Annotated in this window: 101 protein-coding genes and 1 pseudogene; 63 read left to right on the top strand and 39 right to left on the bottom strand. The window is 62.8% G+C overall.

Annotation, left to right across the window (positions count from 1 at the left end):
• Positions 1-303: 303 nt before the first annotated feature.
• The 9 genes from NKI17_RS28200 to NKI17_RS28160 all read left to right on the top strand — a co-directional run bounded on the left by NKI17_RS28200 (position 304) and on the right by NKI17_RS28160 (position 10,037).
• The gene (locus NKI17_RS28200; RefSeq protein WP_352855785.1) at positions 304-963 is read left to right on the top strand and encodes a hypothetical protein; all 660 of its coding nucleotides are present in this window, start codon (positions 304-306) and stop codon (positions 961-963) included.
• Positions 964-965: 2 nt separating this feature from the next.
• Entirely contained in the window at positions 966-1,457 is a 492-nt protein-coding gene (locus tag NKI17_RS28195; protein WP_352678797.1) for a hypothetical protein, read from the top strand.
• Entirely contained in the window at positions 1,457-3,985 is a 2,529-nt protein-coding gene (locus NKI17_RS28190) for a hypothetical protein (RefSeq protein WP_352907084.1), read from the top strand. Before NKI17_RS28195 ends, NKI17_RS28190 begins: the two co-directional genes overlap by 1 nt.
• Entirely contained in the window at positions 3,985-4,410 is a 426-nt protein-coding gene (locus NKI17_RS28185; RefSeq protein ID WP_352571269.1) for a hypothetical protein, read from the top strand. The genes NKI17_RS28190 and NKI17_RS28185 overlap by 1 nt, the downstream gene beginning before the upstream one ends.
• Positions 4,411-4,517: 107 nt before the next feature.
• The gene (locus NKI17_RS28180; protein ID WP_352571268.1) at positions 4,518-4,955 is read left to right on the top strand and encodes a hypothetical protein; all 438 of its coding nucleotides are present in this window, start codon (positions 4,518-4,520) and stop codon (positions 4,953-4,955) included.
• A 377-nt stretch (positions 4,956-5,332) separates the two neighbouring features.
• Positions 5,333-5,707, top strand: coding sequence for a hypothetical protein (locus tag NKI17_RS28175; protein ID WP_352571267.1), 375 nt, complete (start codon positions 5,333-5,335; stop codon positions 5,705-5,707).
• 154 nt (positions 5,708-5,861) lie between these two features.
• Positions 5,862-9,065 (top strand): SGNH/GDSL hydrolase family protein, encoded by a 3,204-nt coding sequence (locus NKI17_RS28170; RefSeq protein WP_352907083.1) that lies wholly within the window; start codon positions 5,862-5,864, stop codon positions 9,063-9,065.
• A gap of 3 nt (positions 9,066-9,068) precedes the next feature.
• Positions 9,069-9,290 carry a hypothetical protein gene (locus NKI17_RS28165; protein WP_352579390.1) on the top strand — a complete coding sequence of 74 codons (222 nt, stop codon included), beginning with the start codon at positions 9,069-9,071 and terminating at the stop codon, positions 9,288-9,290.
• A gap of 33 nt (positions 9,291-9,323) precedes the next feature.
• Positions 9,324-10,037, top strand: a complete 714-nt coding sequence (locus NKI17_RS28160; protein WP_352452700.1) for a class I SAM-dependent methyltransferase — start codon at positions 9,324-9,326, stop codon at positions 10,035-10,037.
• On the opposite strand, the gene NKI17_RS28155 is transcribed toward NKI17_RS28160, so the two are convergent.
• The 6 genes from NKI17_RS28155 to NKI17_RS28130 form a co-directional block, all read right to left on the bottom strand.
• A complete protein-coding gene (locus NKI17_RS28155) occupies positions 10,026-10,490 on the bottom strand; it encodes an acyltransferase (RefSeq protein WP_352452701.1) in 465 nt (154 codons plus the stop codon). The two genes, NKI17_RS28160 and NKI17_RS28155, sit on opposite strands and share 12 nt — an antisense overlap.
• Before the next feature lie 88 nt (positions 10,491-10,578).
• A complete protein-coding gene (locus NKI17_RS28150) occupies positions 10,579-10,800 on the bottom strand; it encodes a hypothetical protein (RefSeq protein WP_352579388.1) in 222 nt (73 codons plus the stop codon).
• 229 nt (positions 10,801-11,029) lie between these two features.
• The gene (locus NKI17_RS28145) at positions 11,030-11,203 is read right to left on the bottom strand and encodes a hypothetical protein (protein WP_352452704.1); all 174 of its coding nucleotides are present in this window, start codon (positions 11,201-11,203) and stop codon (positions 11,030-11,032) included.
• A gap of 153 nt (positions 11,204-11,356) precedes the next feature.
• Entirely contained in the window at positions 11,357-11,524 is a 168-nt protein-coding gene (locus NKI17_RS28140) for a hypothetical protein (protein WP_352484420.1), read from the bottom strand.
• 178 nt (positions 11,525-11,702) lie between these two features.
• Positions 11,703-11,852 (bottom strand): hypothetical protein, encoded by a 150-nt coding sequence (locus NKI17_RS28135; RefSeq protein WP_352458143.1) that lies wholly within the window; start codon positions 11,850-11,852, stop codon positions 11,703-11,705.
• 173 nt (positions 11,853-12,025) lie between these two features.
• The gene (locus NKI17_RS28130) at positions 12,026-12,211 is read right to left on the bottom strand and encodes a hypothetical protein (RefSeq protein WP_352571264.1); all 186 of its coding nucleotides are present in this window, start codon (positions 12,209-12,211) and stop codon (positions 12,026-12,028) included.
• Between the two features lie 158 nt (positions 12,212-12,369).
• On the opposite strand from NKI17_RS28130, the gene NKI17_RS28125 reads away from it, so the two are divergent.
• The 6 genes from NKI17_RS28125 (at position 12,370) to NKI17_RS28100 (ending at position 14,632) form a co-directional block, all read left to right on the top strand.
• Positions 12,370-13,167, top strand: a complete 798-nt coding sequence (locus NKI17_RS28125) for an N-acetylmuramidase family protein (RefSeq protein WP_352907082.1) — start codon at positions 12,370-12,372, stop codon at positions 13,165-13,167.
• Between the two features lies 1 nt (position 13,168).
• Positions 13,169-13,381, top strand: a complete 213-nt coding sequence (locus NKI17_RS28120) for a hypothetical protein (protein WP_352503639.1) — start codon at positions 13,169-13,171, stop codon at positions 13,379-13,381.
• A complete protein-coding gene (locus NKI17_RS28115; RefSeq protein WP_023675760.1) occupies positions 13,381-13,650 on the top strand; it encodes a hypothetical protein in 270 nt (89 codons plus the stop codon). Before NKI17_RS28120 ends, NKI17_RS28115 begins: the two co-directional genes overlap by 1 nt.
• Complete coding sequence (locus NKI17_RS28110; protein ID WP_023675761.1) at positions 13,635-13,838, top strand: hypothetical protein; 204 nt, start codon at positions 13,635-13,637, stop codon at positions 13,836-13,838. Before NKI17_RS28115 ends, NKI17_RS28110 begins: the two co-directional genes overlap by 16 nt.
• On the top strand, positions 13,838-14,161 hold the full coding sequence (locus NKI17_RS28105) for a hypothetical protein (RefSeq protein ID WP_023675762.1): 324 nt from the start codon (positions 13,838-13,840) through the stop codon (positions 14,159-14,161). Before NKI17_RS28110 ends, NKI17_RS28105 begins: the two co-directional genes overlap by 1 nt.
• A gap of 171 nt (positions 14,162-14,332) precedes the next feature.
• Positions 14,333-14,632: a hypothetical protein gene (locus NKI17_RS28100; protein ID WP_023675763.1), complete on the top strand. Its 300-nt coding sequence runs from the start codon at positions 14,333-14,335 to the stop codon at positions 14,630-14,632.
• A gap of 51 nt (positions 14,633-14,683) precedes the next feature.
• On the opposite strand, the gene NKI17_RS28095 is transcribed toward NKI17_RS28100, so the two are convergent.
• A complete protein-coding gene (locus tag NKI17_RS28095; RefSeq protein WP_352907081.1) occupies positions 14,684-14,959 on the bottom strand; it encodes a hypothetical protein in 276 nt (91 codons plus the stop codon).
• Positions 14,960-15,126: 167 nt separating this feature from the next.
• On the opposite strand from NKI17_RS28095, the gene NKI17_RS28090 reads away from it, so the two are divergent.
• From NKI17_RS28090 to NKI17_RS28075, 4 genes are all read left to right on the top strand, one after another.
• The gene (locus tag NKI17_RS28090) at positions 15,127-15,423 is read left to right on the top strand and encodes a hypothetical protein (protein WP_023675765.1); all 297 of its coding nucleotides are present in this window, start codon (positions 15,127-15,129) and stop codon (positions 15,421-15,423) included.
• A gap of 332 nt (positions 15,424-15,755) precedes the next feature.
• Entirely contained in the window at positions 15,756-16,061 is a 306-nt protein-coding gene (locus NKI17_RS28085) for a DUF1236 domain-containing protein (protein ID WP_023675766.1), read from the top strand.
• A 124-nt stretch (positions 16,062-16,185) separates the two neighbouring features.
• Positions 16,186-16,398 carry a hypothetical protein gene (locus tag NKI17_RS28080; RefSeq protein ID WP_352594171.1) on the top strand — a complete coding sequence of 71 codons (213 nt, stop codon included), beginning with the start codon at positions 16,186-16,188 and terminating at the stop codon, positions 16,396-16,398.
• Between the two features lie 86 nt (positions 16,399-16,484).
• Positions 16,485-16,718: a DUF2934 domain-containing protein gene (locus tag NKI17_RS28075; RefSeq protein ID WP_352594170.1), complete on the top strand. Its 234-nt coding sequence runs from the start codon at positions 16,485-16,487 to the stop codon at positions 16,716-16,718.
• 285 nt (positions 16,719-17,003) lie between these two features.
• Here NKI17_RS28075 and NKI17_RS28070 read toward each other — a convergent pair whose 3' ends face one another.
• Positions 17,004-17,336 (bottom strand): hypothetical protein, encoded by a 333-nt coding sequence (locus NKI17_RS28070; protein ID WP_023675769.1) that lies wholly within the window; start codon positions 17,334-17,336, stop codon positions 17,004-17,006.
• A gap of 273 nt (positions 17,337-17,609) precedes the next feature.
• Here NKI17_RS28070 and NKI17_RS28065 point away from each other — a divergent pair, with 273 nt between their 5' ends.
• From NKI17_RS28065 to NKI17_RS28055, 3 genes are all read left to right on the top strand, one after another.
• Positions 17,610-17,861: a hypothetical protein gene (locus NKI17_RS28065; RefSeq protein WP_023675770.1), complete on the top strand. Its 252-nt coding sequence runs from the start codon at positions 17,610-17,612 to the stop codon at positions 17,859-17,861.
• A gap of 184 nt (positions 17,862-18,045) precedes the next feature.
• Positions 18,046-19,296, top strand: coding sequence for an aconitase X (locus tag NKI17_RS28060; protein WP_352571255.1), 1,251 nt, complete (start codon positions 18,046-18,048; stop codon positions 19,294-19,296).
• Positions 19,293-19,715 (top strand): aconitase X swivel domain-containing protein, encoded by a 423-nt coding sequence (locus NKI17_RS28055; protein ID WP_023675772.1) that lies wholly within the window; start codon positions 19,293-19,295, stop codon positions 19,713-19,715. The genes NKI17_RS28060 and NKI17_RS28055 overlap by 4 nt, the downstream gene beginning before the upstream one ends.
• Here NKI17_RS28055 and NKI17_RS28050 read toward each other — a convergent pair.
• Both NKI17_RS28050 and NKI17_RS28045 read right to left on the bottom strand, forming a co-directional pair.
• Entirely contained in the window at positions 19,712-19,930 is a 219-nt protein-coding gene (locus NKI17_RS28050; RefSeq protein ID WP_352458312.1) for an SIP domain-containing protein, read from the bottom strand. The two genes, NKI17_RS28055 and NKI17_RS28050, sit on opposite strands and share 4 nt — an antisense overlap.
• A 172-nt stretch (positions 19,931-20,102) precedes the next feature.
• Positions 20,103-21,134 (bottom strand): LacI family DNA-binding transcriptional regulator, encoded by a 1,032-nt coding sequence (locus NKI17_RS28045; protein WP_352571254.1) that lies wholly within the window; start codon positions 21,132-21,134, stop codon positions 20,103-20,105.
• 372 nt (positions 21,135-21,506) lie between these two features.
• On the opposite strand from NKI17_RS28045, the gene NKI17_RS28040 reads away from it, so the two are divergent.
• The 19 genes from NKI17_RS28040 to NKI17_RS27950 all read left to right on the top strand — a co-directional run bounded on the left by NKI17_RS28040 (position 21,507) and on the right by NKI17_RS27950 (position 42,973).
• Positions 21,507-23,120 carry an extracellular solute-binding protein gene (locus NKI17_RS28040; protein WP_352458310.1) on the top strand — a complete coding sequence of 538 codons (1,614 nt, stop codon included), beginning with the start codon at positions 21,507-21,509 and terminating at the stop codon, positions 23,118-23,120.
• Positions 23,121-23,198: 78 nt separating this feature from the next.
• Positions 23,199-24,059, top strand: a complete 861-nt coding sequence (locus tag NKI17_RS28035) for a carbohydrate ABC transporter permease (protein WP_254820511.1) — start codon at positions 23,199-23,201, stop codon at positions 24,057-24,059.
• Complete coding sequence (locus tag NKI17_RS28030) at positions 24,056-25,015, top strand: carbohydrate ABC transporter permease (RefSeq protein ID WP_352458309.1); 960 nt, start codon at positions 24,056-24,058, stop codon at positions 25,013-25,015. The genes NKI17_RS28035 and NKI17_RS28030 overlap by 4 nt, the downstream gene beginning before the upstream one ends.
• Positions 25,012-26,103, top strand: a complete 1,092-nt coding sequence (locus NKI17_RS28025) for an ABC transporter ATP-binding protein (protein WP_352465290.1) — start codon at positions 25,012-25,014, stop codon at positions 26,101-26,103. The genes NKI17_RS28030 and NKI17_RS28025 overlap by 4 nt, the downstream gene beginning before the upstream one ends.
• A 1-nt stretch (position 26,104) precedes the next feature.
• The gene (locus tag NKI17_RS28020; protein ID WP_352571252.1) at positions 26,105-27,178 is read left to right on the top strand and encodes an ABC transporter ATP-binding protein; all 1,074 of its coding nucleotides are present in this window, start codon (positions 26,105-26,107) and stop codon (positions 27,176-27,178) included.
• Positions 27,179-27,228: 50 nt separating this feature from the next.
• Positions 27,229-28,317 carry a Gfo/Idh/MocA family protein gene (locus NKI17_RS28015; RefSeq protein WP_352907085.1) on the top strand — a complete coding sequence of 363 codons (1,089 nt, stop codon included), beginning with the start codon at positions 27,229-27,231 and terminating at the stop codon, positions 28,315-28,317.
• 42 nt (positions 28,318-28,359) lie between these two features.
• Entirely contained in the window at positions 28,360-29,274 is a 915-nt protein-coding gene (locus tag NKI17_RS28010) for a sugar phosphate isomerase/epimerase family protein (protein WP_023675780.1), read from the top strand.
• Positions 29,275-29,311: 37 nt separating this feature from the next.
• Positions 29,312-30,253 carry a sugar ABC transporter substrate-binding protein gene (locus tag NKI17_RS28005; protein ID WP_352907080.1) on the top strand — a complete coding sequence of 314 codons (942 nt, stop codon included), beginning with the start codon at positions 29,312-29,314 and terminating at the stop codon, positions 30,251-30,253.
• Positions 30,254-30,314: 61 nt separating this feature from the next.
• Positions 30,315-31,319, top strand: coding sequence for an ABC transporter permease (locus tag NKI17_RS28000; protein WP_352907079.1), 1,005 nt, complete (start codon positions 30,315-30,317; stop codon positions 31,317-31,319).
• Positions 31,316-32,098, top strand: coding sequence for an ATP-binding cassette domain-containing protein (locus tag NKI17_RS27995; RefSeq protein WP_352700216.1), 783 nt, complete (start codon positions 31,316-31,318; stop codon positions 32,096-32,098). The genes NKI17_RS28000 and NKI17_RS27995 overlap by 4 nt, the downstream gene beginning before the upstream one ends.
• A 34-nt stretch (positions 32,099-32,132) precedes the next feature.
• Positions 32,133-33,314: an aldose 1-epimerase family protein gene (locus NKI17_RS27990; RefSeq protein WP_352907078.1), complete on the top strand. Its 1,182-nt coding sequence runs from the start codon at positions 32,133-32,135 to the stop codon at positions 33,312-33,314.
• A gap of 91 nt (positions 33,315-33,405) precedes the next feature.
• Entirely contained in the window at positions 33,406-34,494 is a 1,089-nt protein-coding gene (locus tag NKI17_RS27985) for a fatty acid desaturase family protein (RefSeq protein WP_352907077.1), read from the top strand.
• Between the two features lie 44 nt (positions 34,495-34,538).
• Positions 34,539-34,853, top strand: a complete 315-nt coding sequence (locus NKI17_RS27980) for a MocE family 2Fe-2S type ferredoxin (RefSeq protein ID WP_352458302.1) — start codon at positions 34,539-34,541, stop codon at positions 34,851-34,853.
• Between the two features lie 37 nt (positions 34,854-34,890).
• Positions 34,891-35,691, top strand: coding sequence for a 3-methyl-2-oxobutanoate hydroxymethyltransferase (locus NKI17_RS27975; protein ID WP_023675787.1), 801 nt, complete (start codon positions 34,891-34,893; stop codon positions 35,689-35,691).
• 225 nt (positions 35,692-35,916) lie between these two features.
• Complete coding sequence (locus tag NKI17_RS27970) at positions 35,917-37,359, top strand: DHA2 family efflux MFS transporter permease subunit (protein ID WP_352797896.1); 1,443 nt, start codon at positions 35,917-35,919, stop codon at positions 37,357-37,359.
• Between the two features lie 280 nt (positions 37,360-37,639).
• On the top strand, positions 37,640-38,626 hold the full coding sequence (locus tag NKI17_RS27965; RefSeq protein ID WP_352797899.1) for an ABC transporter permease: 987 nt from the start codon (positions 37,640-37,642) through the stop codon (positions 38,624-38,626).
• 59 nt (positions 38,627-38,685) lie between these two features.
• The gene (locus NKI17_RS27960) at positions 38,686-39,711 is read left to right on the top strand and encodes a sugar ABC transporter substrate-binding protein (RefSeq protein WP_352797901.1); all 1,026 of its coding nucleotides are present in this window, start codon (positions 38,686-38,688) and stop codon (positions 39,709-39,711) included.
• Between the two features lie 83 nt (positions 39,712-39,794).
• A complete protein-coding gene (locus NKI17_RS27955) occupies positions 39,795-41,918 on the top strand; it encodes an ABC transporter permease (RefSeq protein WP_352907076.1) in 2,124 nt (707 codons plus the stop codon).
• On the top strand, positions 41,915-42,973 hold the full coding sequence (locus NKI17_RS27950; RefSeq protein ID WP_352907075.1) for an SMP-30/gluconolactonase/LRE family protein: 1,059 nt from the start codon (positions 41,915-41,917) through the stop codon (positions 42,971-42,973). Before NKI17_RS27955 ends, NKI17_RS27950 begins: the two co-directional genes overlap by 4 nt.
• On the opposite strand, the gene NKI17_RS37085 is transcribed toward NKI17_RS27950, so the two are convergent.
• On the bottom strand, positions 42,942-43,160 hold the full coding sequence (locus NKI17_RS37085; protein ID WP_502894635.1) for an ATP-binding cassette domain-containing protein: 219 nt from the start codon (positions 43,158-43,160) through the stop codon (positions 42,942-42,944). The two genes, NKI17_RS27950 and NKI17_RS37085, sit on opposite strands and share 32 nt — an antisense overlap.
• Here NKI17_RS37085 and NKI17_RS27940 point away from each other — a divergent pair.
• Together NKI17_RS27940 and NKI17_RS27935 are read left to right on the top strand one after the other, a co-directional pair.
• Positions 43,122-44,468, top strand: a pseudogene (locus NKI17_RS27940) (sugar ABC transporter ATP-binding protein); the annotation flags it as partial. The gene NKI17_RS37085 and the pseudogene NKI17_RS27940 sit on opposite strands and share 39 nt — an antisense overlap.
• 243 nt (positions 44,469-44,711) lie before the next feature.
• A complete protein-coding gene (locus tag NKI17_RS27935; protein ID WP_352907073.1) occupies positions 44,712-45,119 on the top strand; it encodes a carboxymuconolactone decarboxylase family protein in 408 nt (135 codons plus the stop codon).
• A gap of 213 nt (positions 45,120-45,332) precedes the next feature.
• Here NKI17_RS27935 and NKI17_RS27930 read toward each other — a convergent pair whose 3' ends face one another.
• The 11 genes from NKI17_RS27930 to NKI17_RS27880 all read right to left on the bottom strand — a co-directional run bounded on the left by NKI17_RS27930 (position 45,333) and on the right by NKI17_RS27880 (position 55,695).
• On the bottom strand, positions 45,333-46,220 hold the full coding sequence (locus tag NKI17_RS27930; protein WP_352798620.1) for an amidohydrolase family protein: 888 nt from the start codon (positions 46,218-46,220) through the stop codon (positions 45,333-45,335).
• Positions 46,220-47,356: a vWA domain-containing protein gene (locus NKI17_RS27925; RefSeq protein WP_352798618.1), complete on the bottom strand. Its 1,137-nt coding sequence runs from the start codon at positions 47,354-47,356 to the stop codon at positions 46,220-46,222. Before NKI17_RS27925 ends, NKI17_RS27930 begins: the two co-directional genes overlap by 1 nt.
• A 235-nt stretch (positions 47,357-47,591) precedes the next feature.
• Positions 47,592-48,473, bottom strand: coding sequence for an AAA family ATPase (locus tag NKI17_RS27920; protein ID WP_352798616.1), 882 nt, complete (start codon positions 48,471-48,473; stop codon positions 47,592-47,594).
• A gap of 9 nt (positions 48,474-48,482) precedes the next feature.
• Positions 48,483-49,487: a xanthine dehydrogenase family protein molybdopterin-binding subunit gene (locus NKI17_RS27915; protein WP_352907072.1), complete on the bottom strand. Its 1,005-nt coding sequence runs from the start codon at positions 49,485-49,487 to the stop codon at positions 48,483-48,485.
• A gap of 1 nt (position 49,488) precedes the next feature.
• The gene (locus NKI17_RS27910) at positions 49,489-50,856 is read right to left on the bottom strand and encodes a xanthine dehydrogenase family protein molybdopterin-binding subunit (RefSeq protein ID WP_352683624.1); all 1,368 of its coding nucleotides are present in this window, start codon (positions 50,854-50,856) and stop codon (positions 49,489-49,491) included.
• A gap of 14 nt (positions 50,857-50,870) precedes the next feature.
• A complete protein-coding gene (locus tag NKI17_RS27905) occupies positions 50,871-51,353 on the bottom strand; it encodes a (2Fe-2S)-binding protein (protein ID WP_352907071.1) in 483 nt (160 codons plus the stop codon).
• 49 nt (positions 51,354-51,402) lie between these two features.
• Positions 51,403-52,197 carry an FAD binding domain-containing protein gene (locus NKI17_RS27900; RefSeq protein ID WP_352907070.1) on the bottom strand — a complete coding sequence of 265 codons (795 nt, stop codon included), beginning with the start codon at positions 52,195-52,197 and terminating at the stop codon, positions 51,403-51,405.
• 31 nt (positions 52,198-52,228) lie between these two features.
• Positions 52,229-52,672, bottom strand: coding sequence for an SRPBCC family protein (locus NKI17_RS27895; RefSeq protein WP_352907069.1), 444 nt, complete (start codon positions 52,670-52,672; stop codon positions 52,229-52,231).
• Between the two features lie 108 nt (positions 52,673-52,780).
• A complete protein-coding gene (locus tag NKI17_RS27890; protein ID WP_352648640.1) occupies positions 52,781-53,608 on the bottom strand; it encodes an AraC family transcriptional regulator in 828 nt (275 codons plus the stop codon).
• Positions 53,609-53,921: 313 nt separating this feature from the next.
• The gene (locus NKI17_RS27885; protein ID WP_352458732.1) at positions 53,922-54,920 is read right to left on the bottom strand and encodes an ABC transporter permease; all 999 of its coding nucleotides are present in this window, start codon (positions 54,918-54,920) and stop codon (positions 53,922-53,924) included.
• A gap of 34 nt (positions 54,921-54,954) precedes the next feature.
• A complete protein-coding gene (locus tag NKI17_RS27880; RefSeq protein ID WP_023675804.1) occupies positions 54,955-55,695 on the bottom strand; it encodes an ATP-binding cassette domain-containing protein in 741 nt (246 codons plus the stop codon).
• 426 nt (positions 55,696-56,121) lie between these two features.
• Here NKI17_RS27880 and NKI17_RS27875 point away from each other — a divergent pair, with 426 nt between their 5' ends.
• Together NKI17_RS27875 and NKI17_RS27870 are read left to right on the top strand one after the other, a co-directional pair.
• Positions 56,122-57,111 (top strand): sugar-binding protein, encoded by a 990-nt coding sequence (locus NKI17_RS27875; protein ID WP_023675805.1) that lies wholly within the window; start codon positions 56,122-56,124, stop codon positions 57,109-57,111.
• A 144-nt stretch (positions 57,112-57,255) separates the two neighbouring features.
• Positions 57,256-58,035: a FadR/GntR family transcriptional regulator gene (locus NKI17_RS27870; protein WP_023675806.1), complete on the top strand. Its 780-nt coding sequence runs from the start codon at positions 57,256-57,258 to the stop codon at positions 58,033-58,035.
• A gap of 941 nt (positions 58,036-58,976) precedes the next feature.
• Here NKI17_RS27870 and NKI17_RS27865 read toward each other — a convergent pair.
• On the bottom strand, positions 58,977-59,915 hold the full coding sequence (locus NKI17_RS27865) for an NAD(P)-dependent oxidoreductase (RefSeq protein ID WP_352798377.1): 939 nt from the start codon (positions 59,913-59,915) through the stop codon (positions 58,977-58,979).
• 145 nt (positions 59,916-60,060) lie between these two features.
• Between NKI17_RS27865 and NKI17_RS27860 the strand changes: the two genes are divergently transcribed.
• From NKI17_RS27860 to NKI17_RS27840, 5 genes are all read left to right on the top strand, one after another.
• Entirely contained in the window at positions 60,061-60,957 is an 897-nt protein-coding gene (locus NKI17_RS27860) for an NAD-dependent epimerase/dehydratase family protein (protein ID WP_352757266.1), read from the top strand.
• Positions 60,958-61,163: 206 nt separating this feature from the next.
• The gene (locus tag NKI17_RS27855) at positions 61,164-61,292 is read left to right on the top strand and encodes a hypothetical protein (RefSeq protein WP_352757265.1); all 129 of its coding nucleotides are present in this window, start codon (positions 61,164-61,166) and stop codon (positions 61,290-61,292) included.
• Positions 61,293-61,503: 211 nt separating this feature from the next.
• A complete protein-coding gene (locus tag NKI17_RS27850; protein WP_352757264.1) occupies positions 61,504-62,046 on the top strand; it encodes a hypothetical protein in 543 nt (180 codons plus the stop codon).
• Complete coding sequence (locus NKI17_RS27845; protein ID WP_352595398.1) at positions 62,033-62,452, top strand: helix-turn-helix domain-containing protein; 420 nt, start codon at positions 62,033-62,035, stop codon at positions 62,450-62,452. The genes NKI17_RS27850 and NKI17_RS27845 overlap by 14 nt, the downstream gene beginning before the upstream one ends.
• Positions 62,449-62,931, top strand: a complete 483-nt coding sequence (locus NKI17_RS27840; protein WP_352757262.1) for a hypothetical protein — start codon at positions 62,449-62,451, stop codon at positions 62,929-62,931. Before NKI17_RS27845 ends, NKI17_RS27840 begins: the two co-directional genes overlap by 4 nt.
• Positions 62,932-63,050: 119 nt before the next feature.
• On the opposite strand, the gene NKI17_RS27835 is transcribed toward NKI17_RS27840, so the two are convergent.
• The 3 genes from NKI17_RS27835 to NKI17_RS27825 all read right to left on the bottom strand — a co-directional run bounded on the left by NKI17_RS27835 (position 63,051) and on the right by NKI17_RS27825 (position 65,177).
• Positions 63,051-63,539 carry a nucleoside deaminase gene (locus NKI17_RS27835; protein WP_352757260.1) on the bottom strand — a complete coding sequence of 163 codons (489 nt, stop codon included), beginning with the start codon at positions 63,537-63,539 and terminating at the stop codon, positions 63,051-63,053.
• A 169-nt stretch (positions 63,540-63,708) separates the two neighbouring features.
• Positions 63,709-64,566, bottom strand: coding sequence for an EamA family transporter (locus NKI17_RS27830; protein WP_352757258.1), 858 nt, complete (start codon positions 64,564-64,566; stop codon positions 63,709-63,711).
• A complete protein-coding gene (locus NKI17_RS27825; RefSeq protein ID WP_352595392.1) occupies positions 64,563-65,177 on the bottom strand; it encodes a nitroreductase family protein in 615 nt (204 codons plus the stop codon). Before NKI17_RS27825 ends, NKI17_RS27830 begins: the two co-directional genes overlap by 4 nt.
• Before the next feature lie 110 nt (positions 65,178-65,287).
• On the opposite strand from NKI17_RS27825, the gene NKI17_RS27820 reads away from it, so the two are divergent.
• A complete protein-coding gene (locus NKI17_RS27820; RefSeq protein WP_023675813.1) occupies positions 65,288-66,289 on the top strand; it encodes a LysR family transcriptional regulator in 1,002 nt (333 codons plus the stop codon).
• A gap of 30 nt (positions 66,290-66,319) precedes the next feature.
• The gene (locus NKI17_RS27815; protein ID WP_352453268.1) at positions 66,320-67,093 is read left to right on the top strand and encodes a FadR/GntR family transcriptional regulator; all 774 of its coding nucleotides are present in this window, start codon (positions 66,320-66,322) and stop codon (positions 67,091-67,093) included.
• 25 nt (positions 67,094-67,118) lie between these two features.
• Here NKI17_RS27815 and NKI17_RS27810 read toward each other — a convergent pair whose 3' ends face one another.
• From NKI17_RS27810 to NKI17_RS27790, 5 genes are all read right to left on the bottom strand, one after another.
• The gene (locus tag NKI17_RS27810) at positions 67,119-68,225 is read right to left on the bottom strand and encodes a Gfo/Idh/MocA family protein (RefSeq protein WP_352907068.1); all 1,107 of its coding nucleotides are present in this window, start codon (positions 68,223-68,225) and stop codon (positions 67,119-67,121) included.
• A 32-nt stretch (positions 68,226-68,257) separates the two neighbouring features.
• Positions 68,258-69,070, bottom strand: a complete 813-nt coding sequence (locus NKI17_RS27805; protein WP_023675815.1) for an ATP-binding cassette domain-containing protein — start codon at positions 69,068-69,070, stop codon at positions 68,258-68,260.
• A 14-nt stretch (positions 69,071-69,084) separates the two neighbouring features.
• A complete protein-coding gene (locus NKI17_RS27800; protein WP_023675816.1) occupies positions 69,085-70,200 on the bottom strand; it encodes an ABC transporter permease in 1,116 nt (371 codons plus the stop codon).
• A 148-nt stretch (positions 70,201-70,348) separates the two neighbouring features.
• Complete coding sequence (locus tag NKI17_RS27795) at positions 70,349-71,317, bottom strand: rhizopine catabolism ABC transporter substrate-binding protein (protein ID WP_023675817.1); 969 nt, start codon at positions 71,315-71,317, stop codon at positions 70,349-70,351.
• A 67-nt stretch (positions 71,318-71,384) separates the two neighbouring features.
• Positions 71,385-72,359 carry a polysaccharide deacetylase family protein gene (locus NKI17_RS27790; protein WP_245274661.1) on the bottom strand — a complete coding sequence of 325 codons (975 nt, stop codon included), beginning with the start codon at positions 72,357-72,359 and terminating at the stop codon, positions 71,385-71,387.
• A gap of 346 nt (positions 72,360-72,705) precedes the next feature.
• On the opposite strand from NKI17_RS27790, the gene NKI17_RS27785 reads away from it, so the two are divergent.
• Complete coding sequence (locus tag NKI17_RS27785; RefSeq protein WP_352595386.1) at positions 72,706-73,950, top strand: DegT/DnrJ/EryC1/StrS family aminotransferase; 1,245 nt, start codon at positions 72,706-72,708, stop codon at positions 73,948-73,950.
• 169 nt (positions 73,951-74,119) lie between these two features.
• Positions 74,120-74,563 carry an SRPBCC family protein gene (locus tag NKI17_RS27780; RefSeq protein ID WP_023675820.1) on the top strand — a complete coding sequence of 148 codons (444 nt, stop codon included), beginning with the start codon at positions 74,120-74,122 and terminating at the stop codon, positions 74,561-74,563.
• A gap of 31 nt (positions 74,564-74,594) precedes the next feature.
• Here the strand turns inward: NKI17_RS27780 and NKI17_RS27775 are convergent, their stop codons facing one another.
• From NKI17_RS27775 to NKI17_RS27755, 5 genes are all read right to left on the bottom strand, one after another.
• Complete coding sequence (locus NKI17_RS27775; RefSeq protein ID WP_031211544.1) at positions 74,595-74,960, bottom strand: GFA family protein; 366 nt, start codon at positions 74,958-74,960, stop codon at positions 74,595-74,597.
• Positions 74,961-75,151: 191 nt separating this feature from the next.
• Positions 75,152-76,618 carry a rhizopine catabolism transcriptional regulator MocR gene (mocR, locus tag NKI17_RS27770; RefSeq protein ID WP_245274662.1) on the bottom strand — a complete coding sequence of 489 codons (1,467 nt, stop codon included), beginning with the start codon at positions 76,616-76,618 and terminating at the stop codon, positions 75,152-75,154.
• Positions 76,619-76,622: 4 nt separating this feature from the next.
• Entirely contained in the window at positions 76,623-76,829 is a 207-nt protein-coding gene (locus tag NKI17_RS27765) for a LacI family DNA-binding transcriptional regulator (RefSeq protein ID WP_352757253.1), read from the bottom strand.
• 200 nt (positions 76,830-77,029) lie between these two features.
• Positions 77,030-77,941: a myo-inosose-2 dehydratase gene (iolE, locus tag NKI17_RS27760; RefSeq protein ID WP_352757252.1), complete on the bottom strand. Its 912-nt coding sequence runs from the start codon at positions 77,939-77,941 to the stop codon at positions 77,030-77,032.
• A gap of 119 nt (positions 77,942-78,060) precedes the next feature.
• Positions 78,061-78,348 (bottom strand): DUF3175 domain-containing protein, encoded by a 288-nt coding sequence (locus tag NKI17_RS27755; protein WP_352453278.1) that lies wholly within the window; start codon positions 78,346-78,348, stop codon positions 78,061-78,063.
• A gap of 173 nt (positions 78,349-78,521) precedes the next feature.
• Between NKI17_RS27755 and NKI17_RS27750 the strand changes: the two genes are divergently transcribed.
• From NKI17_RS27750 to NKI17_RS27720, 7 genes are all read left to right on the top strand, one after another.
• On the top strand, positions 78,522-79,754 hold the full coding sequence (locus tag NKI17_RS27750) for an MFS transporter (RefSeq protein WP_352757250.1): 1,233 nt from the start codon (positions 78,522-78,524) through the stop codon (positions 79,752-79,754).
• A gap of 173 nt (positions 79,755-79,927) precedes the next feature.
• The gene (gene gntR / locus NKI17_RS27745; RefSeq protein ID WP_352571764.1) at positions 79,928-80,956 is read left to right on the top strand and encodes an HTH-type transcriptional regulator GntR; all 1,029 of its coding nucleotides are present in this window, start codon (positions 79,928-79,930) and stop codon (positions 80,954-80,956) included.
• Between the two features lie 296 nt (positions 80,957-81,252).
• Positions 81,253-82,377 (top strand): sugar ABC transporter substrate-binding protein, encoded by a 1,125-nt coding sequence (locus NKI17_RS27740; RefSeq protein WP_352571765.1) that lies wholly within the window; start codon positions 81,253-81,255, stop codon positions 82,375-82,377.
• 79 nt (positions 82,378-82,456) lie between these two features.
• Positions 82,457-83,998, top strand: a complete 1,542-nt coding sequence (locus tag NKI17_RS27735; protein ID WP_352705128.1) for a sugar ABC transporter ATP-binding protein — start codon at positions 82,457-82,459, stop codon at positions 83,996-83,998.
• Positions 83,995-84,975 (top strand): ABC transporter permease, encoded by a 981-nt coding sequence (locus NKI17_RS27730; protein ID WP_352571767.1) that lies wholly within the window; start codon positions 83,995-83,997, stop codon positions 84,973-84,975. The genes NKI17_RS27735 and NKI17_RS27730 overlap by 4 nt, the downstream gene beginning before the upstream one ends.
• Positions 84,972-85,958, top strand: a complete 987-nt coding sequence (locus NKI17_RS27725) for an ABC transporter permease (protein ID WP_352907067.1) — start codon at positions 84,972-84,974, stop codon at positions 85,956-85,958. Before NKI17_RS27730 ends, NKI17_RS27725 begins: the two co-directional genes overlap by 4 nt.
• Before the next feature lie 5 nt (positions 85,959-85,963).
• A complete protein-coding gene (locus tag NKI17_RS27720) occupies positions 85,964-86,509 on the top strand; it encodes a gluconokinase (RefSeq protein WP_352907066.1) in 546 nt (181 codons plus the stop codon).
• On the opposite strand, the gene NKI17_RS27715 is transcribed toward NKI17_RS27720, so the two are convergent.
• The gene (locus NKI17_RS27715; protein ID WP_006202816.1) at positions 86,506-86,955 is read right to left on the bottom strand and encodes an RrF2 family transcriptional regulator; all 450 of its coding nucleotides are present in this window, start codon (positions 86,953-86,955) and stop codon (positions 86,506-86,508) included. The two genes, NKI17_RS27720 and NKI17_RS27715, sit on opposite strands and share 4 nt — an antisense overlap.
• Before the next feature lie 247 nt (positions 86,956-87,202).
• A complete protein-coding gene (locus tag NKI17_RS27710; protein ID WP_352907065.1) occupies positions 87,203-88,189 on the bottom strand; it encodes a sulfate ABC transporter substrate-binding protein in 987 nt (328 codons plus the stop codon).
• Between the two features lie 285 nt (positions 88,190-88,474).
• Between NKI17_RS27710 and NKI17_RS27705 the strand changes: the two genes are divergently transcribed.
• Positions 88,475-88,747 (top strand): antitoxin, encoded by a 273-nt coding sequence (locus NKI17_RS27705; RefSeq protein ID WP_352571771.1) that lies wholly within the window; start codon positions 88,475-88,477, stop codon positions 88,745-88,747.
• Positions 88,747-89,145 carry a type II toxin-antitoxin system VapC family toxin gene (locus NKI17_RS27700; RefSeq protein WP_502894632.1) on the top strand — a complete coding sequence of 133 codons (399 nt, stop codon included), beginning with the start codon at positions 88,747-88,749 and terminating at the stop codon, positions 89,143-89,145. The genes NKI17_RS27705 and NKI17_RS27700 overlap by 1 nt, the downstream gene beginning before the upstream one ends.
• A 14-nt stretch (positions 89,146-89,159) precedes the next feature.
• On the opposite strand, the gene NKI17_RS27695 is transcribed toward NKI17_RS27700, so the two are convergent.
• Positions 89,160-89,965, bottom strand: an 806-nt coding sequence (locus tag NKI17_RS27695) for a sulfate/molybdate ABC transporter ATP-binding protein (RefSeq protein ID WP_352907064.1), incomplete at its 5' end; no start/stop codon positions are given.

Genomic DNA, 89,965 nt, shown 5'->3' with positions numbered 1-89,965 from the left:
CCAAATCAGAACGTCACAGAAGAATCATACAGCACACGCCGGCGGAATCCGACACGTCACAACCGAGTCAATCCGTCGCAGCAAGATGTGTATACGCCCTAGCCCCCTCGAGGGGGAGATGTCGCCGAAGGCGACAGAGGGGGTCGGTTCGTCCTGACGCGGCCTCCTATCGCCTCCATCGCGGGGGAAGAACGCCGGCGCTCCACGCGAGACGACCCCCTCTGGCCTACCGGCCATCTCCCCCTCGAGGGGGGAGATCACCCGCTCCGTCCTCCATCGCTTCCCCAACCAAGGAACCCACCCGTGACCCAAATCCCCCATGCCGAAGACCTCGGCAAGGCGCGGACGGCTGCCGATTTCGCTGCCATCCGCGCCTTGCTCGACACCGACCTCAACAATGCGATCGCCTGCAAACAGGAGCTGCAACAGGCCGAGGATCGCGCGATTTTCGGCAAGGGCGACCTGGCAGCAGCCCGTGCCGCACTTGACGACTGCAACGATGCAATTGCGCTGATCGAGCAGACCATCGAGGCAGCGGACAAGCGCCGCATCGCCGCCGCCCGAAACGAAGCCCGCGTCGACATTGAAGCGCTTGGCGCTGAGATCCAAACAAAGGCGGCCTCCCTCGGCGAGCGTTGGAAGAGCGTTCACGAACTGATCGAGCAACTGCGGCAGGAGCTGTTCGCGGCCGATGCCTTGAGCCGCGCCGTCATCGTCGCCAACGGCCATTTCGATGCCGACGGCGCTGCCGGGGTCAGAGTCAACCTGACCACCATCCGGCGCACCGCCATGGCCGGCCCGCGCGCCGCCGCGCCATCGCGTCTCAGCCGCCCGGCAATCCAGGCCGACCGACTGCTTTTGTCCTTCCTCAGCCCCGGCGGCGTGCTCGACCGGCGCCCTGCGATCGGCGCGCCGGTCGACGGCATCAAAAGCAAATTCATTCCCGCCGGCGAACGAGGCTGACCATGTGCACACTAGCTCTTATCGGTACGGCGCTTTCGGTCGGCGGCGCGCTGGCGGAAGGCCAGCAGTCGAAGCAGATGGCCGAGTACCAGGCCAAGGCCTATGAACAGCAGGCGCGGGCCGACGCCCAAAGCTCGGCCTTCGAGCAGGGCCAGGAGCGCCACAAGCAGGATCTGCTGCAGGCGCAGGCGCGTGCCCAGGCCGGCGCTTCGGGCGTCGCCATAGCAGGCTCGCCGACCGAGGTGCTGGCGGCCAATGCCAGGCAGGGCCAGCTCGACCTCAAGGCGATCCAGTACGGCTCGCAGCTGCGCCAGAACGGTCTCGCCACGCAGGCGGCGATCGCGCGCTTTTCCGGCAGACAGGCGGTGGGCGCCTCGATTTTCAAGGCCGGCGGCAATCTCGTGTCGGGCCTTTCCGGCCTCTACGACCCGGCCAAGGCGGTGACGTTCGGCAGAAGCGCCTTCCCGCCGGCGCCGGGTGGAGGCCTCTACTGATGGCCACCATCCCGCTCCAGCTTGCCCAGCGCCGCCTCGATACCGGCAATGTGGTTTCCTATCCCAACGGCTCGCCGGTGGGCGCCGCCATGCAAGGCTTTGGCGACGAGCTGTCGGCGATAGCCGAACGCTTCCGGCAGCAGAAGCAGCAGCAGGATGCGTTCGACGCCGACATTATCGGCCGCGAGCTGAACGCACGCATAGCGCACGCCGAGGCCGTGGCGGTGCAGACCGCGCCGGCCGACGGCGGCGGCCTGCACGACTTCATGTATGGCCAGCTCGATCCGCGCAGCGACGGCGTCGTCAAGCCCGGCCTGTTCGACCAGATCTTCGACGAGACCGCGGCGAAAGTGCCGGAGGGCGAACGCGCCAATTTCCTGGCGCAAAAACAGGCGTTGCGGCTCGCCGGCTCGGCGCGCATGGCCGCGCAGCAGCACGCGCGGCGCCAGAACTATGAGCAGGCCGAGTGGAGCAAGGTCGAGGACGGCTACACAAGCGCCATCGCGCAGGGCGACCCGGACGACAGCGGCACGTTCGAGGCGATCCGGCAGAGCGGGCTCGACCTGATCGGCAAGATGGGCAACCCGGTGGCCCGGCAAGCCGCCGAGGCCGCCTGGCGCAGCAACGCGGCAAAGGCGCTCGTCCAGGCGATGATCGCCCAAGACCCGAAGCGCGCTGCGGGGATGCTGGGTGGGGGGTCGGGAGCGACTGACGGCAGGACCAAGGACGATACCGTCGAGGCTGTGAGTGGGCCTCCGGCGGATGGAACTGCCGCACCGGCTTCGCTCCGTGACCGCGTAGGCAAGCTTACGCCGGACCAAACGTCGGCGCAGGCTTTTGGGGACGACATTGCCCCCGAAGAGCGGCCAGGGTTGGTCCAGCAGGCCCGAGCCGCCGACGCGATGCGGCAAGTCGAAAAACGCACAAACATTATCCTGGCCGAGCAGAATGCGCCGGCCGACATCAGGGACAATGGAACCTATTCCGGCCCGATCCCAACGCCGGAACAGTTCGTCGCTCTCTATGGCGCTACCGAAGGCGCCAGGCGCTTCGAGGCGTTCAACAGGACCGTTGAGGTTAATCGTCAATTCCACGGCATGCGCGACCTGTCGAATAACGCCGTGCGGGCCATGGTCAAGGACGCCGACCCCACCGCTGATAGTTCAACGCCGGAAGTGGACAAGGCGCGCCATGACGCTATCGCCACCGCCGCGGACCTGACGTTCAAGGCCAGGCAGGCCGATCCGGGCGGCTATGTCCGCGAGGCATTCGCGAACCTTGATGCGGCCTGGAGCAACCTGTCGAGGCCGGGAGACTATCGGGCGGCGATCATTGGCTCCATCGCCGCCCAGCAACAGTTGGGTTTTGAGACCGCCCAGCCGCTACCCAACTCTGTCGCTGAGGACATTGTCGGCAGACTCAAGGCCCAGCCGCAAGACCAGACCACAGAGCTGCGCAATGTGTTCGCCGCGCTACCGAATCAAGCCGCGCGCGAAGCGGTGCTCAGCCACCTGTTTCAGACCAGCGCGTCCCAAACAGATAACAGCATCGCGGATAGGTCGGTCCGGGCAGCTGTAGTCGACCCGATGATGCTGCTCGATTTAGCCAACACTGTCGAGCCAGGACGATCGGTATCAAACGCGGAACTCACCAACTACTTACCGACGAATCAAGAGTGGCTCGGGAGATTGATAGCCGGCGACAGTGAGCGGGGGAGCCTGTGGCGTCGTCTCGCACAAAAACTCGTGGGCTCCGATGGGCTTGGCGAAGACAGCATCTCGGTGGCCGACTTCACGCCGTTGGGGACGTCATTTGCACTGGAGAAGGCTGGAAATGCAGCGCTGGAAGGCAACTACGAAGAAACACTGCTCAATGCCGCGGGCGCAATTCCTGGCGATAGGTTGGCGGCCGTGGCCCTGGAACGCGCCGCGGCGAAGATTGCCAAGCCCTGGGTAGAGAAACTCTCAATATTTTCGAGGCGGCCGACTGACCTAGTCGAAGGCGGCGAGGCACTTGTTCGTGGGGTCGATGCCGAAACCCTTAGGCACCAGCAAGCGCTTGCGCGCTCGGTCTCGCCACCAATGCCACGCCGGAAGACACCACCCGGCGAAATATCCGACAGTGCAGTTGAAACCGCGCTATTAGCTGCGATGCTTGCCAGGGATACGTCCAAAGTTAAACATGCCGGGGCGAAGGTTGGGTGGGCTCCATCCAACGACTATCGAAAAGTCTTTTTTGATGCGAATCCTAGTCTCAACAAAAGCGACTATAGAGTGCATCATGGCGTCGAGCAGGGAGTTTTTAAAAGGTATCCCGGGCTTTTTACAGAGAAAGAGCTGCATTCAATCGAGAATCTTCGTGGAATCCGGAACGAGTTCGACATAATTTTGCACCTGAAGGTAATTCGGAGCGAGTGGGAATATTTCTATAAGAAAAACCCTCATGCCACCCGTCAGAAGGTCCTTGACTATGTTACCGAAATCGACAAGAAGTATGGACATTTGTTCTATCCGCCAATAGGTGAATGATGAGATACTTTGACATTCTGCCCGATGTGGCCGGCGGATTGGGTGACGGCACTGTCATGGATACCAGCGTCCACCCTCCTATCGTGAGCAAGCTTGTGTACCAGATGGAGGGATGGATCGGTGATGTTCTTATAACAAGCTTTCCATGTTTCCTCGTGACGGAAGAGGCCGCGCACGCGTTGTCAGAAATCGGCTTCACCGGAGCGACATTCGCCCCTGTTGAAGTCACAACGTCCGAAGATTTCCGCGAACTTCAGCCCGAGGTAGAGCTTCCATCTTTCGTGTGGCTGAAGGTGAGTGGGAAAGCGGGTCACGATGACTTCGGCATAGCCAAGAACCTTAACCTCGTCTTATCGGAGCGAGTCTTCGAGGTGTTTGATGAACGAGGTCTCCCTTCCGCTACCATCAAGCCGTTCGACGGCTGACGGCCGAAGGGGCAGGGATGGTCTCGGCAATAAAGCAATGGGTAGTCACGGCACGCCGGAAGTTACCTGGATGGGCACGGCCATCCACTCAACCAATCGACAGTTCAATGATGCAATATTTCTACAGAAAACCCGATGTTGCCGGCGGCTTCGGCAAAGGAACTGTCCTTGATACGAGTGTCCACCCACCTGTCGTAAGCAAGCTTATTTACCAAATGGAGGGATGGTTCGGTGACGTGCTCATCACAACATTTCCTTGCTTTCTTGTGACCGAGGAGGCCAAGCGCGCTTTGTTGGAAGTTGGCTTCTCCGGTGCAACGTTCGCCCATGTTGAGGTCACGACGTCCGAGGATTTTCGTGAACTGCAGCCCGAGGTGGAACTTCCAGCTTTCGTCTGGCTGAAGATTAATGGACAAGCAGGCCGCGATGATTTCGGCATCGCTCGGGACCTACGCCTTGTTGTCTCGGAGCGCGTGCTGGATTTGCTCGAGCAGTTGGGAACCCCCTCTGCTGTTATTGAGCCTTTCGACGTCAAGCAAGGATAGTGAAGACAGGCGTTGGTTCCGCTCGCAGCGACGATCTTTCGTCGGTAGACGTTTTGGGTTCAGGTCCTTGCCCAAGGATCCGGACACAGGCTGGAATATGGATGTGTCTCATGAGATACCACCAGGCGACGGTGGGGCAGATCATGTATCAACATACTACCCCGTACCCGGCAGCCGGCTCGACCGGATCAGCGCTGGCGCGATCACCAGTGAGTATGCCACTCCGGCGATGGCAACCAGGCCGGGGGTTGGTGCCGCCATCGGGACAGCGGTCTGATTGTGGTCACGATGCTGGCTTATGGCCTGCTAACCGCAGAGCGGTACCAGTCGGTGGTGCCTTCTGGATCGCCTCCCATCCCAGATGAAGGATTGACCTGTTGCGCACAGACTCTTTTCCGACCATGGCAAGGATCGTTTTTCTGCTCACCTTGGCCGGCGTTCTCCTGCTCGCGCTTTCGCCGGTGCGGTTCCTGCAGGAGTTGGACATGGGCTTCACCTTCCAGCATGACAAGCTCAACCACGCAGCCGCCTTCGCCGTGTTGGCGGCGCTCGGAAGCCTCGGCTGGCCGGAACACAAGACGAGACTGGTCCTGCTCCTCGCTCTTACCGGCGCGGCGATCGAGCTGCTTCAAGGCGCGCAGCTGATCGCGCGCGATATGGATATCCTCGACTGGGTCGCCGACTGCGCCGGCATGGCCTGCGGGCTGGCGGCCATGGGCGGCACAAGAAGGCTGATTGGCGGATTGCTGTAGCCCTGGACCGCGTTGCCGCTCGCTGTCTGAAAAATGTAAATCACCGGCTGCGCCGGATAGCGCGGTGTCCGGCCGCGTAGCTTAGCTTTCCCACACCAGCACCGAACCCCTTCCAGCCTCGCTTATGCGGGGCTTTTTTATGGAGCAAGCCCTCATGTCCCGACCTGCAACTGCCGCCGTTCGTCTCCTGACCGGCGAACGCGAACCCGTGCGCCTCGCAACCACGGCCGACATCCTCCTGCACGGCCTGCAGGCCATCGACGGCGTGCCGGCCGAAATCGGCGACCGCGTGCTGGTCAAGGACCAGGCCGACCCGACGCAGAACGGCATCTACACCGCGAGCGAAGGCGAATGGTTCCGCGCCGCCGATGCCCGCACTACCCGCACCCTGCAGAAGGGCACGACGGTCCATACCCAGATCGGATCGGTCAATGCCGGCCGCGTGTTCGAGTTCACGGCCGACGAGCCGGCCGTCGGCACCGATGCCATCACCGTCGCCGCATCCGTTCCGCCCGACATCGCCGACGTGGTCGATGAGGTCGAAGCGCTGCGCGATGAAACCCAGGCGCTGAAGGATGCTGCCGAAGCCAGCGCCGGCCAGGCAGCCGCCAGTGCCGCCGCTTCCGCCGCGAATGCCGGCCAAACCGCCGCCGACCGGGCTGCGACCAATTCCGATGCCGTAGCCGCCGCGGCCGCCGTCATCAGCGCCCAGGCCGCACGCGACGCTTCGCTCTACGGCAAGGGCATTTTCCCGACGACGGCGGCGGCAATCGGCTTCGGCGTCGCCGGCAACGGTGCGATCACGCCAGGCTCGGGCGGCGCCAATGGCACGTTCGACCTGGCGTTTACCGGCGGAACTGGCTCGGGCGCTGCCGGCCGCTTCGTCGTGGCGGGCGGGGCGCTGACGCAGATACTGATCACGGCGCCGGGCTCCTACACAGTGGCGCCGACGTTCAGTTTTGCGGCGTCGGCAGGGCTCGCCGGCGCCGCCGCAGAGGCGGTGCTGGGCAGGAATGTCGATGTCGGCGAGTATTTCTGGACCGAAGTTTCGACTGGTTCGTTGGGATTGTACAATGTCACGGCCGGACCGGTAGCAGCCGATACGGGCGTCCGGGCGTCAACGGCGGAAATTGCCCTGATCAGCTCAAGGATCGTCGGACCCGTTCCGATCACGGGTTCCGTCGGCGGCACGGTGATTACGAACGACAGCGTCTATTTTTGGCCTGGATCGCTGTCGACGGTCGATGAATATCTGTCGACCTTGGAGCTTGGATTTGGCATCGTGCCGGGGACAGCCCACATCGTTATTGCCCACGTCGAGGGCGACGGGACGCTTAGCCTGGTTTCCGACCAGACAATGTCCGTTCCAGCCGGCCCGTCGTCTATTGTTTCAGGGCTTTCGATCCTGAAGCCTGCCGGCAGCGTCATGGGCCTCCAGCGCACTGGCGCTGGTAGCTGGTACTACACTGCCGGGGCAATTCCGAACGGCGAAGTCGAGTGGTTCACGGCGGCGGTTCCGGCCTCGCACACTGCCAAGACTATAGGCGCTGTAAATGGTCCGCAGTGGAAGGCGACCTTCACCGGCGAAGTCGCCGTCAAGGCGCGTGCTGCCTATACCACAGCAAACGGTCTCGTTTCCGCTGTCGGCGTTAGCCAGGAAATCGGCTGGCCGACGCTGGTCAACACGGGGTCGGACGTTTCGGGCAGCTACAGCGTCATCATGCAGACGCCAGCGCCGGCCGACGGCCATATTACAGCGGTCGACGTTGGCGCTGGCGCTGGCGCCGGCGCTGCGCTCATTCATGTAGTGGACTATCTCGGCGGGTTGGTGGTCAATGTCCTAAGCACATATACGGTGACGCTGGTCAACGGGGTCGCTCATATCCCGCTGGGTATCCCAATCCCAGCCGGCAAATATCCGGCGATCAGCGGTGGCGCCTACAAATTTCAAAACAACGTCAACCCGCAAGGCATCCCGGCATGGATCAAATCAGGCGCGCTGTCGAATGGCGCGACCGTAGCATCGTCCGCCCAGCATCGGTACGAGGTCCGCTTTACGATCAAGACCGGTCTGCTCGCCGATGCCGACCGGGCCTTGACCGGCGGCGCCAGCAATACCGGCATGAACCTGCTGGCTGACGCCGATCCGAACGGCGTCGTCGATGCGACCGCGCTGTTTGCGTCCGCGGCGAGCGCTTATCCCAATCCCTATGTGCCGCCTGGAAATTTCGCCTTGACGGCCATTCCCGCATCTGGCGACGGTTTTTGGGGACCTGGCAAGCCGGCCGTCAACAGTAAGCGCTTCTTCATTCCGCGCCGGCCGTCGCTGCAAAATCTCTATGACGGCTTTCGCGCGACGATGGCCGAACACATCGCCAACAACGATGTGCTCTGCCTGATCGCCGATAGCATCGGCCATTGGGCGCTTGCCAGCGACGGGCCGAAACACTGGTTCAACCTGGTTACGCGTTTTGCCAATATCGGCATTGCCGACGATGAACCGGGCATGACTGCTTTGCGGCCAAGCTCTACCTATCTTCCGACTTTCTATGGCGTCACCGTCGCCGGGAGCGTGTTGACAGGGTCGCGCGGGCCGATCGGCGAGAGCATCATCCTCGCCGCCGGCGCGTCCTTGGCGTTTACCGGCACCTATGAACAGGTCGACGTCCACTACACTCAGGACGCCGGCCAGGGGTCGCTTGCCTTTGTCTTCAACGGCGGCGCGGCGTACAAAACCGTCAACTGCGCGGGCGCCCTGGCGCTTGATCAGTATTCGGGGCCTTCGCTCACCGGGCAGGCGGCAAGCGGCAATTACACTCTTACGGCTGTCGGCGGTCCTGTCGAGATTACCGGGCTCATCAGGCTTGGCGTCAAGGCGGCCGGCTCGCGTCCGCGCCTGCGCACCTTGCGCGCGGCACACGGCAGCTATGCCTTCTCGTCATTCAACACCGCGCGTCTTACATCGGCCGCCGCTCAATGCGGCTACGCCGGCGGCAAGATCGTGCCCATCCTGGCGCTCGGCATCAATGACAGCTTTGGCACGCCGCCGGCCACGATATCGGCAAACATCGCAACAATCATCAACACGTTGGAAGCGGCCGCTGCACCGCGTATCCTTGTGATGCCGCCGACGCGGCCGTCAGCCGCATGGGATGCAAGCTACACGGGCGGTCGGACCTATGATGCCGCCCTTGGCGCAATCCGTCAGACCTATCGATCGCGCAATATGCTGACCATCCCGATCGACGGCTTCGACTACATCAATTCGGGAAACTATCAAGAGGGCTTGCATTTCAACGATGCCGGCCATGACGGCAATGCGCTGCGCTTCATCGAACAAGTCGCGGAAAGGGGATAAGCAATGGCATTCGCTATTCAGCATAAGGGCGAAATCATCACCGAGCTCGAGGAGGGCGAGGAATGGCTGGTGGTGGGCGCAATGATCATGGTCGCAAAGCCGAAGGATCCGGCACACAGCCGCGAAATCCCGGTTCCTGACGGCGACATTGAGGGTCTCGTCGAGGTCTGGGTAGGCGGCGCCGTAGTCGACGCTGGACGCCATTCGCAGGCAATGGCAGGATGAGGTCGGCGGGGGCTATCCTTGGAGGATTGTCCCATGGCGCATGCCGGCAGCATCATCGACATCTATGACGACTATTACGCCGATGGAAAAGTAGCCGCAAAACGGGACATAGCTTCAAACCAGTCGGTCGGGCACATCGAAGCGGTCATTCAAGGCCAATTCTTCGACAGGATTCTTGACATCGGGGCGGGCGAAGGTGCGGTGCTGGATAAGCTGAACAGGAAGGGGCTCGGTAAGAAGCTTGGCGCCGTCGAGATTTCGAAGAGCGGCGTCGAGGCCATCAAGGCAAGAAAAATCGCCAAACTGGACAGCATCGACGTATTCGACGGCTATCACATCCCTCATCCCGACAAGTCGTTCGATCTTGGGCTTGCCATTCACGTCGTCGAACACGTCGAGCACGAACGGATGTTTCTGAGGGAGGCGGCTCGGGTCTGCGAGAAGCTCTATATTGAAGTGCCTTTGGAGCATACGCGAGATCTCAGCAAGGCCATTCGGATGTCAGGGCCGTATGGGCATATCAACTTCTACACGACCCAAACGTTTGAAAACCTTCTCAAAACGTCTGGGCTAAAGGTCGAACGGCTAAAGGTTTTTGCGCACGACCTCGCTTATGAACAGCACCTGGCTGGCGAAAAAAAAGGATGGGTAAAACACAGACTGCGGACCGAATTTCTAAGGTTTGCACCCAAGACGGCGATGCGCAGCATGGCCTACATGGCCGGAGCTCTGTGCTCAAGTCGCTGATCTAGCAGCAGCGCCGCCGATTTGCTTTGCAGGATTACCGCCGACCATACTAAAGGGCGGCACGTCTTTCGTGACGACAGAGCCCGCACCAACGACCGATCCCTTGCCGATCGTTACGCCCTTGAGAATAATGACGTTGAAGCCGATAAAAACACTGTCTTCAATCTTCACTGGCGCAATGGTGATCTTTGACCAGTCCTTTTTTCCCTGATGCCAGTCGGCGACATCTTCCTTGCGGTCTTGCCAACCCGTCGCGTGTGAGTTGTGATCGACGACTGTGGTACCCCAACTAATGATCACGTCATCCCCGATTTCGATCTTCTCAGCCGCCACGAGGTGGCTCTTGCCGATATAGGATCTTTTTCCAACGGTGATCTTTGCATCGGCGCGATCGAAGGAAAAGACGCTGTTGATGATGCATTCTTCGCCGATCGCATGCTTGCCTCGCCGCAAACTGCGGACGCTCCGCAAACTTAGCTTCGTTGCGGGGCCGGAGTTGATGCCGGCTAGGCGGTAGAGGAATGGTGGAACGAATGGCATATCAGTTGCGGCCGAAGCGCGACTTTCGCACCCTCTCAGCGAAAAGCTGCGATCGCTCGAAGAAATGCTTCCAATGTTGGTGTTCAGATACCCCTTCGAAGAATGCCCGCGCCGCGTCTTCGAGGTCCGAATCAATAATTGCACGTGGGATCGGTGGCTCGTCGGCTAACTGAGCCGACAACCGAAATCGGCTGTTCGCAATAGACAGGTCAGCCTCCATCATCCATGCGTCTCTTTACGGCCTAGCTATTGCGACAAGCGGCGGCGGTTTGCAAGCTTGCGAACGACCGCGTCCGCCAGTCTAGACGCCGTGAAAATCGCCGAAAGACGTCAGAACAATCGGGAGCCGCGCGAGGTCACACCAACACGGCACTGCAACTCGACCAGAAATCCTGGGGGGAGAGGTTTCGGCTAGGGTTCATCGCCGACGCAGACCCACCGCGGCGGAGCCGCTACCGTCTGCTGTCCTGCGGCTTCTGGTGAGGGTCCTGGCTTTTCGACCACCAGACAAAATACAGCGAGCCCATCTTCATCACAGGCACGCGGCGGTCGCGTTCCCTGGCCCGCAACTCACGATAGGTCTTCATCTTCAGAGTGCCGCCAGGCAACCTGATACGCACTGCCATCGGTCCAACTCCCGTTGTGCAACGCAGCAATTGTGTGCAATGCGGTAAGTAGAGACCTTCCGTTGCGGAAGAGTCAACAGCAGGATCATCAACTTATTTTGCGAGCTGCGGAGGCTTCGCGGTGCCAGGCGGGCAGGGCCGGCCGAAGGAGCTTCATCCTGGCGACTGATCATCAATCAGGCGCTGGCGGTTCGACCACCAGGTGAAATAAACCCGGCCGATCTTGACAACGGGTATGCGGCGGGCGCGTTCGCGGTCGCGCAATTCGCGGTACACCTTCACCTTCAGTGTGCCGCCAGGCATCCTGATACGCACCGCCATCGATTCCGCCACCCCATTGTGCAATGCAGCATCAGAGACCTTCCGCTGCGGAAGAGTCAATGCCTGCCCGCTGACTATTTCTGGGACTAGTCGAGCGGTCTTGAGGTTTGGCGCGCACGGCGGTTCCCGATCCCGCACGGAGGCGTCATTGCTCAGTCGGCATCGTCTGGTGCGCGGGCTATTTCCTGGGCGAGGATTTTCTGGGCGAGGATGGGCGATCGGACACGCCGCTCGGCCACCAGATGACGAAGTAATTGCCGACCTGCCAAACCGGCACCTCGCGATTCTGCTCGCGGCGCCGCAGCTCGTCCCTTTTCTTGATCTTCAAAGTCCCGCCTGGAAGCCTGATTCTTATCGTCACGTGTCCTCCCGTACCCGCTACAGGTACGAACGATAGACGGGAACGGTTTCATCCCGGCTAAGCAATTTCATCCAGGTCGAGCAATTTCGGGCGCGGTAGACGCAGGAACCGGGACCGGAGCGAGATCGCCGGAACTGGCTTCATTTGAAGAAATCCGCAATGCCGTTGATGGCCAGCACCGCATAGACGATCGGTCCGGCGATAAACGCACAATAGAGGCAGAGGATCGCCGCCAGCACCAGCAGCAGCGGCTTGTCGCGACCGACGGCGCGGAGTTCGGACTTCACCGACCAGCGCGCCGCAGCGGTTTGTTCATCATCAGACATGTGCACCATCCCGCGGCCATTTCACACGGCGGGTCGAAAACATCAACCTTCCTTGCTGCCGCAACATCGGCACGGGCTGCTGCCCAATTCTGCTTTGCCGCCACGCATCTGCTTTTTCAACCTCAAAACCTTGCCCGCGAGGGCGGAAAGGACTGCCCATGGACATGACGTTCAGGGGCGCCGCCAGGCGCCTCGATGATATAGACTTGCCGAAACTCGGTGCCCGGATCGGCGTCGGCGAGGACGAGATGCACGCGTTCCTCGATGTTGAAACCAGCGGGCACGGCTTCGACGCCGTTGGCCGGCCGGTCATCCTGTTCGAACCGCACGTCTTTTACCGCAACCTGTCGGGTGCCAAGCGGGCACAAGCGGTAGCCGCCGGCCTCGCTTATCCGAAGTGGGGCGCAAAGCCCTATCCCAGGGATAGCTACCCACGGCTCAGGGCAGCTTGTGCGATCGACGAAACCGCGGCGCTCAAATCCGCTTCGTGGGGGTTGGGTCAGGTCCTCGGCGAGAATTTCAAGGCGGCAGGCTTCCTTACCGTGCAGGCGATGGCCGAGGCAATGATGGCAGACGAGGCGCTGCAGCTCGGCGCGGCGATCGACTTCATCGTCGAGAGCCGGCTCGACGACAATCTGCGCAACCATGACTGGTCGGGATTCGCCAAGGGCTACAACGGCGCCGGCTACCGCAAGAACGCCTACGATACCAGGCTTGCCGAGGCCTATCGCAAATGGAGCCGCATCAAGGACACGCCGTGGCCGTCTGCCGGCCCGGCGTCGTCGGCGGTCGTCCCTGCAGCCCCGCCAGAGCCCGCGAAGCCAATTGCCGTTCCACAACCGACCGCCGCGTCCTCTGCGCCTTCTGTGGCTGCCGCCAGGCCCGGCCTCTGGGCAGCGCTGATCGCCGCCATCCTCAAACTATCAACCATCCTCAAACTGTTTGGAAGGAAATGACATGTGGACCCGGATCAAGAGCTTTTTCCGCGACAGCGAGACAATATTCTGGGCGCGGCTTCAGGCGGCCATCGGCGTCATCGCGACCATCGTTACCTATGTCGACCCGCAGGTTCTTTCGCCGATCATCCCGGGGGAATGGTTCCCCTGGTTTCTTGTCATCAACGGCGTTTTGACCGAGTTCCTGCGCCGCCGCCGCGCGGAGGATTTGTGATGGCCGCACTCCTCGCCATTCTCAGCGCCATCCTCGGCAACAAGGTCGTCATGACGGTATTGGCCGCTGCGGCCGGCGGCATCGGCCTTTATGTTGCCGGCGGCATCAACCGGGCGAAGAAGGAGGCGGTCAAACAGGCCGAGGCAAAAGTCGCGGCCGCCGAAGACCGCCTGGAAATGAGCCGCGAGGCCGCCGCCGAAGAGCGCAAGGCCGCCGGCATGACCGATGCGGCAGCCAGAGCGGAGGCTGGGAAATGGGCAAGGCGCTGATCCTCTGCCTGGTGCTCGCCGGCTGCACGACAACCGCGCCGGCCGGTAATCCGCGCCAGGTCTGGTGCGACCATAACCAGCCGCGCCGGCCATCGGCGGCCGTGGTCGCCGCCATGACCCGGCCCGAGCTCGACGAGATGAATGCCTTCAACGGGCAGGGCGCCAGATGGTGCGGGTGGACGCCATGATGCACGAGTTGCTCGACGTCCTGGGCATCAAGGCGCCGGTGTTGGTCGCCGGCCTGTCCGGCGGCATTTTGCGGGCCTTGTCGCGCCATCGCTACAAGGTCCGCGAAATGGTGGCCTCGCCGATCTGCGGCGCGCTGGCGGCGGCCTATCTGACGCTGCCGGTCGTGCATTATTTCCGCGCCGCCGGCCTGCCCATTCCTTCTCCGGACGACGACACCACGACGCTGGCCGCGGCGTTCCTAATCGGCGTCTCGGCCATGTGGATTTCGGACATCGTCTTCGAAATGATCGTGCGCCGGTTCGGGCCGGTGAAGGAGGAGTAAGCCGCCCAAGCCCGACGAAATAGTGACGTTCAGTTGGAGCCCGCCGCCCCGAAAGGTGCGGCGGGCTTTTTGCATTTTCCCTCGCATTCTGTACGATCTTTCTTTCGCGACAGGGCGGCTCGATCCGGCGCTGCCCGACCAAGATGCGCGTTAGGCATGGGAGATGGTGTCATGCTTGCCAAGGTCCTGACACAAGCGGCAGTCCTGACAGCCGGGGCGCTTCTGTTTGCCGCGACGGCCCACGCCCGGCCGGACAGCCGCGCGATGACGTGCGAACAGACACAGCTTCTGATCCAGAGGCATCGCTCGGTGGTGCTGACCACCGGCCAGAACACCTACGATCGATACGTCCGCCAATTCGGCAATGAATGCGACTGGCCGCAGGTGCCGCGCGCCGCTTATATCAAGACGCGTGACGGTCAATGTCCGGTCTATCGCTGCCAGGATCCGGTCTTCGACCTCCCGGACTGAAAGCAAGGGTTTTTCATCCGACCGCCGATGCAGAATGCGGAAGGCGGTGGCTCATTCCTCGTCGAAAGCACCACCTTCCCGTTGGAGATCGCGCGAAATGACGCGTTCATCGGTGTCGTCCGGCAAGGCCTCGTCGCTTTCCTGGTAAGCGTTATCGTCGTCCTCCTCCGGCAGTTCGCCGCTTTTCTCGACGTCGTAGCGAATATCGCCGTTTTGCGGCACGCCGTCAGGGAGGATTCTCCCGCTCCGGATGGCGTCCCAGTCCTGCTGCTGGATCGTCGGGCTCTCCGTCTCGTCGTCGGTTCGTTCTTTCCTGCGCGGTTTCATCGCGGTTCTCCATAATGTCAGGGGCCCTGAATTGGCTCAGTGGTTGAACTCATAAGTCTGGCGGCCGGTTCCGGGCCGCTGCGGTCCGGGCGCATTGCCGCACGACGGAACCAATCGCGCCTGCCCGCCTTCACATTCAGAAGATACTGGCGCGAAAGGAGCTCGACATGAGACCGCTCATTTTCTTGCCGTATATGCTAGGTGCGCTGCTGCTGGCGGTGCCGGCGGCCGCGCAGCCGGGCGAACAGGCGCAATCCGACCGCTGCAAAGTCGAGCTGCCCGACAAGAACAGCGAGCAGCAGAAGCCGGCCGGCAACAATTTGTCCGATACGCTCGAGCCATGCGGTGGGGTGCTGAAGCCCCCGCCAACGGGCGATCAGGGCATGGCGGCGCCACCGCCGGATGAGGGCAAGACCCCGGTGATCAAGCCCGGCGAGGTGCCGCCACAGCCGCCAAAGCAGTAGCAGCGACGAGCGGCAACTTCGCGCCGCTTGCGCCGGCAGGTTTGTTGCACTCGCTTAGGAACATTAGCTTGTCCTAAATGTTATTTCAGACGCAGTAGATATCACCCCTGCTGCTGATCGGGAAACCGATCGGCCCGCGTCTTGCGACGCGGGCCACCGCAGTTCATTCGCAGTCCATTCGCCGCATCGCGCGGGCACTTCACCGGTGTTCGATTAGCCGCCACTTACGGAACAACAAGGTGGCGTGGGCGTTTGCCTAGAGGGTTCGCCGCTTCGACCGGAATGCCGCGTCGCAATTGTAAGGGCGAGGCCCGTAACAACAGGAGTAGACGATGAAAATCCACCTTGTTCCTGCTGCGGCGGGATTGGCGTTGCTTGCCGGCGTCGGCGTGGCCACCGCGGACCAGGTGATTGTCACGCCCGAACAGCAGACGGTCATCCGCGAATACGTCCACAAGCACCCGCTTGCGTCGATCAGTCTTCTGGGGGTGGAGCTCAATATCGGTTCCACGTTGCCCGATACGGTCGAGCTGCAACCGATCGATGTTCCAGACGTGCGGTACAGATACGTCGTCGTCGGCAATCGCACCGTGCTCGTCGACCCAGGCACCCGCAAGATAGTGCAGGTCATCGAGTGATCGGCGTTGCCAAACCGCGAACCGGGTTTGGAAAGGTCACGGTCTAATAACCAAATCAGAGCTCCATCCCGCGCGATCGGGATGGAGCCGCTGTCGTCTCGAAACAAGGAAAGGAGCCATTCCCATGCTGCCGCATGTCGAGCCGGTCAACGTGGCCGCCGCCGTCGACAAACTGCTTGCTGAACGAGGCGATGGCCTGCTGTCGATGAAGGCGGCGATAGCACTGTTGCGCGAACGCACCGGAACCGAGCGCTCGGACGCCGACCTTGAAGGGCTGATCATCAAGAAGGCGGCGCTCCTTGGCGTCGCTGTCCTGTGTGACAGAGAGGCTCAATGACGGTGTTGCCTGCGCCTCAAGACGCGGGTCGAAATTTCAGCTAGAACAGCGTTGCTTACGCATGAACCGAGCCGACGGAGGTATCAGTGACGGACAGGCAGGAACGGATTCGCCAGCGGGCACACGCGATCTGGGAACAGGCAGGCAGGCCCGATGGGGCGCATCAGCAGCATTGGGATCAGGCTACCACAGAAATCGACACGGAAATCGCCGCGAAAGAGAAGACCGCCAGCCGGCCGAAGCCGAAAGCACGCCAGCCTAAGCCGGCGCCCGTCACCAAGGACGGAAGCAAACCCAAGGCGCGACCACGCAAAGCGTGAACGAGCGGATTTAGGCAGACTTGGATTGAACGCGTCCAAACGGCAGAATTCAGATCCATTATAGGCTACGTTCATGGTATAGGCCCGGCCGCCTTGTCCGGATCGGTCCGGTCACGGCGGAACTGCCCTGCCCAGGCAATGGCAACAGCCATTCCTCGTGCCTGCCAGTGCAGAGCTCATATTCAGGCGCGAGATTCGTCGGCGCCAAGCCCGCCATCCCAATGGCGGGCTACTTACCGCCTTGCACGTGGCGGCAGCAGGGCGGGGCTCACACGAGCACGCGCCTCAGTGTGTTTGACGGCCAGGATCCGGCGAAGCGGACGCTCCGTCTTCCAAGGCGTCCCAGCCCACGGCGGGGCTTCTTTGCATCAGCTGAGGGCACGCAAACTCCGCCAGATCGGTTTCCGCGAAGCCGTCGAACTCGATAGCCGCCCCGTAGAGCTGGGCTGCTTGCATGACGAGCCATTCGATGTCTTCGCGCGCAACATTCTCGGCGAGGTTCTGCAGTCGCGCGGCTTCGGCGACAGCAGTCAGATTGATGGCAATCCCGGACCGCAATGTAGCCCGAACTCGGGAACTGACGTCTTCGTGCAGGCGAACCGAAAATCCGTAGCGCATGGAAAACCTTCCCTTCAGGAGCGGTTTATCCCTCGCTTTCACCATGCGCCCAGAGTCGGCGATTGACAAGCGAAAATCTTGAAAAATCATTTAGTATCAAATAGTTAGTGTATTTTGTCGATTGTGCGGTTGATGCTTGATCCGCTTCATTGGATTTCTGCACGGATCACGCATCTGGAGATCTTGACGTACTCTGCCAACATACCTAACTCTACGAAGAATTAGGAACATGCTAACTCAGCTAGTTTTAGCCTGGTATGACTGGAGGCCGAGATGTCCGAACTGGAACGCCCGGAACGATTGCAGATCATGCTGACCGCCGATGAACTGGCGGCGTTGGAGAACTGGCGCTTCGACAAGCGCATGCCGAGCCGGTCGGCCGCGGTACGGGAACTTTTGAGGCGAGGCCTCACAGCCGATGGTTTCCTGACGGCGGCGCATGGGACCAAGTCGCGCGACTTCGGCATCCTGCCGCATTCTGCAGATGGCGACGGGGCAGTCGACGGAGTGCCCCAGAAGGAATAGCGTCGTTTCCGCGGCGATCGCCCGCTCTGCGACCGTGCTTCGCGACTCTCTTGCTTCGCGATGAGCTGTGAACGTCTGGTCCGCTGATCGCCGCGAAGTAGAAGAGATCCAAAGCTCTGTCTTGCCAGACGCTCCGCAATCAGGGAGTGCTCGATCGGCATAGTGTGGGCTCGGGAATTTGCCGATGACGCTGGAATTGACGGCCGGCGACCAGTCGATGCTGCATGGCGAGCAAGGCTCGGCAGCGGCTGCCGCCATGAAGATCCTGGTCGCTTTCGCGAAGGCGGTCGGCGCGCGCAAATTGCTGGACATTGCCGGTGCCCATATCGACGGCTGCCTTTATCACGGCCAGGCCAGCCTCGATTTCGTCGAAATGCTGATCGAGGGCGGCGGCCGCGTTCGGGTGCCGACGACGCTGAACGTCGGTTCGTTCGACCTCATCCATCCCGGATTGGTGAAGATGCCGGTGTCGCAAGAAACGCCGGCGCGACGCCTGATGAAGGCGCATCTGGAACTCGGCTGCCAGGCGACCTTCACCTGCGCACCCTATCAGACCCGGTTCCGGCCAAGGTTCGGCGAGCAGATCGCCTGGGGTGAGTCCAACGCCATCGTCTTTGCCAATTCGGTGATCGGGGCGCGGACCAACCGCTATGGCGATTTTATCGATTTGTGCTGCGCAATGACCGGGCGCGCGCCGGCATGGGGGCTGCATCTGAGTGAAAATCGACGAGGCCAGGTCCTGTTCGAGCTGACTGACGCTGCTTTCGAGCCAAGCGACGCTCTGTTTGTCGGCGTCGGGCTGATCATCGGGCAAAGGGCTCGCGACCGCATCCCTGTCATATCGGGCCTGCCGCAGCCGCGCGACGAGGACCAATTGAAGGCGCTGGGGGCGGCGGCGGCAACGACGGGTGCCGTGGCGCTGTTTCATGCCGTCGGCATCACGCCGGAGGCGAAGACGCCGGATGAGGCGTTGCACGGCCTGGCGCCGGAGGAAAAAATCCGGATCTCTCGCGCTGACATCCACCATGCGCTGGCCAGGCTGTCGAGCGTCCCCGACGGCGTGCAGCTTGCAGCCGTGTCGTTAGGCACGCCGCATTTCTCCCATGAAGAGTGGATGCGCCTGTTGCCGCTGCTGCGCGAAGTCGGTCCAGGCAAGGGTGTCCCAATCTATGTCAACACAGGGCGCGCGACGCTGACGCGGCTGCAGGACGAAGGCGCACTGGCCGGCATGGAAGCCTTCGGCCTCGTTCCGGTCACCGACACCTGCACCTATGTCACGTCGATCCTCGAGCGTCTCGATGGCGTGGTGATGACCAATTCGGGCAAATGGGCGCATTACGCACCTGGCAATATCGGTGTCTCGGTGGCCTTCGGTGACATGGAAGACTGCGTCCGCTCGGCTGCGGCCGGCCGCGTCGTGCGAGGCGCGCCATGAAGACGCCGGCCAGAACCGGTACATTCCACCTTTCCGGCTCGGCACAAGGCCCAGCGCTGGTGCTTTCGCAGGCGCTCAGCTTCTGGGGCGGGATCGACGTCGAAACGGGCGACATCATCGACCATTCGCATCCGGACCTGGGCGGCAATATCGCCGGCAAGATCCTGGTGATGCCGAGCGGGCGAGGGTCGTCGTCCTCGTCTTCGGTTCTAGCCGAAGCGATCCGCAGAGGCACGGCGCCGGCCGGCATTATCCTGGAGCGGCCGGACCCGATCCTTGCCGTCGGCGCCATCGTTGCCGAATTCCTCTACGAAATCAGCATGCCGCTGGTTGTCTGCGACATGTCAGGCATTGTCTCCGGCGACCGGATCGCAATCGGTCTGGGCGAAGATGCGCAAGCGATGGTGAGCAAGCTCTAGCCGGCCATCAGTCCCGCCGCGCCCCGCCGCCAGTAGGCTGCCGCCAGTGTTTCGTTGCGGCCGAGCGCCAGCGTGCCGCGCCAGTGTTCGCGCACCGTCGTGGCGGCTGCCGCTTCGGCCGCGAACCAGCCGAATGCCGAACCGGTCGGCCATGCGAGCAACCTTACCCACAGGAGCGAAATGGCATGGTCGGCAGTGATAGCGGGCGCGGGCACATGCGCTGGTTTCGATCGGGCAGCATGACGGTTATGCTGCCGATGGCGTGTCTGTCCTTGCGCCGTCTTGCGGGTTCAAGGCACTGGCCGCCGAGACGGTCGTCGCCGGCGGCGGAGACGAAGGCGCTGTTCGTATTGGGCGGCGCATCTATGATCGGCTTCGGCCCTTCTTTCAGATCTCCGGGATGCTTTCCCTGAAGATCACTTGCAGCCGTGGCTGGTGCAGTTCGTAAGGCAAGCCCCTGACCGCATGGGTCAAGGTGTTGAGCGCTTCGCGGGCTTCGACGCGCGGGTTCTGGTCGATGACCGCGTCGAGCGTGCCGTCGAGCAAGAGCTCCTTGGTGCCCTCCGTTACCTCATGGCCGAGAAAGACCGTTGACAGTGCACGCCCGCGTTCCCTTAGCGCGCGGGCGATGCCGGTGTTGCCGGCGCCGACATTGTAGATGGCGGCTAGGTCCGGGTGCCGGTCCAGCAGGGCGGAGGCCTCCGAATAGGCCTTCTCCCGGTCGTCGAGCATCTCGCGCATCTCGACGATCTGCAGATTGGGCGATTCTTCCGCCAGTATGTGGCGGAAGCCCATCTCGCGCTCCTCGTGGCCGCGGTAGGAGAGCGAACCGGCGAACAGCGCGACCTTGCCCGGACGCCCGGCACCCATGAAGCGGTTGAGAAGGTAGCCGGCGAGCCGGCCGGCGGCGCGGTTGTCGATGCCGATATAGGCAACCCGCGGCACATGCAGGATGTCGGAAGCGATGGTGACGACCCTGACGCCGCTGGCCGAAAGCGAGCGGATCGCCTCGCGGACCGTCGGATGGTCGAGCGCGATCACACCGACGCCTTGCGTCTGCCCGTGCAGTTCCTGCAGCAGACGCGCAAGCCGGTCCGGATTGAAGCCTTCGATGGTAGCGACGCGGACGTCGAGGTCCGGCCGCGCCTGCGCCTGCGCCTCGATCTGGCGGTGCAGCATCTTGATGAAGGAATTGGTGCCGGCGGGCAGGGCGAAATCCAGCCGTATGACCTCGCCAGTAACCGCGTTGCGCTGGTTCGGATTGTTCGAATTTTCAGCGATATAGCCAAGCCGCTGTGCCGTTTCGAGCACGACCTCGCGGGTGCGCGCCCGAACCCCGGCGCGGTTGTTGAGCACACGGTCGACCGTGGCGGCCGAAACGCCGGCCTCCCGGGCTATGTCTGTCAGGGTGGACCGCACTGTCGATCACCTCATTCCAAAACGCGCCAGGGGCGCATCGAGATCACGCATTTCATGGGTCCACCGTCGGAGAGCGGCTTCATCGCCGTCCGCGATTCTGATGGGAAATGATGTAACCGGCCTTGGCCGATGCGCAAGCCGCCGCGCTACACCAAAATGCCCAAGCAGACCAAAGCGGGGAGGTGGGCAGCCGGGCTCCCTCAAATTCAAGCACCGGCTTCAGTATGAGAGCCTTTACAAACGCCATTCGTCCCCTCCCATGAGATGTTATGAGGTGTATTGATTATTTATGATGTTGACAGCCTTCGTATAGTGCCGTCAATATCCATCATAAGGGCCGTGGAGGAACAAGGCCCTGAGGGAGGAGTTCCAATGTCGAATTTGATCCGCGTGTCGCGGCGCCGTTTGCTGGCGTCCGGTGGAAAGGCGGCAGTCCTTGTTGCCGCCGCAGGTATTGCACCGAAATTCATTCGCCCAAGCCGTGCCTATGCGGCCGATGCCCTGGCGCCCGGCATGATCGGTGGCCCGACGGGCTTCGACGGCTCGGAGCGCTACCAGTATGGCGCCGACACGCCCGAGGGCCGCGCCATCGAGGCGGCCAAGGCGATGAAGGGCGCCGGCAAGGCGCCGGCCAAGATCGTACTTGGCCTGTCCGACGGCTCGATCGGCCAGTTGACCCAGCCGTTTCCGGCCGGCGCGCCGTCGATCAAGGATCTCTGGGAGAAGGAAACCGGCATTCCGTTGGAAATCGTCGGTGTGCCAAACGGCCAGGAATTCACCAAGACGATGCAGGACATCTCCACCAAGGGTGGGGCATATGACATCTACGCGGTCGAATGGAACCGCCTTGGCGACCTCGCCGAAACCGGCGGCATCCTCAAGCTCGACGACTTCGTCGCGCAATACAAGCCGGAATGGGACGATCCCGAGCGCGGCTATGTCGACGGCGCCAAGGGCGTCTCGCTGCTCAACCAGTATCGCGGCTCGACCTACGGCGTGTCGCTGGATGGCGACTTCCAGACATGGGTCTACCGTACCGATCTGTTCGGCGACGCAAACGAGAAGAAGGCCTTCTCCGACAAATACGGCTATGAACTGGCGGCGCCGAAGACCTGGAAGCAGCATGACGAGATCGCGGCCTTCTTCCAGCGCCCGGACAAGGGCCTGTTCGGCTCGACCGATCTGCGCAACCAGGGCTGGGGCTACACCAACTGGTATCAGCGTTATGTCTCAATGGCTTCGCCCAATCAGTTCTTGTTCGACGATACCGGCAAGCCGCTGATCAATTCTGAGCAAGGTATCGCGGCGACCAGCGAGTACATCGCTTCGCTTTCGCACCATTCGCCGGACGCGATCTCCTGGGGCTGGCCGGAGCAGTACGGCAATTTCGCCAAGGGCGGTGCGGCCATGACCTGCGCCTTCTCCAATCTGCCGAAATTCCTCGACAATGCCGGCAACAAGGATTCAGCTGTCACCGGCAAGATCGGCTCGATGCTGCCGCCCGGCCGCGAAATCGACGGCAAGCTGGTCAGCCGGTCGGTGCTGTGGCTCAATCTGTCGGCGTCGGTGTCCTCGCAAGCCAAGAATCCGGAGGCCTGCTACCTGTTCCTGCAGTGGCTGGGCTCAAGCCGCATCTACGCCTGGATGACTGCCAATCCGGGCGGCTACTTCGATCCGTTCCGGCTATCGGATTTCTCGGATCCGCTGGTTCGCCAGACCTATCACGCCTACCACATGGACGTGGTGCGAGAGACGGTCGCCCGCACCGTGCCCACCATCAACTATCCCGGCGCCACCGCCTTCCACAACGCGCTGGACGAGAACCTCGTCGCCGCGCTGACCAAGGCCAAGACAGCCGAGCAGGCGATGGCCGACACCGAGGCCGAGTGGAAGAAGATTGCCCGCCGCACCGGCGAGGAGAAGCTTCTCGAAGCCATCAAGACCAACAAGGAGGCCTGGCCGACCGTCCTCGATCCGATCGCCTGATCGTCGCAGGATCTTACCAAGAAGGGGAGGAGCGGTCGCTCTTCCCCTCGGCAACGAAGGACCCAGCAAAGCCGCAAGATGAAGCGTTCAGTTCCTTTCGAGATATTCCGCTATGCCGCGATCCTTGCGGCGATGGCGGTGACGCTGGTGCCGATCCTGTGGATGGTGTCGATGGCGTTCAAGCCGATCGCCGAATGGTCGGCGACCGGCGCCGACCTGACCTGGTGGCCGAAGAACCCGACACTCAGCAATTTCCGCTTCGTCTTCGGTGAATCGACCAACAATCTGATCGTCGCGCTCGACCGCACAGCTTTGAAGCCGATCCTGTCATCGCTGCTGTCGGCCACATTCGGCACGGCAATCGCCATGTCGGCGGGCACCGCGGCGGCCTACGGTCTGTCGCGCTTCGGCTCGGGCCAGAACCTGCCGCTGGCGCTGATTCAGCTTCGCCTGTTTCCGCCAATGGCGGTCATGACCCCGGTGATGATCATGTGGGCCTTCCTCAATTTCACCGACAGCTGGTGGGGGCTGTCGTTGATCTACGGCATCGTCACGCTGCCTTTCGCCTTCTGGCTGATGAAGACCTTCTTCGACGACATGCCGCGCGAGATCGAGGAAGCGGCGCTGGTCGAGGGCTGCTCGCGGTGGCGCGTCTTCACCCGCATCACGCTGCCGATGATGCGCGCGCCGCTGGCCAGTGCTGCGCTGTTCGTCTTCATCCTCAACTGGTCGGACTATCTGATTGCATTGCTTCTGACGACGCGCGAATGGGTGACGGTCCCCGTCTACATGGCCTCGCTGTCCTCATCGATGACCGGACAGCTCTACGGCGCCAAGGCAGCCCTCGGCCTGATAGCGGCAGTGCCGCCTGTCATCATGGGCATCGCCATCCAGCGCCATCTGGTGCGCGGACTGACCTTCGGGGCGCTCAAGCAATGAGCGCGGTGACTGCGACGATTTCGGAGGGCGACATGCAAGCCTCCAAAGCGGCGTCGGTGCTGCCGGACGAGGGCGCAAAGCTCGGCTTCCGGCTGACGCTGCCGGCGCAGATCCTGGTGCTGTTCATCGCCGTCTTCCCGCTCCTGATGCAGCTCTACATCAGCCTGACCGACTGGTCGCCGCTGTCGGGCACCGGCTGGTGGAACGCCTGGTCGATGTGGAACAGTTTCGCCAACTACACCGACCTTGCCGCCGATGCGCGCTTCTGGAGTGCGCTGAAGCGCACGGCCATCGTCATGATCGTCTGCGTGCCGGCGGAGTTCCTGCTCGGCTTGGCGCTCGCGACACTGTTTGCCGACGAGTTCCCCGGCAAGCGGATCTTCTACTCGATCCTCTTGATGCCGATGATGGTGGTGCCGGCGGTAGCCGGCTACATGTTCTTCATGCTGTTTCAGTCAGGCGGCCCGGTCAACGACATCCTGTCGGCGATCTCAGGCTTTCCCGTCACCATCGCCTGGCTGTCGGACCCGACGCTGGCGCTCATCGCCGTCATGGTCGCCGACATCTGGCAGTGGACGCCGCTGATGTTCCTGATCCTGCTTGCCGGCCTGGTCGGCGTGCCCGACGACCAGATCAAGGCGGCGACGCTGCTCGGCGCCAACCCGTGGCAGCGCTTCGTCACCATCGTGCTGCCGAAGATGAAGACGATCATCATCATCGCGCTGGCGATCAGGGTGATCGAGAACTTCAAGATATTCGACACGCTTTACATCATGACCGGCGGCGGTCCCGGCGTCGCTACCGAAACCATCTCAGTCTACATCTACAAGCTCACCACCCAGGACCTGATCTGGGGCTATGTGGCGGCAATCGCGCTGGCCATATTGATCGTGCTGTCCATCGCTGCGGTGTTTGCCATGAAACGCATGGCCCGGGTACGCGAGGTGGCGGCATGAGCACCATCCACCTGCAGAACCTGGTCAAGAAATTCGGCGACTTCACCGCGCTGAAGACGATGGACCTGGCCATTGCTGACGGCGAGTTCATGGCGCTGCTCGGGCCGTCCGGCTGCGGCAAGTCGACGACGATGAACATGATCGCCGGCATGGAAGGGCCGACCAGCGGCAAGATCCTGTTTGGCGAGCGCGACATGGCCGGCGTGCCGATGGGGCGGCGCGGCGTCGGCTTCGTCTTCCAGAACTATGCGATCTTCACTCATATGAGCGTGCGGCAGAACCTCGCCTACGGGCCGAAAATGCGCGGCGCACCAAAGGCCGAGATCGGCCGCCGTGTCGACGCCATTGCCGAGATGCTGCAACTGACGCCGCTGCTCGACCGCAAGGCGGACAGACTGTCGGTCAACATATTGCAGCGGGTGGCGATCGGCCGTTCGGCGATCATGGAGCCGGCGATCTTCCTGCTCGACGAGCCGCTTTCCAATGTCGACGCCGCCTTCCGGGCAGTGATGCGGACCGAACTGAAGCAGTTGCAGCGGCAGTTCCGGCAGACCATGGTCTACGTCACCCACGATCAGCTCGAAGCAATGACCATGGCCGACCGCATCGCGGTGATGGACCACGGCGTGCTGCAGCAGGTCGGCACGCCGCTCGAGGTCTACAACAACCCGGCCAATGTCTTCGTCGCCCGCTTCATCGGCGCGCCGGGCATGAACCTGCTCAAGGGCAGGCCGGCGGAAAGCGACCGAGGTCTGGTCATCGATCTCGGCCCGCTCGGCGTGACACCGCCGCTGCCGGTCGAGATCGCCGATGCCGTACCCAGGATGCGCGGCGAGGTGTTTTATGGCTTTCGACCGGAGCAGGTGACGCTGGCTGAAGGTGGCCGTGGCCTGTCCATGCCGGTGAGTTTCGTCGAGCGGATCGGCGCGCGCACCATCATCCACCTTGGCGACGGCGAGACTGCGGTGAAGGCGGTGTTCGACAATGATGTCGGGCTGGCGATCGGGCAGACAGCTGTCGTCGCGCCTGCGGCGGAGGCGGTGCGCGTCTTCGACGCCGCCTCCGGTCTTGCATTGAGAGCAGGTTGAGATGGCCGATATCGTTTTCCGTAATGTGACAAAACGCTATGGCGGCACGCTTGCCGTCGACGATGCGTCGTTCGCGGTGAACGACAACGAGTTCTTCTGCTTCTTCGGGCCGCCGCTGTCGGGCAAGTCGACGATACTCCGTCTGGTGCTCGGGCTGGAAACCCCGGACGCGGGCGAGATCCTGATCGGCGGAAAGCCGGTCAACACAGTGTCGCCGGCCGACCGCAACGTCGCCATGGTGTTCCAGAATTTGGCGCTGTTTCCGCATATGAGCGCGCGCGACAACATCCGCTTTCCGCTGGTCGAACGCCGGGTCGCCGAAGCCGAGATCGAAAAGCGCGTCGCCGATGTCGCGGCCAAGCTGCATATCGGCCATATCCTGCACAAGCCGCCGGCACAGCTTTCCGGAGGTGAGCGGCAGCGCGTGGCGATTGCCCGCGCGCTGGTGCGGGATCCCGCCGCCTATCTGATGGACGACCCGATTTCGGCGCTCGACGCCCGGCTGCGCGAGGAGACGCGGGTCGAGCTCAAGCGCATCCAGCGCGAGCTCGGCAAGACGCTGATCTATGTCACGCACGACCAGGAAGAAGCGATGTCGGTCGCCGACCGAATGGCCATTCTGGAGAACGGCAAGATCAGGCAGATCGGCGCGCCGGCCGAGATCTATGACCGGCCGGCCAGCACCTATGTGGCGCGGCTGCTCGGGTCGCCGATGATGAATATATTGAAGTCGGTGCACGGCGCGGAAGGCGTGGAGGCGGCGGAAGGCACGATCCGCGTCGCGGACAAGGCTGCGCCGGCCGATGCCGTCGAGATCGGGCTCAGGCCGGAAGACATCAAGGTCAGGTCTTGGTCGGGTGGAATGCCGGAGGGGGGCGCGGGCCGCCCGGCGCGAGTGTTCGAGGTCGAGCCGCTCGGCGGCTACACCGTTGTGACGCTCGCCGCCGGAAAGACGCGTCTGCGGGCGCTGTTACGCGGCCAGCCGGACATCAGGCCGGACGCGATGGTAGTGATATCCTGCGAGCCGGGCAGGGTGCATTATTTCGGACAGAGCGGGGGAGCCTTGGCACGATGACGGCGGCTGCAAGGAACGAGCTTCGGGAGGAACATATGGCAAGCCAAGAAATGGTGGGCAACGGCTTCGAGCCGGACGTTAAAGTCCGCACCAGGGAATACAGGATCGGCTGCGTCGGCGCCGGCATGATCATGGCCGAATGTCACCTTGCCGCCTACAAGGAAGCCGGTTTCCCGGTGGTGGCGATTGCCTCGCGGACCAAGGCCAGCGCCGAGAAAGTCGCCAAACGCTGGGATATCCCAACCGTCCACGACACGCCGGAACAGCTCATCGAGGACAAGAACGTCGAGATGATCGACCTTGCCTTTCCGCCGGACAAGCAGCCGGCACTGATCCGTCATGCTCTGAAGCAGGCACATATCAAGGCGATCCTGGCGCAGAAGCCATTGGCGCTGTCCCTTGAAGAGGCCGTCAAACTTCGCGACGAGGCGGCCAAGGCAGGCAAGATCCTCTCGGTCAACCAGAACATGCGTTACGACCAGTCGATGCGCGTCTTGAAGCAGATCATCGACAGCGGCGCGCTCGGCGACATCGTTTTCGCCCAGATCGACATGCATGCGATCCCGCACTGGCAGAGCTTCCTCGAGGACTATGACCGGCTGACGCTCGCCAATATGAGCGTCCACCATCTCGACGTATTGCGCTTCCTGTTCGGCGATCCCTTGGAGATCACCACCCTGACCCGCAAGGATCCGCGCACCCGCTTCGATCATTCGGACGGCATCACCGTGTCGACGATAAAGTTCCCGTCGGGCGTGCTCGCCGTATCGCTTGAGGATGTCTGGTCCGGTCCGCGCCAGGAGGGCTACAAGGACGACCAGCACATCAACTGGCGCGTCGACGGCACCAAGGGCGTCGCCAAGGGCACCATCGGCTGGCCGACAGGTTCTGCCTCGACGCTGACCTATGCCTCGACCGAGACCACCGGTGGTGAATGGGTGACGCCCAGCTGGGACACGATGTGGTTCCCGCATGCCTTCATCGGCGTCATGGAGCAGCTCCAGCACGCGGTCAAGACGGGCGAGCCGCCGGCGCTGTCCGTCGCCGACAACGTCAAGACCATGGCGCTGGTCGAAGCCGGCTACCGCTCCATCGACAAGGGCCGGACCGTCAAGCTTTCCGAAATCTCGATCAACTGAAACACCGGACGACTGAATCACTTACAGGGAGGACTTCACACCATGATGCAGGCAGGTATTTTCACGGGTTATTTCCCGTATGGCCTCAAGGAAACCGCGCAGAAGATCCGTGCGCTCGATTTCAACACCGTGCAGCTCGACCTGCATTTCAGGGATATCGACCTTTCCGCCGGACAGATCACCAAGGACAAGGCCAAGACTGTCCGCGATACGTTCCGCGACCACAATCTGCCGATCTGCTGTGTGTCGGGCTACACCAACATCATCCATCCGGACCTGGGCGAGCGCGAGCGGCGCGTCGGCTATTTGAAGGAGATCATCCGCAACGCACGCCATTTCGGCACCCCTTACGTGATCTCGGAAACCGGTACCTACAACACCGAGTCCGACTGGGTGCATCACCCGAAGAACAAGACCGAGGAAGGTTTTGAGGAATGCCGCAAGGTCATCGCCGACCTTGCCCAGACCGCCTATGACCACGGCGCAGTCTTCCTGCTCGAAACCTATGTCAACAATGTCGTCGGTTCGGTCGAAGAGACGGTGAGGATGTTCGCGCAGATCGACCACCCAGGCCTCGGCCTGCTGATGGACCCGACCAACTATTTCGAAACGCACAACATCGACAGGATGGACCAGATCCTGAACCAGGTGTTCGACACATTGACCGACAAGATCAAGATTGCCCACGCCAAGGACGTCAAGCGTTCCGGCGGCGACAAGTCGGAAAAGCACGCAGACATCGGCGACGAGGACGCGCTGGAGAGCCACACCTTCCGCGGCGTCGGCGAGATCGAGCTGCCGGCGCCCGGCCTCGGTTCGCTGAATTACGACCTCTATCTCAAGCGGCTGGCCGAAAAGCATCCGAACATCCCGGTCATCATCGAGCATCTTTCGGAAGACGACGTGCCCCGTGCCAAGAAATTCCTCGACGGAAAATTCCGCGCCAACGGACTGTGATGGCGCGGTTCGGCTACGAAACAAGGGAGGAAGAGAAATGTTGAAATTCGCGTTGAAAGTCGCTGCCGCGGCGACGGTTCTCGCCGGTGTTGCGCTGGGTACGCCGGCGCTGGCGCAGGACGCCCAGAAGACGTTCTACCTGCTGTCGCATGGCGGCCCGTCGGATGCCTTCTGGATCGACTGGAATGCCGGCGCCACCAAGGCCTGCGACCAGCTCAAGGTGACCTGCAAGATCTCGTTCAGCGGCGGCGACATGGCGGCGCAGAAGGAAGCCTTCAACTCGGCACTCGCCGCCAAACCGGACGGCATCGCCACGACCTCGGCGCAGCCCGGCCTGTGGACCGAGGAGGTCAAGGCAGCCAAGGCGGCCGGCATCCCGATCGTGTTCTTCAATACCGACGATCCGGCAACCGGCCGGCAGGCCTATGTCGGCGCCGACCTTAAGGAAGCCGGTGTCATCTGGGCGAAATATCTGGTCGACCACAAGATGGTGAAGCAGGGCGACAAAGTGTTCCTGCCGGTCGAAGTGCCGGGCGCCAGCTACCAGCAGCTCGAGACCGAAGGCATTGCCAGCGTCTTCGATCCGCTCGGCATCAAATATGACGTGGTCGATTGCGGCACCGATCCGGCCGGCATCATCGCCAAGATGACCGACTACATGGTTGCCAACAATCCGCCGGCAATCATCGCGCTCGGCGATTCCGTCGCGGCCAGCGTCAAGCGGGTGTTCGACGGCGCCGGCGTGCCGGCCGGCAAGATTCCGGTCGTCGGCTGGGGCAATTCGAAGGAAACCGCCGAGTCAGTCAAGTCCGGCTTCATCAACGCGGCTGCCTGGCAGTTCCCATCGGCGCAGGGCTTCATGCCGGTGGCGCTGCTCGGTCTCGCCGCCGCGGGCGAACCGATCGGCTACGACATTCACACGTTCAGCCTCTACGACGCCTCGAGCGTCGAACCGATCCTGAAACTCTACAACAAATGATTGAAACTGACGCTCGCCGCGCAGGCGGCGAGCGTCACCCTGGCGTATGGTTCGAACTGTCATGACAATTGCCGCAGAAGAGGAAATGCCGCGTGCCAAACGCAGGTCGAGCCTGATGCGCTCGCCGCAGTTCTCTTCGCTCGTCATCCTGATCGTCCTGCTGGCGGTGTTCGCGATCGCCGACGCGAATTTCCTGTCGCCGCTCAACATCTCCAACATGATGGCGTTCCTGCCCGAGCTCGGCATCATCGCGCTCGGCATGACGCTGCTTCTGACGGCGGGCGAGTTCGACCTTTCGGTCGGTGCCGTGTTCGGGCTGGCGCCGGTCGTCGTCATGCTGCTGGTGCAGAACGGCGGGTTTGATATTGGCGTCGCGCTGTTGGCCGGCCTGCTGCTCTGCATAGCGATCGGTGCGATCAACGGCCTGATCGTCACCAAGATCGGGATCTCGTCCTTCCTGGTGACACTGTCGATGTTGCTCGTCGTGCGTGGGGCAGCGCTTTACATCACCCAAGGCTTTCCGCTGAAATCCTGGAACCAGCCAGGCTTCTTCGTGACGCTGCTGGCCGGCAGCTTCAATATCGGAACGTTCCGTTTCTATACCTCGCTGTGGTGGTTCATCGGCCTGTCGCTACTGGCGATCTATGTGCTGCGCTACGCCAAGCTCGGCAACTGGATCAGCGCTATCGGCTCGAACCGTAACGCTGCCGTGGCGCGCGGCGTGCCGGCCGATGCGGTCAAGATCTGGCTGTTCATCCTGACCTCGGTGCTGGCCGGTCTCGCCGGCATGATCAGCGCCTTCCGCATCTCTGCCGCCTCGCCGGTGGCCGGCACCGGCTACGAGCTCGAGGTGATCGCCATGGTGGTGGTCGGCGGCACTGCGCTGACCGGTGGGCGCGGCACCATCCTAGGCACCATCGTCGGCGCGCTGATGCTGCGCAGCATCCGCAACGGCATCGTGCTGATCGGCGTGCCCGGGCTCGCCTACAACATCTTCGTCGGCATCATCATCCTTGCCATGCTCATCCTGCACGCTTTGCTGCAGAAGAACGCCGCCAGGAGCTGATCATGGAAGTGCTTCGGCTGCAGAATTTGCAAAAATCCTTCGGCAGCGTCCGCGCCCTGAAGAGCGCCTCCTTCACGCTCAACGAGGGCGAAGTGGTGGCCTTGCTCGGTGACAACGGCGCCGGCAAATCGACGCTGATCAAGGCGATCTCGGGCGTGTTTCCGGTCGATCGCGGCGAGATCTATGTGCGCGGCCAGAAGGTCTCGATCCGCTCGACACGCGATGCGATGGATCTCGGCATCGAGACCATCCACCAGGACACCTCGCTGGCGCCCGATCTCAGCATTGCGCGCAATCTTTTCCTCGGCCGCGAGCCGGTCAATCTCAAATGGCTGGGCGTGTTCGCGCCGCTCGATCTCGCTCGATTGCGCGATGCTGCGTCGGCTCTATTGAAGCGCGTCGGCATCTCGAAAAAACTCGACGCCGATGCGCTGGTCAGCACATTGTCGGGCGGCGAGCGCCAATCGATCGCCATTTCGCGTGCCATGCAATTTGCCGCCAAGGTCATCATCCTCGACGAGCCGACCAACAATCTCGGCGTCGAGGAAACGCACGGCGTGCTGCGCTTCGTCAAGGAAGTGCGCGACGCCGGTCACTCGGTGCTTTTGATCACCCACAACATCCATCACGTCTTCCAGGTCGCCGATCGCATCATCGTCATGCGCCGCGGCGAGATCGTCGCCGAGCAGACGGTCGCCGACACCGACCTGCTGACCGTGGAAAGCATCATCACCGGCGCCGACATGTCGGCCCTGCTCAAGGAGACGAGAGCGAAATGAAGGTCGGGAGCAAAGTGAAAGAACTGGCCGTCACATGGTAGAGCTTTACGGCAAGACGCTGTCGCGCCGGCAGGTCTCGGAACGATCCGGCATGCTGTCGCAGTTCGCCGGCGTGCGGCTGATGACGCTTGGCGACGGCGTCGAGCGCGGCATCCGCATGCTCGAATTCCGCACCGGCTCCGGCCTGCGCTTCACTGCGCTGGTCGACCGGGCGCTCGACATCGCCGACTGCGACTTCAAAGGCCAGGCGATCGGCTGGCACTCGCCGAGCGGTTTTCGCCATCCCGGCCTGCACGAGTATGAAGGCGAGGAGGGATTGGCGTGGGCGCGGTCGTTTTCCGGCCTTCTGCTGACCTGCGGCCTCGACCATATATTGTTCATGAACGAAGTACCGGCCGATACCTACAACTACCCGCCGAAGACGATGGTGCGCCATTCGCTGCACGGCCGCATCAGCACCATTCCGGCGCGGCTGACCGGCTATGGCGAGACCTGGGACGGCGACCGCTGCGTGTTGTGGGCCGAAGGCATCGTCCAGCAATCGACGGTATTCGGTGAAGATCTGCATCTGCTGCGGCGGATCGAGGCCGATGTCGGCGGCAACGAGATCCGGCTTTCGGACCGTGTCGTCAATCACGGCTTCAACCGGACGCCGCATATGTATTTCTACCACATCAATGTCAGTCATCCGGTGCTCGACGAGGGCGCGCGCTACCTGGCGCCGATCCGCGACGTCATCTGGGCAGGCCATGCCGGCGAGCGCTATGAGGCGCAGAAGGTCGGCTACCGCACGGTGCCGGCTCCGCAACCGGGGTTCAAGGAACAGGTCTGGCAGCACGAGCTCGGCGCCGACAGCGCCGGCGAAGTGCCGGTGGCGGTGGTCAACGATAGGCTCGGCCTCGGCTTCGAGGTGGTCACGCGCAAGGACCAATTGCCCTGCGCCTATCAATGGCAGAATTTCCAGGCCGGGCAGTACGCGCTTGGCATCGAGCCGTCGACGCATCATGTGCTTGGGAATCTGGCCGCGCGCGAACGCGGCGAGATGATTTGGCTGGAGCACGGCGAGAGCCGCTCCTACGATGCCGTGTTCCGGGTTCTCGACGGGGCCGGCGAGATCGCCGATGCGGAGAGCCGGATCGCGGCAATCGCCAGGCAGCCGCGAGAGGACTACCCGCAGCCGTCGGGCCGTTTTCCTGTTCTTGGAGGCAGGTCGTGATAATGGCGAACAAGATACGGGACACCAGTTGGGAGGCTGGCTCCGGCCGGAGCAGGGAGGGCTCGCGGCAGATCGGGAATCGGAGGTCACAATGGCTGGCACGGTAAAGCGCGATTACAGCCTGGTCGGCGAAAGCACGCGCAGGGCGATCGAGACGGGACTGGCCTCGGCGGAGTGGTACCACACGGATGTCCCCCGCAAGGCGATCAAGGAGTTGATGCAGCGCTCAGACGGTCCGGCGATCCGCGACACGATCATCTGGATCGTCGCCATCCTCGGCTCGGCCGCCGGCGCCATCTATTTCTGGGGTACCTGGTGGTGCGTGCCGTTCTTCTTCGTCTACGGCGTGCTCTACGGCTCGTCCAGCGACTCGCGCTGGCACGAATGCGGCCATGGCACTGCCTTCCGCACGCGCTGGATGAACGATGTCGTCTACCAGATCGCCAGCTTCATGCTGATGCGCAACCCGGTGACCTGGCGCTGGAGCCATGCCCGCCACCACACCGACACCATCATCGTCGGCCGCGACGCCGAGATCGCCGTGATGCGCCCGCCGGACCTTTTGCGTGCGGCGCTGGCTTTCACCGGCATCCTCGATTTTCGCTATTCGCTTCCGGCACTGGTACGCCAGGCGTTCGGCAAGCTGACGCCCGACGAGAAAAGCTACGTTCCCGAGATGGAACAGCACAAGGCCGTCATCGCGGCGCGCTGGCATATTGCCATCTACATCGCCACGATAGCACTCGCCCTCTACATGCAGTCGTGGGTGCCGGTGGTGCTCATCGGCGTGCCGCGCCTCTACGGCACCTGGCACATGGTTATGACCGGCCTGCTGCAACACATCGGTCTGGCCGACAACGTCGTCGATCACCGGCTCAACACCCGTACCGTGTACATGAACCCGATCAGCCGGTTCATCTACTGGAACATGAACTACCACGTCGAGCACCACATGTTTCCGATGGTGCCCTATCACGCGCTGCCCAAGCTGCATGAATTGATCAAGCACGATCTGCCGGAGCCGAACCCGTCGATATGGCATGCCTATCGCGAGGTCTGGCCTGTCCTGCTCAGGCAGCTCAAATACGAGGATTATTTCCTCAAGCGCGAACTGCCGCCAACGGCCAGGCCCTATCGTGGCGAGTTCCACGAAGTGAACATGTCGGCGGCGGCTGAATAGGCACCGCACCGGCGCCATGCAGAAAATTTCAGGAGAGATATAGAATGGCCGATTGGGTCGAAGCGTGCGCCGTGGACGATGTCGACGAGGAAGATGTCATCCGCTTCGACCATGGCGGCCGCACCTTCGCGATCTACCGTTCGCCGGACGATGAATTCTTCGCCACCGACGGGTTTTGTACGCATGAGAAGGCGCATCTGGCCGACGGGCTTGTCATGGACGACATCATCGAATGCCCAAAGCACAATGGCCGCTTCAATTATAAGACCGGCCAGGCGAAGGGCGCTCCCGTTTGCGTCAATCTTGCGACCTATCCAGTCAAGGTCGAAGCTGGCAAGGTGATGATCCAGATCGCCTGACCGGCCTTCTGTCACGTAGCAAAGGGGACCAAAATCCATGAGCCGGAAAAGACCGACCGTCGCAGACCTGCGGGCCATGAAGGGCAAGCGGCAGCTGACGATGCTGCGCGTGCTGACGATGGACGAGGCCGAGGCCGCCGAACGCGCCGGCGTCGACATCGTCTCGGTGCCGCCGGAGCTGGTGCTCAATCCGCAATACCGCGATGCGGCACCCAGCCTGTTCACCATGCCGGGCGAGAATTTCTTCGAGATCGGCACGGCCGACGATTTCGTCCGCTGGGCGTTCCGGCTCTACAAGGCCAGCGCCGATGCGGTCTATTGCAGCGCCGGCTATGCCACCATCAAGCGGATGGCCGACGACGCCATTCCGGTAATCGGCCATGTCGGCCTCATCCCGTCACGCGCCACCTGGACCGGCGGCTTCAAGGCTGTCGGCAAGACCGCCGACACCGCCATGCAGGTGTTCGAGGCGGTGAAGCAACTGGAGGCCGCCGGCGCGATCGGCGCCGAGATCGAGGTGGTGCCGGTGGAAGTGGCCAAGGCGATCTCGGAACGGACGTCGCTGATCATGCTGTCGATGGGAGCGGGCACCGGCTGTGACGCGCAGTATCTGTTCGCAGACGACATCCTCGGCCAGAACCGTGGCCACATGCCGCGCCATTCCAAGGTCTATCGCAATTTCGCCGCCGAATACGATCGCCTGCAGGCCGAACGCATCGCTGCCTTCTCCGAATATGTCGCCGATGTGAACAGCCTGGCGTATCCCGAAGACAGGCACGTCGTGCACATGGACCCGGACCAGCTCAGTCTGTTCCTGGAGAAGATCGAAGCCGCATAAGACGCCCCGGCAGCGGCACAAAGCGTCATCGCGGATCGTGAAGGCCGGTTCGGCGCCAGGGCCAGGTCATCGCATGGCCGGCTGCGATGCCACACGAAAGTTTGTTGGACCAGGTCTGGACGGCACCGGCCAGATGCTGTTGAAACCGGTGCGTCATCGGTTTGCCGGACAATTGTGCGGTTGCCGATGGAGCGGGTGAAAATTCCCCTTCGGACAGTTCTGCGCATGACCGCCATTCCCGAAAACAAAGCCTTGCCCGAAACCGCGCCGGCGGCGCGGCAAGCTCGGCGGGTGGCGCTGATCGTCGCCGTCGCCTTTTTCATGCAGCTTCTGGATTCGACCATCATCTCGACCTCGCTGCCGCAGATGGGAGAATCCTTCGGCGTACCGGCGGTGGCGATGAGCATCGGCATCACCGTCTATATGCTGACCATGGCGGTGTTCGTGCCGCTGTCCGGCTGGCTTGCCGACCGTTTTGGCGCGCGCAACATCTTCCTCGTGGCGATCGCCCTGTTCACGCTGGCCTCGCTCGTTTGCGGCATCTCACAGAACCTGGCCGAGTTCGTCGCCGCACGCGCGGTTCAGGGCCTGGGCAGCGCGCTGATGACGCCGGTCGGCCGCATCCTGGTGCTGCGCAACGCGCCGAAATCCGAGCTTCTCAACGCCACGGCGCTGATCACCTGGCCGGCGCTGTTCGCGCCGGTGGTCGGGCCGGTGCTTGGCGGCTTCATCACCACCTATCTCTCCTGGCACTGGAATTTCTTTATCAACATTCCGCTTGGGGTTGCCGGTTTGGCACTGGTCGCTCGCTTCATTCCCGGCGACCGCGAAGGCGGCGCTAGGCCGCTCGACTGGCCGGGCTTCCTGCTGACCTCGGTGGGGCTCGCCGCGATGCTCTATGGCCTCGAGCGCATCGCGCATCCGCAGGAGGGTGTGTTGCCGACCGTGGCATTGCTCGGCACGGGCATTTTGGTCGGCTGGCTGGCGGTGCGGCATCTGCGACGCGCCAACCATCCGCTGCTCGATCTCACAGCTTTCAAGGTGCAGACCTTCGCCATCTCGACGCTGTCGGCCGGCACGATCTTCCGGATCGCCATCAACGCCACGCCGTTCCTGCTGCCGCTTTTGTTCCAGGTCGGCTTCGGCCTGAGCCCGGTCGATGCGGGCATGATGATCCTGGCCTATTTCCTCGGCAATCTCGGTATGAAGGCGGTGACGACGCCGACGCTGAGGCGATTCGGTTTCCGTTCGGTGCTGATCGTCAACGGCGTGATCGCCTCTTTGTCGATCATGGCCTGCGCGGCGCTTTCGCCGCAGACGCCGCAAGCGTTGGTGGTGGTGCTGATGCTGATCGCCGGACTGTCGCGATCGATGCAGTTCACCGCGCTGAACACGCTGGCCTTCGCCGATGTGGCCTCACAGCAGCGTAGTTCGGCGGCGACGTTGTCCAGCATGCTGCAGCAGGTGGCGATGCTGTTCGGCGTGGCGGTTGCGGCGGCACTGCTCAACCTGTCACAGATCGCCAGGGGCGCGGCAGCGCTCGATCTCGTCGACTTCCGCCTTGCCTTCCTGGTGATCGGCGCAATCGGGCTCGTCGCCTCGTTCCGCTTTCTGGCGTTGGCGAAGGCCGCCGGCGCCGAGGTCTCGGGCCATGTTTCGCGGATTTGACGCGGGAATCCAGCGGCGATCGCGGACATAAATTCTGCCTGCTTCGCTCGTTGTGGAACAAACTTTTGCGAACGGTTCGATTGGCACGGTCAATTGCAAAAGTGCTTGAGTTCCTGGCATTGCGCCAGCCTCGCTAATCGGCGCGTCCAACCGCAGAATTTCCTCGCAAGCCGGCCTGCAATGCGCGGATTCATTTGACGAATTGGTCTTGAGCCGATTAGCTTTCGTTCCGATGGCCGCAGAGGGAGCAGGGCGTAGCCATCGCGGGTGAAAGCGGGCAATGAACGCGACCGGCTGGCTAAACTGGAGAAGCCTGAACCAGGAGGGCATTGTCTTTGCCATCGCGGTTGTGCTGTTCATTGCCGCCGCCATCGGACTGCCCGGGTTTATCAACTCGAACAATCTCGTTGCCATCGTGCGCTCGGTCTCGGTGCTGGGCATATTGGCGCTCGGCATGGCGGTCGTCATTATCGGCAGGGGCATCGACCTGTCGGCGGTGGCGATCATGGCGATGTCGGTCGCCTGGTATCTGCAACTGCTGAATTCGGGAACATCCGACGAGCTGGCCTTCGCCTATGTGCTCGCCGGCGTTCTCGCCATCGGGCTGTTGAACGGAATCCTGGTCGCCTACGCCGAGGTTCCGGCGATCTTCGTGACGCTGGCGACCGCATCCTTCGTCTTCGGCTATGTGCGTTCACAACTGATCACGCAGGACGCCGTGCCGGTGCCGCCCGGCCATTGGGTCGAGCTTCTGGGCGGGCTGCGTTTCCTCGACATCCCGGTCGAGGTGTTTGTCTTCGCCGGGCTGGCTTTCGCCTTTTTCCTGTTCCTGCGCTACACCAAATGGGGCCGCTACGTCTATTTCGCCGGCGACAACCCGGTCGCGGCGCGCAACATCGGCATTCCAGTGCGCCCGATGCTGGTGCTGCGCTACGTGCTGTCGGCCCTGGTCTCGCTGGTGGCCGGCCTGCTCACCGCCGCCAGCCTGCATTCGATCAACACCCGCATCGTCAATTCCACGCTGCTCTACGACATCGTGCTGGTGGCGGTGATCGGCGGCATCGGTCTGTCTGGCGGGCGGGGCGGGGTGCGCAACGTGCTGGTGGGTGCCGCGCTGATCGGCATCCTGCTCAACGCGATGACCATCATCGACATTCCGCTGCTCTATCAGAACCTGATCAAGGCCGCGATCCTGCTGGCGGCGATCATCGTCGACGGATTCATCAATCCGCGCGACGAGCAGACCGCGCAGCAAGGCGACATTTAGACTGACGCGAACGGTTGGGGCCGGCCGCGAACGACAACGACCAAACCAGAGGATGTGACATGAAAATCATCAGGACGTTTATGGCTGCCGCGGCAGCGCTTGCCGCCTCCGCATTCGTGGCGCCGGGCTTCGCGGCCGAAGATCCGGGTCCGGGCGCCTATTCGCAAGCACTCAAGGGCAAGCGCGTGATGCTGGTACCGATGGCGATGGGCTTCGACCTGGCACAGGGCTGGGCGCATTACCTGAAGACGGAGGTCGAGGCCTGGGGTGGCGTGTTCGAGACGCGTGACCCGAACTGGGTGGTCGATGCCGGCGCGCAGGCGATAACCGACGCAATCTCGTCGGACACCAGGCCGGACGTGCTGATCATCCATTCGCCGGACCTCAACTCCTATGCCAAGCTGATGAAGAAGGCGCAGGCGGCCGGCACCTATGTCCTGCTGGTCGACAATCCGGCGAACTTCCCGGCCGATGCCTTTGTCGGCAGCGACTGGGATCGCCTCGGCCAGCTGGAAGCCGAAGCGGCGATCAAGGGTTGTGGGCCGAACTCGTCCAAGAAGATCGGGCTGGTGCAGGGCGACCAGGCCAACTCATCGAGCCTCTACCAGTATGCCGGCATCATGAAGGTGCTGGACAAGAACCCGGACTTCAAGGTGGTGGCCAAGCCGGACTCCAACTGGGATGCGACGACCTCGCGCAACGTGACGACGACGATGCTGCAGCAGAACCCCGACATCTGCGCCATCATCGATTTCTGGGACGGCGACGCGACCGGCGCATCGGCCGCGATCCGCGATGCCAAGCTCGAGGGCAAAGTCTTTCTGGTCACCACCGGCGGTGGCGAAAAGACCGCCGACTGCGACAAGCTGCAGGACGGCACCTATGGCGCGGTGGTGATGACCGACCTTGCCCGCCAGTCGGGCGACATGAACGCCGTCATCAAGTTCCTGTTGCAGAGTGGCCAGCCGGCCGGCACCTCGCACACCTACATCTATACGCTGGAGAAGGCGACAACCAAGGCCGACCTCAAGCCAGACAGCTGCTGGGACTTGAAGGCACTGCAAGCCCAAGCTGCGGCCAAGTAAACCGCGGGTCCGTTGCAAGCATCGACGAGGTGGCCGGACCGGGTTCGGCCGCCTCTTTCTCTCTTGAGTGGCAGCAGCAACCGATGTCCTTTCGCGAACGCCTTCAATCCTGGCGCTACAATCTCGTGCCCGACCACCTCGTCGGCGAGATCCTAAGCAAGCGCTGGACCGACAACGCCATTCCTTTCCTGGCGCTGGTGGCGACGCTCGGTGTGTTCGGTTCGATCATCCCCGGCTTCTTCAAGCCGATGTCGCTGCAGGAATCGACCCGCCAGCTCGGCGAGTTCTCGCTGGTGGTCACCGGCATGACGGTGGTTATGCTGGGCGGCGGCATCGACCTTTCGGTCGGCTCGATCTTCGCGCTGTCCTGCTTTTCCGCCGTGTTCGTCTTCTTCATCCTCGAACAGTCGGTGTGGCTGGCGCTGGCCGCCTCGATCGTCACCGGCCTGCTGTTCGGCGCGATCAATGGCTATCTGATCGGCTATTTCCGCCTGCGCGCTTTCCTGACGACACTGGTCACCTTCATCTTCGGGCGGGCGCTGTTCGACATATTGGTCACCACCTATGCCGCCGACGTGCAGCTTTCCGATGCCACATCGGATGTGCTGGACTTCATCGGCGACGATACCTTTTGGGGCCTGTCGGTTGCGGTGTGGGCGGCGATTATCCTGGCCATCATCACCCACGTCGCGCTGACGCGCTCGCGGCCCGGCTGGCATGTGCAGGCGGTAGGCGGGTCGCGGCGCTCGGCCCACAATGCCGGCATCCGCGTGCGCCGCACCGTATTCATGACCTATGTGTTTTCCGGCTTCTGCGCCTCGCTCGGCGGCTTCCTCATCGCTTGCCGGCTGAGCGGGGCAGGGCCGGGCACAGGCCTCAACCTCGAGGTCATGGCGTTGACGGCGGCGGTCGTCGGCGGCGTCAGCCTGGGCGGCGGCCGCGGTTCGGTGATCAAGGGGCTGATGGGCGCGATCATCGTGCTGACCATGACCAACGGGCTGATCCGGCTGGGCTATGGCACCGGCACCAACCAGATGGTGCTGGGCATCATGCTGGCCGTCGCCGTCACCATCGACATTCGATGGCTGAAGAACCGCCACAAGGTGCTGGACGAGGTCTATGTCGCACCGGTCTACCTGAAGATGGGCGCAACGCAGTCGGCGGCGCCGGGCTCGGGCACGCCTTACGAACTCGACAACCGGCTGTCGGAGGCCGACCATATCGGGCTCGGCGAGCTGGAAGGCCCGGAAGACGTCATCCTCGACCGCGACGATCATCTCTATTGCGGCACCAGGCATGGCGAGATCGTCCGCTTCTTCGCGCCGGATTACAAACGCTCGGAGGTCTTTGCCCATATTGGCGGCTTTCCACTCGGCCTGGCCTTCGACAAGACAGGCAATCTGATCAGCTGCGTTGGCGCGATGGGCCTCTATTCGGTCTCGCCGCAGCGCGAGGTGAAGCGGCTTTCGGCGGAAACGTCGCGCTCCTGGACCTCGATCGTCGACGATGCGCGGCTGCGCGACCCCAATGATTGCGACATCGCGCCGGACGGCCGCATCTACTTCACCGATTCCACCAAGCGCTATGACGCGCACGACTGGGCGCTGGACTCGATCGAGAACCGCGCCACCGGGCGGCTGCTTGTCTATGACCCGAGGGACGGCTCGACGAGAACGCTGCTCGACGGCTACCGCTATACCAACGGCGTGTGCATGGCGCATGACGGCAAGTCGCTGTTTTTTGCCGAAAGCTGGGCCTGCCGTGTGCATCGCTATTGGCTGGTAGGGCCGAAAGCAGGCAGCGCCGAATGCGTCATTCGCGACATGCCGGGTTACCCCGACAACATCAACCGTGCCTCCGACGGCAATTACTGGATGGCCTGGCTCGGCATGCGCACGCCGAGCTTCGACCTGTCGCTGCGCCATCCCGACATGCGCAAGCGCATGACGCGCCGGCTGCCGCAGGACGAATGGCTGTTCCCCAACATCAACACCGGCGGTGTGGTGAAATTTGACGAGAACGGCGGCATCGTCGAGGCGATGGGCGACCTGTCGGGCGCCGCGCATCCGATGGTGACTTCGATGCGCGAGCACAAGGGTTTTCTGTTCGTGGGCGGCATCCTCAACAACCGGATCGGCCGCTACCGGATTGCCGGCGCCGACCCGAACAGGACCAGCCCTGCTTCCTACTGGGGAGCAAAGGCATGATGCTGGACCCGATCCTCGACATCTTTCGCGGCAAGGCGGTGACAATCCCGCCGCTTGATGGCGCCTTCAGGCCGAATACGCTGCTGGACGATGCTGCGGCCTTTGCTGAACTGCCCGAGCCTGACAATCTGCTGATCGCTGACGGCCGGCTGCTGGCGTCCAGTGCCAATGCCGTCTACGCGGTCACCGCCGGTGGCGCGCCTGTTCTGGTCGAGACATTTCCCTCCTGCGTCACAGCGCTCGCGCGCTCGCCCGCCGGCGAACTGACGGTCGGGCTCGAAAGCGGCAGGCTGCTGATTGCAGGCAAGGAGGCCGCCCTGCCGGCCGAGATCCGCTGCATCACAGCACTCGCCTATGCGGAAGATGGCACGCTTTGGCTGGCCAATGGCTCGGCCGACCACGGGCCGTCGCAATGGGCCGCCGATCTGATGAAGAAGGGCGCATCGGGTTCGCTGTGGAAGCGCGATCCGGCAGGCAGCGAATTCCGCAAGCTCGCCGGTGACATCGCCTTTCCCTATGGGCTGCATCCAACCGGCAAGGACGTGCTGGTCGGCGAGAGCTGGCGGCACCAACTCGTCCGCTTCGACAGCGCGACAGGCAGCCGCTCGACGGTGCTGGCGCATCTGCCCGGCTATCCCGCGCGGCTATCGCCCGCCGCCGATGGCGGTGCCTGGCTGGCGCTGTTTGCGCCCCGGAACCGTCTGATCGAATTCGTGCTGCAGGAAACGCACTATCGAAACGACATGCTGGCGCAAGTGCCGCCGCAGCACTGGATCGCGCCGGCACTCGCCTCCAACCGCAGCTTCCTCGAGCCGCTGCAATGCGGCGGCATCCGCACCATGGGCATCCACAAGCCATGGTCGCCGAGCCGCTCCTACGGGCTGGTGGTCAGGCTCGATCGGGAGATGCGGCCGCAATTCAGCCTGCACAGCCGCGCCAACGGCACGCGCCACGGCATCTGCAGCGTGGCGGAGAAAGACGGTCGCCTGTTCATCGCCTCGAAAGGCGGCGATTGCCTGCTGGCTATCGATCTGGCCTCAGGAGGGCATCGCTGATGGAACCGATCGTCCGCCTGGAGACAACGCCGGCGATGATCTTGGTCAGCGTCGATTTTCCCGCGCCATTTTCGCCGAGCAGCGCGTGAATCTCGCCCTTGCGCAGCTCGAAGCTGACATTCTTCACCGCGGGCACGCCGCGATAGGTCTTGGTCACGTCGACGCGACATCGGGAAAGATGTTCCACAAGGGCCAGGAGATCGCCTACGCCTCGCCGCATGCGGCGCTTCAAGCCGGCATCGCCATGGTGTTCCAGGAGACCAGCCTGGTGCCGTCGATGACCGTGGCGCAGAACCTCTATCTCGGCACCGAGAGCTTTCTCAACCGGCTGCGCGGCACCTACATCTCGGCGCAGCAGTTCCTGCAGTCGCTGAATTTTCCCGTCGACCCTAATGCCATGGTGGCGACGCTGGGCGCGGCCAAGCGGCAGATGGTCGAAATTGCACGCGCCGTCCACCACAATGCCGAGATCATCATCTTCGACGAGCCGACGGCGACGCTGACGCCAGAGGAAAAGCGGCACTTCTTCGCGCTGATCCGCCGGCTCAAGGCAAGGGGCGTGTCGATCGTCTTCATCAGCCATGCGCTCGAAGAGGCGCTTGATATCGCCGACCGCATCACCATCCTGCGCGACGGCGAGCTGGTGATCACCGACGATACCGTCGCTTTCGATCGCGACAGGATCGTCGCGGCGATGGTCGGGCGCACGCTTTCGGGACAGCTCTACAGCCAGCGCGACGAGACCAAACTGCGCAAGCCCGGCAGGAAGGTGCTGTCGGTGCAGGACATCTCGATGAGCAATGTCGTGCGCAACAATTCCTTCTCGATCTTCGAGGGCCAGATCACCGGCGTCTTCGGACTGATCGGCTCGGGCCGCACCGAGACGTTCAAGATCGTCTCCGGCATCTACAGGCGCGACTTCCTGCGCGGCGGCACTATCGAGCTGCACGACCGACCGGTGCGCTATCTCGTGCCGAGCGAGGCGGTGGCGGACGGCATCGTCTATGTCACCGAAGATCGCAAGAGCGAGGGGATTTTCGAGACGATGGACGTCGCCGAGAACCTGTTCGGCGGCTTTTTGGCGGCGGGGCGGGAAAAGGGCTGGGTAATCAATGCGCAGGAGATGCGGACGCTGTCGGCCGAATGGACCAGGACGCTGAACGTCAAGGCGATCAACGACAATGCCCGGGTGGTCGAGCTTTCCGGCGGCAATCAGCAGAAGGTGGTGATCGGCAAGGGGCTGGTGCAGAAGCCGCGCATCGTCATCTTCGACGAACCGACGCGCGGCGTCGATGTCGGCGCGATTGCCGAAATCCACCAGATAATCAACCGGCTGGCCGATGAAGGCCTCGCAGTCGTCGTCATCTCGTCCTACCTGCCGGAGATCATGAACCTGTCCGACCGCATCCTGGTCTGCCGGCAAGGCCGCATCGTCGAGGAGTTCTCGCCGGCGGAGGCGACAGAGGAGAAGATCATGTACGCGGCGGTGCATTAGGTTCCCGGGCGATGCGTACTTCGACAATTGGCCGAGTCGCCAGTCCATTCGTCGTCCTGGGGTCTGCGCCGCGTCGCTTCGCTCCTTGCTTCGCCCCAGGACGACGAATGGACTGGCGACTCGGCCAGCCTTACGGTCTTGCCTCAGCGCGTCGATTGCTGATTCACCCAAGGCGGTTAGCCGCCTTCTCTCCCGACCTGATTCAACGACCTCGCATAACGATCCAAACGAAAGGACCAAGCCATGGCCACCACAAGACTTCTGAGCGATGCCGAGGTGGAAAAAATCCCGGCGGTCAAGGCGGTGTTCGACGACATACGTGCGACGCGCAAATCCGATTTCGTCAACAATTTCTGGCGTGGGTTGGCCAATGATCCCCCAGCGCTGAAGCGGATCTGGGAACAGCTCAAGGTAGTGATGGTCGCGGACAGCGCCATCGACCCGCTGACCAAGGAGATGATCTACATCGCCGTCTCGACCGCCAATGGCTGCTCCTATTGCGTCCATTCCCACACTGCCGCAGCGCGGGCCAAGGGCATGACCGACGCACAGCATGGCGAACTGGTCTCGATCATCGGGCTGGCCGGGCAGACCAACCAGATGGTCACCGCGATGCAGATACCGGTCGATCCGCAGTTCGAGGTGCGGTGAGGTGAGGCGCGGCGCCTTCCCTTCTCCCCTTGTGGGAGAAGGTGGCCGAGCGAAGCTCGGTCGGATGAGGGGTGCTGGACGGATCGCTGCCTTGGAGACGTAAGTGCTTCAAATCGCTTGGATTTTCTCCGCCGAGTTTCTTCCAGCACCCCTCATCCGTCTCGGCGCTACGCGCCGATCCACCTTCTCCCACAAGGGGAGAAGGGATGCGCGCTACACCGGCCGATATACCTTCTCCGCCGTGTTCCAGAAGATATCGGCCTCTGCCGCCGTGCCGTGCTTGCCCACCGCTTCCCGGTGCGCCCTGATCAACTCGGCATGGCTGGTCCACAGCTTCTCGATCGGGAAGTTCGAGCCGAACATCAGATGATTGCTGCCGAGGATGTCGATGGCATTGTCGACGATATAGGCGATCAGCGCCGGGTCGTTGCGGTGGACGAAGGTGCCGAGGCCGGACAGCTTTGCATAGAGGTTGGGCGCCGCTGACAGCGTGCGCAGGCCGGACTTCCACGCCTCGGTGGTCTCCGGCTCCATGTCGGTCAGCATGCCGGCGTGGGTGAGAATGAAATTGGTCTCGGGGTTCTCGCCGACGAGCGTCAGCCCATCCTTCATCTGGGCGGGGAAAAGCTGCAGGTCGAAGGACAGGCCGTAATCCTTCAGCCGCGCGACATTGGCCCGCACCTTCGGGTCGATGACCTGATCGGCCGAGGCGGCGAAGCGGAAGGCCGGCGTTCCGTGCCAGTGCAGCTGCATGCGCACGCCGCGCAGCAGTGGATATTTTTTCAGCCGGTCGATCTGGGGCCTGATATCGTCCACGGTCATATCGGCATAGCCCACGATGGCGTGCGGCCAGCCGGTTTCTTCCGCGGTCTTCTGCAGGAACGCCACCTCGTTCTCGAAATCCTCCTTCGCCCAGTTGGTCTGTACGTAGACCGCCTTCTCGACGCCCGAACCTTGCTGGTCGGCGAGGAATTCCTCGATCGGATAATCGCGGCGGATCGGCTCGTAGGGGCCAAAGATGCGCGGCACCATCGGCCCGCGCAGCCAGGGCTGGTCCTCTCGGCGCCAGATGTGGAAATGCGCGTCGATCGCCTTCTTCATCACGAAACCCTTTTCCAGATTGCCGCGGCGGCCGGAGCTGGGCGGGCGAGCGACAGGATGAACTCGGTGAGACCGGCGATCGAGGAGCCGTCGACCAGATCGTCGAGCACCGGCAGGATGGCGCGAAGTGCTGCCGTTGCCGGCCGGAAGCGCGGGTCGCCGGCCAATGGCGTCGCCAGCGAAAGCCGAAAGGCGCGGGCGCTCAGCCGGCGCATCGCCGTCTCCAGCTCGGCATGATCGCCGCGCTCCAGCGCATCGGACAGGATGACGATTGCCGCCCCGCGTGCAAAGGCGGAGAAGCGCGGCACCGATAGAAACGCGAGCAGCGTCGGTCCCATACGGGTGCCGCCGTCCCAGTCGTCGACCTGGGCAGCGGCGCGGGCCAGCGCCTGATTGCGGTCGCGAATGCGCAGCGCCGAGGTGATGCGGGTCAGCCGTGTGCCGAAAGTGAAGACCTCCGCCCGATCGGCGCCTTGCACGGCCGCATGCGCCAGCTTGAGATAGTCCGATGTATAGAGCTTCATCGAGCCGGACACGTCGATCAGCATGAGAAGCTTGCGCGGCACTGTCTGCCGCCGGCGCAGCAGCGGCGAGGGGATATCGCCGTCGGCACTGACGATTTCGCGCAGCGAGCGGCGCAGGTCGAGCTTGCCGCGGGCATTCGTGCGCACGGTGCGGAAGGAGCGGCGGGCGGGCAACGCGGTGGCGAGCTTGCGACGGAAGGCGGCAAGCCCGCCGCTATCGCGATGAAACTCGCGGACGCTCAACTGTTCGCTCGCCGAAGACAGTTCGCCGCCTTCCTGCTGGCGGACCACCTCGATTTCTTCTTCGCTCGTTCCGCCATCGTCCTTGATCCGGGTTTCCTCGTCGGCCTCGCCTTCGACCACGGCAGCAGTGCTGCCATAGAAATGGCTCTGGAAATGCGCCTCGAATTCGTCGCGGCGGTCGGGCGGCGGCGCCAGCGTGGCGAGGGCGGCCTCGCGGATATCGGCCATCGAGCGCGGCCCGAGCAGGGTTACGGCCTGCATGAAGTCTAATACCTGCTCCGGCGCGACAGCAAAGCCATAGCGGCGGAGCAGCCGGCCGAAGCCGAGCATTGGGGTTGCGGCGCGCGGCAAGCTTTCTCCCCGCATCATTCCTTCGCGCCCCCCTCTGTCCTACCGGACATCTCCCCCTCAAGGGGGGAGATTGGCAGCTTTGACGCTCCGCTGATTTCTGCAATGTTGGAGTTTAGCGAAAGCCGGGATGACATCTGATCTCCCCCCTTGAGGGGGAGATGCCAAGTGGTGGCAAAGAGGGCAGGACAGAGGGGGGTGCTGTCCCGCCAACGTTGCGGAATGGACGGGAGGAGGGGATTGCCGACTTCCCGGCTCACGCCAGCGCCTCCTCGACAATCTTGCCGAGTTCGGGCGCGATGCAGGAAAGGTCCTCCTCGTCCTTGATCAGCACGCCGATGGCGCGGCGGAAGGCTTCCGGCCACGGGCTGCCGCCTTCTTCGAGGATGGTCGCGGCGTTGGCCCATTCGACCGCCTCGGCGATGCCTGGTGGCTTGGCCAACGGACGGGCGCGAATGTCGCGCACGGCGGCAGCCACGGCGCGGGCCGTGGCCTCGGCGACATCGCCGGCGCGCAGCATGATGATCTCGGCTTCGCGCCCGGCGTCGGGATAGGTGATCCAGTGATAAACGCAGCGTCGCCGCAGCGCTTCGGCCAGTTCACGGGTGCGGTTCGAGGTCAGGATGACGATCGGCTGCGCCGTCGCGCGGATGGTGCCGCGCTCGGGAATGCTGATCTGGAAATCGGAGAGGAACTCCAGCAGCAGCGCTTCGAATTCATGGTCGGAACGGTCGATCTCGTCGACCAGCAGCACGCGCTTTTCCGGCGCCTTCAGCACCTGCAGCAGCGGCCGCGCGATGAGGAAGCGGTCGTGGTAGATGTCGATCTCGTGCTCGCCGGCATGGCGGATGGCGAGCAGCTGGCGCTGGTAGTTCCATTCGTAGAGCGCGTGTGCTGCGTCGATGCCCTCATAGCATTGCAGTCGCACCAGCTCACGCCCGAGCACTTCGGCAATCGCCTTCGCCGCTTCCGTCTTGCCGACGCCCGGTGCGCCTTCGAGCAGCAGCGGCTTGCCCAGCCTTATCGCCAGGAAGATGGCGGTGGCCAGGCTTTCGTCGGCCAGATAGCGCGAGGCGGCGAGGCGCGACGCCACCGCCTCCGGCGATGTCGCGACAGTCTCGGCACTTCTCTTGGGCATTTCCAACACTCAGTTCGATGCTTGCGCCTTCAGCGCCCGCAGGATGCGCTCCGGCGTGATCGGCAGCGTATCGATGCGCACACCGATCGCGTCGAATACGGCGTTGGCCACCGCCGGGATTTGCGGGTTGGCGCACATCTCGCCCGGCCCCTTGGCGCCGTACGGCCCGTCGGCCGAGGGCCGTTCCAGCACGATGACCTCGGTTTGCGCGACATCGCCAGGACCCGGCATCAGATACTGATTGAAATCGGTGCCGCCATGGTCGCGGTTGGGATAATAGGGTTCGGTCGTCTCGTAGAGCGCATGGCTGATGCCCATCCATGAGCCGCCGACGAGCTGCTGCTCGACCATTTTCGGGTTCAGCGCACGGCCGATCTCAAACACGTTCTTCACCGTCAGCACGGTGACCTCGCCGGTCTCGTCGTCGACTTCGACCTCGGCCACCGTGCAGGCATGCGCATAGCAGGTCGACGGCTTCATCGCGCCGGTTTCCTTTTCCGGATAGGAGCGCGGGATCAAAAACATGCCGCGGCCGGAAATCGAACGGCCGCGCTTGAAATGCGCCGACAGCGCGACATCGAAGATCGAGATCGATTTCTGCGGCGCGCCCTTGACCAGGATGTTGCCCTGGCCGTCGGTCTCGAGGTCCGACGCATTCACCTCCAGCTCCTCGGCCGCTACTTCCAGCATCACCTGGCGGGCTTCCCTGGCCGCCTGGATGACGGCATTGCCGGCGCGGTGCGTGCCGCGCGAGGCGAAGGTGCCCATGCAATGCGGGCCGGTGTCGGTGTCGGCGGTGTCGACGACGACGCGGTCGGTCGGCACGCCGATCGTCTCGGCGCAGATCTGCGCCATGATCTGCTTCATGCCCTGGCCGAGATCGACGCTCGACAGCGTCACCATGAAATTGCCGGTCGGCGTCGAATGGACCAGCGCCTGCGTCGGGTCGCCGCCGAGATTCATGCCGGTCGGATAATTGATCGCGGCAACGCCGCGTCCGTGCCTGATGGCCATCTCAAACTCCCTTCGCGTAAGACGACATCGCCATGAATTTTTCCGCTACCGGCCAGTTGGCGGCGCGCGAGGCTTCCTGCATGCACTCGATCAGTGCAGCACCCTCGGTCGGCTGCCGATGTGCTTTCATGTCGCCATCGCGATAGGCGTTGATGAAACGGAATTCGAGCGGGTCCATGCCGATCAGCCGGGCGAGCTTGTCCATCTGTACCTCTAGCGCGAAATCGCCAATCGTCACGCCGAAGCCACGCATTGCAGAGGACGGGGTGCGGTTGGTGTAGACGCAGTAGGTGTCGATCCAGACATTCGGGATCGTATACGGGCCGGGATAATGGCCGGCGCCCTTCTGCGCGCCGTAGGGCGAATGGCGCGAGTAGGCGCCGGCGTCGGTGTAGCCGGTCACTTTGCGCGCGACGATGCGGCCGTCGTTCATGACGCCGTCCTTGATGACGACTTTCTCGGCGGCGCGCGGCGAGGAAATCTGCATCTCTTCCTCGCGGCTGTAGATAAAACAGACCGGTCGTCCTGTTATTTTGGCGCCAAGGATGGCGATCGGCTCGACGATGACGTCGACCTTGCCGCCAAAGCCGCCGCCGACAGTGCCGCCGACGAAATGCAGCTTGTTGCCGGGCATCTGCAGGATGATCGAGGCGTTATCGAGAGTGAAGAACATCGCCTGCGTGTTGGTGTAGCAGGTGAAGCGGTCGTTGCCCTCCGGCGCGACGATGCAGCCGGTCGTTTCGGTCGGCGCATGCTCGATCGGTGAAGACTGGTAGGTCTGTTCGAGCACGTGGTCGGCTCCTGTAAAGCCTGCCTCGACATCGCCGAAGCGCACCTTGCGGCATTCGCCGCTGTCGTAGAGGTAATAATTCCGGCCGTGATATTCGTTGACGATCGGCGCGCCGGGCTTCAGCGCTTCGTCCATGTCGAAGACGGCCGGCAGCACCTCGTAATCGACCTTGACCTTGGCGGCGGCTTGCTGCGCGGCGCGCTCGGTCTCGGCCAGCACCGCCACCACGGCCTCGCCCTTCCAGCGCACCTTGCCGTCGGCCAGCACCGTCTCGTCCTCCGGCCCGATCTGGATCAGGATCAGGATGGTGTAGACATTGTGCGGCACATCCTTGGCGGTCAGCACCTTGACGACGCCGGGGTGCTTTTCCGCCTCTGACGTATCGATGCTGCGGATGCGGGCGTGATGATGCGGGCTGCGCACCATCTTCAGGTGCAGCATGCCGGGAAAATTGCGGTCGGCGAAATAGGCGGTCTTGCCGGTGACATGGCCGGGCGAATCCGAACGCGGCCGCGGCTGGCCGATCTCGTGCAGATCGTCCTTGCGCTGGTCGGCGAAATAGCTCTTGCGGAGTTCCATTTTCTTAACTCCCCTCAAGCCGCGTTCTGCGAATTGGAGCGCGCAGCGCCCAGCACCGCCTGGATGATCGGTTCGTAACCGGTGCAGCGGCAGATATTGCCGGACAGTGCCTCGACCACATCCTCGCGGCTGGGGTTCGGGGTTTGGTCGAGCAGCACCTTGGCGGCCATGATCATGCCCGGCGTGCAGAAACCGCATTGGGTGGCGAAAGCGTCGAGGAAAGCGCGTTGCAGCGGATGCAGCACGCCGCCTTCCGCCAGTCCCGAGGTGGTGGTGACGGTTGCGCCGTTGCAGGTCTCGGCCAGCGTCAGGCAAGACAGCCTGAGCTCGCCGTCGATGATGACCGAGCAGGCGCCGCAGGTGCCTTGGTGGCAGCCGCCCTTCGGCGAGGTGTCGCCGATCTTGTCGCGCAGCGCATGAAGCAGCGTTGTGCCGCTGTCGATGAATTCGGCCTTTTCGGCACCATTGAGCGTGAACTGAACCGGGACCTTTGCCATCTTTTTACTCCTTGCGCCGCAGCCAGGCGGACATACGCGCCACGGTCTTTCAGGCGAGCAGCAGCCGGCCGAGATGGACCGGCAGGACTTGGTTGCGATACCAGACACTGGCGATCGGATCGGTTCGCGGCGAAGTGCCGTCGCGGGCAACAGCCAGTGCCGGTGCGATGCCCTCGCTCGTGAGTTCCCGGCCAATCAGGGCCTTCTCCGCCGCCCTGGCACGGATCGGCCGGTCGGCCATGCAGCCGAGCGCGATCAGCGCGGACGACACGGTGCCGTCCGGTGCGTGCTCCAGCACGGTGGCGATGCTCAGCACCGAGACGCCCTTTGGCTTGACCCTCGACACTTTCAGGAAGCGAAAGCCGCCTTCCTTCGGAAGCGTGAAGCCGACCGCAGTGACGATGGCGTGGTTGCTTTCGCGTTTCGCCAGGAAGGTTTCGATCGGGAGTTCGCCGTCGCCGGTGTTGACGGTTGCGTCCAAGGCCAGCAGTGCAACGGTGAAATCGCCGTAAGGCGCTGGCGCGAAGAGATTGCCGCCGACCGTTGCCATGTTGCGGATCGCCGGGCCGCCGACAGCGCGCGCGGCGTGGGCCAGCGGGGCGAGATCCGGATGGCGGGCGATCGCCGCCATGGTCACCGAGGCGCCGATGCGCACTTGCCTATTGGAAACGGTGATGGCCGACAGCGCCGGGTCGGTCGACCTGACGAAACCGGAGATCGACACGTCGCCTTCATTGGCGGCGCGCACGACCAGTGTGCCGCCACCGAGATAGCGGGCGCCGGCGGCTTTCAGCGCCGCGCCGGCGTCCTTCACCGTCGCGAAAGTCTGCAGTGCAAGCGCCATGGAACGCTCCTGTTTGTCAGCTCAATTCAGTTCAACCTTGGCCGGCGAAATGGGCCTTCAGGGCGTTGAAGCCGCCCTGGAAGACGTTTGCGCCCATGCCCTCAGCCAGCTTGTCGGCTTGATCGGGAGCGGCGTCGAAGCTGGCGGTCCATTCGGCATAGGTGCGGTCGCCGTCGGTCACCCGCCGCAACTGCAGCGTCGACTTGTGGTTGGTGAGCGGCTGCGGCGTTTCCAGGATGGCGTAGCTGACGAGGAAGTTCTCGTCGGAGAAATCGAGCAGCTTTTCGCGGAGGCGGGCGCCGCTGGCGAGCTGGAAATTGCGCACGCAGCCGATCGTGCCGGCATCCTTGCCGTCTTCGATATGGCTTTCGACCATGCGCGGGTGCCAGGTCGGCAGGCCGTTGAAGTCGCGTATGCGCGCCCAGACCTTTTCGACCGGCGCGTCGATGACACTGGAGATGGTGACTTTCGCCATATGATCGTTCCCTTGCAAATCAGCTGCTTGGGAGGGTAGGGCGGCAGGCTCGGCAGCGCTTATCAATGCGTCTTGAATGCCTATCAATTAGTCTGAAAAAACGGGCGCTCAGCTGATCGCCCGCGCCGCTTCGCGGTAAAGCGTCGGCGGGACGCCGACATGGTCGCGGAAGAAGCGCGAGAAATTGCCTTGCGTGGTGAAGCCGAGATTGCAGGCGACCGAGATCAGCGGCTCCTGCGACCACTGTAACTGCCGCACCGCTTCCTCCATGCGCAGCGTGTTCCAATAGACGTTGGGCGTCAGATTGGTCTGTTCCTTGAACAGGGCGAAGAAATGCGGCCGCGACAGGCCGACGCTGCGCGCCACGTCGTCGAAGCAGATACGCTCGCAGACATTGGCTTTCATCAGCTGGATCGCCTTGCGGACGCGGAAGTCCTGCATGGTGTTGACGCGGGCGCGCACGGTCTGCGGTGCGGACGCGTCGGCGGCGTCGAGCACGCTGTCGATGAAGCGCTCGATCTCGTAATTGGCGATGTCGTCGATGCTCTCATTGTCGCTGAGATGATCGAGGAGGTTGGCCGCTGCCTTGTGCAGCCAAGGCTCGAGCGTGATTGCCGGGGCGGAGAACAGCGGCGCGGCGGCAGGCAGCTCGCGGCGCCTTCGAGCCCAGTCCGGATCGATGTAAAAGGCGAGGAACAGGCCGGGCGTGCCGTCGCGGGACAGAGCGTGGCTGTGCGGCTGGAAGGAATTGATGCCGGCGGCGGTGCCCGGTCCAAGCCGTACCGTCTCGCGGCCGATGGTCATCTCGCCGGCCGTGCCTTCCAGCCAGATGATGATATGCGCCTCGACATGGGCATGGGTGACGAAGTCGCTGGCGACGTTCAGGACAGAAACATGTCCGAACCGGCCCCAGTAGAGCCTGATCGCTTCCGTCATGGGTATATCCTCCCGCAGGCGACTGGCCTCCCTTCGCCTGCTGCGAGCGATTGTGCGGCGCAGTTCGGGCTTGCGTCAAGACGGATGTGCACGTCCGGGCGCCGGCCATGCGCCGCAGCGGCGGATTTTCAGACCCGGCGATAGGAGCGCGTCCCCTTGTCCCCCTGTGGGAGAAGGTGGATCGGCGCGCTAGCGCCGAGACGGTTGAGGGGTGTTGGAAGAAATGAGGCGATGCCAAGCTGGAGCACCCCTCATCCGTCGCCTTCGGCGACACCTTCTCCCACAAGGGGAGAAGGGGGGCTGCGCTTGAACGTCAGTCGTTGCGCCTGAAATTGCGGATGCGGTCGAACAGCACGGCGAGCAGGATGGCGCCGCCGATGAACACGCCTTGCCAGAAGGCATTGATGCCGAGCAGGCCGAGGCTGTTGCGGATGACCTCGATCAGCGCCGCGCCGACGACCGCGCCGAAGGCTGTGCCCATGCCGCCGGCCAGGTTGGCGCCACCGATGACGGTGGCGGCGATCACCTGAAGCTCCATGCCGTTGCCGAGATTGGTGGTGACCGCGCCCAGCCAGCCGGTCTGGATGATGCCGGCAAGGCCAGCCGCCATTGCCGAGATCATGTAGACGACGACCTTGATCTGGCGCACCGGAACGCCGGTCAGCGTTGCCGCATGCTCGTTGCCGCCGATGGCGAAGATGTGCCGGCCGAATTTCGTCCAGCGCAGCACAAAGCCGGTGATCAACGCCAGCACGATCATGTAAAGCACCGGATTGGCGATGCCGAACACCCAGGCGCCGCCGCCCAGCGCCAGCAGCTTGTCGTGATCCGGCCCGAACTGGAAGACGACGGTGTTGTTGGAGGCGACCATGGCTAGGCTGCGTGCGATCGACAGCATGCCGAGCGTCACCACGAAGGGCGGGAAGCCGAGATAGGCGATCAGAACCCCGTTGAAGGCGCCGATGATCAGCGCTGTGGCGATCGCAGCGGCAATGCCGATCTCGATGCCGTAGCCGGCATGCATGGTCACGGCCAGCACCATCGAGCACAGGCAAAGCACGGAGCCGACCGACAGGTCGATACCGCCGGTGATGATGACGAAGGTCATGCCGAGCGCGACGATGGCGACGAAGGTGACGTTGCGGGTGATGTTGTAGAGGTTCTTGGTCGTGGCGAAGGAATCCGTTGCCACCGACAGGAACAGGCAGGCGAGGATGACCGCGATCACCACCCAGAAGGTCTGGCTGGCAAACACCTTGCTCAGCAAGGTGTGCTGCTTGTGCGCGATCGTCTGATCAAGGGTGACTGCCATTATCGACCTTTTTTACTCATGGTTGAGGCGTCAATCATACCTGTTCGATGGCGCCGGTGATGAGTCCGGTGACTTCTTCCGGCGAACTCGATGCGATCGTCTTGTCGGCGACCTTGCGGCCGCGCCGCATGACGATGACGCGGTCGGCGACGTCAAAGACGTCGGGCATGCGGTGGCTGATCAGCACGACGGCGATGCCCTGGTCGCGCAAATGGCGGATCAGGTTCAGCACCTCGGCGACCTGGCGCACCGAGATCGCCGCCGTCGGCTCGTCCATCAGCACGATCTTGGCCTGCGAAAGCATGGTACGGGCGATCGCCACCGCCTGCCGCTGGCCGCCCGACATTTGCTTGACCAGGTCGCGCGGGCGGGTTTCGGATTTCAGCTCGGCGAAGATCTGGCCGGCACGCTTGTACATCGCGGCATAGTCGAGGATGCGAAGCGGCCCGAGGCCGCGGCGCAATTCACGGCCGAGATAGACGTTGGCGGCGGCCGTCAGATTGTTGCACAGTGCCAGGTCCTGATGGACGATTTCGATGCCGTGCTGGCGCGCCTCGACCGGCTTGTGCAGGATCAGCTCCTTGCCGTCCATCTGCATCGTGCCATGGCTCGGCGGGAAATTTCCGGCGATCATCTTGACCAGCGTCGACTTGCCGGCGCCGTTGTCGCCCATCAGGCCGACAACCTGTCCGGCCTCGATCGACAACGAAACGTCGTTGACCGCCTGGATGGCGCCAAAATGCTTCGAGATGTTGGTGAGTTCGAGAACCGCCACCAGCCTTCTTGCCTCCCCGTGCTTTGCGGCCTGCGGTTCTGCCGCGGCCATTCGCTCTCCCCAGTTCCTCCCGGAAGCAGCGATTTTGCCCATTTACGCATAAGCCTCCTTGGCGTCAACCACGGCTTCTTTCGAAAAATCAGTTTTGTAGGACAAATAGCATTGACGTCGGTGACAAGGCGATATTAGCTAAGTGTCGGAGGAGCTTGCGCCGAGCCACCGGGTTGCCGGAAGGAATCGGTGAGGGTTTGTCGGTCAGGGATTTGGCAACCGGCGATATCTGTCGGTGCCGGTCTGAGACTGAATATGAAAATGCTTATCGACCTGGCTTGGCGACACGAGTGCGACGTCCTCTGTCATCTTGCTCCGGGTCGGTCTGTGTGTGGCGGGCACGCCGTGTCCGTTTGTTTCAAAGGGAGGACTGACATGAGGAAATCACTATTGCTCGCTGCCGCCGCCGTCATGGCGCTGGGTGCCGGGCCGGCTATGGCCAAGAAACAGCTCGTCATCGTGGTGAAGGGTCTGGACAATCCATTCTTCGAGGCCATCCACCAGGGTTGCGAGAAGTGGAACAAGGAAAACGCCAGCTCGGAATATGAGTGCTTCTACACCGGACCGGCATCGACCTCGGATGAGGCCGGTGAAGCCCAGATCGTCCAGGACATGCTGAGCAAGCCCGATACGGTGGCAATGGCGATTTCGCCATCGAACGCGCCGCTGATCGCGCAGACGATCAAAAGCGCCAATCCGTCGATCCCGATCATGACCCTCGACGCCGACCTCAGCAAGGAAGATGCGGCGCTGCGCAAGACCTATCTCGGCACCGACAATTACCTGATGGGTCACAAGATCGGCGAATACATCAAGAAGGCCAAGCCGAATGGCGGCAAGATCTGCACCATCGAAGGCAATCCGGCCGCCGACAACATCCTGCGCCGCGCGCAGGGCATGCGTGACGCGCTGTCGGGCAAGGACGGCCTCGCGGCGCTGGCGGGCGAAGGCGGCTGGACGGAAGTTGCCGGCTGCCCGGTGTTCACCAATGACGACGGCGCCAAGGGCGTGCAGGCGATGACCGACATCCTCGCCGCCAATCCCGATCTCGACGCCTTCGGCATCATGGGCGGCTGGCCGCTGTTCGGCGCTCCGCAGCCCTACCGCGACCTGTTCAAGCCGATGGCCGACAAGATCGCCAGCAACGCCTTCGTCATCGGCGCCGCCGACACGATCGGCGACGAGGTGGCGATTGCCCGTGACGGGCTGGTGACTGCGCTGGTTGGCCAGCGGCCGTTCGAGATGGGCTACAAGGCACCCTCGGTGATGATCGACCTGGTCGACGGCAAGCCGGTCGCCGATCCGGTGTTCACCGGCCTCGACGAATGCACCAAGGACACCGTCGACACCTGCATCCAGAAGTAGGTTCGCAGTTTCGGGGCGCCCGTCGGGCGCCCCGTTACGCATCGTCCATACAAACGCACGAGGCGACGCTGCTTTGGAGCGTAGGCCGCTGCTTTGCCGTGCCCTGAGTTCAGGCTTTCGACAAGCAGTTGCCGGGGAATACCAATGCCGGACGCGACATCAAAAAAGCGACCCGCCAAATTCAAGGCAGAGCCTGGGCGGCCGGCCGTCGTTCGGCGTGCCGATGCCGCACACTTTCCCGGCTCGAGCGTGCATGCGTCGCTCGCCAACGAAATCGGGCTGAGGATCGTGCGCGGCGACTATCCGCCGGGAACCATCCTGCCCAACGAAGCCAAATGGTCCGAGACCTTCGACGTCAGCCGCTCGGCGGTGCGCGAAGCCATAAAAATGCTGATGGCGAAGAGCCTATTGGCGTCACGCCCGAAAATCGGCAGCTGGGTCGAGCCGAAGGAGCGCTGGAACCTGCTCGATCGCGACGTGCTGGCCTGGTATGCGACCTCGCCGGACCGCGAGGTGTTCCTCAGGACCGTGCAGGAATTCCGCCACATCATCGAGCCGGAGGCCAGCGCCTTTGCCGCGATGCGACGCACCGACGAGCAGATGGCCGAGATCAGCCAGGCCTGCCGCGAGATGGGCGAGGCGACCAACCTGCAGGAGCGCACGCGCGCCGACACGCGGTTTCATCTCGCCATCCTGCGGGCCTCGGGCAACGATCTGCTGGTGCCGCTCGGCGTGCTGATCGAATCGGCGCTCGACCATTTGTTCCAGTTCGTCACCCGCGAGACCAGCGATCAGCGGCGGGCGCAGGCACTGCACGAGGCGATCGAGAAGAACATCCGCCTGCAGCGACCGGCTGCAGCCCGTGCCGCGGTGCACAGGCTTCTTGCCAACACCGACGACGTTATCGGCCGGTCGCGGCGGTGATGGTTGCACAGGGCGGCGTTGCTCCGAACGATTGCAAAACTCGCATTCCTTCGCGCCCCTCTCTGTCCGGCCGGACATCTCCCCCACGAGGGGGGAGATTGGATGCCATTTCGGCTTTCGCTGATCATCAACGCTAGGCAATGAGGGCGGCGACCTCGGGTGGGAAAGGAATTCGGACTTTTTTGCCGTCGCAGCTATTTTGTTCTTGCTTTGTGCCGGCAGCTATGCTACTAATTTCGGTATGGTGCTAATTGGCTCCAACGACCCGCCCACCGAGGCGGTTTTTTTGTTTTTGGCTTCGTCCGATCGGAAGTGCGCGTGCTTTGGTGCACAGACTTCTCGCCAATACCGACGTTATCGGCCGGTTTCGGTGCTGATTCGATCGTTTCTCAGCCAACTGCGTGTAAGTCAGGTCAACCAGCAACGAAGGTCGATCATTCCCGTCAGTCGCAAATCGCAAATTTAGGAGATTAGCCGAAACCCTCCCTTCGTCATCCCTGGGCGGAGCAAGGAGCGAAGCGACGCGGCGCAGACCCTGGGATCCATGCCGTTACCTTGCGGCAGTGCTCCAGCAGACCAGAACCAAACGCTGCCACCCGGTCCTGCGAAAAAGCTCGAAGCACTCTGGGACTGGTCGTCTCGATCAATTCGGTCTTCCATTGGCGGAGCCAGCGCTTCCGCAGCTTCTGGCTCGCGGTCATGGTGGAAGGGCGACGAGCGCAATGGCGGATACAAGCGCCGTTCTGAGCCGCTGCATTCTTCGGCTGATGTCACGGCATGGATCCCAGGGTCTGCGCGACGTCGCTTCGCTCCTGCTCCGCCCTGGGATGACGAAGGTGTGGTGTCATATGCTAATCGCCAGCGTTGGAGATTGGCGGATGTAGCTGGTCGGCAGCGAACGTTTGCAGTTGCGACACTCCCAGGCGTTAATCCCAACGTTCTCAGATCGTCTGCTTCTTGCCATCCCTGGTCGGCATGAGGTCGACGCCGTTGACCTTGCCGATATGCGTCGCCAGCATCGGCACGTACTGATCGGCGGGGCCGGTGGCAAAGGCGCCGGCGAAGGCGTTCTTGGTGGCGTTGCCGAGCGGGTTGGCGATGCCGGCAGCACCCGCCATGGACTCGAGATAGGTGAGATCCTTGAAGGCATTGGCGATGGTGAATTTGTGCGCGTCGCGGTCGCCTTCCAGCGTCCAGCGCATGAAGGTCTGGTAGAAGCCGCAATCCATGCGGCCGTTGCGGATGACGCTGTCGAAGCGCGGCGGCGAGATGCCGACCTTCTGCGCCAGCGCCAGCGCCTCGGAATAGATCGCGGCGTAGCCGAGCGAGATGAAATTGTTGAGCAGCTTCATGCGATGGCCGTCACCGGTGTCGCCGATATGGACGATGCGCCCGGCCCAGGTTTCGAGCACCGGCTTCAGCCGGGCAAAAACCGCATCGGGGGCGCCGACCATGGCATCGAGCGTGCCTTCCCAGGCCTCCTTCGGCGTGCGGCTGAGCGGGGCATCGACATAGTCGACGCCGAGCGCCTTGAGTTCGGCGGCCAGCGCCACCGTCGAGACAGGATCCGAGGTCGAGCAGTCGACGACGACCGATCCCGGCTTCAGGCCTTCCTTGAGGCCGCCTGGGCCGCGGATGATGGCTTCGACCTCGCGCGAGCCGGTGACGCAGATGAAGACAACCGTCGATCCCGCCGCGACATCGCTCGAGGTTGCCGCTTCCCTGGCGCCGCGGCCGAGAAGGTCTTCCGCCGGCGTGCGGTTCTTGCGGCCGAGAAACGTCAGCGGATAGCCCTTGTCGACGATGTTCTTCGCTATCCCGTGCCCCATCAGGCCAAGCCCGATGAAGCCGATCTTTTCGCTCGCGGCGGTCGTGTTCATGTCGTTTCGTCCTATTTGCAGTGATGGATGACGGCGCTGCACATTGCCGGCGAATTGTTGAAGCGGGTTTTTGCCGCATGCCATGGCAGGCGATTGCAGAGTTCGGTATTGTCTGACAATACACATGAATCTTAGGGAGAGCAAAATGACGAAGCGGATCATGTTCACCGGCGGCAGCGGCAAGGCCGGGCGCCACGTCGTGCAGTATCTGGTCGAGCAGGGCTGCCAGGTGCTCAACATCGACACCAAGCCGCTCGACAATCCCAAGGTGCGCACGCTGATCACCGACATCACCGACAGCGGGCAGGTGTTCAATGCGCTGTCGAGCTATATCGGCCTGCATGAATTCGACCCTTCGCTGCGTACGCAGCCGGTCGATGCCGTGGTGCATTTCGCGGCGATCCCGCGCATCATGATCACGCCCGACAATGAGGTGTTCCGCATCAACGCGCTCGGCACCTACAACGTCATCGAGGCCGCGGTGAAGCTCGGCATCCGCAAGGTGGTGATCGCCTCCAGCGAAACGACCTACGGGCTGGTCTTCGCCAACGAGCCGCGCAACCCGACGCATTTTCCGCTCGACGAGGAGTACGACGTCGACCCGATGGACAGCTACGCGCTGTCCAAGGTCGTCAACGAGAAGACGGCGCGCGCCTTTGCCCTGCGCAGCGGCTTCGACATTTATGCCTTGCGCATCGGCAACGTCATCGAGCCGCACGAATATTCGCTGTTTCCGAAATGGTTCGCCGATCCAGGTTTCCGCAAGCGCATCGCCTGGAGCTATATCGACGCGCGCGATCTCGGCCAGATCACGCTGCGCGCCATCGAAAAGGACGGGCTCGGCTATCAGGTGTTCAACGCGGCCAACGACGACACCTCGTCCGATCTGCCGACAGCCGAACTCCTGAAGCGGTTTTATCCCGATGTGCCGGTCAAGGGGGAACTTGGCGAATACGAGACGCTGCTCTCCAACCGCAAGGCACGGGATATGCTCGGCTTTCGGCCGGAGCACAGCTGGCGAAAATATGTCAAGACGAGCTGACGGGCGCAGCTGACGCGATGGCGGCACTGGGCCAGCCCCGACGCGAGTTGAGAAGGGCTCTGTCGTCTCGACCGACGAACTCATGTCCTATGGGTTATAGAGGGTGACGGGTACAAGCTCGGCACCGTGAGGCACTGCAAAAACATTTGGTCGACGTTCTACAACGCCACCGGCGAATTCCTTTCGACCAATTATGTTGAGATTTTTTGGAGCCTGTTCAAGAACTCGGTTCGCTCGACCACATTCACGCGCCGGCCAAATACATGGATCGCTACCTTGCCGAATTCACTTTCCGGTCGAACTATCGCCTGATGCAGAACGCGATGTTGATCTGATCCTGTCTTGTGTTTGATGACTTGGGGGGCGTGAATAAGAACGGCTTTATCCACAGGGCCAACGCCTTTGGCTTCCGTTGCTTGATGAAATCTTCCAATCGATTTGCTCGCAGGGCCTGACTCAAGCTCGAATCTGACATAGGCTATCTCCTGGCTGGTAATAACACATTTCCCCATTCGAGAGGAACGGTGCGGCCAGCGGGGGAAATTGTTGACTTTAAACGCAACTAACTCTATTTTGTATCGGGCGGTCGAAACCGGTCGGCTCGTCGCGCGGCCTGCGCTTAACCAGAAGGTGGAGGCCAAGCGGTTTCTGTATGTGACGCCAAATGTTTATAGAGGATTAGCTGGGAAGGATCCCGACTTAAGCCATTTGCCGATGGCGAAAATGGAAGAACTGATCGCGATTTTTTGTTTCGGTTGGTTCGTGACGGCAAGCCTCAAAGGAGACCCAGACGAGCGGGGGCCAGACATCGAACGGCTGCATTCTGTTGACGAGGTCTGGGTAATTTGTGCGCGAAAGCCCAGGCATGTCCAAGTGCGTCTATTCGGTAGGTTCCTCGACGCCGGTGTATTCATAGGTTTAGGACTGCATTGCCGACACTGGCTAGGAATCAAAAAGAACTATAGCGAAACCGCCGCTGGAATCCCCGATCTTTGGGGCAACACCATGGGTAATGCGCAACCTTTTCGTGCAGCAACAGCGTTAGAGTACGTGAAGGGAATGTGTCGAGATGTGGATGAAAAAATCTAATAAGGTTTCCGACCAAGCGTTCGTTCAAGAGTTCGAACGTGGGATGCTTCGTTCGGCTTTTGTGAGTGCCTTTTGGGCGGTCATCCAAGCCAGGAAAGCGGAAACGGGGCTCACCCTCAGTCAGCTTGCTGATCGCCTCGGAATTAACAAGTCTGCGGTCTCTCGCTGGTTTTCAGGAACAAAGCCGAACTGGGAAATAGACACTATCTCGGACCTCGCGATTGCCCTTGAGGTAGACGTAGAGGTTGTGGTCGTAGACAGAAAAATGAACCGTCGGTTTGGGCCCGCGGGCGAGATACAGCCGCTCACGCTCGGAGCGGGGACCACACCAAGTTCCGGGCAGCATCCCATCCTGCCGGGAACCGATACCGTCAGTGCGGTCTCAATACGCCTTGAGGCAGCATGATTTTGAACCCCCATGCTAGCGTCGTGTTTTGCGATGACCTTCGACAGGAGGCCAACGGGAAGCAACTGCACATAGGGGTCTATAATGATGTCGTTTTATTCGACGGACCTTTGCCGTGGGCGTTGCCCACTGGGCTATGGTGTCTGATTAAATACCTTGAGCCGTATCCAGAAACTTTGCCTACCCTCGCGATAAAAGTTCGTCTTGAATCCAAGGCCGGTGGGGTAGTTGATTTGATAGAAGCTCCAGTGCCGAAGACCGACATCATCCCCCAGAGAGGACCCCTCGAATTTGAGAAGGATGCAGTCAAATTATTGGCTCTTAGCATGAACATTCAACTGTCAACCTTGGTCTTCCAGGAGCCTGCAAAACTCGTGGTCGTAGTCGTTCGCGACGGGGAGGAAATCTCAGCTGGCCGATTGCGCATCTCGCAGTTGAGCAGGGATGGAACCGGCAACCCCATCCCCGCTGCTCTTTAGGCCCAAAGGGGTTAAGGCTCCCCGATGATCCCCGCTTCACTTGTTTGAAGGGGACAATACTTTTAATCAATAAGTCCTGAGCCTAGCACTCACTCGTTTCCCGCCGCGCGGCAATTGAGCTACTTGTCGTTCCAGAATTCGGCCTGGAGTTGTGCCGCTTCATCGGCAAGCAGCGGGCCGACGACTTCAGTCGGACGCTGCCCAGCTTCGAAGACGATCCTGCAGGGCAGGTCGAGTGTGGGGTTCTCGACATGTGCGCCCGTCAACCCCTTGAGGTCATGTTCGCTCTGCCCAAAGACGACCCGTCCGATGCCCGCCCAATAGATTGTCCCGGAGCACATCGCGCAAGGTTCGGCCGAAGTGTAGAGGGTGCAGGAAGCCAGCTTTTCGAGACTGACATTCATCCCCGCCCACGACGCCAGCAGCCTTTCGGCATGAGCGGTGCGGTCGCCCCCGCCGGCTTTGTAAGCGTTGGGCTGCTCGCGCAACACATTGCCGTCCTTGTCGGCGAGAAGCGAACCAAAGGGATGTTCGCCGGCATCGCGGGCCCTGCGCGCGACTTCGAACGCCTGACGGAGCAGCCGCTCATCATAGGGGCGTTGTGGCATCGGCAGATCCTCCGGCTATGCCGCTTGACCATAGTGCCGGACAATCCGCCGACACAAGTCGGCGGCCTAAAACGCGCGCGTTCGACCGGCCTCATGCGACGCGCTTTCGGTTCTTGTTTTGATGCATGTCGTTATCGCAAAACCGCTGCACACTTGTGCGCGACATGCATTAGGACTCCTTGCCATTGGGCCGTTGAGCCAGCCAGATGCTGCCGATGACGAAAACGACGCCGGCGATTTGAGGCAAGGTCAGTGTCTGATCCAGGAATACCCATCCAAGCAGCACGGCGGTCACCGGGCTGAGGAAAAGCAGCGATGACACCACTGCGGATTCGAGTCGCGCAATGCCCCGGAACCAGAGGACATAAGTCAGCGCCGCACCGATCAGGCCGAGCCACACCAGTCCAAGCAGATTGGCCGCGGTCGGGAGCGGGATGGGTGGTTCGAAAAGCAGGACCACCGGAACGAGAAGGAGACCACCGGCAGTCAGTTGCCATGCCGTAAAGGCGAGCAGCGATGCTGGCGGCTGCCACTTGCGGCTCAACACGCTTCCGAAGGCCATTGAGGCCGCCCCGGCGAGGCCGGCGGCAACGCCGGGCGCATCGAGCGTCGCGTTCGGGGTCAGCACCAGCAACGCGACACCGGCGATCCCGACAAGGGCGGCGACGATCGCCAACCGGCGGACAGGGCTGGCAAGCAGGGCAGCAGCGAGGAAAATCACAATCAACGGCTGGACCGACAGCACGGTCGCCGCGACCCCGCCCGGAAGCCGGTAGGCGGCGACAAACAACATGCTCAGGAAGATCGAGATGTTGAGGGCTCCGAGGATGAAACTGCGCAGCCACCATATGCCCGTTGGCAGTTGCCGAACGATCGCCAGCAGCAGCAATCCGGCGGGCAGGGCTCGCAGCATTGCTACCGTCATCGGCGAGAAGTTCGGCAGGAACTGCGTGGTGACGATATAGGTGCTGCCCCATATCGCGGGTGCGATGGCTGTAAGCAGCAGATCGGAACGGTGCGTTTTCATAAGATTTCCAGAACTTCGGCAAGAGGGCGGCGCGGCTTTTGCGGCCAGTTTCCGGGCGCGGCGCGGCCGACCGCGATGAGCATCACCGGCACTTCATTGCGCCCAAGGCCAAACTCGCGGGCCACGCCTTCGGCGTCGAAGCCGGCCATCGGACCGGAGCCGAGGCCCAGCGCTTCGGCCGCGAAAATCAGCGTTGCGGCGCCAAGCGTTGCCGAGCGCACCGCTTCGTCGCGGGCCGCTAGAGGATCGGCATATTGTGCGCGGGCGCCTTCCTGCCAGCCCGAAGCCATATCCACCGGCATGAAGCCGGCTTCCACGAAAGGACGCAGCCTTGCATTGAGGGCAGCGTGGTCGGGGAGTACGCCGCAGATGATGAAGGTGACCGCTGCTTCCTGCACCTTGACCTGGCCGTGGGCCAGGCTGCGCAACCGCGCCTTTGCTTCCGGCGTCCGCACGGCGATGAAACGCCAATTCTGAAGGTTGTAGGCGCTTGGCGCGCGCGTTGCGAGGCGTGCCAGTTCCTCGACCTCGGCATCCGTCAATGCATGCGAGGCATCGAACCGATTGGCCGACATGCGTCGCTCGATAAGGGAGATTGCGGGGTTGGTCATCATGTCATTCCGAAATTGAGCAAGCCGTTCGGATAGCAGATAGAGAATTTACCAATGAGCGATAATATGCGATAATTGAAAGACATTATTTACTAGAAGAGAATGGTGAGATGGATCGCCTGACTGCGCTGCAGGTTTTCCGCCAGGTGGCGGAACTGAACAGTTTTGCCGAAGCCGGACGGCGGCTCGGTCTCTCGCCTCCCGCGATCAGCAAGAATATCGCCGAGCTGGAGGCGGATCTGGGGGTGCGGCTCATCAACCGGACAACGCGGCGCATGGCGCTGACTGAAGAGGGCAGGATCTACCTGGAGCATGTCACGCAGGGGCTCGATGCGCTGGCCAGGGCCGACCAGGTGCTCGGCCCGATCAAGACGGCGCCGAGCGGCACGTTGCGGGTCAGCGCGCCGATGACTGTCACGTTGACGCGGCTTTCGGCTGCCATGCCCGCGTTTCTATCGCGCTATCCCGATTTGAAGCTCGATCTGCACCTTGACGACAGGCGCGTCGATATCGTGCGGGAGGGATTTGACCTTGCCATTCGCGGCAGCGACAATCTCGAGGATTCCAGCCTGGTCGCCCGAAAGCTTGCGATCATGCCGCATGTGATTTGCGCAGCTCCGTCCTATTTCGAGAAGCATGGCCGGCCCAAAACGCCCGCCGATTTGAAGGCGGCCAATTGCATCCGGTTCAGCCTCTCGGGGCATGCGGACATATGGGAGTTCCGCAAGGACGGCCGAGCCGAGCGGATCGCCATCGACGGACGATATTCGGTCTCGTCAAGCCTTGCCGTGCGCGATGCGCTGCGCGCCGGCTTCGGCGTCAGCCTGATCCCTTATCTCTATGTCGAAAGCGACCTGAAAGCAGGCCGGCTGCAATCGGCTCTGGATGACTGGGACAAGGTCGAAACCACGCTCTACGCGGTCTATCCGGCACGCCAGCATCTCGCCCCGAAAATCCGCGTCTTCCTTGATTTCCTGATCGAGGAATTCAGTCGGGACAAGGAGAAGCCGTTCGTGCCTCCCCGGCGTGAAGGCTCGGCAAAGCGCGGTGTCGGCGAGGCGACGGATGCGGAAAATCAAGCTGAGATATTGCCGGCGATTTCATCTCCTTGACACGCCTCCAAATCCGGACTTTGTGGAGCCATGCAGGACGCGAAGCCGAATAAGGGAAAGACAGCGGCCGAGGCGTTCGCCGAACGCACGAGCGGTATCCGCCGGGCCGATGCGGCGCGCATGCCGGGCTCGAGCGTGCATGCGTCGCTCGCCAACGAAATCGGGCTGAGGATCGTGCGCGGCGATTATCCGCCGGGAACCATCCTGCCCAACGAAGCCAAATGGTCCGAGACCTTCGACGTCAGCCGCTCGGCGGTGCGCGAAGCCATAAAAATGCTGATGGCGAAGAGCTTGCTGTCGTCACGTCCCAAAATCGGCAGCTGGGTCGAGCCGAAGGAACGCTGGAACCTGCTCGATCGCGACGTGCTGGCCTGGTATGCGACCTCGCCGGACCGCGAGGTGTTCCTCCGGACGGTGCAGGAGTTCCGCCACATCATCGAGCCGGAGGCCAGCGCTTTTGCCGCCATGCGGCGCACCGACGAGCAGATGGCCGAGATCAGCCAGGCCTGCCGCGAGATGGGCGAGGCGACCAACCTGCAGGAGCGCACGCGCGCCGACACGCGTTTTCATCTCGCCATCCTGCGGGCCTCGGGCAACGACCTGCTGGTGCCGCTCGGCGTGCTGATCGAATCAGCATTCGATCATCTATTTGCTTATACCACGCGGGAACTCGACGATTTGCAGCATGCGCAGAGGCTGCATGAGGCAATCGAGAAGAGCATCCGTCTGCAGCGGCCGGACGCGGCGCGCAATGCGGTGCGCAAGCTGCTGGCCAATACCGACAGCGTCATCAAGTCCAGATAGCGCCGTTCGGCTACAGGTGGAGTGCTCAGTCGAAGGGTGCGGTCGCGAGATGCCGCCGGGTCAGCCCGATCAGCAGCGCCTGGTCGCGGGCGGCGTGTTCGGCTGGGTTGACGACCGCATCGCCATTGACGATCGCTGCCCAGAAGCCACGCATCTCTTCGACGAAGGCTTCGGCGTAACCGGCACGCAAATCTTTCTTCGACAGCGTGTGACCGTCCGAGGTCGTCACCGTCAGCCGGGTCGGATGATGGTTGAGCCAGGGCGAGGGGAATTCGAGCTCGAGGCTGGCATCGTCGAAGAACAGCGTGATCCGCTCCTTGTAGTCGGCGAGCTTGGGCACGGTGAGGTGGGTCATGGTCCACAGCGCCTGCCCATCCAGCAGCTTGACGGCGCCCTGGCCGCCGTCGCCATTGGCAAACATCTGCGCGCCGACGACCTCGCCGTCCGGCACGCCGAGCGCGTCGAGCAGGCCGTGGACGGCATTGACGTCGTGAATCAAGGCCGAGCTGTAAGCACCGGTAAATCCACGGAAAGCGAGGTCGGTCCCGGGAACACCGATGGCGTCTTCGACCTGGCGCTTCTGCTTGGCCGCGACAGCGGCGATCATGTCTTTTGGGATATCGGTACCGCGCCTGTAGGGCTGATGGGCGATGAACGGCCAGGCGTCGGGATCCTTCACTTCCACCGAGACCGCGCGCAGCGTGCTTGATGTTCCAGGCAGCGAAGCGAGCGCCAGCCGGTAGCTCGGATCGAAGCGCTTCATATAGCCGACTTGCATGATTTTCCTGGCGGCATCGCGCGCGGCGACGATCTCGGCGATTTCCGCCAGCGAATAGCAGAGCGGCTTTTCGCAAAAGACATGCAGGCCCCGCGCCAGCGTCGCCAGCACCTGTTCGTGATGTAGCGGGTCCGGCGAGCCGATCACCACCGCGTCGAGGCGTTGGTCGAAGAGCTGGTCGATCGTTTCGAAATTGGCAATGCCATGGGTGTCGGTGACGAACTGCCGCGAAATCCTGGAGGGATCGGCGACGCCGACCAGCTCGAACAATTCACCGAGGCGCAGCAGATTGGGGATATGCTCGACCTGCGAGATCATGCCGGCGCCGACGACCCCGACGCGTATCCTGCTCATTGGATCATTCCCCGCAATGTCCGATTGTCAGCTCAAGGCGCCGCAGGCGGCCGGTTGCCGATCTGGGCGAGCAGGCCGGCAATCTCCGCCTCGACCGCCTTCAGATCCTCGCCGCCCGACATGATCGAGATGACCTCGTCGCGTGAGATCTCGGACTTGGCGTAGGTGCCGCGATTGCGGCCGCGGTTGAGCAGCGTGAAGGTGTCGCCGACCGGATAGGCATGGTGGATGTTGTGGCTGATGAAGATGACGGCCAGGCCCCGCATGCGCGCTTCGATGATGAATTTCAGCACCATCGCCGCCTGGTGGACGCCGAGTGCCGAGGTCGGCTCGTCGAGGATCAGCACGCGCGCGCCAAAATGCACGGCGCGGGCGATCGCCACCGACTGGCGCTCGCCGCCCGACAGCGTGCCGACGGCCTGCGTCGGATCGCGCACGTCGATGCCGATATCGGCCATCGCCTGCCTGGCGATGGTGTTGGCGCGCTCTTTGTCGATGCGCGAGAAGGGCAGGCTGCTTTTGGTCGGCTCGCGGCCGAGGAAGAAGTTACGGGTGATCGACATCAGCGAGATCATGCCGAGGTCCTGGAACACCGTTGCCACGCCGAGCTCCTGCGCGTCGCGCGGGCTGCGGAAGGTGACCGGCTTGCCGTCGACCAGGATTTCGCCCTTGCTCGGCCGATAGACGCCGGACAAAACCTTGATCAGCGTCGACTTGCCGGCGCCGTTATCGCCGAGCAGGCAGTGGACCTCGCCCGGATAGACCTTGATGTCGATGTCCTGGAGGGCGCGCACCGAGCCGAAATTGACGCTGACGCCGCGCAGTTCCATTGCCGGTTCGGTCATTTGGGCCGGTTCGGTCATTTGCCACCTCCGCGGCCGAGCGCCTTCAGCCTGATGTAGTTGTTGACCAGCACGGCCATCAGGATGACGATGCCGAGGAAGACCTTGAACCAGTCGGTGTCGATGCCGGTGTAGAAGATACCCATCTGCACCAGCCCGAAGATCAGCGCGCCGAACAGCACGCCATAGACGGTGCCGTAACCGCCTGTGAGCAGCACGCCGCCGATGACGGCGGCGATGATCGCCTCGAATTCCTTGAGCAGGCCGCGCGTGGTGTCGGCGGAGCCCGCCTCCATCACCTGGATGGTGGCAAGCAGTGTCGCCGCGCAAGCGGTGTAGACGAACAGGCTGATCTTTACGCGATCGACCGGCACGCCGACGTTGCGGGCTGCGATCAGGTCGCCGCCGGTGGCGAAGATCCAGTTGCCGTATTTCGTCTGGGTGAGCACGTAGCCGGCCAGCGCCGTCAGGCCGAGCCACCAGACGATCGACATCGGAATGCCGGCGACGAAGGGAATGCCGTCGCTGCGGGTGGCGATCCAGCCTTGCGCGCCCATCCAGCGGAACAGGCTGGTGAGCAGATGGCCGTTGAAAATGCCGGCCGTCGCCGGGTCCGGTGCGCCTTCGAGTATGTAGGGGATCTGGGTGCGGCCGGTGACGGCGCGGGTGATGCCGATCGACAGTCCGCGCAGGATATAGAGCGTGGCGAGCGTGACGATGAAGGAGGGCAGGCGCGTCTTCACCACGATCAGGCCGTTGAGATAGCCGGTGAGGATGGCAACGGCGAAGGCACAGGCGATGCCACCCCATAGCGGCAGGCCCCAGTACTTCACCGTCAGCCCGATGACGACACCGGCAAAGCCGACCATGGAGCCGACCGAAAGATCGAACTCGCCGGCGATGATGAGGAGTGCTGCCGCGGTGGCGACGATGCCGAGCTCCGCCGACAGCGTCAGGAATGTCATCGATCCCTGCAGCGAATAGAGGTTTGCCGCGCCCGGCAGCAGCGCAAAGATGATGATCGTCGCAAGCAGCCCACCGGCGGCACCGGCTTCCGGCCGGCGCAGCCACTGGGTCAGCTTGCCGGTGCTGGCCAGCCGCTCGTCGGCGCCGGCGGCCCGCTTCGACGTCATGCCGAAGCGGTCGGTCGCCTTCAGTTCGCCCGGAGGTATCGCCTTGTCTTCCACGACCGCCATTAGGCTCTCCAATCGCTCAATTCGCAATCTTCGAACGGATCGGGAGAGCGCTTGGCGCATTCTCCCGTTCCGTCGGAGCGCTTGCCTAGCGGATGCCCTCTTTGGCGAGCGCCAGGATCGCCTTGGCTTTTTCCGGTGAGTCTATGAACAGCGGTCCGGTATAGGCGTTGTTCTGCGGCCAGAAGCCGTGCGTTGCCTGCTCGACCAGATAGATCACCGGCAGATAGCCCATCAGATATTGCTGGGCGTCCATGCCGAAGCCCATTTCGCCGGCGACGACAGAGTCGAGAACCTCCGGGCTGATGTCGAATGTGTAGAGCTTGAGCTTGCCGAACAGTTCCTTGTCGCGGAACATCGGGATCAGCGGGTTGGCGGCGGTGGCGCCGAGCGCAAAGACGGCCTGCGTGTCGGGATGCGCCGACAGATAGGCTTCCGTGCGGCGCTGGATGTCTGCGGGATCGGGCGCCACGGCCAGAACCTCGGTGCCGCCGCCGGAGGGCTTCAGCCCGTCATTGAGGCCCTGGCAGCGCTGGTCGAGGCTGACATTGCCGACCTCGTGGTTGATGCAGACGACCTTGAGCGTGCCTTCCTTGGCCAGCCGCTCGCCGGCCTTCTTGCCGGAATCATATTCGGAAACGGTGCCGACATAGAGCGTAGTGCCGAGCTCGGCGCCTTCCTTTTCGCCGGAATCCAGAACCACCATGGGAATATTGGCGGCAAGCCCGGATTTGACCGATTTGCCGAGCGCATTGGCGTCGGCGATGGAGACGGCGATACCGTCCGGCTTGGTGGCGATGGCGGCGTCGAGAAGCCGGGCCTGCTCGACCACGTCGAAGACCTGCGGCGCGTAATATTCGACCTTGGCGCCGGTAAGGGCGGCCGCGTCATCGACGCCGCGCTTGACCACCGACCAATAGGGATCGGACGCCGACCCATGCACCACGAAGGTGATGCGCACGTCCTTCGGATCCTTGAGCCCCGCGGCATGCGCAATGCCTGTCATCAGGCCCGCCGAGACGAAGGCGCCCAATGCCACTTTCAGAAGAGTTTTCATCTTATTCTCCCATTTGTCGTTGCAGTTCCAATCCCTCTGGCGCCGTTTTCCGGCCGCGACGATCGGCTCACGTCGCGGATCGGGTGGCCGCTTTGCGGGCCTTTGCCGACGCCAATCGCTGTTCGCCCGCGGTGTTGCCGCGGGCTGTCGTTGATAATCGCCCGGCCGAGAGTGCGGCGCGAAGCTCCTCGCGCAACGGCTTCATGCCGATGACGTCGATCGGCTGTGCGGCGAGCCAGTCGCGAAAGCCCTGGTCGCGGAACAGCTCGTACTCTTCGGTGCGGATATAGGCGGAGCGCGGCTCGATCAGCTCGAGTTCACCGGGCGCGTTGCAATGCAGGCAAAAGAAGGTCAGGCCCTCGCGCACACCCTCGATGAGCGCTTTGTAAGCCGGCTCGATCGGCCTGGAACGCGGCCGGCCCCAGGTCGTCTGGATGGCGGCGTCGAAAATGGCAAAGCCGCCGGCACGGGCCAGCGCCACGCCGCGCTGGAACGCCTCCTCGGTGACGCCGACCAGATTGTCGTTGGGGGAATAGGCGGACAGGGTCTTGGTCAACAGCACGGGCAGCTGATATTCGAGCCCGAGCTTGATGTAGATGTCGCAAAATTCCGGCGACAATGCCGCGCCCATATGCGCGTCGAGATGGGTGACGTCGATGCCGGCGCGATAGGCGGTGTCGATCTGGGCGCGAAGCTCGGCCTCGACCGCCTGCGGCACCGCCTTGCGGCGCGTGGTCGCCACGTCGGGCCAGAAGAAGCCGAACTCGTCGGTCAGGCCGGCCGCCCGCGACGGCGCGGTCAACGGCCGCCATTTGTAATGCTGCTTCTCGCTGTTCAGCGTCAGGTGAACGCCAAGGTCAAGGGCAGGTTTGGCGACGGCGCTCTCGGCCATTTCGAGGAACCACGGGCATGGCACCATCACCGCGCCGGAACTGCAGACACCCAGCCCGCTCAATTCGAGGAAGGCGCTGTTGGCGCCGTGGCACATGCCGACATCGTCCTCGTGGAGCACGATCCGTTTGCTGGAGCCGGCGGCGTTCACGACCGGCCGCCTTCCCGCCGGCGCGCCGGTTTCGAGGGTCTTCCAAAGTGTGTCCCGTATTTCATGGAACCAACCGTTTGCCCAACTGGCCGGAATGGAACGCCGAAAGTTGGGTTTCCGACAGGGCCACTTTGGCGAATTCGGATGGGTACGATTTGCCTGCCGGCTGAGACACTTAGCTACCGATTTCCCCAATCACGGTTCAAAACCAGTCATAGGAACCGTCTTCCGGGCGCAGATGGCTTGGTCGAATAGCGGCGGAGTGGTTCTTTCAAACTGTGCCGACAAGCCTACAGCTGTCCACACCATCAAGCGACCACATTATCAAGAGCCTTGGAGGCCTGTCATGTACACCGCCGGCGAAGAGGAAATCGAAGCCATTGCCAGGGTGATCCGCTCGGGCGCGCTGTTTCGTTACGGCAAGGACAGCGAATGCGACCGCTTCGAGGCCCGCTATGCGCAGCATCTTGGCGTCGAGCATTTCGCACTGGCCGCCAGCGGCACCTATGGGCTCGCCGCCGGCCTGATCGGGCTCGGCATCGGCCCGGGGGACGAAGTGCTGGTTCCCGCGCACACCTATATGGCGACAGCGACCGCGGTGCTGTCGGTCGGGGCCATTCCCGTCATCGTCGATATCGACGAGAGCCTGACCATCGATCCCATCGCTTTGCGCGACGCCATCGGGCCGCGCACCAGGGCGATCATCCCGGTGCATATGTGGGGCGCGGCCTGCAACATGAATGCGATCATGGACATTGCTGCCAAGCGCGGCTTGCTGGTGCTGGAGGATGTCTGCCAAGGCATCGGCGGCGGCTATGAGGGCCGCAAGCTCGGCTCGATCGGCCATGCCGGCGCCTATTCCTTCAACTATTTCAAGAACATGACCTCGGGTGAGGGCGGCGGCATCGCCACCAGCGATCCGAAAGTGGCGGAGCGGGCGCGCTGCGCCATCGACCCTTGCCATTTCTATTGGCAGGGCAGAAGCGACAGCATCAAACCCTTCGCCGGCATCGGCGCGCGTGCTTCCGAACTGATGGGGGCGATGCTCAACGTCCAACTCGACCGGCTGGACGGCATCATCGAGGCGATGCGGGCCGAGAAAAAGAAGGTGCTGGCCGGCACCCGCCATCTCGACAATCTTGGGCTGACACCGTCGCCGATGAACAGCGCGGACGACGATTGTGCCGCACAGGTGATGTACCTGCTGCCGAGCGAGCAGGCGGCGCAGACTTTTTCGAAGACCATTCCGAGCGTCGTTGCCGGCAAGACCGGCCGTCACAATTTCACCCAGTGGGACCAGGTGCTGATGCATGAAGGCGCGCATCATCCGGCGCTCAATCCTTACGCACTGCCCGAGAACCAGGGCCTGCGGCTGGATTATCCCGACGACCTCGGCAAGCGCTCGCTCGACATCCTCAACCGTACCGTGATGGTCGCCATGAACCCGGCGCACAGCGATGCCGACATTCAGGACATGATCCACAACATCGACGCGGCGGTGCGGGTGGCGCTGGAGAATGCTTCGCTCGATGATATCGAATTGCGCAAGGCGGCACCGGTTGATCTGCAGAAGTTCGACAGTGTGAACTAGACCAGATCCGGCGCGGTTTGCTACCCTGCGGTCGAGTTCCTTGTCCGGCGGCCGGGCGAGGATTCCGGCCGGCATTACCGGTCGCCAAAAAATCCGCAGGCCCGTGTCGGATAGGCCGGGCTCCGCTCGTCCTAGGGGGCATCGATCACCAACACGGAGGATTAACGATATGCCCGGCACCGTACGGCTGCACCGCGTTCTGACAACAAGCCCGGAGAAAGTCTACCGCGCGTTCCTCGAAGCAGATGCACTTGCGAAATGGCTTCCGCCGAACGGCTTCACCTGCACGGTTCATCACTTCGAGGCGAAAGTCGGCGGTACGTTCAAAATGTCCTTCCGCAACTTCACCACCGGCGACAGCCACTCGTTCGGCGGCGAATATGTCGAGCTCGTCCCCAATGAGCAGCTGCGCTACACCGACCGCTTCGACGACCCCAACCTGGCCGGCGAGATCGAGGTGACCGTGACATTGAAGAAAGTGTCGGTCGGCACCGAAGTGAATATCACGCAGGCAGGTATTCCAGACGCCATCCCGGTTGAGGCCTGCTATCTCGGCTGGCAGGAGTCGCTGCGAAATCTGGCGAAGCTCGTTGAACCCGAGATCAACCAGTAAGATAAAGCGCTGCCCTGGCGGGTTGGCGTCGCTAACCGGAAACCCAGGGATGACGCCGTTCTTCCCACCCAACATGCGCCGGGGCCGGAAAGGCGGGATCGGCGAAGCAGCCGACCGCGACGGCGATCCATTCAGGCTTTCGCTCGGGCTCCCAGAAGACGCTCGAGCCGCAGCCCGGGCAGAAATGGAAAATGACGTGATGGCCGCTCCGAGCCGATCGCCTGTAGGTACTGGCGTCGCCTTCGGCTTCTACCTTGTCGCGCGCAAAGAAGGCGGCGACGCCGTATGTGCTGCCGGTCCGTTTCTGGCAGTCGAGGCAGTGGCACTGTGCGACCAGCTGCGGCTCTCCGTTACAGGAGATCCTCAGTTGCCCACAGGCACAGGATGCGGTTCTCATGGCAATCCTCATGGTTCAGATGAATGCGTGCCCGCCGTACCGGCGGTGGGCATGCTTCTGGTTTTCGGGGTGGTTCGGCCTTGGGAAGCGCGCTTTGCGCGAACGCCGAAAAACAAGGACCGACGCCCCATCTTCCTAATCACTGCGGGCGATTGACTCAACCCCGCGGTGAACGAGATGGAGAGCCGGCTCTAGCTTCTGTCCAATCTTAGAAACGCGGCGCGCAGCGCCAGCACGGCGCGCAGGATCTGGCGTTCGTCCATCGCTGCATAGCCGAGCAACAGGCCGTGCTCGGGTTCTGTGGAATGGTAGTTGATCGAGATGCCCTGGACGTCGAGCCCTTCCTTGACGGCCGCGGCAACCACGTCGCTGTCCTTATAGGGCCTGACGAAGCTCGCCAGCAGCTGCATGCCGGAATCGTTTTCCGTGACGGTCAGCCATTCGGCCAGATGCTCCTGGCATAGCTTGACGAAGTTCGCCTGCCGGCGCGCATAGAGCCGGCGCATGCGTTTGAGATGCGTGGCGAAATAGCCCTGGGTGATGAAGTCGTTGACCGTTGCCTGCAGGATCAGCGGCGCGAACTGACCGGTGATGCTCACCGCCCGGTCGAAGGGCACCGACAATTCGCGCGGCACGATCAGATAACCGATGCGCAGCGCCGGGATCAGCGTCTTGCCGAAGCTGCCGATATAGACGACGCGGTCGGCATGATCGAGCCCGCGCAGCGCCGGCACCGGCCGGCCGCGGAACCGGTATTCGCCGTCATAGTCATCCTCGACGATCCAGGCGCCGTTGCGTTCGGCGATGTCGAGCAACTGCAATCGCTCCTCGATGCGCATGATGGTGCCGAACGGCCACTGACAGGATGGCGTCACATAGATCAGCCGCGGCGGCGGCAGCTCCGGATCGGCAAGATGCCAGCCGCGCCGGTCGACCTTCAACGGTGCCAGCCTGGCGCCGCTGGCGAGAAAGGCGCTCTTGGCGCCGAGATAGCCGGGCTCCTCCATCCAGACATGGTCGCCTTCGTCCATCAGCACGCGCGAGACGAGATCGAGTGCTGCTTGCGCACCGGTGACGATGATCACCTGGTCGGCGGTGCAGCTGATGCCGCGCGACAGGCCGATGGTCGAGGCAATGGCCTGACGCAGGCCGGGGTGGCCGGCAAAGGAGAGATAACCAAGCAGGCTCTCGTCGCGGCTGCGTGCATTGCGCACCAGAAGGCTTGACCAGATGGTGAACGGAAACGATGCCGTTTCAGGCACGCCGGGATGGAAATTGATGACGCCGGCATTGCGTGGCGGCTGCGGGCCGTTGACGATGGTCTGGCCACGCCGCGACAGCTTTTGCGGCGCTGCCAGTCCGGCGCGCAGGGATGCCAAGGGGCGGTTCTGCTGGATCGGCGCCACCCAGGTGCCCGATCCGGCACGCGCCTCGATAAAACCTTCGGCAAGGAGCTGGTCATAGGCGGCGATGACCGTGTTGCGCCCGACCTTCAGATCTTCGGCCAGCGAGCGCGTCGACGGCAGCAGCGTGTTCTGCGGGATTTGGCCGTCAAGGATGAAGCGTCGCAAGGCGCCGTAGATCTGACGATGCATCGGTTCTTCCGAAGCGCGGTCGACCGACATGATGTCGAGGGAAAGGCGCATGTGGTCCGCCACGGCACTATCCCCCGACGGACCGGGCGGCGCGGGCGATCTTTTCCTCGTTGAGCCGGCAGACGGTGTCGAGCACCAGTCGCCTGGTTTCGGGGCTGATCTCGCGGCTGTTCTTCAGCGCGCGATGCACGGTGGCGGCGCCAAGTTCCGCCTTCTCGGCAATCTCCCGGATGGTGCAAAGCCGTTCCATGCCAAGCGCAGCTTCGAAAGCCATGTCGCTCCTCCTCGGTTGCATCAAGGCACGGCTTCCGGCCGGCCTCAAGCTTGAAAGTCGGGGTTTGAAATCCAGAGCCGGGATTCTGCGATCCGCGCCGCGCAGGGAGCAAGGCGGCGCGGATCGCCGGGCGCCTTCGCGTCGCTAACCCCATCGAGGCGCGCGCCCATTATGTTCCTCCGGCTCGCAATGCGGGCCGGTCATTCTGCCTGCCGAGTCGCCACTTCGAAGCCGGCCTCGCGGGTGGTGGCGAGCAGCGAGAAATAGCCTTTGCTGGCATAGGTCAGCGGATGCGCCTTGGCCGGATCCTGCTCGGCTTCGACAACGAGCCAGCCTTCATAGCCGCGCGCGGCGAGGAGTTTCAGCAATGACAGGAAATCGACCGAGCCGTCGCCGGGCACGGTAAAAATGCCGTCCATTACCGCCGCCATGAAGCTCATGTCCTCGCGGCGTGCCCGTTCCAGCACCGCCCTGCGAACGTCCTTGCAATGGAAATGCACGATACGGTCGAGATGCCGTTGCAGCAGCGATTGCGGGTCGCCGCCCGAAAACAGGCAGTGGCCGCTATCGAACAAAAGGCCGACGCTTCGGCCCGTCGCCGCCATCAGCCTGTCGACTTCATCGTCCGTCTCGACGATGGTGCCCATGTGGTGGTGGAAGGCCATGCCGGCCCCGAATGCGGCCATGCGGTCGGCGAGGGCGGTCAGTTTCTCGCCATAGGACGGCCAGTCCCTGTCGGCGAGGCGCGGACGCTCGGAGATCGGTGCGAAAATGCCGTCATGGCGACCGCGCGAGGTGTCGGCGTAGACGACGATCCTGGCGCCAAGGTCGCGCAACAGCTGAAGATGCGGGGTGATCGCCGCGAATTCCTCGTCGACCGTACGGTCGAGAATGCGGCCATCATACCAGCCGGAGACGAGTTCCAGGCCGTAGGAGGACAGGAGCGGCCCAAGCACTTCAGCCTGGCGCGGAAATTTGCCGCCGAGTTCGGTGCCGCGATAGCCGGCCAGCGCCGTTTCCGACAGGCAGGTCTCCAAGGACGTATCCCCGCCAAGCGCCGGAACGTCGTCATTGCTCCAGGTGATGGGATTGATGCCGATCTTCACCGTCATGACGCCAGGCTTTTGCGGGCTTGGGAATACAAGCCGAGCCTGCAGACTGGCGACAAAGAGGCCCTGTCACTAGGTCCAGTTCAGCCGAATTTGGCAGAACCAATTAATGGTGACCGATTCTAGTCTTCCTTTGGGCGGCCAAAAAGGACGCGCAGTTCATCTTTGGCGTCCTCCAGCACTTTCTTCTGCGCCGCCGGCAGGTTCTTGCCGGCGCGGTTGATGTAGAAATTCAGCATCGACATGGCGGATTGAAACGGCCCTGCCTTGCGTCGGTCGCTGTGCTCGGCCGATCGCTTCAACGAGGCGGCGATCTTCTTGGGATCGTGGGATTCGAAGATGTGTTCCTCGAGGTCCAGCGCGTCGCTGTGCTCGGTGACGTCGGCGGACCATTTCCGTTGCGCGGTCATGGCAAACTCCTTCCACTAGGTCGTTGCCGGGAAAACGCCTTATGGCGCACCCCTGTTCCACTTCGGCCCGAATCCCTGGAGCCACGGATTTGCCTGTCGTGGCGCTGCTCGGCGATGCGAATGCGCCGATACTGGCAGAACCGCCGATTAAGAACCGCGGACAGGAAACGCTCTTGACCCCAATCGCCTCAAACCAGGCAGCAAGTTCCGGCATCGACAGTGCCTATGCCTGGATACGGCTCGGCATCTCGATGCTGCTGGCAACGATCGGCGGGGTCGGCATGTGGGCGGTGGTCGTGGTGCTGCCTGCCGTGCAGGCAGAATTCGGCGTCGATCGCGCCGCTGCCTCTATGCCCTATACTGCGACCATGGTCGGCTTTGCCGCCGGCAATGTGCTGTTCGGCCGCGCCATCGACCGCATGGGGTATTGGATTCCGGCGCTGATTGCCGCGATTACACTTGGCGCCGGCTTCCTGCTGGCGTCGTTGACCAGTTCGATCCTGCAGTTCACCCTCATCCAGGGCCTGTTGATCGGCGTTGGCTCGTCGGCGATCTTCGGGCCGCTGATCGCCGACATCTCGCACTGGTTCAACCGGCGCCGCGGCGTCGCGGTGACGGCTGCCGCATCCGGCAACTATCTCGCCGGAGCGATCTGGCCGACGGCGATGCCCTATGTCATGCAGACCGAGGGCTGGCGCTTCACCTATGCCGCGATCGGCGTCGTCTGCCTGGTCACCATGGTGCCCTTGATCCTGCTGCTCCGGCGCGGCGCACCGCCCCAGGCGGCTCCGGGATCGCCGGGCAGCCGCGTGGTCCAGCCGATCTCCCTGTCGCCGGCGGCCTTGCAGGCGCTGCTCATCGTGGCCGGGCTCGGCTGCTGCGTGGCGATGTCGATGCCGCAAGTCCATATCGTCGCCTATTGCATGGATCTCGGCTACGGCGTGGCGCATGGCGCTGATATGCTGTCGATCATGCTGGCGGCGGGCGTCGTCAGCCGGCTTGGCTCGGGTTTCCTTGCCGATCGCATCGGCGGCGTGAAAACCCTGCTGATCGGCTCGGTGCTGCAATGCCTGTCGCTGTTGTTCTATATCCCGTTCGACGGGCTTGCCTCGCTTTATGTCGTCTCGCTGGTCTTCGGCCTGTCGCAAGGCGGCATCGTGCCCTGTTATGCGATCATCGTGCGCGAATATATGCCAGCCAAGGAGGCTGGCCAGCGCGTCGGCATCGTCATGATGGCGACCATCTTCGGCATGGCGATCGGCGGCTGGATGTCGGGCTGGATCTACGATCTGACCGGCTCCTATGCCGCCGCGTTCCTCAACGGCATTGCCTGGAACCTGCTGAACATTTTGGCCATGGTGCTGCTGCTGTGGAAGGCGCGGCGCAGCGCTGCTGTGATCGCCTGAAGCACAGCGGTACGGATACAGTCTCTCCGGCCGTCGCTTGACAACAGCCGAAGGCTGCGCGACGCCAGACAAGGTGTGGCAACGGGCCAGTTTGGCATGGCAGCAGTTTCAAAAACGCTGAACATCGTTTCACGGTCGCGTGTGGGCGGTTGCCCGGCGTCCGGACGAGTACGGTGATCAAGCCGCGCTCACGCCGCGGCGGCGGCCGCCCGACCATCGCCGACGTCGCCCGCAAGGCCGGCGTCGGCGCCATTACCGTATCGCGCGCCTTGCGTGAGCCGGGGCGTGTCTCGGAAGATCTGCGCCGCCAGATCGAGTCCGCCGTGAACGAGCTCGGCTATGTGCCCGACCCGAATGCGCGGGCGCTGGCTTCGGCGCGCGCCGAGGTCTTTGGCGTTCTGGTGCCGTCGCTTACCAACAACGTCTTTGCCGAAGTGGTGCGCGGCATCTACGACAGCCTGTCGGACGGCCCTTTCCGGATTCAGCTCGGCAACACCCACTATTCCGGCCTTGAGGAAGAGCGGCTGCTGCAGGTGTTTGGCCCGCAACGCCCGGCGGCGCTGATCGTGGCCGGCATCGACCAGACGCCGGCGTCGCGAAAACTGCTGGAAACGGCAGGCTGTCCGGTGGTGCAGGTGATGGAGACCGGGCCCGATCCGGTCGACATGATGGTCGGCTTCTCGCATTTCGAAGGCGGCAAGGCGGCAGCCGAACATCTGATCGAGGCAGGCTATCGCCGGATCGGCTTCATCGGTGCGCGCATGGATCCGCGTTCTCAGCGGCGGCTTGCCGGCTATCGCGCGGCGATGGAGGCGGCCGGCCTGTTCGATCCGAGGCTCACCACCACGACGCCGGTGCCCTCCAGCGTCACCCTCGGCCGCGAATTGTTCCGCGACGCGCTGGCCAAGGTGCCGAGCCTCGATGGGGTGTTCTGCAACAATGACGATATCGCCCTCGGGGTGCTGTTCGAATGCCATCGCGCTTCGATCGCCGTGCCGAAGACGATCGGCATCGTTGGCTTCAACGATCTCGACATGATGGAGGTGGCCTTTCCGTCGGTCACCAGCGTTCGGACCTACCGCTACGAGATCGGCCGGCGGGCGGTCGCCATGGCGCTTGCGGCGATCGAAGGCAACAGGCCAGAGCAGCGGGTCGTCGACCTTGGCTTCGAACTCAAGCGACGTGAGAGCACGGCGCGCTGAAGCGAGCTTCGACGCAATGGCGCTTTACACTACGTCATGGTAGCGCTACCAGTTATCGCCGGGCGATACTTCGCCCCGACGATGGGAGGCTGTTTATTATACATAAGCGACAGCTCATGCTTGTTTATTATGTATAATATGATAGTTTTTGTGGGACTAGCCGGGCAGCAAAGGAGGGGATCGGGTCGGCATTCGGCCACCTGAACGCGCGACGGGTACGGCGGGAGGTGCCGGGCCGGAAACGCGCAAATTCATCGGCGTAACAACAAACAAAACTGCAACTGGGAGGAATATCGATGATCAAGTCACTCGTTGGCGGTATCGTTGCCGCCACTGCTTTCGTCATGCTGAGCTCGTCGGCGATCGCCGATCCTGAAATCGTCAAGGGGCCATCGGCCGAGCCTGACTGCTTCGCGCCCTGGTCGGCCGATACGCAGTTCTTCAAGTTCCCCAAGAAAGACGGCCCGTACCGCATCGCTCTGGCCAACGGCTATATCGCCAACACTTGGCGCATCCAGATGGTGCAGACGGCAAAGGCCTATGCAGCGCAGCCGGACGTCGCGGCCAAGCTCAAGGAATTCAAGGTGGTCTCGACCGGCGAAGACGTGCCGGCCCAGATTTCGGCGATCAACAATTTCATCGATTCCGGCTATGACGCGATTGTCGTCAACGCCCAGAACCCGACCGCATTCGGTCCTGTCATCAAGCGGGCCAAGGAAGCCGGCGTGGTGCTGGTCGCCTTCGACAACATCCTCGACACCAAGGATGCCATCAACGTCAATGTCGACCAGAAAGGCCTTGGCGAATTGTGGGCCAACTGGCTGGTCAAGCACGTGCCGAACGGCGGCAAGGTGCTGGAAGTGCGCGGCGTCGCCGGCACGTCCGTCGACACCGATCGCCATAACGGCATCCACGAGGTTCTCGACGCTTCCGGCAAGAAATGGGATGTCACCGAGGTCGTCGGCAAGTGGGATGACGGCGTTGCGCAAAAGGCTACGGCCGATGCCATTGCCACCAACGGCCCCTTCGACGGCATTACCGGACAGGGCGGCGATACCGGCATCGTGCAGGCGATGATCGATGCCAAGCATCCGTTCGTGCCGTTCGGCGGCGAGACGGAGAACGGCTTCCGCAAATTCTGCGCCAAGTTCGCCGCTGACGGCCTGAAATGCTCGTCGGCCGGCACCGGCCCGGCTCAGGTCGCGGTTGCCATCAAGACGGCGATTGCAGCACTTGAAGGCCAGGTCGTGCCGCAAGCGGTCAAGCTGCCGCTGGCGATCGTCGAGGATCCGAACTTCAAGGCAGGCCAGGATTTCTTCCCCGATCAGTCCGACAATTTCTTCGTCGGCAATTCCTTCCCGACCTGCGGCATCAATTTCACGGCGCAGGAAATCATGGGCCAGAGCAAGGAAAACCAGTAAACTCCGACAGCCCGACGCCGCGGGAATCCCGCGGCGTCGGCGCTCGACATCCTGATTGCCAAGCGCCTGGGGAGGGCCGATGGACGGTGCGGTTCCGCTCTTCCGCATGGAAGGCATATCCAAGCGCTATGGCGGCGTGCGGGCGCTGGAGAAGGCCGAACTGTCGGTCACTCCAGGCAGCATCCACGCCATTCTCGGCGAGAACGGCGCCGGCAAATCGACGCTGATCAAGGTTATGGCGGGGGTCGTTGCGCCCGACGAGGGCCGCATGATGCTGGACGGAAGCGAAGTTACCTTCGCTTCGCCGGCCGCTGCCAATCAGGCCGGCATCGTCTGCATCTTCCAGGAACTGTCGCTCGTCCCCGAACTCAGCGTTGCCGACAACATCGTCATTTCCGATCCGCCGAAGCGTTTCGGCATGATCGACCGCAAGGCGCAGCGCCGCATCGCCGAAGAAGCCCTTGCTCGCGCCGGCGCTTCCGATATCCATCCGCTGGCGCTGGTCAAGGATCTTCCCCTTTCAAGAAGGCAGATGGTCGAGATCGCCAAGGCACTGGCGCGCAAGCCACGCATCCTGATCCTCGACGAGGCGACCTCGGCGCTGACTGCGGCTGACGTCGCCAGAGTTTTCGCCGTGTTGAAGCGGCTGCGTTCGGAAGGGCTGGCGCTGCTCTATATATCGCACCGCATGAACGAGATCGCCGAGCTGGCCGATCAGTGCACGGTGTTCCGCAATGGCCGCAATGTCGCCAGCTACGCGGCCGGCACCAAGAGCGACAATGAAGTCGTCGAACTGATGATCGGGCGCGAATACAGCCACATCTTTCCGCCCAAGCCCGCACGGGCGGCTGCCGCAGCCGCGCCGGTTCTCGAGGCGCGCAGCCTGTCCTGGACGGATCGGCTGCACGATGTCTCGCTGTCGGTCGGGGCGGGCGAGGTGGTCGGCCTTGGCGGCCTCGACGGCCAGGGTCAGCGCGAATTGCTGCTCGCCTTCTTCGGTGTGCTGCGCGGCCTGTCAGGCCAGATCCTGATCGACGGCAGGCCGGTGGCGATCGCCAGCCCGGCCGCCGCGCGCGATGACCGGATCGGCATGGCGTTGATCCCGGAGGACCGCAAGACGGAAGGGTTGATGCTGCCGATGACGGTGCGCGAAAACCTCTCCTTTGCCGCCCTCGACCGGCTGTCCAGGGCCGGCATCATCGATCGCGCCGCCGAGCAGCGGCTGATCGACGACATGGTTGGTCTCCTGGCGATCAAGACGGCCGGGCTCGACATTCCGGTCGGCGCACTGTCCGGCGGCAACCAGCAGAAGGTCGTCATCGCCAAATGGCTGATGCGGCAGCCGCGCATCATCCTGCTCAACGATCCGACGCGCGGCATCGATGTCGGCACCAAGCAGGAGCTTTACCAGTTGATGCGCAAGCTTGCCGACCAGGGCGCGGCGATCCTGTTTTATTCGACCGACTATGACGAGCTGATCGGCTGCTGCGACCGCGTGCTGGTGCTCTATGACGGCGCGGTCAAGCGCGAACTGGTCGGCGCCGAAATCACCGAGCGGGCGCTGATCGCCAGCGCGCTCAACATTCACGAAGAGATGCCAAAGCAAGGAGCGGACGCGTGAAGGATTGGCGCTACTGGCTTGCCGAACAGCGCGGAACGCTGCTGGCGTTCGGCATCTTCGTTGTCATGTTCGTCATCTACACCTCGAACCATCCGGCGGGCTTCACCGCCAACGTCGTACAAACGGCCTCGAACAAGGGCGTGCTGCTCGCCTTCGTCGCCATGGCGCAAACGCTGGTGGTGATCACCGCCGGCATCGACCTTTCGGTCGGTATGATCTTCACGCTGACCAACTGCCTGGCCTCGTGGCTGGTCGTCGGCACCGGCATCGAGACCGCCTTCGGCGTCCTCGCCGTGCTCGGCACCGGGCTGCTGTGCGGGGCAATCAACGGTGCGATCGTCATCTATGGACGCCTGCAGCCGATCGTCGCCACCATCGCCACCGGCGCGGTCTATTTCGGCATCGCGCTGCTGCTTCGGCCGTTTCCCGGCGGCTCGGTCAATGAAGGGCTCGCCGATGCGCTGACCGGGCGCCTGTTTGGTATTGTGCCGGCGAGTCTGGTGACGCTGCTGGCGGTCGTGCTTGTCGTCTGGGTGCCGTTCAGCCGGTCGGTGCTCGGCCGCGCCGCTTATGCAGCCGGCTCCTCGGAGATGGCGGCCTACATGTCCGGCGTGCCGATCCGGCGTGGAAAGTTCGCCGCCTATGCACTTGCCGGGCTGCTTGCCGCGATCGGCGGGCTGTTCCTGACGTTCTTCACCTATACCGGTGATGCGGCCTATGCCAGCGGCAACGCCTATACGCTGTTTTCGATTGCCGCGGTCGTGCTCGGCGGCGTGTCGCTGTTCGGCGGCAAGGGCAGCGCCATCGGCGCGATCTTCGGCGCGCTTGCCTTCCGCACCATCGGCGACCTGCTGTTCGTCTTCGATTTCGATCCGCTCTGGCAGCCCCTGTTCCAGGGCGTCATTCTGCTGATCGCGGTCAGCCTCGGCGCGTTCGCCCTGTTTCGGGTCCGCAACCGGCTGGAGTGGTTCCTGTGAGCGAAACGACTGTGAGTGGTCTCGCCAGCCGCATGCCGAAATTCCTCCGCCGCGCCGACCCGGCGGTGCTGACGGCGTTCGCCTGTATCGTGCTGCTGCTGTTCCTCGGCAGCCTCTATTCGCGCAGCTTCCTGTCGCCTGAATACCTTTTGCAGCAGCTCAAGATGGCGTCGTTTCTCGGCGTCATCGCGACCGGCATGATGCTGGTCATCCTGCTCGGCCAGATCGACCTGTCGGTGCCCTGGTCGGTGGCGGCCGGCGCCATGATGGCCTGCGCCGCGGCCGCATACGGTACCGTCGGCGTGGCGCTTGCCATTCCGTTCGGCATCTTCTGCGGTGTTCTGATCGGCATCGTCAACGGCATCGGCGTCGCCTATCTGCGCATTCCCTCGATGATCATCACGCTTGCCACCAACGCCGTCGCGCAGGGGCTGATGGTGGTCTACACGGGCGGTTTCTCGCCGCAGGATTCGGCGACCGGTGCGATGCGCTATCTGGCGACCGGCTTTGCCGTTCCTGGCGTGCCCAACGCCGTCCTCATCTGGGCGCTGATCGGCGCCGCAATGGTGTTCGTGCTGACCCGCACCGGCTTCGGCCGCACCGTTTACGGCATCGGCAATCGCGAGCGTGCCGCCTATCTTTCCGGCATCGATACAAGGCGCGTGGTGATGGTCGCCTTTGCGGTTTCGGGCGGGCTCTCCGCCTTCGGCGGCGTGCTGTTGGCCGGCTATGCCTCCAAGGCGGCGCAGTCGATGGGCGATGCCTATCTGCTGCCGTCGATCGCCGCGGTGGTGCTCGGCGGCACCTCGATCCTCGGTGGGCGCGGCTCCTATCTCGGCACCGTCGCCGGGGTAATCCTGATCACCCTCTTGCAGTCCATTCTCTCTGTCATGCAGATGCCGGAGGCGGGACGGCAGATCATCTACGGCGTCGTCATCGTCGCCATGCTGCTGCTCTATGGCCGCGCGCCGGCAAGCCGCTGACCTGCATGACCGGTAAAGACGTGGCATATAAGCCGGCGAGCACTGTTCGAACGATACCCGCCATCGTGGTGATGGGCGTTGCCGGCTGCGGCAAGTCGGTTGTCGGCGAAGCGCTTGCAGCGGCATTGGGCGCCGTCTTTATCGAAGGCGACAGGCTGCATCCGCCCGAAAACGTCGCGCGCATGGCGAGCGGCCAGCCGCTCACCGACGCGCTACGCGAGGGCTGGCTCGACGCGATCGGCCAGCGGATGGCCGCGTCGGTCGCAAGCGGGCAAGGTGTGGTCGCCGCCTGCTCGGCGCTGAAGCGCAGTTATCGCGATCGCTTGCGCGGCTTCTGCCCGGATATCGTTTTCGTTTACCTGGAGATCGACCTGGCAACGGCAAAACAGCGCGTCGGCAATCGCAAAGGTCATTTCATGCCGGCAAGCCTGGTCGACAGCCAGTTCGCCACGCTCGAGGCGCCAGCGGCGGACGAGGCGGCGATAACCTTGGATGGTACGCGTCCGGTCGCCGACACTGTCGCGACTGCCTTGAGCCTGCTCGCGCGCTAGATTTGCGACGTCAGTTCGACTGGGAAATCATCATTGTCGGCGTCGCGCATGGCCGCGAGGCTGCGGTTGTCCAGCACCTCGGCGATCGCCTGCCGGACCTCCAGCATCATGTGGCGAACCTGGCAGGTCGCCTCGTCGCAATCCTCGCAGCGCTGGTATTGCGTGCGGCTGGCGCAGGGGATCGGCGCCAGCGGCCCGTCGAGGACACGCACGACATGGCCGATCTTGATCTCGGAAGCCGGCCGGGCAAGGCGGTAACCGCCTTCCTTGCCCTTGCGGCTCTGGACGAAGCCGGCGTTACGCAACTCGCCCAGGATGGCATCCAGGAATTTCTTGGGGATGTTATTGGCGACCGCAATGTCGTTGACGAATGCGAGCTGGCCGACCGGCAGGCCCGACAGATGCACGAGGGCCTTGAGGCCGTATTTGCCTTTTTTGGTAAGCATGCCCCGAGTCAACCCATGAAGCCCCAACCACCCGCGTCTGGCGGCTGTTTGTGTGCAAATCATGACGGTTTGATCACGCGAAGCCGTTCGCGAAAACAAGCCGTCCGTTCTCACGGTAGGCACAAACGCGTTGATTCTTTGTAACGTTTTGGACGGAATGCGCCCGGAAAGTGCCAGAAATCACCGTTCGCGGCGCGAAAGCAAAGAAGCCGGCAAAGCCGGCTTCTGTCAAAGTTGGAAGATCGCCTCAGCGGCTGCCATAAGTCTGGTCGAGCAGGCCGCCCGCTGCAAAGTGCTCGGCCTGGACCTTGGCCCAGCCGCCGAAGACGTCCTCCACCGTCAGCAGGCGGACGTCGGGAAACTCAGCCTTGTATTTGGCGGCGACCGCCGCGTCCCGGGCCCGCAGGCCGTTGCGGGCGGCGATGTCCTGGCCCTCCGGCGTATAGAGGAAGTCGAGATAGGTCTTGGCGAGATCGCGCGTGCCATGCTCGTCTGCAACGGTGTCGACGATCGCCACCGGAAATTCCGCCAACAGGCTGACCGAAGGCGTTACCTGCTCGAACTTGTCCTCGCCATACTCCTTGCGGACGCCGCGCGTTTCCGACTCGAAGGTGATGAGTACGTCGCCGATTTCGCGCTGCACGAAAGTGGTGGTCGCGGCGCGCCCGCCGCTGTCGAACACCGGCACGTTGTTGAACAGCTTGGTGACGAACTCCTTCACCTTGGCGTCGTCGTCCTTGAAGGCTTCCTTGGCGTAGGCGGTGGCCGCAAGATAGGTGTAGCGCGCATTGCCCGAGGTTTTCGGATTGGGGAAGACCACCTGCACGTCGTCGCGCACGAGATCGCTCCAATCCTTGATGTGCTTCGGATTGCCGGCGCGCACCAGGAAGGACGGCAGCGAATAGAAAGGCGAGGCGTTGTCCGGAAAGTCCTTCTGCCAGTCGGCGGAGATGAGGCCCTTTTTGACCAGGAAGTCGATGTCGATGACCTGGTTGAACGTGACCACGTCGGCGCCGAGGCCTTCGGCGATGGCGCGTGCTTGTGCCGAGGTTCCGGCATGCGACTGATCGATGGTCACACTGGGGTGCCCGGCGACGAACGCTTTGTTGACCTGCGCAAACAGTTCGCGGCCGACATCGTAAGAGGCGTTCAGCAATCTGTCGGCCGACCAGGCTTGGGAGGATGCGAGGAAGAGGCCGGCCAATGTGGCGACGCCAAGCAAAAATCGCTTCATGAAACAGGGCTCCAATGCGGTACGCTTATTGCCGGACCATAGCGGCAAGGCATCTTGCGCGACGAGGCACGCAGAGCGGCCCCTCGACATTATCGCGAGAAAAAGTAGTCCCGTTGTGGGCGATTTCTAGTTTTTTCTTTCAAGAAGGGTCTTCCGCGCAGCTTGGAAGGGGTGCCGGCGTGGTTCGCGTGCACGAAGATTCCCGGCCGGCTAACGCGGTGGCAAGACGAATGCATCGCGGCGCTGCCTGGCATATACAAGCGGTATATACAAGGAGCCATCGCCATGCCCCAACGCCGCCATTCAACAACCCCGCCGAAAGAGGCGAAGCTGTTTCGTAACAATCGCAGCCAGGCGGTACGCATTCCTGTCGAGTTCGAACTTCCCGGCGAAAGGGTCTTGATCAGCCGTGAAGGCGACCGCCTGATCATCGAGCCGGTCCGCAAACCTGGCCTCACGGCGCTGCTCGCGCAATGGGCGAAAGAGGCGCCGCCCGGTGCCGAGGAAGACTTTCCCGAAGTCGAGGATATGCCTGTCAAATCAGAGGAATTTTTTTGATGCGGTTCATGCTGGATACGATCATTGTCAGCGACATGATCCGAAATCCGGCCGGGAAAGCCGCAAGCGCTGTCCTGCGCGTGGGAGACGCCGCCGTGTGTACCAGCATCGTGGTCGCGTCGGAACTGCGATATGGCTGCGTCAAGAAAAGATCAGCCAAGTTGCACAAGAAGGTCGAGGAATTGCTGGCTGAGATTCCCGTCTTGCCGCTCGATGTGCCGGTGGATGCCGAGTACGGCGCGATTCGCGCAGAACTGGAAGGCAGGGGCCAGACCATCGGCCAAAATGACCTTTTTATTGCTGCCCACGCCCGTGCGCTTGGAACTACCCTGGTGACCGCCAACACCGGGGAGTTCAACCGGATCAAAGGCCTGAAGGTCGAGAACTGGCTGTTGTAGCGCCTGATAGAGGATCAAGCAGCCGGAAAAAGCTTCCAGCGCCGCGGCCTAAAAGCCACGCGACTTTTCTGCGCCGCCGGATGATCGACGGGCAATTCGATCTCGACCCGCTGACGTTCGCCGCCGATTTCGAGCTCGACCCGCCTGGTGCCGGCGACGCGGCGGCTGGCGGCGACCGTGCCGGCGATGCAGCCGTTGCATTCTTCCACCAGATCGACGTCGTGCGGGCGAAAGAACAGCGTCGCTTCGCCTTGCGGTGCGTGCGGCGCGGAAAGCCCGATCGGCCGGTCGGCGATCCAGACCTGGCCGTCCTCGACCTTGACCGGAAGCGAACTCGATTCGCCGATGAAGCCGTAGACGAAGGGCGAGTTCGGAGTGTCGTAGATTTCGTCGGCGGTGCCGACCTGCTCGATGCGGCCCTGGCTCATCACTACGACGCGGTCGGCAAGCTCCAGCGCCTCTTCCTGGTCATGGGTGACGAAGACCGTGGTGTGGCCGGTGGCGTCGTGGATGTCGCGCAGCCAGCGGCGCAGTTCGCGGCGCACCTGCGCATCGAGCGCGCCGAACGGCTCGTCGAGCAAAAGCACGGCCGGTTCGATCGCCATGGCGCGGGCCAGCGCCACGCGCTGGCGCTGGCCGCCCGAAAGCTGTGCCGGATAGCGTTTTTCCAGACCGGAAAGCTGAACGAGGTTGAGGAGTTCCGAGGCGCGGCGGCGAATTTCCTTCGCCGACGGGCGTGACGGCCCGTGCCGGACCTTGAGTCCGAAGCCGATATTGTCGGCGACCGTCATATGGCGAAACAGCGCGTAGTGCTGGAAGA

It is taken from the genome of Mesorhizobium sp. M0816 (genome assembly GCF_040320005.1).
Classification (GTDB): Bacteria; Pseudomonadota; Alphaproteobacteria; order Rhizobiales; family Rhizobiaceae; genus Mesorhizobium.
This window is presented reverse-complemented; position numbering and strand designations above follow the sequence as displayed.

What these genes read in the sequence shown, in the direction of transcription:
- NKI17_RS28195 (WP_352678797.1), top strand. Translation starts at nt 966, where the DNA reads ATGTGCACACTAGCTCTTATCGGTACGGCGCTTTCGGTCGGCGGCGCG.
- NKI17_RS28190 (WP_352907084.1), top strand. Translation starts at nt 1,457, where the DNA reads ATGGCCACCATCCCGCTCCAGCTTGCCCAGCGCCGCCTCGATACCGGC.
- NKI17_RS28185 (WP_352571269.1), top strand. Translation starts at nt 3,985, where the DNA reads ATGAGATACTTTGACATTCTGCCCGATGTGGCCGGCGGATTGGGTGAC.
- NKI17_RS28180 (WP_352571268.1), top strand. Translation starts at nt 4,518, where the DNA reads ATGATGCAATATTTCTACAGAAAACCCGATGTTGCCGGCGGCTTCGGC.
- NKI17_RS28170 (WP_352907083.1), top strand. Translation starts at nt 5,862, where the DNA reads ATGTCCCGACCTGCAACTGCCGCCGTTCGTCTCCTGACCGGCGAACGC.
- NKI17_RS28165 (WP_352579390.1), top strand. Translation starts at nt 9,069, where the DNA reads ATGGCATTCGCTATTCAGCATAAGGGCGAAATCATCACCGAGCTCGAG.
- NKI17_RS28160 (WP_352452700.1), top strand. Translation starts at nt 9,324, where the DNA reads ATGGCGCATGCCGGCAGCATCATCGACATCTATGACGACTATTACGCC.
- NKI17_RS28150 (WP_352579388.1), bottom strand. Translation starts at nt 10,800, where the DNA reads ATGATGGAGGCTGACCTGTCTATTGCGAACAGCCGATTTCGGTTGTCG.
- NKI17_RS28145 (WP_352452704.1), bottom strand. Translation starts at nt 11,203, where the DNA reads ATGGCAGTGCGTATCAGGTTGCCTGGCGGCACTCTGAAGATGAAGACC.
- NKI17_RS28140 (WP_352484420.1), bottom strand. Translation starts at nt 11,524, where the DNA reads ATGGCGGTGCGTATCAGGATGCCTGGCGGCACACTGAAGGTGAAGGTG.
- NKI17_RS28130 (WP_352571264.1), bottom strand. Translation starts at nt 12,211, where the DNA reads ATGTCTGATGATGAACAAACCGCTGCGGCGCGCTGGTCGGTGAAGTCC.
- NKI17_RS28125 (WP_352907082.1), top strand. Translation starts at nt 12,370, where the DNA reads ATGGACATGACGTTCAGGGGCGCCGCCAGGCGCCTCGATGATATAGAC.
- NKI17_RS28120 (WP_352503639.1), top strand. Translation starts at nt 13,169, where the DNA reads ATGTGGACCCGGATCAAGAGCTTTTTCCGCGACAGCGAGACAATATTC.
- NKI17_RS28115 (WP_023675760.1), top strand. Translation starts at nt 13,381, where the DNA reads ATGGCCGCACTCCTCGCCATTCTCAGCGCCATCCTCGGCAACAAGGTC.
- NKI17_RS28110 (WP_023675761.1), top strand. Translation starts at nt 13,635, where the DNA reads ATGGGCAAGGCGCTGATCCTCTGCCTGGTGCTCGCCGGCTGCACGACA.
- NKI17_RS28105 (WP_023675762.1), top strand. Translation starts at nt 13,838, where the DNA reads ATGCACGAGTTGCTCGACGTCCTGGGCATCAAGGCGCCGGTGTTGGTC.
- NKI17_RS28100 (WP_023675763.1), top strand. Translation starts at nt 14,333, where the DNA reads ATGCTTGCCAAGGTCCTGACACAAGCGGCAGTCCTGACAGCCGGGGCG.
- NKI17_RS28095 (WP_352907081.1), bottom strand. Translation starts at nt 14,959, where the DNA reads ATGAAACCGCGCAGGAAAGAACGAACCGACGACGAGACGGAGAGCCCG.
- NKI17_RS28090 (WP_023675765.1), top strand. Translation starts at nt 15,127, where the DNA reads ATGAGACCGCTCATTTTCTTGCCGTATATGCTAGGTGCGCTGCTGCTG.
- NKI17_RS28085 (WP_023675766.1), top strand. Translation starts at nt 15,756, where the DNA reads ATGAAAATCCACCTTGTTCCTGCTGCGGCGGGATTGGCGTTGCTTGCC.
- NKI17_RS28080 (WP_352594171.1), top strand. Translation starts at nt 16,186, where the DNA reads ATGCTGCCGCATGTCGAGCCGGTCAACGTGGCCGCCGCCGTCGACAAA.
- NKI17_RS28070 (WP_023675769.1), bottom strand. Translation starts at nt 17,336, where the DNA reads ATGCGCTACGGATTTTCGGTTCGCCTGCACGAAGACGTCAGTTCCCGA.
- NKI17_RS28065 (WP_023675770.1), top strand. Translation starts at nt 17,610, where the DNA reads ATGTCCGAACTGGAACGCCCGGAACGATTGCAGATCATGCTGACCGCC.
- NKI17_RS28060 (WP_352571255.1), top strand. Translation starts at nt 18,046, where the DNA reads ATGACGCTGGAATTGACGGCCGGCGACCAGTCGATGCTGCATGGCGAG.
- NKI17_RS28055 (WP_023675772.1), top strand. Translation starts at nt 19,293, where the DNA reads ATGAAGACGCCGGCCAGAACCGGTACATTCCACCTTTCCGGCTCGGCA.
- NKI17_RS28040 (WP_352458310.1), top strand. Translation starts at nt 21,507, where the DNA reads ATGTCGAATTTGATCCGCGTGTCGCGGCGCCGTTTGCTGGCGTCCGGT.
- NKI17_RS28035 (WP_254820511.1), top strand. Translation starts at nt 23,199, where the DNA reads ATGAAGCGTTCAGTTCCTTTCGAGATATTCCGCTATGCCGCGATCCTT.
- NKI17_RS28030 (WP_352458309.1), top strand. Translation starts at nt 24,056, where the DNA reads ATGAGCGCGGTGACTGCGACGATTTCGGAGGGCGACATGCAAGCCTCC.
- NKI17_RS28025 (WP_352465290.1), top strand. Translation starts at nt 25,012, where the DNA reads ATGAGCACCATCCACCTGCAGAACCTGGTCAAGAAATTCGGCGACTTC.
- NKI17_RS28020 (WP_352571252.1), top strand. Translation starts at nt 26,105, where the DNA reads ATGGCCGATATCGTTTTCCGTAATGTGACAAAACGCTATGGCGGCACG.
- NKI17_RS28015 (WP_352907085.1), top strand. Translation starts at nt 27,229, where the DNA reads ATGGTGGGCAACGGCTTCGAGCCGGACGTTAAAGTCCGCACCAGGGAA.
- NKI17_RS28010 (WP_023675780.1), top strand. Translation starts at nt 28,360, where the DNA reads ATGATGCAGGCAGGTATTTTCACGGGTTATTTCCCGTATGGCCTCAAG.
- NKI17_RS28005 (WP_352907080.1), top strand. Translation starts at nt 29,312, where the DNA reads ATGTTGAAATTCGCGTTGAAAGTCGCTGCCGCGGCGACGGTTCTCGCC.
- NKI17_RS28000 (WP_352907079.1), top strand. Translation starts at nt 30,315, where the DNA reads ATGACAATTGCCGCAGAAGAGGAAATGCCGCGTGCCAAACGCAGGTCG.
- NKI17_RS27990 (WP_352907078.1), top strand. Translation starts at nt 32,133, where the DNA reads ATGGTAGAGCTTTACGGCAAGACGCTGTCGCGCCGGCAGGTCTCGGAA.
- NKI17_RS27985 (WP_352907077.1), top strand. Translation starts at nt 33,406, where the DNA reads ATGGCTGGCACGGTAAAGCGCGATTACAGCCTGGTCGGCGAAAGCACG.
- NKI17_RS27980 (WP_352458302.1), top strand. Translation starts at nt 34,539, where the DNA reads ATGGCCGATTGGGTCGAAGCGTGCGCCGTGGACGATGTCGACGAGGAA.
- NKI17_RS27975 (WP_023675787.1), top strand. Translation starts at nt 34,891, where the DNA reads ATGAGCCGGAAAAGACCGACCGTCGCAGACCTGCGGGCCATGAAGGGC.
- NKI17_RS27970 (WP_352797896.1), top strand. Translation starts at nt 35,917, where the DNA reads ATGACCGCCATTCCCGAAAACAAAGCCTTGCCCGAAACCGCGCCGGCG.
- NKI17_RS27965 (WP_352797899.1), top strand. Translation starts at nt 37,640, where the DNA reads ATGAACGCGACCGGCTGGCTAAACTGGAGAAGCCTGAACCAGGAGGGC.
- NKI17_RS27960 (WP_352797901.1), top strand. Translation starts at nt 38,686, where the DNA reads ATGAAAATCATCAGGACGTTTATGGCTGCCGCGGCAGCGCTTGCCGCC.
- NKI17_RS27955 (WP_352907076.1), top strand. Translation starts at nt 39,795, where the DNA reads ATGTCCTTTCGCGAACGCCTTCAATCCTGGCGCTACAATCTCGTGCCC.
- NKI17_RS27950 (WP_352907075.1), top strand. Translation starts at nt 41,915, where the DNA reads ATGATGCTGGACCCGATCCTCGACATCTTTCGCGGCAAGGCGGTGACA.
- NKI17_RS27935 (WP_352907073.1), top strand. Translation starts at nt 44,712, where the DNA reads ATGGCCACCACAAGACTTCTGAGCGATGCCGAGGTGGAAAAAATCCCG.
- NKI17_RS27930 (WP_352798620.1), bottom strand. Translation starts at nt 46,220, where the DNA reads ATGAAGAAGGCGATCGACGCGCATTTCCACATCTGGCGCCGAGAGGAC.
- NKI17_RS27925 (WP_352798618.1), bottom strand. Translation starts at nt 47,356, where the DNA reads ATGATGCGGGGAGAAAGCTTGCCGCGCGCCGCAACCCCAATGCTCGGC.
- NKI17_RS27920 (WP_352798616.1), bottom strand. Translation starts at nt 48,473, where the DNA reads ATGCCCAAGAGAAGTGCCGAGACTGTCGCGACATCGCCGGAGGCGGTG.
- NKI17_RS27915 (WP_352907072.1), bottom strand. Translation starts at nt 49,487, where the DNA reads ATGGCCATCAGGCACGGACGCGGCGTTGCCGCGATCAATTATCCGACC.
- NKI17_RS27910 (WP_352683624.1), bottom strand. Translation starts at nt 50,856, where the DNA reads ATGGAACTCCGCAAGAGCTATTTCGCCGACCAGCGCAAGGACGATCTG.
- NKI17_RS27905 (WP_352907071.1), bottom strand. Translation starts at nt 51,353, where the DNA reads ATGGCAAAGGTCCCGGTTCAGTTCACGCTCAATGGTGCCGAAAAGGCC.
- NKI17_RS27900 (WP_352907070.1), bottom strand. Translation starts at nt 52,197, where the DNA reads ATGGCGCTTGCACTGCAGACTTTCGCGACGGTGAAGGACGCCGGCGCG.
- NKI17_RS27895 (WP_352907069.1), bottom strand. Translation starts at nt 52,672, where the DNA reads ATGGCGAAAGTCACCATCTCCAGTGTCATCGACGCGCCGGTCGAAAAG.
- NKI17_RS27890 (WP_352648640.1), bottom strand. Translation starts at nt 53,608, where the DNA reads ATGACGGAAGCGATCAGGCTCTACTGGGGCCGGTTCGGACATGTTTCT.
- NKI17_RS27885 (WP_352458732.1), bottom strand. Translation starts at nt 54,920, where the DNA reads ATGGCAGTCACCCTTGATCAGACGATCGCGCACAAGCAGCACACCTTG.
- NKI17_RS27875 (WP_023675805.1), top strand. Translation starts at nt 56,122, where the DNA reads ATGAGGAAATCACTATTGCTCGCTGCCGCCGCCGTCATGGCGCTGGGT.
- NKI17_RS27870 (WP_023675806.1), top strand. Translation starts at nt 57,256, where the DNA reads ATGCCGGACGCGACATCAAAAAAGCGACCCGCCAAATTCAAGGCAGAG.
- NKI17_RS27865 (WP_352798377.1), bottom strand. Translation starts at nt 59,915, where the DNA reads ATGAACACGACCGCCGCGAGCGAAAAGATCGGCTTCATCGGGCTTGGC.
- NKI17_RS27860 (WP_352757266.1), top strand. Translation starts at nt 60,061, where the DNA reads ATGACGAAGCGGATCATGTTCACCGGCGGCAGCGGCAAGGCCGGGCGC.
- NKI17_RS27845 (WP_352595398.1), top strand. Translation starts at nt 62,033, where the DNA reads ATGAAAAAATCTAATAAGGTTTCCGACCAAGCGTTCGTTCAAGAGTTC.
- NKI17_RS27840 (WP_352757262.1), top strand. Translation starts at nt 62,449, where the DNA reads ATGATTTTGAACCCCCATGCTAGCGTCGTGTTTTGCGATGACCTTCGA.
- NKI17_RS27835 (WP_352757260.1), bottom strand. Translation starts at nt 63,539, where the DNA reads ATGCCACAACGCCCCTATGATGAGCGGCTGCTCCGTCAGGCGTTCGAA.
- NKI17_RS27830 (WP_352757258.1), bottom strand. Translation starts at nt 64,566, where the DNA reads ATGAAAACGCACCGTTCCGATCTGCTGCTTACAGCCATCGCACCCGCG.
- NKI17_RS27825 (WP_352595392.1), bottom strand. Translation starts at nt 65,177, where the DNA reads ATGACCAACCCCGCAATCTCCCTTATCGAGCGACGCATGTCGGCCAAT.
- NKI17_RS27820 (WP_023675813.1), top strand. Translation starts at nt 65,288, where the DNA reads ATGGATCGCCTGACTGCGCTGCAGGTTTTCCGCCAGGTGGCGGAACTG.
- NKI17_RS27815 (WP_352453268.1), top strand. Translation starts at nt 66,320, where the DNA reads ATGCAGGACGCGAAGCCGAATAAGGGAAAGACAGCGGCCGAGGCGTTC.
- NKI17_RS27810 (WP_352907068.1), bottom strand. Translation starts at nt 68,225, where the DNA reads ATGAGCAGGATACGCGTCGGGGTCGTCGGCGCCGGCATGATCTCGCAG.
- NKI17_RS27805 (WP_023675815.1), bottom strand. Translation starts at nt 69,070, where the DNA reads ATGACCGAACCGGCAATGGAACTGCGCGGCGTCAGCGTCAATTTCGGC.
- NKI17_RS27800 (WP_023675816.1), bottom strand. Translation starts at nt 70,200, where the DNA reads ATGACGTCGAAGCGGGCCGCCGGCGCCGACGAGCGGCTGGCCAGCACC.
- NKI17_RS27795 (WP_023675817.1), bottom strand. Translation starts at nt 71,317, where the DNA reads ATGAAAACTCTTCTGAAAGTGGCATTGGGCGCCTTCGTCTCGGCGGGC.
- NKI17_RS27785 (WP_352595386.1), top strand. Translation starts at nt 72,706, where the DNA reads ATGTACACCGCCGGCGAAGAGGAAATCGAAGCCATTGCCAGGGTGATC.
- NKI17_RS27780 (WP_023675820.1), top strand. Translation starts at nt 74,120, where the DNA reads ATGCCCGGCACCGTACGGCTGCACCGCGTTCTGACAACAAGCCCGGAG.
- NKI17_RS27775 (WP_031211544.1), bottom strand. Translation starts at nt 74,960, where the DNA reads ATGAGAACCGCATCCTGTGCCTGTGGGCAACTGAGGATCTCCTGTAAC.
- NKI17_RS27765 (WP_352757253.1), bottom strand. Translation starts at nt 76,829, where the DNA reads ATGGCTTTCGAAGCTGCGCTTGGCATGGAACGGCTTTGCACCATCCGG.
- iolE (WP_352757252.1), bottom strand. Translation starts at nt 77,941, where the DNA reads ATGACGGTGAAGATCGGCATCAATCCCATCACCTGGAGCAATGACGAC.
- NKI17_RS27755 (WP_352453278.1), bottom strand. Translation starts at nt 78,348, where the DNA reads ATGACCGCGCAACGGAAATGGTCCGCCGACGTCACCGAGCACAGCGAC.
- NKI17_RS27740 (WP_352571765.1), top strand. Translation starts at nt 81,253, where the DNA reads ATGATCAAGTCACTCGTTGGCGGTATCGTTGCCGCCACTGCTTTCGTC.
- NKI17_RS27735 (WP_352705128.1), top strand. Translation starts at nt 82,457, where the DNA reads ATGGACGGTGCGGTTCCGCTCTTCCGCATGGAAGGCATATCCAAGCGC.
- NKI17_RS27720 (WP_352907066.1), top strand. Translation starts at nt 85,964, where the DNA reads ATGACCGGTAAAGACGTGGCATATAAGCCGGCGAGCACTGTTCGAACG.
- NKI17_RS27715 (WP_006202816.1), bottom strand. Translation starts at nt 86,955, where the DNA reads ATGCTTACCAAAAAAGGCAAATACGGCCTCAAGGCCCTCGTGCATCTG.
- NKI17_RS27710 (WP_352907065.1), bottom strand. Translation starts at nt 88,189, where the DNA reads ATGAAGCGATTTTTGCTTGGCGTCGCCACATTGGCCGGCCTCTTCCTC.
- NKI17_RS27705 (WP_352571771.1), top strand. Translation starts at nt 88,475, where the DNA reads ATGCCCCAACGCCGCCATTCAACAACCCCGCCGAAAGAGGCGAAGCTG.
- NKI17_RS27700 (WP_502894632.1), top strand. Translation starts at nt 88,747, where the DNA reads ATGCGGTTCATGCTGGATACGATCATTGTCAGCGACATGATCCGAAAT.